Here is a 110,640-nt window from a genome sequence, read left to right as displayed (position 1 = left end):
GTGTTTTACTTAAAGATGTGTCTAAACTTGCAGTTCAAAATGAACTTACAGGCTTCGAATTTGCTTGCGGAATCCCAATACTTCCACTTAGTTCAAATGTTAACTTGTTTACTCTAATAATAGAACTTAATACTTCTAATATGGTTTGTGCTAAATCTTCTGATTCTAAAATATCATTTTCGCCTCTTTTAACTACAACAAATTCGTCTCCACCTAGTCTTCCAACTCTTACAAAATCACTGCATATGATATTTAAAGACTTTGACACAGCACAAAGCACTTCATCTCCCTTATTATGACCTAATGTATCATTTAATCCTTTAAAGTTGTCTAAATCTATAAAGTAAATTGTATAAGGCTCTTCTTTTAAAGTTAGATCTTCTATATATTTCATGATGTTATGTCTATTTAAAACCCCTGTTAATGTATCATAATTTGCTAGATACTTCATCTCATCAGAATATTTTTTTAAATCTGTAATATCATTTAAAACTAGTACTATAGAATCATCCTCTTTATATTGAAAACTAACTTTAGCAAAGTTTCCTTCTCCTAAATAAACTTCTTCATATGTTTCTTTTTTTGATAAGTCTATATTTTTTTCAATAACTCCTAGAAGTTTCTCTATTTCACTACTTCCTTTAAAGTATTCTAATTTACCATCACTTAAATTAATCATTTTCTTTGCAGAATTATTAATTTGAATTACTTTATAGATTTTATAATCTTCTCTTTTTAAATAAATAAAGCCATTTGTCATAGTCTTTAAAAGAGCTTTATATTGCATTTTACTTGAATCTAAATTTAAAGTAACTTCTCGTATGTTATCTATCATTTTATTTATATCTACAGTAAGCCCTGTTATTTCGTCATCTTCTTTATCAATTTTTAGATGGCTGCTTTTATCTTTTGAACTTATAATATCATTAACATCTTTATTCATAGTAATAATTCTTTTAATTAAATTATTTCTAACTATTAAAAATGTTATAGCATTTATAAATAAAATTAATATTAAAAGTATTCCTATAAGCTTGCTTACTATAAGATTGCTCTTATCTACTACAGTTCTTCCCTCTGTTATAGTTAAATATATATTTCTTCCTTCTTCTAGTGTGTTTATTCCAATATAACTAATAATTCTATCTCTTAAAACTTCATTATATACAGGAACTTTTTCTCTTCCTATGTATGCTGTAGGCTTTTCTAAAGGCTCATAATTTAATTCAATCTCTGCATCTTTTCCTGAGAAATATTTTAATAAATTTAAAAATCTACTATCAACTTCTTTTATTACGATTACCTTACCTGCCTTTTGTTTATAATCTTTATCAATTTTATCAATTGATACTATGTATAACTTGTCATTAAATTTTATACTTCCGCTTAAATGTTCTTTCCCCTTGCTTAGTTCATATAAACTTTGTAAAAGCTTATCACTTACGCCACTATCTCGTACATTGTAAAATTTCTCATTATCATTTAAGAAAAATCCAGCATAAAGAATATCATTTTTATTAAACATTTCATTTAAGTTTTTAGAAATATTTTTATATACCTCTTGTTTGCTTTCTTCTTTTACGAAATATTCTATAACTACAGCTTCACTTAATTCATTTGCGACATCAGTAATATCTGCAATTCTCTTGTTGTAAAGGCTATAAATTGAAGAACTCTTAGAAACTGCTCTCTCTACTTCCCCATTTTTTAGCCCATTTAAAATCCATACTCCGCATAATAAACATATCGATAGTATTAATAAGGTTGAACCTATAAATACAAGCGAAAGCTTTTTGGCAATTTTCATTCAGTTTTTGTCCCCCTAATTTTGTATATCTATTAATCTCTAACAAAATTATTATACATTATGTAACCCTAAATTTGATAGAGTTTTCTATATTTAAACATTATGTGTACTAATTATTTATATTTACTGTCGAAGTCTGTAACAGGATATATAAATTTTCATAATATATATTGAAGACTTTATGTGCATGGAGTAATATATGGAAACATTAATAATAATACTATCACTTGTCGTAGATTCTTTTGTTACTTGCATAGGATATAGTGCTATGAATATAAAAATACCATTAAAATATATTTTTATAATAAATATAATCTCTATCCTTATATTATCTACTTCAATTTTTTCAGGTAATTATATAGAGTCCTTTTTACCTAGCTATATAACTAAAAGTTTAAGCTTTTTAATATTTTTTGTAATTGGAATTTATAAGTTGTTTGAAGGAATATTTAAAAAATTCTTTTCTAAATTTTTAAATAGGGAAAAACCTTTAACAATTAAAATATTCGATTTTAAATTTGCATTTCAAGTTTATATAGATGAAATCAAAGCTGACTTTGATAAATCAAAACAGATATCATTAAAAGAATCTATATACTTAGCTTTAGCGCTCTCTCTTGACAGCTTTGCTGTAGGCTTAGGAATTAGTTTTTTAAAGATTAACAGCTATTTCTTTATTATGCTTTGCTTTGTATTTGGAGTTATCTCTTTTGTTTTAGGAAGTTTTATTGGGAAAAAGTTTATAAATAAGTCTAATATCGACCTTTCATGGCTTGCTGGTATTTGCTTATTACTTGTAGCTTTTATGAAATTATAAAAAAAACGTATAAGAGAAATCTCTTATACGTTTTTTTATACTTCAAGTTGTTCTATTTGAACTAGATATTTAGAACAATTTGCGCAAACTATAATAGTAACTATATAACTATTATCAACTTCGCCCATTATTTCCATTCTGTTATATGTTTTGTTTTCATATTCTTTTGAGATTGTGCTTATTACGTAATTTGAATCTTTAGAGTAAACATAAAAATAATATTCTAAATATTCGCTTTCTTTTTTGCTATCTTTAAAGTTAGAGTTACACTCTTCACAAGGAGTACTATAATAAGCTTTATCAAAATCAACATCAGAAGATTCGTTTAAAAGATTTATAATCTCTTCTATCTCTAATCCTTTTAAGGGATTTTCTTCATCATTTATTACATCAAGGAGATTTTCTTCATCTAATATAAATTCTTTTCCATTATAATTAAACTTATAGTTCATCATTATTCCTCTTTTCTATAGATTTATATTCATTATATCATAGTACCTAGAATTTTCTATGCTTACCAATTAAACTATTATAGTATATCTTATAAATATCTTCATACTCTACAATTTCAGGGTGATTTTTTAATCGTCTCTTATCTTCTAATACTTTTTTAGAGTATTCTGTAAGTTCGTCTTCTGAAACTATAATATTATTAAGTGTTAGTCTTATTATTACCTTTTGAAGATCTTTTAAACTTGTAAACCCTAAAATATTTATTATGTTTCTAACCTTTTTAGCCTCTTTAAAGCTTTCCAAATACCCTGGGTAAAGACAAGCTGTTGCAACTCCATGCGGAAGTCCTTTATAGTAAGTTAAAGGGTACCCCATGCAGTGTGGCATAGTTGTTCCATTAATTGAAATCAAAACTCCACCTATAGTAGAAACTTCTGATAACTTTTCAAGTTCAAAGTCATTAAGTTTACCTTTACTTACACCCTCTAAACATTCACTAAACATTTTAAGGCCTTTTATAGCTAGTGCATCTGTTTCCTTTGTTGCATTCGAATTTAAATACCCTTCTACTAAATGAGTAAATGCGTCAAGTGCTGTATTTTTACGTAAGTTTTCATCTAAACTCTTAGTATATCTCCAATCTATAAAAGAAAAGTCAGGAAAGATTTCTCTTTTTATTTTTCTTTTATTTTCCCTTTTATGGTCCGTTAATATAGAATACCCTGTAACTTCGCTTCCAGTCCCAGAAGTTGTAGGAATTGCAACTAGCGGAAGGTTACTTAGATTTCCGTCTTTAAAAAGAATTCTAGAATCTTCTGTTTTTTGAGTTAACATTACAGATATAGCTTTAGAGGCATCAATAGCTGACCCTCCGCCTATACCTATAACAAAGTCAACATTGTATTTTTTCCCAAACTTAGCACCAGCTTCTACTATATCTAAACTTGGATTTTCTATAACTTTATCAAAAATATAATATTCTATTTCACATAAATCTAAAGCAGTTAATAAATCTCCTAATGACCCATTTAACTTAGTTGATTTATTTCCTGTAACAATTAAAGAAACCTTACCGAATTCCTTAAATATATTATAATTGCTATCTATAACATTTTCCCCTCTATAAATTTCTGTCGGCACATTTAATGTATACTTCATATAATTCCCCCAATCTTTACATAACTTTTGTATAAAATATTTAGCCTTTATATAATAGTATTTGATAAAAATTCACATTATGATAAAATTACAATATATTTATCCACTTTATTTAATGGGGAGTGAAAACTTTGAATCAACTTAATTCTCAATATCTAATTGACATAATTGAATCTTTAGATGATGGTGTAATAACAATTTCTAAAAATCTAAACATAAATTTCTACAATAACAAAGCCCTTTATTTTTTAGGTGCAAAAAGCTGCATCCTTTATAAAAGCATTTTTGATTTCTTTCCAAACCTTAAAAATACTTTAAGTAGTTTTAAAGGTACAAGTATTCAAAGTGTTCTTCTTTCTTCTAAAACTATAAACTTTAATTGTGATATACGTAAAATATATAGTTCATCAAATGAGGACTTAGGCTTTATTTTAGTTTTTAGAGAGCTAAAAACAGTAAATAGGTTTATATCAAACGATGCTGTATATAAATTTCATAATATAATCGGAGAAAGTGAAGCTTTAAAATCTGTAATAAATCTTGCCAAAGAAGTAAGTATAAGCCCATCTACTATACTTATTTCTGGTGAAAGTGGTTCTGGAAAAGAACTCTTAGCACAATCTATACATAACGAAAGCCTTAGAAAAAATGAACCATTTATAGCTCTAAACTGTGGTGCTATTCCAAAATCTTTAATAGAATCAGAACTTTTTGGCTACGAAGATGGAACATTTACAGGGGCTAAGCGAGGCGGGAAACCTGGAAAGTTTGAACTAGCAAATGGTGGAACAATTTTTTTAGATGAAATAGGCGAAATGCCTCTAGAGATGCAAGTTCATTTACTTAGAGTTCTTCAAGAAGGAACTATAACTAGAATAGGCGGAAAATCCCCTATTAATGTAAATGTAAGAGTAATAGCTGCAACTAACAAAAATCTAAAAGAAGAAATTAAAAACGGTCGATTTAGAGAAGATCTATTCTATAGGTTAAATGTTATACCTTTAAAAGTTCCTCCTCTTAAAGATAGATTAGGTGATGTTCCGATTTTAATAGATTACTTTTTAGAAGATAAATGTAAAAAGTTAAATAAACCTATACCCCCTATTTCTCAGAGGTTATTTAAAAAGATGATCTCTTATTGCTGGCCTGGTAATATAAGAGAACTTGAAAACTGCGTTGAAAATATAGTTAATTTAAATGGTGAAACTAGTTATGAGATGAATTTTGATGAGTGTACTTGCTTAGATTTTGATAATTTAGGAAATCCAATTGAACATAATTGCGATGATATTTCTTGTTCCATTTGTAATCCTAAAGACGTAAAAGAATGCAAAGAGCCTTTAAAATCTTTATTAGAACTTGAAAAATTAGAAATCAAAAAAACTTTACAGTTTTTTGATGGTAATATGACAAAAGCTTCTGAAAGCTTAGGTATCAGTAGAAATGCACTTTATAACAAAATTAAACGTTATAATATTAAAAAGTGATATGGAAAAATCCATATCATTTTTTAATTATTTTATAAGCTAGATTTCCGAAGATCTTATAAATAAAATTAACTTTACTCTCATCGTAATAGACTCTATTATTTTCTAAATAAAATTTTTCATCAGCTTCCATACCTTCTGATTTATCCATTCCCCTCCAAAAGTTATACAGCATAACCTGCTTAAAAGATGCGTTTTTAATATTCTTATTTTCTATGATAGATTTAAATTTTTCACTTTGTTTATCTATGAGTTTTAGATTTTTATCATTTAAAGTAGATGCTCTATATGCTATAGGTAAAGTTATAACTTCTGTTATTCCGTGGTATTTTAAAACATCTCTTAAGTAATTTGCAGAATTTTTATGCCCAGCGCCTGCTGTAGTTGTAATAACTAAAGCTTTTTTTCCTATAAATTTAGGCCTATGAAAATTAAAAGATAAATGGTCTATAAAATTTTTCATAAGACCTGATATTTGCATAGAATAAACAGGAGATGTAAAAATCAAAACTTCTGCTTCGTTAATTTTTTTTATAAGGCTTTCCATATTATTTCTATGAGGACATCTATCTTCCCCTTTTAAAATACAATTAAAACACCCTATACAAAGCGGTATATTTTCTTTTCTAAGTTCAATTATTTCAATATCTAAATTTTCTATATCCTTTAATTTTAAAATTACTTTTTCTAAAACATCATAAGTATTTCCTCTTCTTGGACTTCCATGTATAACTAGACACCTCATAATTTAGCCCCCCAAAATTTTAATACTTTAATTATATATTATTATTTATTATTTTAAAAACAAAAATAACCTATCTTTTTATAGATAGGTTATTAATATTAATTATTTATTGTGCTTTTCAAATTTAGCTTTTGTAGCTAATCTGTTTTTCCACATTTCTTCTTCGTTTTTGTAGCCTCTTTTTTTCTTGTCTTTTTTCATATGAGTAGGTCCATACATTAGGTCTAAAATATGCATAGCATCCATACCTGAAGCTTCCATAGTTCCTCTACACGAACCACAATAAGTTACAACAGAATCTGAATTAAAATCATTTTTTCTTCTGTTGTATAATTTTTCATATAATGGTGGGTTTGCGCTACAAGCCATTCCTCCAACACCACAACATCTAGTATTTTTACCGTTATGTTCTATCTCCGACCACTTATATCCCATTTCATCTAACATCCACCTTACACTCTCATGATGAGATATAACATCTCTAGTTACGCAAGAATCATGAATATTTAATACTATATCAGAATTAACTCCTTTATCCTTAGCTTCTTTTGGCATTCCTATTTCATTTTTTATTAAATCCCAGTAAGATATAACCTTTTGATTTTTAGCTGTATCACTATAAACCTGATAACATGAAGGGCAAACTGTTACTATAACTTCTGCGCCCATCTCATCAAATACATCTATAACTTTTTTATTTATATCTAAGTATCTTCTCTTTTCTCCAACTAAAAGTGAAACTTTACCACAGCACTGAAGCACTGCCCCTACGTTTTCTTCACCTAAAGTTTCTTTTAAGTGATTTAATACTGCATCACTTCCTTCCGGAGTATATGCTGGAACTGTACATCCTGGAACGTAAACGTACTTAGTCTTTTTAGCCTCTCCATGATTAGCTTTAACTGCAATTGAATATTCTTTACTAGATTCTTTTTCTTGCTGATTTGCACAGAACTCTAATTCCTTTATAATTGCTTGTCCTTTATTTTTTTCTGCAAAATCTTCTTTCATAGCTATGAAATTATCTTTTATATTAAAACTGTTTGGACAAACTATAGTGCACTGACTACATTGATTACAAGAATATGCAATCATTTTATCCATATTTTCATAGCCTTTTTCTAGATATTCACTAAATAATTTCTTTGGACAATCTGTATATTCTCTAAGCATTAAACATTCTTTCATGCAAAGCTTACATTCACATTGTCTACATCTATTTGATTCTCTTAAAGCTTCTTCTTTAGTATATCCTAAAGAAACTTCATCAAATGAAGTTACTCTTATCTTTGGGTCAAGTTCTGCCATATCTTCTCTTAAGCCTGCAATTTTGCTCCAATCAGTTGGCATATCTAATTTAGTTTGGAAACTCCAAGTATCTTCTATTTTTCTTCCTTCTGTTAATGACTCTTTATTTAAAAACCTCCTAACTGATTCCGCTGCTCTTCTTCCTGTTGCCATAGCTTGAATAACTATAACTGATTGTCCTGAAGCATCTCCTGCAAAGAATACTTTATTATTTTTTTCTGATTGTAATGTTTGAGAATCACAAATAAAAGCTGTATTTCTAGCTTGTTCTAATTTCCCTTTTGCAAAGCTTGAATCAACTCCTTGACCTATAGCAAAGACTATTGTATCTACTTCTAACTCTGTAGTTTTATTCTCATCGAATGTTGGTGAAAACATTCCTTCTTCGTTAAACATACTTAAACATTTCTTTAAAATAACTTTAGAAACTCTATTATTTTCATCTACTATAATTTCTTTTATAGCTTTAGCATGGTTAAATATAACACCTTCCGCTATAGCACCTTTAATTTCGTGATTAGAAGAGGCCATTTTATCAAAACTCTCTTCTAAGCATATTGAGTAAACTTCTTCTACATTTTCTAATCTTTTTGAAACTCTACAGCAGTCCATAGCAACGTCTCCGCCACCTACAACTAAAACTTTTTTACCTGCATTTTCTACATTTCTAGTTAATGCGGCTTCTTTTAAGTAATCTGCTGCACTAAATACTCCCTTAGAATCAAAGTTAGCTAAACCTTTATCTACTCTTCCTTCATGTTTACCAACTGCAACAATTATACTATGGAATTCTTTTTCTAATTCTTCGAATTTAATATCTTTTCCTATTTCACAGTTAAGTTTAAATTCTACACCTAATTTATCTAAATAACTTATTTCTTTTTCTAATATATTTCTTGGAAGTCTATATTCTGGAATACCAACTGCCATCATCCCGCCTCTTACAGGAAGCTTTTCAAATACAGTTACACTAAAGCCTTCTCTTATAAGGTCTAGTGATGCTTGTAGTCCTGAAGGACCAGCCCCTATTATAGCAACTCTTTTTCCATTTGAAGGTTTTATATTTAAATCCCAATTTTCTTCTTTATCAAAATTATCAGCTGCATATCTTTTTAATGAAGCTATAGCCATAGGACTCTTTCCTTCGTTCCATTTACACTCTTTTTCACAAGGGTGAGCACAAATTCTACCTAGGCTTCCTGGAATAAAAAGCTTTTCCCTTATTACCTTTATAGCTTCTAATCCCTTATCTTCTTTTATTAATCTTATATATTTTTTAACGTCAGTATGCATAGGACAAGTTGCAACGCAGGCTGCATCTGAATCTCCCATACAGTTATCAACTATATTTTTCATATTATCTATTATTTCTTTTTTTAACATAAATCAAACTCCTAAAATTAACTAAATAGCTCTATATAAATAAGAATCATAAACTCCTATAGAATTTTTTTTTATAAATTACATAATATTTTCACTATCTAAAGTTTCTGTATTCTTTTTACCAAAGTTTTTTGGATCTATTGCAAAAATAAATACTCCAAGTACAATTACAACTCCCCATAAAACTAAACTTCCAGTTATTTTATTTCCAAATAAAACTGCACTAAATATTATTACCCATAAAGCGGCTGTACTATTTAAAGCAGTTCCCATAGCAGCACCGATTAAATCAACTGCTTTATACCATGAAAGATAAGTTATAGCACCAAGTATAGCTATTCCTGCATAATTAAATACCATTCCTGACTTTACTATATATCCTGCTAATGGATATCCTCCGATTACAGGTAACACTATAATTGCATAAGCTAATGTAGAAACTAAGTATCTTAAACATAAAAATTGCTGAGGAGAAGCTTCTACGTCATCTTCACCCTTTATATGTTTCATAGCAAATCCTATAATAACGCCTTCAAGAGCCCAGCCAAAAACAGCAACAATTGCAAACATTATTCCCATGAAAAATGTTTCAGGAACATCACCTGATGGATTAAATCCAAGCATAAATGACCCTAATAAACTTACACAAATACCAAGCATAGCTCTAATAGATAATTTTTCTTTTAATATAAAATAAGAAAGTATAGCACCTACTCCAGGATAAATTACTGAAATACTTGAAGCGTATGGCGCCGTTGCGTATTTAATACTTAAAAGATAAGCACTCATACCAATTGGTGAACCTACTAAAGCCGCAATAGCTGCAGCTCTTCCCTTTTTAGTCTTAAATAAAAGATAAAATACATGCTTTAACTGTTTACTAAACAATAAAACTAAAGCAACCCAAACAAAGCAAAATCCTTCGTGGAAAAATGCTGTAACTAATGGTGAAAATTCAAAAGCAGTGCTTTGAACTCCTTGTGAGGCCGCAAAACTAAAATCATTAAAAATCTTATCTAAACCAACTCTTCCCATTAAAACACCGTCAAGCCCCCAAGCTAGACCTACTAAAATACCAAACATCAAACCTTTTTTAAACTTTTTGTTATCCATAATAATTTCCCTTCTTTTGTATTATTCATTTTAAATATGTTTATAAATTTTCTTACTCATATTTTATAGCAAGTTCCATGCCAACCTTATTTTTGACCACTTTGTTAATTTTCTATCTATTTCTTTTAGATATATGTAATTATTAATTACAGTTAATCTTATACAAATTGTAATTATTGATTACAGTGTAATTATTAATTACACTATTTTATTTTTATCTGATTATATTAATTTAATTAATATCTCCTAATTTTTTCTTTATCATTTCAAATAGTTATATATTTAACATTATTTTCAAAAAAAGATAGCCAAAAATTTGGCTATCTCTTTGCTTTTTCTACCTTTAAAGTTTTTCCTTTAATCTTTTTATTTTTTAATTCATTTAAAACTATTTGACCTTTACCATTTAAAATATCAACATAAGAACCAGAATCATTTATTTCGATAACTCCAACATCATCTGATGTAATCCCTCCAATACTTAAAACAGTACCAACTATATCTATCTTTCTTATCTTTTTCTTTTTTCCACCATTTAGATAAATCTTCATAACTTTAGATTTAGCTTTTTCTCTTTTAATAGTTTTTAATGGTTTTGATTTTAAAACTTCTATATTAGCTTTATTTATAGGTAAATTATCTAAATCATCTGAGTAATTATCTATATTAAACCCTATATATTCTTCAATTCTGTCTAAATACTTATCTTCAAAAGGAGTTACAAAAGTAATAGATTTTCCTTTATTGCCGTTTCTCCCTGTTCTACCGATTCTATGAACATAAGCTTCTTTTTCTACTGGGATATCAACATTTATAACGTGTGATATATCCTCAACATCAATCCCTCTAGAAACTATATCAGTAGCTACTAAAATTCTATAATCTCCATCTTTAAAACTATTCATTTTTCTATTTCTATCTTTTTGTAAATTATCTCCGTGAATAAAATCTACAGAGTATCCTAATGCTTTTAAATAATCATAAACTTTAGCTACATTATCTTTAGTCCTACAAAAAACTACAGCTCTTTTAGGTCCTTCATTAAGTAATATATTATTTAAAGTTTGAAGTTTTAAATTCCCTTCTACTTTAACTAAGCTATGGCTTATATCTTCGTTTGATACTGATGCACCTTTAATATCTATAAGTATAGGTCTATCCATATATTCTTCGCTAAGTTTTTTGATTTCATCTTTAAATGTTGCTGAAAAAATCATAGTTACTTTTCTTTTAGAAATCCTTCTAAAAACACCTGAGATTTGACTTATAAAGCCCATATTAAACATTTCATCCGCTTCATCTATAACTAAATATTTTATGTTACTCCCCTTTAAAGTCCCTCTATCTAAGTGGTCTAAAACCCTTCCTGGAGTTCCGACTACTATTTGGCATTTATCTTTTAAACTCTTTTCTTGATCTTTAAAAGATTCTTTTCCAATTAAACTTACAACTTTAATTTTTTTATGTCTACCTATATTAGATAATTCTTCTTTTATTTGAATTGCAAGTTCACGAGTAGGGGCAAGGATTAAAGTTTTAGGAGTTTCTTCTAAAAACTCTGATCTTTCTATTAAAGGAATTCCAAAAGCTAAAGTTTTTCCGCTTCCTGTTTTTGCTTTAACTATTAAATCTTTATTTAATAGAGCTTCACCTATAACCTTATCTTGAACTTCTGTAGGCTTTAAAAACCCTAATTCATCTAATGATTTTATTATTTTTTCATTTATTTTAAATTTTATAAATTCGTTTTTCATATATATCTCCATCTTTACGTTATACTTTCTTTTGCTAGTATAACATAAAGATTTAGATAATATTATTTATTTGCAATTCTTTTTATCTTATTTATTGGTAATAAAAATAAAACTATAAGAGTTATTACACTTTCAACTCCCATACTTGAACCATTATAAATAATAGAATATAAAAGTACATTCATTCCCTTTGGTGCAAAATTTCCGAAAAATACTACACCTGAAATAATGCAAGTAACTAAACTTAAAAACATAGCTAGTCCACTTCCTAAAATGTACTTATACTTCTTATCACTTCCAAAGATACCTGAAAGTCCTAAAACCATATTTGATAAAATATAATCTAATAAAATTTGAACAGGGTGAACTACAAACCCACCAATTAAAAGTTCTAATATTCCAACTATAAGCCCTGATGTCATCCCTACCCTAGCTCCATAAATTATAGATAATAATAAAATGGGAAGCATTGAAAGAAGGGTGATTCCTCCTCCTTGAGGATACTTTATAAATTGTATAGTATGCAGTATAAATGATGCAGCGCTCATAACTCCAATTATTACAAGTTCTCTAGTTTTTAACCGCTTATTTTTAAGTTCTCTTATATAAAAGATAAATACTATTATTGTAAAAATTACTATTAAGCTATTTATAATCATTTATATCCCCTACTTAATTTTATATGCCATATCCCAAAAATTCATTTCGTGCATACATGACATTATAAATATTTTCTTTAGTTTTTCTTTTTTATCATCACTTAAATCTTTGCATTTTTCATCTACATAATCTAACCACTCTCTTGTAAATTCATCATAAGATTCATCACAGTAGATATCTATCCAAGGTTTATAAAAGTTATTTTCTAATGTATCTTTATATTTATCTCTTAAAGCTACTCCTATATAGTTATAGCTCCAAGTACAAGGAAGCACAGCTAAAGCTATATCTAAAATATCACCTGTAAGTGCAGTTCCTAACATAAAATTTGTATAGCTTGAATTGATTATATTTATCTCCATATTTTCTACTTCTTTTGGAGTAAACCCAAAGTCTTTTAAATATTTTATATGAGTTGCTGTTTCGTCTTCCATAGTACCTTCAACTGATTTATAATAAAATCTCATCTCATCCATAGTATCTGCTTTAGTTACTCCAATACAAAAAACCTTTGCATAATCTTTAAGATATAAATAATCTTGAATTAGATAATCTCTAAACTTTTCTTTATCTAAAGTTCCCTTTCCCATTTCGTCTACAAAGGGATGCTCTACATATTTATCAAATATCCCTTTTGCTTCTTTAAATAATTCATCAGTAAATTTTTTCATAAATTTTCTCCTCCTAAAAAAAGCTAGCCCTAAAACCTAATAGGACTAGCTAAATTTATGATATATGAAAAAAACAAAGGCTTTCTTTAAATAAAGAAAGCCTAAAAAAATCATAATTAAATTAATTAAAAGCTTCCCTCCGTTGGCATTATCCATATCAGGTAAAAGGGTCAGTAATTTTAAATTACCTCTCAGCCAATATTATTAGCTCCCCTAGCGTATTTATTTTATTTATTTCTAAAAACAGTATACACTAAACAAATATGATTGTCTATTTAATGTGGTCAGTTGACCTTTCTAAAATTCCAGTTAAAAATGCTAAAACTACTCCGTAATTAGTTATAGGAACATTTTTTTCTTTGCAATAGTTTATTCTGTTTATTACAGTTTTTCTATTAATCATACAAGCACCACAGTGAATTACTAAATCATACTTTTCTATATCTTCTGGAAAATCATTTCCCATTCTGTGAACTATCTCTAAATTTCCTCCCACATATTTTCTTAAAAGGTTTGGAATTTTAACCATACCTATATCTTCGTGAGATACGTTATGAGTGCAGCTCTCAGAAATTAAAACCTTAGAATTTTCTTTTAAGTTTCTTATAGCATTCACTCCATCTATAAACACATTCAAATCACCTTTTTGTCTAGCAAAAAGAATTGAAAAAGAAGTTAGTCTTATATCTTCTTTAACTATTTTACTTACCTCTTTAAAAGCTTGTGAGTCAGTTACTACTAAGTCTACATCTTTAATATCTTCAAGTGCAGATTCAAGTTCAGTATCTCGAACTACATAGCTCTTTATACCGTTATCTAAGCAATCTCTTATAAGTTGAACTTGTGGAAGAATAAGCCTTCCTTTAGGTGCTTCTGAATCTATTGGAACTACTAAAATCACTTTTCCACCATAAGGGACTAAATCTCCAATTAAGCTTTTATCTTCCTCTTCTTCTTCTATTAAATCACCTATAAGTTTTCTAAGGTCTTCTATACCTTCACCTGTTACTGTAGATGTACAGATTGAGTTTTTATTTTTACCTTTTAAGCTTCTAACAATTTCAGTATTTGCTATTTCTGATTTATTTAAAGCTACTATAAATGGAATGTTAAACTTTTTAGCTTCGCTTCTCCATCTATAAAAACTATCTAAATCCGGGCTACTTCCGTCTAAAACAAAAACTGCAACGTCTGTATTTCTTAAAACTTCCATAGTTTTTTTCTTTCGTAAATCCCCAAGCTTTGATGTATCTTCAAGTCCAGCTGTATCAATTAAAAGTATAGGACCGACTCCTATAAGTTCCATAGCTTTTTTAACTGGGTCTGTTGTAGTTCCCATAACGTCTGAAACTAATGATACGTCTTGGTTTAATATACAATTCATAAGTGAAGATTTTCCGCTATTTGTGTTACCGAAAATAGCAACGTGTTTTCTATTTGCATTTGGTGTACTGTTCATACTATCATCTCCTATTTATAAGAAAAGATCTCTTTCACCCTTTTGTAATCTTTCTATATTGTTTTCTACTATTTTTTTAGTCTTTGGGTCTTTAAGTTCTGAAGCTACTTTTTTTGCAGAGTTTATAGCTTTTTCTTTAAACGCTTCATCACCATAATCTAAGGCATATTCTACTAAAGTTGTTATAGCGTTAGGTTCACAAACCTTTTGAATTTCACCTGATTTTGCTAAAGTCATGAATCTATCTCCAGTTCTTCCAGTTCTATAGCAAGCTGTGCAGTAACTTGGGATATATCCATCGTCTAAAAGCCAATTAATAACTTCAAGAGGACTTCTTTCATCAGATGTTTCGAATTGTTTGTCGTCTTTTCCGTTTTCTTCTCTATCTTTATAACCACCTACACCTGTGCTTGAACCTGCTGATACTTGTGAAACTCCGTATCTTAATACTTCCTTTCTCATCTCTTTAGTTTCTCTAGTTGAAAGTATTAAGCCAGTAAATGGAACTGCTATTCTAAGTACTGCAACTACCCTTTTAAATTGTTCGTCTGTTAAAAGATTTGGGAAGTTTTCCATTGTAACTCCGTTTGCTTTTCTAAGCCTTGGAACTGATATAGTGTGAAAACCTACTCCAAACTTTTCTTCTAAATGAGCGTTATGCATCATTAAGCCTAAAACTTCGAATTTGTAATTAGCTAGACCAAATAAAGCTCCTCCACCAACATCGTCAATTCCAGCTTCCATAGCTCTATCAAATGCAGTTAAATGATATTCGTAGTTACTTTTAAGTGATTTAGGATGCATATACTCGTAAACATCTTTATTGTAAGTTTCTTGGAAAAGTATATAAGTTCCTATTCCTTTTTCTTTTAGCATTTTATATTCTTCTACAGTTGTTGCTGCAATATTCACATTAACTCTTCTTATTTCACCATTTTCATTTTGAGTTTTATAAATTGTATCTAAGCAATCTAAAACATACTCTATAGGTGCATTAACTGGGTCTTCTCCAAGTTCTAAAGCTAATCTTTTATGTCCCATTTTTTCTAAAATCTTAACTTCTTCTTTTACTTCCTCCATAGTTAGTTTTCTTCTTTTAAATTCATTACATCTTTGATAACCGCAGTAAACACAATTATTTACGCAATAATCACTTACATAAAGAGGAGCAAACATAACTATTCTTTTTCCGTATATGCTTTCTTTTATTTCACCTGCTAAAGTGTAGATCTCTTTAACTACACCCTCGTCTTCTGTTGATAGAAGGATTGCTATATCTTTATAGCTTAATTTTTCTTTTCTTTTTGCTTTTTCTATTACTTTTCTTGCTTCATCTACCTTTGGATTTTTTGTTTCATCTATAATACTATTAATTAATTTATGGTCTATAAACATATTATAACTCCTCCTATTTTTTAAAAACTAAATTTGTCTTAATATTCTTCTTGTGTTCATTTAAATTTTCATATTGTTTACCATCTTCTGTAGTTAACCACTTAACGTTGTCCCCTCTGTTTTCTTCTATTTCAAAACCTATGCTATTCATTCTTCTTTCTATACATCCTCTACACTCAGCAGCTTCGTCTCCTGTACAGATTTTACCGTCATAAAGAGCATATTTATCTCTAACGTCTGTTGGAGATAGATTTGGCATAACTACGTTTGCACCTGCTTTAATTCCCTTTTCTCTACCTAAAGGGTCAATACTTCCAAGGGCAGTAGTAGCTGGTAGTAAAACATCTGGTAAAAGCAATCTAACTAGTGCAAGTATTATTACAGTCTTTTCTAAGCTTCCGCCCTCTTCATCTTTTAAAGGAGTTTGATTTTGTGGAATAAAAGGACCTATTCCACACATATGAGGTTTGAATTCTTTTACAAATCTTAAATCATTAACTAAATCCTTATTAGTTTGATTTGGAAGCCCTATCATAAATCCAGCCCCAACTTGATAACCTATATCTTTTAAATCATTTAAGCATCTTCTTCTGTTTTCCATAATTTCTCCAGGATGCAAACTATCATATAACTCTTTAGTTGCAGTTTCGTGTCTTAAAAGATATCTATCTGCACCGGCTTCATACATCTTTTTATAAGATTCATAGCTTCTTTCTCCTAAAGATAATGTTATTGCATTAGATGGAAATCTTTTCTTTATTTCTTTAATTATCTCTATCATTCTTTCGTCTGTAAAATAATCATCTTCTCCACCTTGAAGGACATAAGTCTTATATCCTAGTCTATCTCCAAGTTCTACGCATTCCATTATTTGATCAAATGTAAGTCTATACCTATCAGCCTCTTTATTACTTCTTCTTATTCCGCAATACATACAATCTTTTTTGCAAAAGTTTGTAAATTCTATTAAGCCTCTCATATATACTTTATTATCGTAATTTTTAAGCCTTACATCATTTGCTTTACTAAATAAATATTCTTCGTCTTCTTTAGATAAATTATCTAAAATAAATAAAAGCTCCTCATCTGTAGCATTTTCAGTTTTATATAATTTATCTATTATTTCTCTTACTATCATAATATAATCCTTTCTAGAACTCTTTTTTTGCAATAGCAGTTTTTACAGTTACCCCTCTTATGTTCCCAAGCTTCCCAGTTAAACTGTTTATATCATTTAATTCACCTATTACAGTTAAAGAAACTACTGATATTCCTTCTTCAAAAGGTATACCCATCCTTCCCCTTATACTTCCTCTAAAGTCAGAAACTATCTTATTAAAATCTTCTTGGCATTCTTTAGGGTTTTCTAAAATTGCACTTATTACAGCTATTTTTTTCATATAAAAAAATCCTCCTAAACAAAATAAAAAAAGCCAAAATTCCTTCTAAGCTTTAAAGGAATTTTGACTAAAAAATTCTATACTAAATAAAGGGTTAAAACTTTAATTTTTCCCTTAAGTATTATTTCTTCCCTTCTAGATTAGATTTCTCTTTTCTGTTAGAATTTTATAAATTTTCACTTTTATTAAGAATTCTCTATATAAAAATGAATTATTAATTATTATATACCTAGTTTTACAAAAATACTATCTATAAGTTGTTTTTTCTTTTCACTTAGATATTCTCCATAGTAGTTTGTGTTTTCGTTTAAATCTTCAACATTTACTAATAGGAATCTATCAAATTCCCACTTATACTTTTCTTATACTTCTTTACTAATCTCTCTAAAATCTTCTAAAGAATTAGTCTTTTTAAAGTTTCTTATTTTGCTTTCAAGTTCAGTATTATACTTTTTAATTTTTTCTACTATTCTAGATATTATCTTGAATTTATTTTTTAAGAAATATTTTTCAAAATCTATTTTTATTTTATATAATTCTTCTATAGTATATTCTTTATTTAAAACTAAAATGTTTGCACCCTTTCCTTCAAGGACACTTTTTACTATCTCTTCTACTATTTTGCTTGAAGTATTATCTAAACTTAAGATTTCATTTCCTCCAACTATTTCTATTGCTTTATTTAAATGCTTAATACGCTCTTCAATTCTTTTATCTTTTAATTCTATAATCATTAGTATCTCCTTTTTCTATCTTTTACCTTGTTATTATACTATCATACTTATGATTTGTTAATTACAAATTCTAATCTTCAATAAATGAACCTAATTTTAAAGTAAAATAAAATGTACTTCCAATGCCTATATTACTATCTACCCATATCTCTCCTCTGTGTGCTTTTACTATCTCACTGCAAATAGCAAGGCCAAGTCCTGAACTTCCAGTTATTTCACCTTCATTATTTTTAATTTGAACAAACTTTTCAAATATTACCTTTTGACTCTCTTCTGATATTCCTTCACCGTTATCAGCAATTGAAACAAGCATTTCGTTATTTACTTCATTTACCTTTATTTTTATTTCACCTGTTCCATCACTTTTTACATACCTTATAGCATTTCCAACTAAGTTAACCATAACCCAAGATATCTTATTAAAATCTGCCTTTACATATCTGTAAATTCCAACTGTATCAAATATAAAATTTATATTTTTTTCATCAAATTGTATTTTAAAAGTGTTTTTAACAGATAAAATAACATCTCTTATATCTATATCTCTTATATCCATCTCAATTTTTCCAGACTCCATCTTAGTTAAATCTAATAACTCCTGAACTAATATATTAAGTCTTTCGCCATCATCTTTAATGATGTGTAACATCTCATCCATTTCTTCTTTAGATGAAAAACTGTTTTGTAATAAAAGATCAACTGCCATAGATATAGAAGTAAGGGGTGTTCTAAATTCATGTGAAACAGTAGATACAAACTCTGTTTTTAATCTCTCTACATCTTTAAACTTTGTTATATTTTGAAGTAATAAAACTTTACCGATTCTATTATTTTCTTTAGATATAATCTCATTTGAAATAACTCTATAATAAATTTTATTTTTACCATTTACTATTTCTAATTCATTATTATAATTTTCTTTTAATTCGTTTAATTCACTTATATCACTAAGTTCTAATCTATTTATAGTGCTCTTTTCTTTTACATCAAATATTCTCTCTGCTGCTTTATTTATCATTATTATTATATTTTTTTCATCAGTTACTATTATAGGTGATTCAATGCTCTCTATTATAGCTTCTGCCTTTTGTTTTTCGTTTAATAGTTCATTTATATTTAAAACTTCATACTCTTTTAATCTATCACCCATATGGTTAAAACTCTTTAAAATTGAATTTATCTCTTTATCTCGCCTTAATGGTATTTTATAATCGTAATTTCCAAGTGATACTTCTTTAATCCCAACTGTTAAATCTTCTATAGGCCTTATTATTTTTTTTAATAAAGCACCTATTATTATTATTCCTGAAATAAGCCCAGCACCTAAAATAAAAAGTGTATAATAAGTTGCATTGTTTGCAAGGGTAGTCGATTCTTCTTTCTTTGTAACCATAGATTTTTGATTAATATCTAAAATTTCGTATGTGTCATCTTTTATATCTTCAAAGATAGGCAGTATTTCGTTATAATAAAAAACTTTAGCTACATCACTATTTTTTTCATTTTTTAATTTTTCAAGTTCACGAACCTTTGTTGTATAGACTGTATAATTTTTTTCTATACCGTCTATCATTTCTTTTTCATTATTTTCACTTATATGTTGCCTTGCTTCATATATAAGTTCTAAAAACTTAACATTACTTTTATCATAATCAGGAGATAGAGATTTTTTATCATCTTCAAATAAAAAAGTAAGTTCTAAACTATCTTGTCTTTCTATAACCTCTCTCATTTGTTGTGCTATTACTATACTATCGAAGTTGTTATTCATTATTAAATCTATTGATTTATCTAAATTTCTGAAATTTTTAATAGAAACAAAACTACTTCCAACCATCAATAGTAAAAATACTACTAAAACCATATAGATTTTAAACTTTATACTTTTTAACATCAAATTCCACCTCCTACAATAAAAATTATATTATATAGTAAATATTTAATCTAATAAATTTTCTATAGAATAAAAATTTTAATCAATACTTTTAGAGTTTGTTTGTAGCGTTTATCCTTATTTCTCTTTAACTTATATAAGATTATTCTTTTTTACGATAGGTATTAATCATTTACTTATATATCCATTTAAAGTATTCTATTAATAATAAAATCACGGAGGATTATTTTATGAAAACAGCACTAGTTGTCGATGATACTAAAAATATACGTTTACTACTTTCAAAATCTTTAGAAAGTGATGGATTTATTGTCCACTCTGCAAATAATGCAAATGAAGCTCTAAACCTTGTAAAAGAATTTGATTTTGATATAGCCTTTATAGATATAAAGATGCCAAACGTAAGTGGCACTGCCCTTCTTCAAATGCTTAGAGATGAAGGCTATGAATTTCCTGTAGTTATTATGACTGCTTTTGGAACTATAAAAAATGCAGTTACTACTACTCAACTTGGTGCAAAAGCTTACTTACAAAAGCCTTTTACATCTAATACTATAAGAAAAACTTTATCTGAAGTTTTTGAAGTTGACATAGAAGAAATAAATAAAAAAGATGATTATTTTAACCTATTTAAAGATAAAGATTTAGAAGAGTTTTTATCTCCTCTATTCTATATAGAAATTTCAAAAAAACTTAAAAGAGACGGCGATCTAAAAAAAGCTAAACTATTTGAAGATTTCGCTTTAAATTTAAAAAATATTAATTAGAGGTATAGTTTATGGGTGAAGATAGATTGACTCCTTTAGAAGCTTTAAATTTATGCAAAGAGCAAAGGTGTGGTAAGCTTAAAATCTTTTTAGGGTACGCACCTGGTGTAGGAAAAACATTTACTATGCTAAATGAAGCTAACAGGCGTTTAAGTAGAGGTGAAGATGTTGTTATAGGTTATTTAGAAACTCACGGAAGAAAAGCTACCTTAGAACAAGTTAAAAACCTCCCTATAATCCCTAGAAAAAAAATAAATTATAAATCACTAATCCTAGAAGAGATGGATGTAGATGAAATTATTTTAAGAAAACCTCATTTAGTTCTTATAGATGAACTTGCACACACTAACGTTAAAGGTTCAAAAAACAATAAAAGATATGAAGATGTCTTTGAAATTTTAAATTCTGGAATCAATGTTCATACTACAGTTAATTTGCAGCATATAGAAAGCCTAAACGATGTAATTTCTGGAATTACAGGAATACAAGTTAAAGAGACTATCCCAGATAAAGTTTTTTATAAGGCTGAAGTAGTAGTTATAGATATAACTCCAAAAACTTTAATAAATAGATTATCTCGGGGGAATATATATAATAAGAACTTAATTCAAAATGCACTTAAAAATTTCTTTAGGGAAGGAAATTTAAATGCACTTAGAGAACTTACCTTAAGGCAACTAGCCGATGACGTTGATGAAAGCCTTGTAGCCTACAAAGAAAATCACAAAATAGATGAAAACTGGCGAACTGCTGAAAGAATAATGGTTAATATATCTTCAAACCCTACTGCTAAAAGGCTTATTCGAACTGGAGCTAGAATGGCAAAACGTTACAAATGCGAATTTTACGTAGTATACGTAAATAGTACTAGATTCTTCTCTAACAAAAAGTCAGAAGCAGAATTACTATCTCTTAAGGAAAATATAGACCTTGCAAAAAAGTTTGATGCCTCAATAATAGAGTTAAATGGTAAATCTATTTCAAACGAAATAATAAAATTTGCAAAAAAGAAAAATATAACAAAAATAATACTAGGTCACTCAAGGAGAACTACCCTTGAAAAAGTTTTATATGGTTCTCCAGTTAATAGACTTTTAAGCAAGGCTAAAAATATAGAATTAATAATTTTACCTTATCCTTAAATTTATAATTTTTTAATATTATTTTCCTTATTATTTGTTGATAATTATTATTAAATAACATATAATATAATTATAGAGTATAAAAGATATGGAGATGATTTTATGAAAAACGAAAAAAATATAAAAAAAGAAGAACTATCAAACAAAGATTTTTATGATCAAATATTAGAAGAGGATAAAAAAGTTAATCCTGAAAATCCTTGCGATCCATCAAGCCCTAACTATCCTTGGGAACCTTGTGGATTAAATAATAAAGATAAATAAAAAAATAAGAGTTTCCAAAACCCTTTTGGAAACTCTTATTTTATTTATTAAAAAGGTCTAAAGACTCTTTTGATACTGTATCTAAAATATTATAAAAATAATCTTTTTGGTTTAAATCTTTTCTTAAAATCTCCTTTTCTATAATTCCATCTTTTAAATATAAAACTCGTCTTCCATAACTTGCAATCATAGGATCATGGGTTACCATAATTACAGTCTTTTTCTCTGTTTCGTTTAACATCTTCAAAAATTCTAAGAGATTATGAGAATTCCTAGAATCTAAATTGCCTGTAGGCTCATCTGCTACTATTATTTTAGGGTTATTTATAAGCGCTCTTGCAACTGCAATTTTTTGAATTTGTCCCCCAGAGCACTCATTTGGATACTTTTCTAATAAATTCTTAATTTCAAGTCTCTCTGAAATAGAATTTAGTTTTTCTAAAATATTTTCTATTGAATCATTTTTTAAAGCTAAAGGTAATATTATATTTTCTTTAACTGTTAAATTATTTAATACATTAAATTTTTGAAATATAAAGCCTAATTTTTCATATCTAAATTTACTTATATCTATTTCATTTAGCCTTGATATATCTTCATCTAAAATTTTAACAGCTCCTTTAGTATCTTTATCTATAGTTGATATCATATTTAATAAAGTTGACTTTCCAGCTCCTGAAGGACCCATTATAACTAAGAATTCCCCTTCTAACACGTCCATATTTATTCCTTTTAAAGCAACTGTTTTGCCTTCTTCTTTATCCTTTTTAAATTTCTCTATTTGTAAACTATATTTTTCTCTAGAATATGTTTTATTTAATTCCCTAACTTTTATTATAGCTTTCATATCCTGCACTCCTTTAAATTTTTATTAATAATTTTCAAAGAAATTCCTCTAGCTAAGAAATAGCAAATCGTTAAAACGCTTATATATATAAATAGGGATTCTATTAAAATATAAAAGCCAAGTCCATCTTTAATTAAAAGTGGTGTTAAAAAGCATATTATACTTATAAGATTTATACCTGAACCTATAATCATTAAAGCTTTAATATCACTTTTAACTATAAATATTATTTCAGACTTTAAGTATCCTAAAAAATATAATTTACTTAAATGCTTAGCTTGCGCTAATGTATCACTTAAAATTCTATATACTAATGTAAATGATATTAAAATCAAGCTTATTGAAAGAACTATTAAATTATAAGTTAATATTTTACTATTATCAAAAGCTTTAAAACTATAGATAAAATTCATAACTATAAATGTTAACCCATAAAATATAAATTTACTATTATAGAGTCTAAACTTTATATTTTTTAAAACTATAAGTTTTATTTTTTTATTTAAACTTTTATTTATTTCTTTATCTATATAAAGAGGTATAACCTTTTCTATAATCATAAATAAGCTAATAGATGATATAAATGTAAATACTAAAATCAATCCATCCCTAATTTCTTTTAAATCATTTCCTATAAAAAATATTAAAAGTGGACTTATTAATAACACAAAATATATATACATATAATTTTTAAATTCCTTTAAGCTTTTATTTTGTTTTAAATAGCTTAAACTTTCCTCCCTATCTATAAGTTCATTAATATCTTTTGTGTATCCAAAACCATAATTAACCATTAAAACCATAGTAGTTTGAATAAATAATATAGCTAAAGTATATAAAACCCCTTCAATTGATATTTCAAAAATTCTATTTGCATTTGCAAAAAAATTAAACAAAGGAACAAGCACTACACCAAGCAAACTTCCTAAAAAAGAACCTTTTAAATTTAATATAATAGTTTGGTATGTAAGCCCCTTTGCTAAACTAGATGGTTCTAGCCCTCCAAGCATTTCTATACCTATTTCTTTTGACTTAACTTGTAATAAATAATTATTAGAATAAAAAGTTAGTCCTAAAACAAATATTATAGTAAGTAATATTAAATACCCTGAACTTATCTTTTCAAAGGTATTTGTATAACCACTTCCATCTATATGAAAAATATTCATAAGATTAAATATAAAAGTAACTGCAAGTGTAATAGTTATAATATATAAATTCCCCTCTTCTTTTGTTTGGTCTAATAACTTTATAAGCATACTTTTCCTATTCATACCCCAACCCCCTTCTTTGTATAATTTTAACATATTTGTATCTTAATTTCATTTTGTAACTTCAATTTACAAGTATGATAGCTTTAATTTTATAATTTATATAAAATAAAAAGCACCAAGAATTCTTGGTGCTTTTTATTATCCTATTAATTTATCTATTTCTATATTTAATCCTAAAACGTTAACCCTTTCTTCACCATACATTCCTAAAAACTTACCTTTTTTATTATTTAAAACTAACTCCTTTAGCTTTTCTTCACTTATCCCAGTACTTTTAGATATTCTAGGTATTTGAATAAGCGCTCCATTTATAGTTATATCAGGGTCTAGTCCTGAACCTGACTGAGAAATAAGTTCTTCTGATATATCTTCTTTTTTAACTTCTTTATTTTTTCTTAAAAATTCATTTATATTATTTTTAGTATTTTCCTTTAACTCACTACTAGTTGGTCCTAAATTTTGTGAACCTGACGTTGCATTAACAGGTTCATTATTATAACTTTCATTATAATTTACAAAAGATGGTCTGCTTATAAAATACTTATCTTTAGTAAATTTTTGCGAAATTAAACTTGAACCAACTTCTTTTCCGTTAAGGACTACTATGCTACCATTTGCTTTATCTTTAAATAATACTTGACCTATACCTGTAACTATTAATGGATATAGTATTCCGCATAAGACAATCATTATTACAGTTAACTTAATACCTTTAATCAAATTTCTTATCATAATTATCCTCTCCTCTATAATCCAATAATTCTTAATAGTGGCGTTATTATAATATCTATAATTTTAATCCCTAAAAATGGTGCAATAACCCCTCCAAGCCCGTATATAAATAAGTTTTTTCTAAGTATTTTTTCAGGGCTCATAGGAACATATTTAACTCCTTTTAAAGCTATTGGAATTAAAAGTGGAATTATTATAGCATTAAATATTAAAGCGCTTATTATAGCAGAAGTTGGACTACTTAATTTCATAATATTAAAGATTTCCATACTAGGAATAGCTATAGTAAACATAGCTGGAATAATAGCAAAATATTTAGCTAAATCATTTGCTATTGAAAAAGTTGTAAGGGCTCCTCTAGTTATTAAAAGCTGTTTTCCAATTCCAACTACATCTATTATTTTAGTTGGGTCTGAATCTAAATCTACCATATTCGCAGCTTCTTTAGCAGCTATCGTTCCAGAGTTCATAGCTAAGCCTACATCAGCTTGCGCGAGAGCTGGTGCATCGTTTGTTCCGTCTCCAGTCATAGCTACTATCTTTCCTAAACTCTGCTCTTTTTTTATAGCTTCTATTTTATCTTCTGGTTTACATTCCGCAATAAAATCATCAACACCAGCTTCATCTGCTATAGTTTTTGCTGTAAGAGGGTTATCCCCTGTACACATCACAGTTTTTATTCCCATCTCACGAAGTTTTTGAAATCTTTCTTTAAGACCCGGTTTTACAGTATCTTTTAAATAGATAACTCCAAATATCTTGCCATTTTCAGAAACTACTAAAGGAGTTCCTCCAAGATTTGAAATATCATCTACAATTTTATCTAAATCCTTTGGAATAGTGCACCCATTTTCTTTTGCATATTTTTTCATTTCTGATGCTGCACCTTTTTTTATTTCCCTTCCATCATTTAATTTTATACCGCTACTTTTTGTACTTGCAGAAAATTCAATAAACTCTGCATCTATAATAGAACTTTCATCTATTACTATTTTAAGTTTTCTTCCTAAATCTACTGTAGATTTTCCTTCAGGCGTATTATCTTTTATTGATGTTAACACAGCCTTTTTTATTAATGTATCTTTGTCTACTCCTGAAACTTCTATAAAGTCTGCAGCTAGTCTGTTACCAAAAGTTATAGTCCCAGTCTTATCAAGCATCATTACATCTACATCACCACAAGCTTCAACTGCCTTTCCGCTCATAGCTATAACATTAAACCTTGTTACCCTATCCATCCCAGCTATACCAATTGATGATAAAAGCCCTCCGATTGTAGTTGGTATTAAGCAAACTAAAAGTGCAATTAAAGTTGTTACACTTATATCTATTCCTACGTAGTCTGCCATAGGCTTTAATGTAATTATTACAACTATAAATATCAAAGTTAATGCCATAAGTAATGTATTTAATGCAATTTCGTTTGGAGTTTTCTTTCTTGATGCTCCTTCAACTAAAGATATCATTTTATCTAAAAATGACTCTCCAGGGTCTTTTGAAATTCTAACCTTAATCCAATCTGATACTACTGTAGTACCTCCTGTAACTGATGAAAAGTCTCCTCCAGGTTCCTTTATAACAGGTGCAGATTCCCCAGTTATAGCAGATTCATTAACAGATGCTAATCCTTCTATAACATCTCCATCGTTTGGGATTATATCATTTGCACAAACTAATACTAAATCACCTTTTTTTAGAAGTTTTGCATCTATTATTTCATAGTCAAAGCCATTTTTTAGAAGCTTTGCTTTTGCATCTTTTTTTGTGTTTCTTAAAGAATCAGCTTGCGCTTTTCCTCTTCCTTCTGCAATACTTTCAGCAAAGTTTGCAAAAAGTATTGTTAAAAATATTATAAAAGTTACAACAAAATTATATATTCTAAGATTATTTGTAAATATTGTCATAAGCCCTGTAATAATCATTCCAATATAGGCTACAAACATTACAGGATTATTTATCATATCTTTAGGATTTAATTTTTTAAAGGAATTTTTTATTGATGTATTTATTATTTCCTTTGTTACAAAACCATTGCTCTTCATTATAATCCCCTCTCTACATAGTTAAAAATTCTGAAAGTGGTCCTAATACTAAAACTGGCATAAATGTCAGTGCCCCTATTATTAAAATAGTTCCAAGTAAAATACCAGAAAATAAAACACTATCAATCTTAAAAGATACAGCTGATTCTGATATTGGCTTTTTAAATCCAAGTGAGCTTGCTAAAGCTAGCATAAGAATCATAGATACATATCTTCCAATTATCATAACAGCGCTAGTTGATATATTCCAAAAAGCCGTAGTGTCTTTAAGACCTTCAAATCCTGAACCATTATTTGCAGCAGATGTTGTAAATTGATATAACATTTGCGTAAATCCGTGAAATCCATCTAAGCTTCCTTGATTAAATAATGCAGAAATAGCTGTCGGCACAAGTATTGAGATTGGATGTATTAAAATAATACATCCAATAAGCTTCATTTCTTTAGGTTCTATTTTCTTTCTTAAAAACTCTGGTGTTCTACCTATCATAAGTCCACATATAAATACACCTACGATAACATAAAGGATTAAGTTAATAAATCCTACACCCTTCCCTCCAAATACACAGTTTAGCATCATATTCCATAAAGTAACTGCGCCTCCTATAGGAGTTAGTGAATCATGCATATTATTTACTGACCCTGTTGTAAAGGCTGTTGTTACAGTACTAAATAAAGAAGAGCCAAATATCCCATTTCTAACTTCTTTTCCTTCCATATTTCCAATAGAATTAGTTATTCCTAAACTATTAAAAATAGGATTTCCTTTAAGTTCTGCAAAATATATTACTGGAATTACTATAACAAATAAAAATAATGCTACTAAAAATATCATCCTTGCTGCCTTTTTATTTTTTATAGCTTTCCCAAACACATAAATATAAGCACCAGGAGTTAGCATCATTAAAAACATTTCTAAAACATTTGTAAGCGGTGTTGGATTTTCAAAAGGATGAGCTGAGTTTGCACCAAAGAATCCTCCACCGTTTGTACCTAAGTGTTTAATGCTCTCTAAAGACGCTACAGGTCCGTAGGCTATAGTTTGAGTATTTCCCTCAAGAGTTTGTACTATTTTAGTACTACTAAGAGTTTGTGGTACTCCTTGTGATATAAGAATAATAGAAGCTATAATTGAAACTGGTATTAATAATCTTGTTATTATTCTAATTAAGTCTCTATAGTAATTTCCTATGCCTCTTCCTGTTATTCCTCTTATAAATGCACCAGAAATAGCAAACCCAGTTGCAGCTGACGTAAACATAAATACTGTGATAACTATCATTTGTGATATGTTAGTTAAATTTAATTCTCCTGTATAATCTTGAAGGTTTGTATTTGTCATAAAACTTACAGCTGTGTTAAGGGCTGTATGAAAATTCATATCAAGCCTTCCTTCATTAGTTCCTGCTATTAATTGTTGACCTACAAGTAATAAAAACCCTATAGCAATCATTACTCCATTAGTAATTAGTAACGCTTTTATATAGCCTTTCCAATTCATCTCATCATTTTTTATTCCTGCTAATTTATAAATAAAGCTGTCCACCTTATCCATAACAGGATCTATAAATGATTTTTTATTAAAGATGATATTATAAAGATATTTTCCTATTATAATAGTTGCAATAATAAAAGCTAAAATTAAGACTACAAGTCCTATCCATTCCATAATTCTTCACCTCAGTTAACTATCTTATGAAGAGAATTATACTAAGTTTACAAATTTAAACAATGTCATTTTCAGCCTTATATATCTATTTTCCAAAGTATTTAATGTTTTTATGCTACTTTCACCATATAAATCTTTAAATTACTTTAAGTAACTTTAAATATCTATAGATATTATTTTTTCATATCCTTTTCTATATATTTAAAGCTTTCTATCTACAGTTTAGTAAGGTTTAAATAAAACTTCTCCTATATACTCTTTATATCTTTAAGAATCTCTTATTTAATATGTATTTTATTTTTTTATTTTAAAAACTATTTTAAATATTTTTATATGAACCTTTTTCATTTAATTTTTTCTTTTTAATTCTCTTAATAGAAAAAAGATACCGCTTTTGCGATATCTTTTAAATTACTTTTTATTATCTTTATTAAATTTTTCTATTCCTATATGTGTTAAAGGATGACTTATCATTTGAATTAAAGTTTTATAAGGAACTGTTGCTATGTTACTACCAACTCTAGCTGCATCTAATACATTTTTAGGGCTCCTAATACTTGCTGAAATTATTTCTGTAGAAATATTATGTTTTTTAAAAATTTCAACTATATCTGATATAACATTTATAGAATCATTTCCTATATCGTCTATTCTTCCTATAAAAGGACTTACAAAGGTAGCTCCAGCCCTTGCTGCAAGTAATGCTTGCATAGCTGAAAAAACTAAAGTTACGTTTGTTTTTACAGATTCACTATTTAAAATTTTTACAGCCTTTAAGCCTTCTTCTGACATAGGAATTTTTATTACTACGTTTTTATTTATTTTAGAAAGCTCTTTTCCTTCTTTAACCATACCTTCTGCAGTATCACTAGTTACTTCTGCGCTAACAGGTCCCTCTATTAATTTTGATATTTCTCTTATAGAATCAATTAAAATAGCTTTTTCTTTTGATATTAGACTAGGGTTAGTTGTTACACCTGAAATAATTCCAAGCTCATTAATTTTTTTAATTTCTTCTATGTTTGCAGTATCAATAAAGAGTTTCATAAACTTCACCTCAATCTAATTTATTATTCTATTATAAAATATGCAAAATGCTAATTTCTTCTATAATTATCATCCTCAAACTTTCGACTTTTTATTCATTTTTTAATTAAGTTAACGATAATAAAGTAAGACTTAAAATACTTATAAATTATTTGAACTTTACTAAATTATTTCCATATAGATAACAAACTGTAAATAAAATGTAAATCTATGTAATTAAAGTATGTAAGTTGCTATAATGTTTATGGAATTAATGAAAATATAATCAAATTTTAAATTTAATTATATTTTATACAAAATTAAAGGAGAGTTGTCATGAAGAAAATTAAATTTTCAAGCATTAAATCTAAACTCTTAGCTATTTTTATTCCTGTAATAATAATTTTCAATATTATTTTTGGTGTAATAGCTTACCAAATAGGTGAAAAAGCCTTAGAGGGAAATAGTGAAGAGTTGATGATAGAAATTTCAAAGAATATTTCTAATTCAATCCAATCAAATATAAACAATAATTTTGACACATTAAATATGGTTGCAGGTGATCGTGAAGTCACTAATTTAGATAAAGATACACTTACTGAATTAGCACGTGTTGCTAAAGAGCGTGGTGATGTTACTATAGGGTATGCAACTTTAAATGGTGATGCTGTTTATACTGATGGTACTAAAGAGAATTTAAAAGGTAAACCATTCTTTGAAAAAGCAATTTCAGGAGAAAACTACCTTCAACCACCTTTTATAAGCCCTCATTCAGGTAATGTCGTAATGATGTATTCAGTTCCAATTAAAAAAGATGGAAAAATAAATGGTGCACTTATATGCGTAAGAAGTGGTGATGATTTAAATTCAACTATTAAAAACATTAAGTTCTTAGATAATGGTGCCGCTTACATTTTAACTCCGTCTGGAGATGTTGTAGCTGCAACTGATTCAAACATAATGAAAATAGGAAATATAATAAAAGAAGCTGAAAAAGATCCTAGATTTAAAGATTTAGCAGATATTCAAAGCAAGATGCTAAAATCTGATAGCGGATTTGGTGAATATACTTTCGAAAATGAAACTGATTATACTTCATATTCTAAAATACCTGGTACTGATTTAGTTTCTGCAGTTTATGTAAACCGTGATAACGTACTTAAAGATTTAAGCTGGCTTAGAAATATTTTAGCTTTAGTATGCGTAATTTCTGTTGCCGTACTTTCAGTTATAATAATATTTGTAGGTAAATACCTAACTAAAGGCTTAATAGTTGCAAAAGATGAAGTTGATAAGATAGCACAAGGAGATTTCACAGGTACTATAGATGAAAAAATACTTACTTTAAATGATGAAGTTGGTGATATGTGTACTTCTCTTCAAGCTTCAAAATCATCGATGTCACATATGATATCTTCTGTAAAAAATGCAACTAATACAATTGAAGGTAATGCTACTAACTTAGCTGCAATTTCAGAAGAACTTTCAGCACTTACTCAAAGCATATCAACTGCTATAGCAGATGTTGCTGACGGTACTACATCACAAGCTTCAAACCTTACTGATATAGTTGGTACTTTAAATGGTTTTGGTAATAAGTTAAACGAAATGCTAAATGCCATAAAATCAATAAATGAAATGACAGAAGAAATTTCATCAAAAACAGGTTCAAGCTATAATGATTTAGGAGATTTAATTTCTTCAATTGAAAGTTTTACTAATAACTTTAAATCATTCTCATCAAACATAAATGATATGGGATCAAATATAGAAAAGGTTAATGCAATTACAGATTTAATTAACAGCTTAGCTGAACAAACTAACTTACTTGCATTAAATGCTGCAATTGAAGCTGCAAGAGCCGGCGAAGCTGGTAAGGGATTTGCTGTAGTCGCTGAAGAAATTAGAAGCCTTGCTGAAAGAAGTAAAGAGTATTCAAACGGAATTTACGATATAGTAAATGAACTACTTCATACAACAAAAACTATAATAAAAGATACTGATACTATGAATAGTGATTTAGATGGTCAAAAAGTAACTATAAATGCTACGCTAAAATCATTTGAAGATATTACAGAATCAGTAAATACTATGACTCCAAAAATCAAAAATATAACTGATGGATTTAACGTTATAAATTCTGATAAAGATGGAATCATTAAAAATATAGAAGAAATATCTGCAGTTTCAGAAGAGATAGCAGCCTCATCAGAGGAGATATCAGCTTCTTCTGAAGAACTAAACAACTCAAGTAATGAAGTTGCAATAAGTGCACAAGAACTATCTGAAAACTCAGTAGATATTAAAACACTAGTTGATGAATTCAAAATAGACTAAAATTTAAGACCTAATAGGAAAATTCCTATTAGGTCTTAATTATTTTAATTCTTCTTTTTTTCTAAAGCTATCTTTAATCTTTCAAGTCCTATTATTAAAGCACCACCAATAATAAAGTATAATGGACTAAATGTGCTTAAATCCATTGCAGGCTTTGGAGTGCTTAAAGTTAAAGGCCCCATAACTACAGCATATAAAGAACCTATCATAAGTCCTAAAACGCAGTATATAGTTTGCGATCTATAATTTGCTAAAGAGAATTTAACTCCTCTTATAGTTAAAGCTATTCCAGCTAAAACTCCAAGCCCAAAAATTATAACAACAGGTAAAAATCTTAAATCAAATTTAATAACACCTTTTACGGCTCCCATTATAGGTGCGTATAATCCAAATATTAAAAGTATAGTTGACCCTGATATACCAGGTAAAACCATAGCTGATATAGCTACCATAGCTGATATAAAAATATAAATTATTAACCCTATATTTAAACTTTCTATAGAAACAGATATTCCGCTTCCTCCTGTCATAGGATTAAAATATGTTATTGAAAAAACTAAAATTATTCCAATTATAAGGAATATTATGTTTTTATAATGTCCTACTATGCTTTCTTTTTCTTCTTTAAAAATCATTGGTATAGCTACTATTATAAATCCTATAAATAAAGAACTTATTTCGTAGATATGTGATTCAAAAATTGATGTTATAAATAATGCTGATAAAACGAATCCACAAACCCAACCTATTCCAAGTTTAAATAAAAATTTTATTGCATTAATTCTTTCTTCTTTAGTTCCTGATATTAAGCTATTTAAAGAATTTATAAACTTATCATAAAAACCTAAAATAAAAGCTATAGTCCCACCTGAAACTCCAGGTACACTATCTGCTAATGCCATACAGAAACCTCTAATGAAGTTAATAATGTACATCTTACCTCTCCTTTTTCATCTTAATCTTTTTATATATGCAAATCTAATTTTATCCTTTTTAAAGAAAAAAATCTACTTTAATGGAAAATTTATATCTTAATTATTTATAAATTGTAATATTTACACTAAAAAAATCTCATGAGAAATTTCTCATGAGATTTTTTTATATAAATAGTTTAATTACAAAAACAACTCCACCTGATATAACAGCACTCAATGGTATTGTTAATACCCAAGCCCAAATTATATCTTTAGCAACTCCCCACTTAACTGATTTTAAGTTTTCTGAAGCACCTACCCCCATGATAGTTGTAGTTATTACTTGAGTTGTACTTACTGGTGCGTGGAAAAGTGTAGCACCTAAAATTGATGTTGCTGCCCCCATTTGAGCTGCAAACCCTTTAACTGGTGTTAACTTTGTCATTCCACTTCCCATAGTTCTAATAATTTTCTTTCCTCCAATTGAAGTTCCAAGTGCCATAGCTAAAGCACAAGAAAAGATTACCCAATCTGGAACTTCAAAGGTACTTATAAACCCTCCACTTATTAAGGCCATAGTAATAATACCCATTGATTTTTGAGCATCATTTGAACCGTGGTTTAAAGCCATAAAAGCAGACGCTACTATTTGTAGCTTTAAAAAAAGCTTATTTACAACAGCTAATTTAAAAGGCTTTAATATCCAATTTAAAATAACTATTATAAAATATCCTAAAATAAAACCTATCATAGGTCCAAGGATTAACCATACTACTACTTCGTCAAATACATTATTCCATTGAATAACACTTATTGTACCGTTATAAACAACACCACCGCCTATTAAAGAACCTATAAGGGCATGTGATGAACTACTTGGAATACCAAAATACCAAGTTATAAGATTCCAAACAACGCAAGATATAAGCACTCCTATTATTACCCATTGTGGCATAAATTCGTGATTAATAATATTATCACCAACTGTTTTAGCAACAGCAGTTCCTAAAAATGCTCCTACAAAGTTAAATACAGCACAAAGTGCTATTGCAACCCCTGGTGATAAAGCTCTTGTTGTTATTGTTGTAGCTACAGCCGTTGCAGTATCATGAAAACCATTAATAAAATCAAATGCTACGGCTAGTACAACTATTATGACTGTTATTACAACTGTACTATGCATGCTTCATTACAACTCCTTCTACGATAGCTGCAACCTTTTCACACATATCTAATGTATTTTCAAGTGAATTATATATGTCTTTCCACTTAATTATATTTAAAACATCTTTTTCATCTTTAAATAATATTGCAATTGTTTTTCTGTAAAGTAGATCTCCATTATGTTCAATTTCATTTATCTTTTTGATTTTTTCAAGCATTTTGTTATGCTTTTTACCTATTTTTTTAAGTTCTTCCATAAGACCTAAAGTCTCTTCAGTAGCTCTTATTACCATGCTACACATTTCTATAGCTTCTGGTCTGCTTTCTTTAATATCATACATTAAGAACTTACTGCTTGTTGAATCTATGTAATCTAATATATCATCCATCCACTTTACAAGTCTATGTATATCCTCTCTGTCTATAGGTGTTATGAAAGCATTATTAAGTTCAATTACACTATGTCTTTCTAAATCATCACCCTTATGTTCAAGTTTTCCTATTTTCTTAGCTATTGCTTCTTTTTCATCTAAATTTTCTAGTGATTTTTTTAATAGGACAGCAGCTTCATTTATTATTTTAGCTTGTTCTATAAACATTTCAAAAAATTTGTCATCTTTAGGATTTAAATTAAACATTCTGTCAACTCCTCAATTTACAATTAAATTACTCTTTTTAATTACTTCTTTAGTATATTATTTTAGAAATTTCTTTTAAATAATTTATAACGTTAATTTACGTATTGTTTTTGTATTTAACGTAGAATTAATATAATTGCAATTTTGTTCATATTTTTGTAGTAAATTATTAACAATATTAAATAAAATGCAAGAGATTACTTTTAAAGTACCCTCTTGCATTTCTTAGTATTTTATAATGTTTTTTCCATCTCATCTAACATATTTTCAGTAGCTATAATACCTGCACCTCCTAAATACCAAGTTTTAGTATCTAGGTATATTATCTTTCCATTTTTATAGGCATCTGTTCTTTTTATTAGTTCGTTTTCCATTATATCTTTTGCCTTTTCTCCCTTAGAGTTACTTACTACCCCTTTATCAATAACAAATAGATATTCTGGGTTCTTATCTAATATATATTCATTTGACACATTTTGCCCGTGCCCTTCTACTTTTATATCTTTATCTACTGGATTATATAAGAATTTATCATATATCATCCCAAATCTTGATGAAGGTCCATAAACACTTATGTTTCCATCATAGACCATAGCAACTAATGCATTACGATTTTCTTTTTTAACCTTTTCACCTATCTTTAAAATTCTAGAGTTGATTTCTTCAATCTTTTTCTTCCCAAAATCTTCTTTTCCATAAATTTTAGATAAAATATCTACATTATCATTAAGAGATTTAAAATGGTCATTATTTATAGTTCCAAGACCTATTGTTGGCGCTATTTTTGATAATTCATCATAATAATCACCCTGTCTTCCTTCTATAATTATTAAATCCGGCTTTAATTCGTTTATCTTTTCCATATTAAATTCTTTTAAAGAACCTACATCTTCATATTTCTCGTCTTTAAAATTTTCAAGGTAAGTTGGAAGAGATGATTTTGGAAGTGCTATTACATCTTCACCCATAGATTTAATTATATCTAACGCACCGTAATCTAAAACTACAACCCTCTCTGGATTTTTCTTAACTTCTGTAACTCCATACCTATGAGTTATACTTAAGGTATCTTTAGCATTTGCCATACCTGTACTTTTATCACTAAATTTTATAAATGCAAAAACTAGTCCTATTATTATTATTCCGCTTATTAATATAATTTTCTTTTTCAAAACTTTTCCTCCTAATCTTTACTTAAAAATAAACACATATACTATTTCCGTTTATTTTATGAATATCAAATTCTATTTCATAGACCTCTTCTAAGAAATCTTTATTTATTATTTTTGTGCTTTGGTTTGATTCTTTAACCCTTCCATCTTTTAAAACTACAATATTATTAGAATAACAAGATGCAAAGTTAATATCATGCATAACTATTATTACAGTTTTATTTAAATCTTTAGCTAAATTTTCTAATACTTTCATCATCTTAACAGAATGCTTCATATCAAGGTTATTTAAAGGTTCATCTAAAAGTATATATTCTGTGTTTTGTGCTATTACCATAGCGATAAAAGCCCTTTGTCTTTGCCCTCCGCTTAATTCATCTAAATACTTATCTTTGATTTCATAAAGCTGCATATAATTTATAGACTTATTAACTAGTTCGTAATCTTCTTTTTTAAGCCTTCCAGAACAATAAGGAAACCTTCCAAAGCTTACTAATTCTTCTACTGTTATTCTTACGTTTATATTATTAGATTGCCTTAATATCCCTAGCTTCTTTGAAAGCTCATTTTCATCATAATTTTTAATATTTTTATCATCAATTATTACTTCCCCTAAAAATTCTTTATCGATTCTTGCAATTATAGAAAGAAGAGTACTTTTACCTGCACCATTTGGCCCTATAAAAGATGTTATCTTTCCTTTTTCAATCTTTAAAGAAACATCATCTAATACTTTTTTATCACCATACTTTTTTGTTATATTTCTAACTTCAATCATTATTTTTTATTCTCCTTAATTATTATGTAAATAAAATAGAGTCCCCCTACAAAATTGATTATAGTACTTACTGTATTTGTATAATTTAATATTCTCTCTACGATAAGTTGTCCAAACAATAATGCTATTATCCCTAAAAGCACCGCACAAACCATAGTGTATTTATGCCTAAAACTTTTCATTAAGTTATAAGATAAATTAGATACTAATATTCCAAGAAAAGTTATAGGACCTACAAGTGCAGTAGAAACAGAAACTAATATAGATACATAGATCAAAGTTGTCTTTGCTGTCTTTTCGTAATTTATTCCAAGGTTTATAGAATTATCTCTTCCAAGTAGTACTACATCATACAAATTAGTTTTTTCAAATATATTTAAAGCTAATATAAATATAATTACAGATGAAATAAAAAGTATATTTACATTTATATTATTAAAGCTTGCAAAAAGCTTTCCTTGTAAACTTTGAAAGTCGTTTGGGTCTATTAACACACTTAAAAATGTACTTAGACTTTTAAAAAACGTACCAAGTACAGTTCCAACTAAAAGCATTAAATATATATTTATTCTCTTTTTAAACATGAATCTATGTAGAATTAAAGAGTTTAAAATCATAAGAGATAAAACTATAAAAAAGTTTATATTCTTATTTGTCATAACTATACTGCTTGTTCCAAAAACAAAAACTGAAAATGTTTGAAATAATCCATACAAAGAATCTAATCCTAAAATACTAGGTGTAAGAATCCTATTTTCTGTAACTGTTTGAAATATAACAGACGATATACCAATAGCAGTAGCTGAAATTATTATAGCTAATACCTTTGGAATTCTTTTTGAGATATTATAACTAAAATTTATTTCATTTAACCCCTCAAAAATAAACACGATTGCTAAGATAAATGCAATAATACTTAAAATAAGTAAAACCTTTTTGTCTTTACTTGAATTTGTTTTAACTTCCATACCTCTGCCTCCTAAATAATAAGTACAAGAATGTAAAACTTCCTATGATACCAACAGTTAGGCTTATTGGAATTTCATATGGATAAATTATTATTCTAGATAAAATATCGCAAGCTAAAACAAATATTCCTCCTATTAAAGCAGTAACCCCTAAGTTCTTAGATAAATTATCTCCAAGCTTTATAGACACTATATTAGGTATAATAAGTCCAACATACGGAATGCTACCTACTGTAATAACAACAAGTGATGACATAACTGCAACTATTAAAACGCCAACATTTATAACAGTATTAAATTTAATTCCAAGGTTAGTTGCTATATCCTCCCCCATTCCGACTATAGTAAATTTATTTGCATAAAGAAACCCAAAAGATAAGATAGGTATTGTAAATAGTATAAGTTCATAATTTCCCTTTAAAACTGATGAGAAATCTCCTTGCAAAAATGAATTCATATTTTGTATTAGGTCATACTTATAAGCAAAGAAATCTGTAGTTGAACTAATAACATTACCAAGCATTATTCCAATTAATGGTATGAAAATACTATTTTTTAATTTAATTGCTTTTAATATTTTCATAAATATAACCGTCCCTAAAATTGAAAAAATAAAAGATACAACCATTTTTTGAAATAAGGTTGCCCCAGTAAAAATTAACATAGAAGCAAGTACTCCAAACTTTGCAGAATCTATAGTTGCCGCTGTTGTTGGAGAAATAAATTTATTATTACTTATCTGCTGCATTATAATTCCAGAAACGCTCATAGCCATACCAGCTGTTATTATACTTATAAGCCTAGGTATTCTACTTATTAGTAATATATTTACCTTTTCATTATCTAATAAAAACAAATCAGAAATTTTTATATCAGAAACTCCGATAAATATTGATATAAAAGATAAAAATATTAATATAAGAATTAAATATCTTTTTTTCAAATCGCCCTCCCCTTTTTGATAATTATTTTCTTTTGATTATTGTTTTCATTTATATTCTATTGATAATTGTTATCAAAGTCAATACTTTTTTAAATTTTTATAAATAATAGGTAAATTAAATATTTTATATATTTAAAACAAAAAATTATTTTCCTTAAAATAAAAAAAAGGCAGAGTTTAAAACTCTACCTTTTTAGTATTAGTAATATAAATTTTGAGTTGGATATTCAGGGTCGCAAGTTACATCTACCCCTATTTTTCTAAATGTTTGCTCGTCATTATTACTAATTATATTAGTTGAATGAGCTTGAGCTCCCTTTAAAAGATTTAACTTATCTAAAGCTACTTGAGCTACAGGGTTAGTTGCTTTTGAAATACTTAAAGCCATTAATACTTCTTCTGCGTTTAGTGCTGGTCTTTTAGAAGCTAAAGTATCTTTTTTAAGACTTATAATAGGCTCTAATATTGCAGGTGAAATTAAATGTATTTCGTCTGAAATATTTGCTAAGTATTTAATTGCATTTACTATAACAGCTGCGCTTCCTTCCATTAAATCTGAAGTTTTACCAGTTACTATAGTTCCGTTTTCAAGTTCCATAGAAACTACAGGACAAATTTCACTTTTTGTAGTAGCTTTTAATTCTTCTGATTTTTCTCTAGCTACAGTTACAACTTTTCTATCTTCTGCTTTTAAGTTAAGTTCTTCCATAATTAAAGCAACTCTCTCAAAAGTTTCTTTATCTACGTAACCTTTTTTGTACTCACACGCAGTTTTAAAATATCTTCTTATTATTTCTTGTTTAGATGCTTCTTTAACTACTTCGTCATCTGTTATTCCAAATCCTACTCTGTTAACTCCCATATCTGTAGGTGATTTATAGACTGATTCTTTTCCTGTTATCTTTTCTATAATCCTTTTTAAAACTGGGAAACTTTCAATATCTCTGTTGTAGTTAACAGCTACTTTGTTATAAGCATCAAAATGGAATGAATCTATCATATTTACATCTTTTAAATCTGCTGTAGCAGCTTCGTATGCTATATTTAAAGGATGTTTTAAAGGTACGTTCCAAACTGGGAAAGTTTCAAATTTAGAGTAACCAGCTTCTTTTCCAAGTCTTGATTCGTGATATAGCTGACTTAAGCAAGTTGCAAGTTTTCCGCTTCCAGGCCCTGGTGCTGTTACTACTACTATAGGCTTTTCAGTTTCTATATATGGATTTTTTCCATATCCTTCTTCACTTACTATAGTATCTACATCTGTAGGGTATCCTTTAGTAGCTCTATGTTTATAAACCTTTATTCCTCTTCTCTCAAGTCTGTTTATAAACACATTAGTTGCAGGTTGCTCGTTATATCTTGTTATAACTACGCTATTTACATCTAAGTCATAAGATCTTAAATCATCAATAAGTCTTAAAACATCGACATCGTAAGTTATACCAAAATCACCTCTAATTTTATTTCTTTCAATATCTCCTGCATATAAACAGATTATTATTTCAACATTTTCTCTAAGTTTATGTAATAATTTTATCTTAGCATTCTCATCAAATCCTGGTAATACTCTTTTAGCGTGTAAATCAAATAATAATTTACCTCCAAACTCTAAGTATAACTTATCATAATTATTAACTCTCTCTAGAATATACTTTGATTGTTCCTCTAAGTATTTTTTGTGATCAAAACCTATCTTCATATTTACTCCCTCACTAAGATTTATTTATTACTCATACAATTAACACAATTTTTCTAAACTATTTATTATTATCACATATTTTTTTCTATAAGTAAATTATCTAATTTTTAGAAAAAATCAATTTATATTCAGGTCTTCCTATATTTCCGTAATCAATATCTACTTTAACTTCTCCTATAGATTCTAAGTAATCAATATATTTTTTTATTGTAACATTACTTATTCCAAGTTCTTCTGAAAGATTTTTAATAGTCCAAATCTCTCTACTATCTTCTTTTATTAAATCGTATATTCTAAGTAAAGTTTTTTTGTTTATACCTTTAGGAAGATCTCTATCTAATTTCTTTTTAGTATTATAAAGACTATCTACTTTAGCTTGATTTAATTTTTTAGAACTTTTTAACAATTCATTTTTAGTGTTATATTTTTCTAGTGCTATTTTAAACCTATCAAACTCGAAGGGCTTAATTAAATAATCAATAGCGCCATAGGCAAATGCTCTTTTTATCTCTTCATTGTTATCTGCTGCAGTCATCATTATTACATCTGTTAAAAAGCCTTTTTCTCTAATATCTTTTAAAATTTCAAAGCCATTTTCTTTAGGAAGATATACATCTAAAAGGATTAAACTTATATCTTCTTTTTCTAATTTTTCTATAAGTTCATCTTTAGTTGTAACTACACTGCAAACAGTAAAGCCTTCTACCATCTCAACATATTTTCTATTAATTAAAGCTACCATAGGGTCGTCTTCAACTATAACTACTTTTCTCATATTTCACCTTCATCTATTTTTTTAATGTTACTTTAAAGATTTTATAATCTTTTTCTTCTATTATATCTATATCACCATCATAAAGTTCTACTCTTCCTTTTAAGGTAGATAATCCTATACCTCTACCTTCTCCTTTAGAACTTACTCCAGATTCAAAAATATATTCTCTGATTAAAGGGTCTATTTTTTTTCCGTTATCTTTTAGTTGTATTTCTATTTTTTCACTATTTTCATTTATATATACTAATACGTATTTATCCTTCTTAATTTCTAAATCAAAAGAATCATATGCGTTTTCTATAAGATTTCCTAATATTATTACTATATCTGTAGATGTTATTCTTCCGTGTTCTTTTAATACTGAAGTTTTTTTATTTATTTCAAATTTGATATCTTTTTCTTTTGCTATAAGTTTTTTACTTAAAAGCATAGCACTAAGTAAATTATCTTTTACATTTGAAACGTTAAGCTTTTTAGCATCTACTTCTGTTTGACATTGATTTATATACTTTTTAGCTTCATCATATTCTTCTACATTTATAAGACCTAGTATTACATGAAGTTTATTTTTAAACTCATGAATATTTGCTCTTATGTTTTTAAGCATCTCATCTACACCTGTTATTTCTCTTGCAACTTTGCTTATATTATCCCTATTCATAATGCTAATAACTGCGCCAAAATACTTTCCTGAGTCTTCAATAAAACTTAAGTTTACAAATACCTTTTCATCTTTTATTATAAATTCTTTCATTTTAAAAGACTTCTTTTCTTTTATGCTTTCTTTAAGTTTTAATACTAAATCATTTACTTCTAAATCACTATATTTTTTTATACATTCAATATTTTTTTCTATCACTTTATTATTTTTATCAATTGCTATAACAGGGTTACTTATAGTATCTAAAATTATTCTTTTTTCTCTATATAGCCTTGATATCTCTTCAGGTTCTAAGCCTAAAATTGATTCTTTTACTTTTCTTGCAAAATACTCTGCGAGTATTATAGTTATAAGTATTACAATTAAAAGTATTCCTCCATAAGAAAATATAGTTTTAGTATTCATTTTCTCCATATCTGATAGATACTTCCCAACCATAACAAATCCGACTTGCTTTCCATCTAAATATATTGGTTTAAAATATCTATATGTAATTCCAACAGAACCTTCCATAGTTGAAAAATAACTTTCTCCTGTATTAATTACTTTTTGATTATCAGGATTTTTATACCTTTCTCCAACTTGAGCCTGATCTAAATGGGAATATTTAATCCCTTTCATATCTCCAACTACTATAATATCTACATTTCTAAAGTTTTCAATATATTCTTTTACATAATCTTGAATAGATCTATCGTTATCTTCATCTTTTAATTTTTCTTGAACTAATGGAGTATTACTTACTACAAATGCAGTTTCTTTTAAATCACTTTCAATATTGTCTTCTATAGATTTAAGCATTAGATTAGTAAAAAACACATAAGACAAAATAAGAGGTATAGTTGCAATTGCAATACAAATTATTCTTACTTTATTTTTAAACTTCATAATTCCTCCTTTTCTATTAGAGTAATATACTTTTTACTTTTTTTCTACTAATTTTAATCTAATAAAAAATAAAAAAGCGCAGATATAAACATCTGCGCTTTTTAACCTAATATAGAACTCCTGCAAAAGCCATTGCAACAAATCCTAGCACTAAAATTATGCAAGCTACTATAGCTATCTTTTGTACTACTTTTTGCTCTTTATCTTCATGCATCTTACCCATAGAACACACTCCAAACATTATAAGTTTTTTATAATGTTATCATAAATTTATCCTCCTTTGGATAAACTTTTTGTAAATATAAGTAAGTTTTTGTATCTAAATTAAGCTATTGCATTTTTACAAGTATTTTCAGTTAAGTACTCATTCATATTGTCATAAGAAATACTTATCATATTAGTTAAAGCTTCATCTGTATATGATCCTATATGAGGAGTAATTAAAACTTTTGGATACATATTAACTAACTTTTCAACAGTAGAATCTTCTAATTCTTGTCCGTTTAAGTCTTTAAAGAAGAATCTCTTTTCTCCTTCTAAAACGTCAGTTCCAAATCCTCCGATTTTTCCGCTTTCTATTCCTTCTAAAATAGCATCTAAATCTTGAAGTTCTCCCCTAGCTGTATTTAATAATATAGCTCCATCTTTCATATTAGAAACGAATTCTTTATTTATAAAGTGGTAGTTTACATCTTTAATATATGGCATATGAACTGAAATTACATCTGATGTTTTAATTAATTCTTCTTGGCTTACAAATTCAACAACTTCTTTAGCTGCATCACTTTGGAATACATCAAATGCTATAACTCTAGCCCCTAAACCTTTGAAAAGCTTAGCTGTAGTTAATCCTATTTTACCAGCACCAATTATACCTACTGTACAATTTCTGATTTCTTTACTAAACATTTCAGCATCAACTATAAAGTTTTTATTTTTAGTTCTCTCTACTGCATATGCTGTGTGTCTTAAAAGCATCATTGCGTGAGATACTGCAAGTTCTCCTATAGCATTAGGTGAATATCCAGGTACTCTAGCTGATTTTAATCCTAATTCTTTAACAGCTTCTAAATCAACGTGATCAAATCCTACTGTTCTAGTTAAAACATATTTTAATCCACTTTTAGCTAAAAGCTCTAAGTTTTGTCTATCAGCCATACAGTTACCTCTAACCATTATAGCTTCAGCACCTATAGCTTCTTTTACATTTTCATGATTTAAACCAGTGTTAACTAATTTTAATTCATATCCATACTTATTTAATTTGTGGAAAAATTCCACCTCTGTATCTCTTACTCCATAACATACTAATTTGATTCCCATATTTATTTCCTCCTATGACTAAAAGAATTTAAATGAAATGCTTAAAAGCACTTCATCTAAATTCAAAATTTTATTTAAACAAATAATCCTAAATTTTTAATTACTTCTAAAATTACTATCCAAAATGGCATAGCAACTACTGCTACTATTGTTGATAATAATGAACAATTTGATGATAAAAGTGATTCTTTATCAAAGCTTATTGCATATGCTGCTGCAACTGTTGCAGTTGGAGCTGCCATCATTATTACTACTGTAGCTAATCCTACATATGACATAGGTAAAATACCTGTAACATTTAAAACATAAAGAATAACTATGTTTATAGCTGGTACTATGATTACCTTTTGTATGCTGTAGAACCATGAATCTTTTGATCCCATTGCTTCTTTAAATGGTATTGCTGCTAATTGAGCTCCTATTGCAAGCCAAGCAAGTGGTGAACATAAAGCACTTAAGTAAGTAAGTGGTTTATAAAGCCATGGTAAAGTTTGATCTATTCTTAAAAATGCAACTTCTTTTACTCCCTCTTTAGTTGTTACTGCAACTTGTGGAAGCATATCTTGGAATAACCATATAAATAATCCTAAGAATGTTGCTATTATTATTGGGTTTAAGAACATTTCTTTTAAGTTCTTTTTCATGTTTGACTTGTCCATTTTTACACCAGACATTTTGATATATCCATATGAGTATAAGAAAACTCTGTATGCAATGTTAAATATTGATGAATACATAACTCCTACTGCTCCATATACAGCTTGTACTATTGGAGTTCCGAAGAATGTAGTTGATCCAAATACTGTTAATACTCTAAGTACTTCTTGTTTTTCGCCTTTATACTTTGAATAAAGTATTTTAGTTACGAAAATTAAAAGAATGTAAATTACAAATCCCCAGATTAATAAACTCATACCTTCTTGTAAACTTTTCTTATTTATATCTACTAAGAAAGATTTTAAAGCTAATGCAGGAATTGCAACTGAAAGAACTACTTTTGTTAGAACTTTTGAAGCTCCATCATTTATTATGTTTTTTCTTCTTAAATAAAATCCTAAAAATATAATTGCTACTGATGAAAATATTGCACCCATAATTTCGTTATCAGTAAGTGTTTTTTGCAAAATCGATAATATATCCATTTTCGATTTCCTCCTCTTTTTTGTTTGTTATTTCTTTCACACTTATGTTATTACATTAACAAGTGCTAAACAATTATATTTAAGTTTCTAAAGAGTTTTTTAACTTATTTAAGTGAATAATAATGTTTTATTAGCGTTTTTTACTCATTTCTTATATATAATTAACCATTCTTTGTTAATTTTTAGATTATTAGAAATAAAAAAATGCTAGAAATTAATTAATTTCTAGCATTAAAAAATATAACTCTTCTTTATTTTCTAAGTTTATGTTATTTATTTCAATGAGACTTTTAGAATCTAAGTACTCCTGTATAGGATCTATAATATGAGTTAAATCATTTAAATCAAATTCTTTTCCTGAAAATATATCGATTCTTAAATCCATAGCATACTGTAAATTTTTATTTTCTTCTAAAACTTTGTATACAGTCTTTCCAAATCTATTAACATTTCCTATAGGCGTTAGATAAATGTTTCCTTCTTTTTTTATATTTCCAATTAAAATCTTCCTTATAAAAAAATTAAAAATCTCTTTTGTAAGTTTCTCTTTTTCTATATTTAAAGATCTATCTATAAAATTTTTATCTAATTTTATGTCTATATAATTTTTAAGTTTATCTTTAATAGATTTTATGTACAAATCGATTTTGCTTTTTCTTTCATCATCACCTAAAATCAAAACATTATCATTTTCATTTATCTCTTTTTCTATTATCTCTTCAAAGCACTTATAATTAGTTCTTGCAATACTTATAATACTTATACTTATCTCATTTACGAAAGCAGTATAAACCTTATAAAAACTTACCGCATTACCATGCCTTAAACATTTAACTTCACTTTTTACGGCTTTATCTTTATTTAAACTTCTAGAGATTCCCATTCCTTTAATTCCTAGATATAAAACCTTAACGCCCCTTCTACTATACATACTATCCCCCAAAATTATTACTTTATAAATTAAATATTTCTATTATCTTATCTTCGTTATAATTTAAAATAAGTTCTTCATTAAATCCAACTTCTTTTACAACTTCTTTGCAGTAATCGAATCTACCTATATCATAACATATATGAGAATCGCTACCAAAAATAATCATAGCACCTTGTTTTTCACATTCTTTTAATAACACTTTTGCATTATCTCTTGCACCTACTCTGAATCCGTTAGGCTTTAAAGATGAATTATTAAGTTCAAGTAAAACTCCTAATTTCTTTGCTTCTTTTACAACTTTTTCGTAATCAACAGGATATCTTGAATCGTCTAAATGCCCTATAACTTTTACGTTTGGATGTTTTATTGCGCTAATTACAGCATTAGTATTTTCTTCTTTTGTCCCAAAAGGAATGCAAGGTGGATGAAGGCTAACTATTGCATAATCTAAAGATTTTAATTCTTCTTCAGTCATATCTACAGTTCCTTCGTAATCTAGTATATTTACTTCTGCCCCTAAAAGGTTTCTTACATTACCTACTACTTTTGGAATTACTTTAAGATTATTAAAATGATAAATATGTGCTGTTCCTGGCATCATTGGCGCGTGATCTGATACACCTAGATATTTAAGCCCTTTTTCATTTGCTGAATCTATATTTTCTTTTACAGTACTATAAGCATGACCACTTGATATAGTATGACAATGTAAATCTATAAGTTCCTTCATTTTATTCATCCTTTCTTTTGTATTTTATAACTTTAAAATAGAAATAATTCCTTAAATATTCCTATATTTAAAAATTTAAACTTTTTAACCTTTTTATTATATCACTCTTATTTTTAATTTATAATATTAAACTATTATAAACTCATAAATTTATTTTAAAAATAAAAAACGGAAAGTAAACACTTTCCGTTTCTTATACTAATCTGAATTAAAAATATTACAAACCGGCACGTTTGTAATATAAATTTAAAATAGAATTTGAAATTTATGGACTAAATAATAAATCGGCACATCTACTACTTAGCTATTTCTATATATAATAATACTCCTTTTTTATTTTTAATCAATATTTGACAAAGCATTTTATATTTTCTTTTAAAATCATAGTGAAATTTTAAAAATAAAATAAAAGCCAAGGTTTAAACCTTAGCTTTTATTAAAAATTAAATACTAATTTCTTTTTCATTTAAATTTTTATCAACAGATAAAACCTTTTTATAAAAGAAAATAAATGTTATTACTGTAATAATAGTTGCTAAAACATCAGCTACTGGTTCAGAAACTAACACACCAAAGACTTTATTATTAAAAAAGTTTGGTAAAATTATAGCAAGTGGAATAAGTAAAATAACCTTTCTAAGAAGCGCTAATAATAATGATTTCTTTGCTTGGCCTAGCGCTAAGAATGTTTGCTGACAAGCTATTTGCGCTCCAAAAACTCCAATTCCTGCAAAGTATATCTTTATACTCCAAGACGTTTGTGCATAAAGTTCTGGATTTTTATTAAATATACTTACAAAAAATCCAGGGAAAGCCATAAGTAGTATCCACATAACTACTGTATAAGATAAACTTATTTTTAATAATAACTTAAAGGTTTCACGAACTCTTGAAAGCTTTTCTGCACCGTAGTTATAACTCATTATAGGCTGAGCGCCTTGAGTAAGACCCATAAGTGGAAGGATTACTATTTGCATAATACTTGCCATTATTGTCATAGCACCAACTGCCATATCTCCTCCAAACCTTGATAATTGATTATTCATTACAATAATCAATAAACTTTCTGTAGCTTGCATTATAAAAGGTGATATACCTAAAGCTAAAACTGAAAGCATAACCTTAACTTCTGGAACTAAAAAGCTCTTTCTTATTTTTAGTATTGTTTCTTTTCCAAATAAAAATTTTAAAACCCAAATTGCAGATACAAGTTGTCCACAAACTGTAGCTAGTGCAGCACCTTTAACACCCATATCAAATCCAAAAATTAAAATTGGGTCTAATATAATATTTATAATTGCACCTATCATAACAGTTGCCATTCCGATTTTTGCAAATCCTTGAGTGTTAATAAACGGATTCATTCCAAGTGCAATTTGAACAAAAACAGTTCCAATTAAGTAAATAGCTAAATAATCCATAGCATACCCTAAAGTATTACTACTTGCACCAAATGCTATTAAAATAGGTTCTTTAAAAATTAAGAATACTATAGTTAATAAAATCCCTACTCCTATAAGACTTGTAAAACTGTTTGTCATAATTTTTTCAGCACCATCATTATCTTTTTTACCCATTTTTATTGCAGCAAGTGGTGCACCACCCATACCAATAAGGGCACTAAAAGCTGATACTATCATAATTATAGGAAATGCAACCCCAACTCCAGCCATAGCAAGTTCTCCGCTAGCCATTCTTCCTATAAATATCCTATCTACAATGTTATATAAAACATTTACTAACTGTGCTATTATAGCTGGAAGGGCTAGACTAAAGAGTAATCTTTTAATTTTGCCATTACCTAAGTCAGTACTTTTTTCTTTTTCCATATTCACTTCTCCTTACGAAAACTTTAGTTTTTATATAATTTTTTAAAGTAAGTTTATACTAATACTTTATCTTTTTGATTTCAAGATTATTTTTGATGTTTTAAAACAAACCTTTTAATCCTTTTTAAAGCCTCAACTAAATCTTCCATAGAAGCTGCATAACAAGTTCTTATAAATCCTTCACCACAATCTCCAAAAGCGCTTCCAGGTACTGCTAATACCTTTTCTTCTAAAAGAAGCTTTTCACAAAACTCATCTGAAGTTAGGCCTGTTGATTTAATAGATGGGAATAAATAAAGTGCACCTAATGCCTCAAAACAATCAAGCCCCATCTCCCTAAAACCATTTAGCATAACTCTTCTTCTTCTATTATATTCATTTGCCATCTTTCTTACGCTTTCATCGCCATTTTTAAGTCCCTCTATAGCTGCGTATTGTGCTATAGTTGGAGAACACATTATTCCATATTGATGAATTTTTTTCATAGCATCTATTAAAACTTCGTTTCCACAAGCATATCCAAGTCTCCAACCTGTCATTGCAAAAGCTTTTGAAAAACCATTAACTACTAAAGTTTTATCTTTAACTTCTTCAAAAGATGCAAAAGATACATGCTTTTTATCATATGAAAGTTCTGAATATATTTCATCTGATAAAATAACTATATCTCTATCTTTAACAACATCTACTATTTCCTTTAGCTCTTCGTATGTCATTATTGCACCTGTTGGATTATTTGGAAATGGAAGGATTAAAACCTTAGTTCTTTCATTTATAGCCTCTAATAAAAGCTCTTTAGTTAATTTAAATTCATCTTCTTCTCTTAAATTTATTATCCTAGCTGTAGCGCCAGTAAAAGCTGTGCATCCTCTATATGCTACAAAGCTAGGTTCTGGAATTATAACTTCATCACCCGGTCCAACTAAAGCCCTTAGAGCTAGATCTATAGCTTCGCTTCCACCAACTGTTACTAAAATTTCAGTATTTTTATCGTAATCTAAATTATATTTTCTATATAAATAATTTGAAATTTCTTCTCTAAGTTCTACAAATCCAGCATTTGAAGAATAATGAGTATGTCCTTTTTCAAGAGAGTATATACCAGCTTCTGTTATATTCCAAGGAGTTACAAAATCGGGTTCTCCAACCCCTAAAGATATAACATCATCCATTTCATTTATCATATCAAAATATTTTCTAATCCCAGATGGCGGCATATTTTTAACGTTATCTAAAATCATTTTTTCCATCATCATACAAATATAGCCTCTCTTTCTTTAACCGTTTTATCTTTAAATATCCTTCCGTGGTCTTTGTATTTTTTAAGTACAAAGTGTGTAGCTGTTCCTTGAACGTATTCTTGAACTGATAATTTCTCAGATACAAACATCGCTACTTCCTTCATTGTTTTCCCTTCAACTATTACAGTTAAATCAAATCCCCCTGAACTCATTAAATAACAAGCTTTAACTTCTCTAAACTTATAAATTCTTTCTGCAACTTTATCAAAGCCTTGTCCTCTTTGCGGTGTTATTTTAACTTGGATTAAAGCTGTTACAGTTTCTGTTCCTGTATTTTCCCAGTTTATTAAAGTTGTATATCCTGCAATTATATTTTTTTCTTCATAATCTCTTATAGCTTCTCTAACTTCCTCGACAGATTTTCCAACCATAACGGCTATTTCATTATCTGTGTATCTACTGTTTTGTTCTAATACTTCTAAAATCTCTTCCATAATATAAAACCTCCTAAAAATAATAAAAACCTTACATCACTACAAAATGCAGGGACGAAGGTTAATTCCGCGGTACCACCCTAATAAGCAAAAGAATTTTGCTCTCTTAGTAATAGAAAAATTTTTCTAATTTCTCTATAACGTGAGAAAGACGTCTAATTTTATTAAGCTTTAAGCTTAGTTCTCAAAAAGAAATTCAAGAGCTGCTTTCTATATAAAAATCTTATCACACTCTCAGCAAACGTTGACTCTCTTTAAAGATTTATTATATTTACTCTTCTCTATCAATATTTTTAATAATATTCATTTTTATATATTATAAATATATCTTACAAATATTTCAATACTTTTTTTATTACAAATTAGATTTTTTCCTTTTTATGGTTTATAATATTAGTAAAGGTTTACTGAAAAAGGGAGGGGTTTTATGCTTAATAAAGTAAATTTTCACACTCATACTTCAAGATGCCTTCACGCTAAAGGTACTGATGAAGAATATGTAATTTCTGCAATAGAAAAAGGGTTAGATGTTTTAGGATTCAGTGATCATGCACCTTATCCAGATAACAGGTATGGACTTAGAATGCAATACAACGAATTAGATGATTATATGAATTCTATTTTAAATTTAAAAAAGAAATATAAAAATAAAATTTCTATAAAACTTGGTTTAGAAATTGAATATAGCAAAAAAAACTTAAATTATTACAAGCACCTTTTAAATGATTTTGATTATTTAATTTTAGGACAACACATAACTGTTACAAAGGATAATCCTTTTATAAATAATTTTGAACTTACTTCTACTAAAGATTATATAGCTTACGCTAAATCTATAAGTGATGGCTTAGATACAGGACTTTTTAAAATACTAGCTCATCCTGATTTGATTTTTTTAAACAAATTAGATTTTGACGATAACTCTTTAAAGGCTATAGATATAATAATAAATGCTTGCAAGAAAAATAAAACCATTTTAGAACTTAATGCAAATGGTATAAGAGCTGGAAAATTCGATTTTCCTGACGGATATAGGTATAGATATCCTTATAAAAGATTTTGGGATAGAGCTAAGGAGGCAGGTTTAAAGGTTATAGTTTCATCTGATGCACATACCCCAGAACAAATTTTTGATGAAGCTACAATTAAAGCTTATGACTTAGCTAAAGAGTGGGATTTAAATTTAGTATATAGCTTAGAATAAATTTAGGGTGCTTTTAAAAGCACCCTATTATTTTAATAATATTTTTAAATCTTCCTCTGCTGTACTTATAGGCTTTAAATTAAATGTTTTTATTAAAAAGTCTAAAACGTTTGGACTTAAAAATGCAGGAAGAGAAGGACCTAGTAATATATCTTTTACTCCTAAATATAAAAGTGCAAGTAAATCGCATACTGCCTTTTGCTCATACCAAGATAAAACTATAGATAAAGGTAAGTCGTTAATATCAACTTCAAAGGCATCTGCTAAAGTCATAGCTATCCTAACTGCTGAATATGCGTCGTTACACTGCCCTACGTCTAAAAGCCTTGGAATTCCTTTTATTTCTCCAAAATTTAATTTGTTAAATCTATATTTCCCGCAAGCTAAAGTTAAAATAACGCAGTCTTTTGGAATTTTTTCTGCAAGTTCTGTGTAATAGTTTCTTCCCGGCCTTGCACCATCGCAACCGCCTATTAAAAAGAAATGTCTTATATCACCTGAATTAATTAATTCTATTATCTTTTCTGCATTTTCTAGTGTTGCATTTCTTGCAAAGCCTACAGTTATTTCTTTTACCTCTTCGTCTTCTAAAAATCCTGAAAGTTCTAATGCTTTTTCAATAATGGAACTAAAATCTTTTGTTAAATCTTCTTTTGTCTCTATATGTTTTACCCCTTCATAACCCACAACACTAGTTGAGAAAATCCTATCATTATAACTATCTCTAGGTTTCATTAAGCAGTTTGTAGTCATTAAAATACATCCTTCTAAGCCGTCAAACTCCTCCTGTTGATTCTGCCAAGCACTACCAAAGTTTCCTACTAGATGTTTATATTTTTTAAGTTCTGGATAGCCGTGTGCAGGGAGCATTTCTCCGTGTGTGTATATATTTATTCCTTTTCCTTCTGTTTGCTTTAAAATCATTTCTAAATCTTTTAAATCATGTCCTGAGACTATTATAAAATGTCCTTTTTTTATCTTTACATTTACTTTTGTAGGTTTTGGATTTTCAAAGCTTTCTGTATTTGCTTTATCTAATAGTTTCATAACTTTAACGCTGATTTCTCCAGTCTTTAAAGTTAGTTCTATTAAATCATCTACACTTTTTTTAGGGTCAGTTATACCTTCTAAAGCTTCAAAATAAAATTTATCTACCTCTACATCCCTATAGTTTAAAAACCTAGCTTGATGGCTATAAGCTGCAATTCCTTTTAACCCGTATAATATAGTTTGCCTTAAAGATCTTATATCTTGATCTAAAGAATCATCAAACATTATAGAAGCCCTTTTACTATATTTTAAAATACCATCTACAGACTTATCTAATTCGTAAGTCACTTCTTCCCTATCGTCTTCTAAATCTAGAGTATCATCTAATAATTTAAGTTTTAATTCATTTAAACCTTTAAGGCATTTTATATGTTCTTTAAAATCAAAATTTACATTAGTTAAAGTCATAAATAATGCATCCTCTATAGCTTTTATATAAATATCTTCTATAAAACCCCCTCTATCTAATACGCTTTTACCGATTATGCCAATCCCCTTAACTTCATAAATTATCATATCTTGAAAAGCTGCAATTTCTGGAGTTTTTCCACAAACACCAACCCTTGTACAACCTTTTCCTCCAACTGTTTGCTCACATTGGTAACAAAACATCTTATTTTCCATTATATGCCCTCCTAAAATTTATATCATTTTAGTTTCTCTAACATAATCTAATTTTATTCTATCTCTAAAAATAAAAAGAAGAATGCGCAAAATGCACACCCTTCTTTATATATCGAACTATCTCCAGCAACCGTCACAATCGAAGTCACATTCGTCTTTTTCTTCTTCTCTACATTCTTCTTTAAAGCATTCAACAGCTTTAATAAAGCAACAGTCAGTTCTCTTCATTAATTCAGCTAAGTTTTCACTTAAAATTCTTGCTCTCTTAATATATTCTTCAGCTTCACAGTCTAATTTAGCAGCTTCCTTATCAAATCTTAAAGCTTGCTCTCTTAAACAATTAGCCTTATTTTCTAAACAATCAGCTTTTCTTTGTAAACATTCAGCTTTTTCTAAAAGTTCTATAATGCATGCTTGTAATTTTTGAGCTTTGCAAGCAAGTTCTTTTGCTGCATGTTCTATTCTTTCACATTTGTTATCTTTACAATTATTTCTTCCACAACTCATTGTTTTGTATCTCCTATTATTATATTAAAGTTTGTACTTACAATAATAATTTATGAGAGATACCTTTTTTGTGTTACATAAATAATTATTTTTCTATAATTATTTTAATTTTTTCTTTTTCTATCCCTAAAACATCTCTTTTATTATCTACATATTCTTTTATTATTTTGATTGCTTCTTTTGTAATTATTTCTCCAGGACAAATTAAAGGTATTCCAGGAGGGTATGGAATTAAGGCTTCTTTTGAGATTTTACCTATACTCTCTTCAAAAGTAACTTCTTTAGTTTCGCTATTAAAAACTTCAAAAGGTTCTAACATCTTCTTTGGAGAGATACTATAAAACTCAGCTTCATCTATAGATTTTATAGTATTTAAATCTAATTCTTTTAAGCTTTTTAAAATAAGTTCAAAATCTTCTCTTTTATTTATAGGAGATATTATTAAAACTACTCCGCGACTAAAACTCATTTCACATTGAACTTTTTTACCTCGTAAATATTCTAAAAGCTTATGACCGCAATAGCCTTTATCTAAAATAACTATATACCTGCTTTTATCAACGTCATAATCTTCTTTTAGCATTTCACTAGATAAAATATTTATCCCATTTATTTTATTTATCTTTTCTTTATATTCTTCTCCTAAAGATATTAATCTATCATAATCTTCTTCACCATACTTTTCTAAATAATATCTTCCATAATCTAAAGATGCCATTATTAAATATGATGGAGATGTTGTCATTAATGCATTCATATAAAATCTTAAGTTTTCTGATTTATCATTAACTAAAAGATACCCGCCTTGAGTTAGTGATGGTATAGTTTTGTGTGCACTTAATATAACGTAATCTCCTAAATGCCAAATATTTTTAGGTAGCCTTTTAGAAAAGCCAAAGTGTGCACCGTGTGCACCATCTATTATTATTTTAAGGCCTTTAGTTTTTAGATCTTTTAATATTTCTTCTAAGTCATAAGTTATCCCAAAATAATTAGGGTTTGTTAAAATTATTCCTTTTGGATTTTTAGATTTTTCTAAGGCATTATAAATTTTTTCTTTGCTTGGAGGTAAAAATATATCTTTTTCTTCATCTATTACAGGCTCTATATAAGTAACTTTAAGTTTTTTCATTATAAGAGCATTATAAACTGATTTGTGGCAGTTTCTTTCAACTAAAACCTCATCACCTTCATTAAAGGCGCTAAAAATAGAAATAAGATTTCCACCTGAACTTCCATTAACCATAAAATATGCTGATTTTACTTTGTAAGCTTTAGCTAGTAATTCTTGTGATTTTTTTATGATTCCTTCAGGGCATTGAAGATTATCTAATGGATCTACTTCCGTTATATCTAAAAAACCCATATTTTCTGCAAACTCTTTTCCTATTTCATCTCTTAAAAATGCCTTTCCACACTTATTGCCTGGCATAGATAAAATTAAGTTGTTTTCTTTGTGGTATTTTATTAATTCACTTAATAAAGGTAATTCTCTTTCCATTGTAATCTCCTTTTATCTAAAAAATTCTTCTTTTATATATTACCCTAAAATAAAAAAAAGGAGTAGAAAAACTCCTTTTAAAAACAATTATTTATTTATTACTATCTCAGTAGAACAATTTTCAAACACTTTTTTATAAGCACTTAAAAGGTCTTCTAAATCTATACATTTAAGAATATCTATTTCTCTTTCGTATAAGGTACAGTCATTAAACATAGTATTATATGTTGATAATTCTTTAGCTAAAACTATACTTTGTTCTTCTTTAAATAATCTTTTTAGCTTTATAGATTTAATTAAAGAATTTATTTTTTCTTTAGTTATATTTTCAAGCTTAGAATGTAATTCTTCCTTAGATAAATCTAACACATAAAGTGCCTCATCTATATTTTCTTTTGAAATATTTAAACCTATTTTATAGAGCTTTATATATTTTTCAAAAGCTATTTTAGGAAGAACGTCATAAACTAACCCTCTCTCTGTTCTTAATTTAGTATAAAGGATTGAGTCTACCCCTTCAGCGTATAGTTCATTTATTATTCTTAAAGCGCTAAGTTCTTTAAGATTTAAATTATCTATAGGATATACTCTTAAAATCCTTGAAGTGTTTGATGATTCTCTAGTATTTTTGTATTCATTAAATTCTATATCATAAGAAGCTTCTTTTATAAAAGATTCATTTTTTGTTTGTTTGTTAAAATATTTATGCACTGCATCTAAAACTTCGTTAAATTCTAAATCTGTAACTACAGCTATACTTATATTATCTAAGGTATATCTATTTTTATAAAATCTTTTTATATCTTCTAAAGTTAATCTATCTAAATCTTCTATTCTACCTATAATAGGGTATTTAATCCTTCTATTATTAAAAGTGTTAAAAAACAATTTATCTTCTGAATACTGCTCTAAATCGTCATCCCACTCTTTTAATTCTTCTTTAATTACAGAAAGTTCTTCTTTAAATCCTTCTTCTTTAAATGATGGATTTAATATAATATCACTAAAAAGTTCTAAACCTCTTTTTAAATCTTCGCTTAATAATGTTCCATAATATATAACATAAGGGTAATTAGTCATAGCATTTTGAAAACCAAATATCTCACTTAATTCCTTATTTATATCACTTTCGCTTCTTTTAAAAGTTCCTTTATACACCATATGTTCAGTTGCATGGGCTACTCCAAATAAATCTTCTTCAGTAGCTGCCCCTGCATCTACTGAAATACTAATAGATGTAAGGCTTGAAACTCCTTTTTTATAAATAAGTTTAGCTCCGTTATCTAGTATATACTCTTTCATAACTAACTACCCCCTAAATTTTATTCTACTGCTTTTAAAGCTATAGCACATTCAATTCTTTTCTTTTGCATTTTACATCCAAGTTCATATGGAATTTTCATATCCCCATTAAATGAGAAGTTGTTTGCTTGACATCCACCACTACAGTAGAATCTAGCCCAACACTCTTTACATTTTGGCTTGTTGTAGATATGTGCTTTTTTGAATTCTTTTGAAAGTTCTTTATCAAATGAATCATCATAGATTGTTCCTAATTTAAACTCTTCTTTTCCTACGAATTGGTGACATGGATAAACGTCTCCTTGAGGAGTTATAGCAACATATTCAAATCCTGAACCACATCCTGAAATTCTCTTATAAACGCAAGGTCCACCTTGTAAGTCTATATTGAAGTGATAGAAGTTAAACTCGTCCCCTTCTCTCTTTCTTCTTGACATTTCATCAAATAATTCATCGTAGTTTTTAAAGATTTCATCTAAATGCTCTTCTTTAAGTTCTAAAGCGTGACCTTTTTCAAGAACAACAGGCTCTATTGAAATCTCTCTAAATCCTTCGTTTACCATAGCCATTACATCATTATAAAAATCAGTATTTGCTCCAGTAAATGTTCCTCTTACGTAGAATTGTTTGCTCTTATCTCTTCTTTCAACCATCTTTTTGATGTTTGGAAGGATATCATCGTATGAACCAGTTCCATCAACTTTAATTCTAACATTATCGTTAACTTCTTTTCTTCCGTCTAAAGAAAGGATTATATTTCCCATTTCTTTATCCATAAAGTCCATCATATCATCATTTAAAAGAGTAGCATTTGTAGTCATAGTGAATCTTATATTTTTCTTCCACTTTTCTTCGTTTTCTCTAGCGTATGCTATTATATCTTTTATAGTATCCATTATCATAGTTGGTTCTCCACCGAAAAGATCTATTTCGATGTTTCTTCTAGGACCACTTCTTTTAACTACGTAATCTATTGCTTTTTTTGCAGTATCTAAAGTCATAACACCTTTGTGTCCGTGGTATTCCCCTTCATCTGCAAAGCAATATTTACATCTTAAGTTACAGCCGTGGATTATATTTAAACATACTGCTTTTATGTAATCTCTATCATCCATAGAGCTATGTGCGATATCTTCATACATATCTTTAGTGTATAGTAAACCTTCGTCTACTAATTGTTTTATTTCATCGTAAGCTTCACTTAGTTCTTCTTCTTTGTATTTACCTTTAAGTTCACTTAGTAAAACTTCTTTTTCTCTAAGCTTTTCATCGTCTACTAAATCGTATACTAATTCGTCTACAACGTGAACTGCTCCTGTATTTACATCAAGGATAAAACAATCGTTTCCTTGTTTAAATTTATGAATTAATGCCATTTAAAACTCCTCCATTTGTATATGGTATAAAAGCTAAATGATATGCTTTTTTGTTTAGCATATCATTTAGCCTTTTCATTGTATTTAACAACTAACTTTTAAAACTTTATACTAGTTTTCGCACTCTAAGTTTGCAACTGTACATGAAGTTTTACATGCTGATTGACATGAGTTAGCACACTCTTTACATCCAGGTTTTTTTAAGCTGTTTTTGATGTTAGTTTTGTTTATTGTTTTGATGTGTTTCATAATAAACTCCTCCATTATAAAAAAATACTCCATAATTGTAGCATATTTAAGCCTTTTATACCAGTTAGTTTTCTTTTAGAGATAAGAAATATAATATTACTTTTCTGTAAATCATACTACTTTTTAATATCTTTTATATAAAATCCATTATTATATATTTCTTTATCATATTTAATCTCAATATCTTTTACTGCTTTATAAGTATATTTATCAAAAACAAATGGAATGCTTAAAAACTCTTCTTCAGTATCATCTTCCCTTTTAAAATCTGTGTATAATTCGTAATAACTTGAACCACAGGCAAGCATTGCTTTAATTCTTATATATTCGTCTTTGCTTTCACCTAAAAGCTCAAGTAAGGCTTTTTTTGCATTTTCTTCTATTTTTATATTCATATAATACACTCCTATCTTTAATTTAATAATATTATTTTAAATCTAGAATATATATTTTATACGCTTAAAAGCTGCACCTAAATTAAAAGGTGCAGCTAAATATTAGAAAAATTTTAAGGTTTATTTTAAAACTTCTAGTGCCACTGCATTTAATAAACTCCAAGGTTTATTAAAGTGTGGTTGGAAGAAGAAATCAGTCATTGCAAGTTCTTCTACTGTCATTTTATTTTGAATTACAACTGAAAGTGTATTCATAAATTGAGTTAAGTCTTCTTTAGAGATTATTTGACCTCCTAAAACTCTTCTTGTATCTTTATCAAAAACTATTTTAACCATAGCTTTTTCTGTAGTAGGCATAAAGTCAGCTCTATAATCATCTTTTAAAACTGAAACTCCGATATTTAATCCTGGAACTAATGCTGCTCCTTCTTCTGTTAAACCAGTTGAAGCTATACACTGATCGTATATCTTAATACCTGATGTTCCTTGAGTTCCCATATATTTTAGTTTAGGCTCTTTAATATTTTTAGCAACTAAAGTTCCCATTCTTACTGCATTTGTTGCTAAAGGAATATATCTATCTTCTCCTGTTGGGTTGTATTTAACTACGCAACAATCTCCAGCTGCAAAAACATCTTCTTTGCTAGTTCTCATATATTCATCTATTATTATAGCGCCATTACTTAATGTATCTAATTTACCTTTAACTAAAGCTGTTGCAGGTGCAAATCCAATACATAATATAACTAAATCTCCATTATGAGTTCCTTTATCAGTAACTACTTTAGTTACCTTTCCATCTTTTCCTTCAAAACGGCTAACTCTTTCACCTAACGCTAAATTAATTCCGTGATTTTTAAATTCAGCTTCTGCTATATCTGTAAATTCTTTGTCTAAGTACTTTGGCATAATTCTTTCTTCTGCATCTATTAAAGTAACTTCTTTTCCTAAAACTTCAAAAGCTTCAGCAAGTTCTACTCCAATATAACCTGCACCTATAATAACTACGCTTTTTGCATCTTTTCCTCTTCTTACTACTTCTTTTGCATGATTGTAATTTTTACAAAGAAGTATATTATCTAAATCTCCGCCTTCAAACTTTGGAACTATTGGCCAAGAGCCTATAGTTAAAACTAATTTATCGTAGTTATCATAAAACTCTTCATTAGTTTCTAAGTTTTTAACTTTAACTTTTTTATTATCAAAATCTATATCTAAAACATCATGTTTCATATTTGTTTTAACACCTAAAGTGCCTAAGGCATCTGGTGAACTATAAAACATATCTTCAAGTGCCTTAACTACTCCACCTACATGAAGTGCAATCCCACATGATAAAAATGAAATATTATCGTTTCTTTCGTAAATAGTTATTTCAGCATCCTTATATTCCTTTTTTAAATTTACAACTGTTGCTGTTCCAGCATGTGTACATCCAACTACTATTACCTTCATCTTAATCCCTCCAAGATATTTATTATTATTGAATATTAATTATCTTCTACTTATAGTTAAATAATACTCTTTCTCTTAGTATTTGTAAATAATTATTTTGTTAATTTTTCTACATTATTTTTTAAATAATTTTCACTTATTTATTTTGTATCCTTTTTATATATTTAATGCATGAAATAATGTTTAAAAAAAAGCATAGAAAGATTTAATTTTTCTTTCTATGCTTACAATATTATAACTATCTTATAAGTTCCCATTCTTTATTTTTATCTTCGTCGCCTTTTGCTATTTCTTCTTTTTTCATCTCTATTCTCTCTTCTTGAGTAACTGTTTCATATTTTTTATCAGAATGATGTTTTACCATCTTTTCTTCTTCAGCTTTTATTATTTTTTTTATTTCATTCATTATATTCTCCTCCTTAGATTTATTTAATTTCATTATATCATTTGCAAATATTATAAAACTTATTAATAATATACAATTAACATTTTTTTCACAGTATTTATATGATAGAATGTTTTTAATGATTTTTTTGAGGTGATAAAATGAAATTTTTTAAAAATAGATATGGATTTGATTTATTATCTTTATTTTTACTTGTATTAAACCTTTTATGTGGAATACTTTCTATGTTCATTCCATTTATAAGTATTTTAGGACTAGCTCTTATATTTATTGTAATCCTTAGAGCACTTTCTAAAAATATAGTAAAACGTGAAGGTGAAAACTATAAATTTATATCTAAAGCAAATTCTTTTTTAAGTAAGCGTGGCAAAGCTATACCTTATATGCCTAGAATAACTTTTGAACATTTAGGATTTGGTTTTTCACAGATGTTTTCTAGAATGAAATACAGTATAGACCAAAAAAAGAAGTTTAAAATAGTTAAATGTCCAAACTGCAAACAAAAACTCAGATTACCAAGAGGTAAAAAGAATATAATCGTAACTTGCAAAAAATGCTCTAAAGAATTTAAGATGAGAACATAAAAAACGGTAGTATTTTTACTACCGTTTTTTACGTTATTTATTTATATTAATTTAAGTTACAAACTACATCTAATCCAAAATGATCTGATACTACAGTTTCATTTTCCCCATTAAATATCACTTTAGATTCTATTACTTTAATCTTTTTATTAGATAGAATTAAATCTATCCTCTTATCTACTGTAGATTCCCAGCCGTCAATCTTACCGATTACTGTAATCCCAGAATCTTTATTTTCTGCTAAATCAAATGTATCAAAAAGTGAATATTCTTTTGTTAAATAATCATACCCTTCATTTTCTACATAAGCTTCACTATTAAAGTCTCCCATAAGAATCGATATTCTATTTTTATCTATTTTTTTCATTATTTCATCTATTTGATATTTTGAACTTTCTTCTTCATCTTTAAACCACCCTAGATGACAAGAATAAATATCTATTACCTCGTTTTCTTCTTTTATAGTTACCTTTAATATTTTTCTTGTTTTCCAGTAGCTTTTATCTTTTATTTTTGATACAAAGAAGCTTTCTTTAGAAATCATTTCTTTTTTAGTTAAAATTGCAAGCCCTTCTTCAAATCTATCATATCCTATGTGAGAGTAATCCCAAAACAAGTTATAATCTTTATTTAACTTTTTAAGTTCCTTTTGTATTCTTAAAGCATAATTATCATTTCTAAGATTATCATATTCTATTAAATAATCTATGCTTTGACTTGCCTCTTGAAAAGCTATAACATCATAATCATTTTTAGCTATAACTTTTACTGTCTCTAAAATCTTTTCTTCATAATTTTCTTCCATAAAGCTATGGCAATTTAAAGTTAATAATCTCATTTTTATAATCCTAATACATCCTGTATATCAGACTTTAAGACATCTGCCTTAGGTCCGTATATAGCCTGTACTCCCTTATCTTTTAAAATTAATCCTAAAGCTCCTTCTTTTTTCCAAGAAGCTTCATCTCCTACTTCATCTATATCTTTTACAGTTACACGAAGCCTTGTCATGCAAGCATCGACATCTTCAATGTTTTCTTTGCCACCTAATAACTCTATTATAGCATTTACTCTCTTGTCATTAGATTCTTTTCCTTTAGACTCTTCTTCCTCTTCATCATCTATATAGTTACCCATTCTTCCTGGAGTAGCTATTTTAAACTTTTTAATTAAGAAGTTAAATAAAAAGTAGTTTGCAAAGAAGAAAATTATACAAGCTATAGCAAAGTTAATTAAATCTCCAATTAATCCTGCATTTATCATAAGAGGCGTTCTTGTTAAGAACTCTATTCCTCCAAAGGCATGTATCCTTAAATTCACAATATCTGCAAGGGCAAAAGCTATACCTGTTAATACTGCATAAGCAACATAAAGAATTGGTGATATAAACATAAACATAAATTCAATAGGTTCTGTTACACCTGTTAATATAACTGCAAGGGCAGCTGATAAAAATACTGGTTTGTATTTTGATTTCTTTTCTTTATCAACGTTTTTATACATAGCAAGCGCTATACCCATTAATGATGCAAATGATCCTATAACTTGTCCTACCTTAAATCTTGCAGGAGTTACTGAGTGAAGTAAATTATTATAAGCTGACATATCTCCAGCATCTTTTAAGTTATTTAAATCTGTTATCCAAGCAAGCCATAGAGGGTCTTGTCCTGCAACAGTTGTTCCAGCAGCTGGCCCTGTTAATATGTGATAAACTCCTCCAAGTTCTGTATAGTTCATAGGAACTGTAAGCATGTGGTGAAGTCCAAATGGTAATAATAAACGTTCTAATGTACCGTATACAAATGGAGCTAAAATAGGCGCTGAATCTTTTGAAGCTGCAAGCCATGCACCAAAAGCGTTTAATCCTGATTGTAAGATTGGCCAAACTATTGAAAGTATAATTGCAACTATTGTAGAACCTACAATAACCATAAACGGTACAAATCTTTTACCGTTAAAGAAAGCTAGTGAGTTTGGTAATTTGTTAAAGTTATAATATTTATTATAAAGGTATGCCCCTAAAAATCCTGCTATAATTCCAACGAAAACTCCCATATTTAAAGCTGGTGCTCCTAAAACCGATGTAAAGTAATCCTTTACTATAAGCTCGCTTCCAAATAAAGAGTGAACTGTTGACCCTTTTTCTAATAGCATATCATTAGTTACACCAAATATAACTCCTGTTATTCTATTAGTTAAAACGAAAGCCAAAAGCCCTGCAAAAGCACCGCCTGCACGTTCTTTTGCCCAAGAACCACCTATAGCTACTGCAAATAATATATTTAAGTTTCCAATAATTCCCCAACCGATATCTTCCATAACTCTTGCAATAGTCTTAACTATAGAAACATCGATATACATTCCTAAAACTTTACCTAATGAAATCATTATTCCGGCAGCTGGCATTACAGCAACTACTACTAGTAAAGCCTTACCAAACTTTTGCCAGAAATCAAATGAACCTAATTTGAACTTCTTCATTATTAACACTCCTCTTTTTTCTCAATATCCTTTTATATTAAAATTTATAAAGTCTACATTCGTAAGGTCTTAATATAACCTTTTTAGTATCCTCAGTATCTGATACTTCATAATTTGAAATTATAAGATTTTCCCCTTTTAATTCTACCTCTTCATACTCGTATAATGCTTTATCTTCTGTTAAGTTACATATTATAATAAATTGCTCATCTTCTAATTTTCTAGTGTATGCATATATTTTTTCATCATCTTTTAAGATTAAATCGTATTTACCATATATAAGTGCATCATTTTCTTTTCTTATTTTTATAATCCTTTTATAGAAGTTTAAAATTGAATTTTCATCCTCTTCTTCTCTTTTAACATTTATTTCTTTATATGAAGGATTAATTTTTATCCAAGGCTTTCCTTCTGTAAAGCCTGCATTTAAAGAATCGTCCCATTGCATCGGCGTTCTAGTATTATCTCTAGATACTGCCCAAACGTATTTTAAAGCCTCTTCTTTAGACTCTCCAAGCGCTAAACTTTCGTTATAAATATTTATTGATTTAACGTCATCGTATTCTTTTATAGATTCAAACTTAACGTTAGTCATTCCTATTTCTTGTCCTTGATATATAAATGGAGTTCCACATTGCATAAAATACATAAGGGCTAATGATTTTGCACTTTCTTTTCTGTATTTAGTATCATTTCCCCATTTTGAAACTACTCTTGGAATATCATGATTTTCTATAAATAAAGCGTTCCAACCGACCCCTTCTAAATTGTATTGCCAAGAACTTAATATTTCTTTTAGCTCTTTAACATTTAATTTAAAATCATCTTCAGCTCCCCAAAGGTCTAAATGCTGAAATTGAAATACCATATTGAATTTCCCAGACTCTTCTGAAACCCAAAGGTTTGCATCTTCTGAACTCACTCCGTTAGCTTCTCCAACTGTCATAATGTCATACTTTTTAAATGTTTCTTCTTTTAATTCTTCTAAGAAGTCGTGAATACCCTCTTGATTCATATGCTTATCAAATGATGAAACGTATCTATCACCATTTGGGTTATCCATATCTTTAAGTCCTTCTTCTTTTTTAATATGACTTATAGCATCAACTCTAAATCCATCTATCCCTTTATCAAGCCACCAGTTTATCATTTTATAAACTTCGTTTCTCATATCTTTGTTTTCCCAATTTAAATCTGGTTGCTTTTTAGTAAATAGATGCATATAGTACTCGCCTGTTTTTTCATCGTATTCCCAAGCGCTTCCTGAAAAAATACTTTCCCAGTTGTTTGGTTCTTTATTTTCACTTCCTGATTTCCAAATATACCAATCTCTCTTCTCGTTATCTTTAGAAGATCTAGATTCTAAAAACCAAGGATGCTCATCGCTTGTATGATTTACTACTAAATCAATAATTAACTTCATATCTCTTTTATGAACTTCCTTTAAGAAATTATCAAAGTCTTCCATAGTACCGAAGTCTTCCATTATATCCTTATAATCGCTTATATCATATCCATTATCATCATTTGGAGATTTGTACATAGGACAAATCCAAATAACATCTATCCCTAAATCTTTTATATAATCTAATTTAGAAGTAATTCCATTTATATCTCCGATTCCATCTCCATTTGAGTCTTTAAAACTCCTTGGATAAATCTGATATCCGCAGGCTTCCTTCCACCATATTCTTTTCATAATCTTCCTCCACTAGCTAAGCTACGTGCAACCGTTTGCACTATCATAATTGTATTATACTTAAAAATTTAAAATTCTCAAAATCTATAAACATTCAAATTTTGAAATTATCTTTACAATACTCCTAAATACTAATTATTTCACCTTTTGTGCAACCGTTTGCACAAAAAATTATAAAAAAAGAATCTACCTTAAAGATTCCCTTTCTATAAGTTCTGTTTTTACAATTTTGAAATTTTCTTTTATTTCTTTATCTTCTAGTTTATTAATTAAAAGTTCAATTGCAGAGTATCCAAGTTCACTTCCATTAATATCTACTGATGAAAGGGCTGGCTTTTGAAATTTTGCAATTGAAATGTTATTAAATCCTACAACAGAAATTTCTCTGCCGCTTTCGTTTACAGCTTCAAGTATTCCAAGTGCTAACAAATCATCAGTTCCAACTATAGCTGTTACACCTTCTTTTAAAACTTCTTTAGATAATTTATATCCTTCTTCTATAGTAAAGCTTTCCCCTTCTTTTATGATATTTCTATCTATATTTATCCCTTTTACCAAAATCCCTTGAAGATACCCTCCAAGCCTATCTCTTGATACATTCATATCTTTTTTAGCTCCAACAAAGCCTATCTTCTTGTGACCTTTTTCTATTAATTTTAAAACCACATCTTCCATAGCTTTAAAGTTATCGTTATCTACCCACAAACCTTCTTTAGGATTTTCAGGTCTTCCTATAGTTACGTAGGGGAAGTTTTTATCATTTAAATTTTTAATGCATTTATCGTTAACTGTCGTACTTAAAAGGCAAATTCCATCTATCATATTATTTGATGAAAAGTCGTTTATGCTTTTAATAAGTCCTTCTTCTTCCTCACTAAAAGAATACATTATATGATATCCCTTTTCTCCAGCACAAATGCTCATTCCCTTCATAGCTTGAATAAAGAAAGGATTTGAAAAAGAATCTTCTGCTTCTCTTGGAATTATTACGCCTAAAATCTTAGTTTTATTGATAGCTAAACTTCTAGCTATTACGTTTGGCTTATAATTAAGTCGTTCTATAGCAGCATTTACCTTTTCTTTTGTTGTTTCACTTATTCTAGAGTCGTTAGATAAAACTCTTGAAACTGTAGATTTAGAAACGCCAGAAAGGCTTGCTACATCTTTTATTGTAACCTTCATTTTTAGGCTCCCCTTTCAAAAATTAAAAATGTAAGTATATTCTACCATATAGATAAAAACTATTAAACTTCTCTAAGTTCTTTTAAAGTTTCTCCAATTATTTTAATTCCTTTTAAAATCTCTTCTTCTGAAACTCTAGATATCCCAAGCCTAAAAGTATTATTATTTTTAGTTTCTACTTTAAACACATCGCCTCTCATAAATAATACACCTTTTTTATAGCATCTTTTTAATAATTCATCTGTATCTATATCATTAAACCCTACATAAATATGAAGACCACCTTCTCCCCATATAAAATCAGGTTTTATATATTTTTCTATGCATTTTAAGGCATATTCATATTTACTTTTATAAAATTTCCTTACCCTTTTAATATGCTTATTAAATTCTCCACTTCTAAGGTATTCATATAAGATACCTTGGTCTAAAAATGAAGTATGAATATTTTTGCACCTCTTTACGCTCTCTAAGGTGTTTATAGCATCTTTACTTCCTATAATCCAACCTATCCTAAGTCCTGGAAATAATATTTTTGAAAAAGAAGAAACATATAAAACCCCATTACTATAATTATCTAAAGCTGCAATTGGTGCTAAGTGAGAGTTGTTGTGTAAAAGTTCTTCGCTAAATCCATCTTCTATAATAGGAACGTTATATTCTTTAAAAATATTATAAACTTCCCTTCTCTTTTCTCCACTTAAAATTATTCCAGTTGGATTGTGATAAGAGGGGATTAGATATCCAAACTTTATTTTTTTAGTTTTTAATTTTTCTTTTAATATATCTAAATCAATTCCATCTTCTTTCATAGGGACACCTATTAAATCTAAGCCGTTTACTTTCATAAGTTTAATAGCTGTATTGTGGCTTGGATCTTCAAGGATTATTTTATCTCCCTTTTCTGTAAAAGCTGAAATGATTAAATCTAAACCTTCTGTAAAACCATTAGTTATAATTATATCTTTTCCTTCAGTTTTTACTCCTTTTTTCTCCATATACTTTAAGATATATTCCATAAGAGGTTTATACCCTTTTGCATATCCATAATTAAGAAGCTTATCGCCTTCAATAGATATTCTATTTAAAAAGGATCTTTTAAAGCTATCTATATCAAATAAATCTCCTTCTGGTGAAATGCTTTTAAAAGAAATAACGCCTTTTTTATAAGAGAGCTCCCCTTTTACTATATCTAATTCTTCTGATAAATTGCCATAATTCGATCTTTCTTTTTCCCAGGAAATACTCCATTTTTCACTTACTTTTTTACTACTTTCTAAAACAAATGTACCTCTTCCTTTTATAGTATATAAGACGCCTTTAAGTTCTAGGTTTTCATAAGCTGAAATAACTGAGTTACGGCTTACTTTAAGCATTTTACTTAAGTCTCTACTTGAGGGCATTTTACTATCTTTTACAATTATCCCCTCATCTATCATATCTTTTATATAATTTTGTATTTGAATATAAATAGCCTCGTCTTCTTTAAGCTTAAAACTAAAAAAATCCATAACTTACTCCTATTTTAAGAATATTTAATCATAAGGTCTAAAAGTTCACTAAATCCTATCCCTAATACTTTTGCACTTTTAGGAATTATACTTTTTTTAGTTAACCCAGGAAGAGTATTAACTTCTAAAAAATAAACCTTATTATCACTAATTATCATATCAATTCTACAATACCCTTTCAAGCTAAGGGCATCCCATAGTATTTTAGAATAATCATTGATTTTTTCTTGAAGTAATTCTTCTATTTCTTCATATACTTCTTCTGCTCCGTTTTCTAAGTATTTAGATTCGTAATTAAAAAACTCAGAAGTTTTAGTTTTTATAGTAATAGTTGGAAAAACCTCTCCATTTAATACAAAAGAACTAACTTCCTTTCCTTTTATATACTTTTCAATCATAACTTCAGTATCTATTTTTAAAACCTCTAAAACTGCATTTAAAACTTCTTCTTTTTTATTAACCTTAAAAGTCTTTATACTAGAGCCTCCGCTATTTGGTTTTATAAATACAGGGTATCCTATCTTTTTTATCTTTTTATAATCTATATTTAAAGGATCTTTAACTATATAAAAAGGAGCTGTTAATACATTTTTATTTAAAGCTATAATTTTACTAATATTTTTATTCATACATAAACTGCTACTAAAAGCTTTAGGTCCGCTATATGGAATGTTTAAACTATCTAAAATAGCTTGAATAGTTCCATCTTCCCCAAACTTTCCGTGAAGTGCTAAAAATATAAAATCAGCACCCTTTACCTTTTCAAACACTTCTTCTTTGCTATTTATAATAACTTTCTTTACATCATACTTTTCTTTATCTAAATATTTAACTACTTCTTCTCCAGAAGAAAGCGAAACTTCCCTTTCTTCTGACACCCCGCCCATCAAAACATAAACCTTCATAAAATTCTCCTCCAAAATAATTTATTTTACTTTATTTTATGAATAATCTACTGTAAAAAAAAGAACCACTCCAATATAACTTTAAGCCATATGTGGAGTGGATTATTCAACTTATCTTTTCAACTTTAGCTTTAGATTCTATTTCTTTAAAGTTATCATAAACTCTTATACCTTTATTTTCTCGTCCTATATATTCTTTTGCATAAACTTTAACAGTATCACCTCCATTTAATGTAAGATTACAACTTTTTTCAGTATTTGATAGAGTGTAACTCCTATATAAATTTGAATTTTCACCTTTTATTTTGATATATAAATACTCTTTATTTGATTTAGGTTTAAATTCAAATTTATACACTCCTTCTTCTGCATTTCTTAAGACTTTCGCTTTACTATCGTTTCCTAAAACATTTTCTCTTAAAGTAAAAATAAAAACACCTGTAATAATTAACATAACACTTAGGCATTTAAACTTTTTCAAGATTATCTCCCCCTTATCTAATTACTATATTTTAACATTTATTTAATTATTAAACAATTATTAGAAGAAATATTATTTTCACATTTTATTTTTGATAATATTTTTTCTGTTTATTTATATATTAATTCATAATATATTTACATTTATTCTTTAATCTTTTAGAATAAAATAGCAAAATACTGCAAATATCATAATATTTCTTGTTTATATTTCTTTATTATAGTGTTAAAATTTAAATTGAAATATTATTTTAATATTTAAGTAGTATAATTGTATTAAAATAGGTAAGTAATCAATAATTAGATTCGAGGGGATACAAATGAAAATTTCAGATAAGAAATTAAAAAAAGCCCATGCTCTTTATGAAGCTGGGAAATATGAAGATGCTTTAAAGGCATGTGAAAAAGTTTTAAAAAAGGAATACCACAATGAAGATGCACTAACTATCGAGGGTAACTCTTTATACAAACTAGGTAGACTTGAAGAAGCTATAATTAACTGGAAAACTAACGCAGAATTTAACAACAATTCTGAGGCTAAAGAATTCCTTAGTAATATAGATAACGAAGTAAAACATAAGGCTCTTAATTTTGATACTATAGTAGGTACAAAATGTGATGTAGCTGAAATCCGTGCTGAAATTCAAAGAGAATTAGCAGCATCTACAATGAATGATGAAGACGATCTTTTAAAAGAACTTGAAGAAAAAGCTAAGCTTAGAAAAGAAAAAGAAGAATCTCCATCTCTTGAAGAAATCTCTGTAACTTCTACTGATGAAGAAGAAGAACCTGAAGTTATAGAAGAAGTTAAAGAAACTATAATAGAAGATTTAAGTCCGAATTTAAATGAACCTGTTATTGAGACTGCAAAAGAAAATGACTACGATGAAATAATAGAAAAGATAGAAGAAGAACCTTCTAATTTAGATAACGAAAATAAAACTTTAGGTGAGATTAGAGCTGAGGAAATGATTCGTGATATTCCAGAAGCTAAGCCAAAGAAAAATTTAAAGGTTCCAATAATTGCAGCTTGTGGAGTTTGTGTTTTAATTGCTGGTGCTGTTGCTTTTTCTAATTTTAAAGGAAATTCTAGCCCTGCACCAGACTCTAATAAAACTAATCAAGAAACTACAGTTCCAGTTCACAACCAAAAACTTGTAGATGATTTAAATTTAGCATCTTCAAATAAAAACTTTGGTGATTTATCAGCTATACTTTCATCTACACCAAAAGACAAGGTAGCAAGTGAAGATATGGATGCTTATAACAAAGCATATGAAATTATGGCAACTGAAGGTGTAGATAAGTTATACCATGCTGGTTTAGATAAGTTTAAGGCTAAAGATTATAATGGAGCGTTAACAGATTTTAATGCTGCACTTCCTTATTCAAAGGATAATTATTTAAGACCTCACTTATTATACTTTACAGGAACTACTAATGCTAATTTAAATGATCTTCCAAAAGGATTAGAATATTATAAAATGCTATTACAAGAGTTCCCACATTCAGATATGTATACTCCAGAAGTATTATATAAATTAGCTGAATACTATAACTCAACTGGTGATAAAGACCAAGCTAAAGATTATGCAAAACAAATTGAAAACAAATATCCGTCTTCAATTTATTATAATGACGTAACAAAAGATATTTTATATAAATAATATATCTTAAAAAAAAGAGAATTAGATGCTTTATCTAATTCTCTTTCTTTTTATATAAGATTTTCTATATTTCTTTCGTAAGCCTCAGAAACGTAATCGAAAGCTTCTGTATCTTTTACTTCCCCGTAAGTCTCTTTTCCGTTTATTTCTTTACTATAAGTTAAAATTAAATAATCTCCATTTGCTTCTATAACTCTATATAAAGTATTTTTACTTAATATATTAACTTGAGTTAATACATTTACAGTATCATAAACCATAGTTTCGCTATTATAAAGTTCTGCTTTTGTGTTATTAAACATAACTATTTCATGTTCCTTTTTATCACACTCTGTAACCTTCCCTCTCTTAAAGCAAGTATTACAAGAAGAGAATTTACAATCATTTATGCAACTTAAGCATTTACATTCTCTACAAAAACTCATCTTTTCAAAAACATCTTTATATTGATTTTTATATCTATTACAATCATCTATTAACTTATTAACTTTCTCTTTGTCTAAATCATCTACTGTAAAAAATAATACCTTTTTCTTTTTTCCAAGCATTCCTTCAAGTTCTGATATCTTTTCTGAATACTTATCTAAAACCTTTATGTTTTTAATGAAATATCTATTTGAAATATCTGTCCCATCTTTAAAGTCTATAATATTATCTATTCCAAAAGTAATATCAGTAAAATCTCTTAAAACCGTACTCTTTTCTTTTTCTATCCATCTATCAATCTCTTCTCTATTCATTTTAATACCTCCTCTTATGTTATCTATATTTTACTTTAGAGTTTACCTTAATTCCATAAGTTTTTATTAAGTTTACTTATTTTTATAAATTTATTATTTGATAATATATATATACTAGATATAATAAAGATAAGCTAAGGATTGAAAGGGGAAAATCAATGCAAAACAAAAAGAATTCCATATTTAAGTTTTTGATAATATTTTTAATATTTATATTTTCATCAACTATACTTCAAATACCAGCATACGCTATAGGCTTTAAAAGTTCTAGTAGCTATTCTAGTTCTTCTAGCTCTAAATCAAGTAAGCCTAGTTCAAACTCTAGGTTTAATACATCAAATAAATACAATAATAATAATTCAAATTCAAGTTCTTCTAATAAGTCTAATTCAAAATTTAATACATCTGATAAATATAACAATAATGGAGAAAATAAAGATAAGCAAAATAATAATAATAATAATAATAGCAGTAATAACAATTCAAATAATAAAACAACTACTGAAACGCCTAAAAACAACGGGGGAAGCTCTTATAACAACAGAGGCTTTAGTTTCTTTGGAATACCATTTTTCGGTAGAAGCTATTCAAACGGATCTGGCTTTCATATGTCATGGATTTTAAAAATAGTTATTGCTATCGCTGTTATAGCTATAATCGGTGCTTTAATTTATTACTTTTTCTTCTAAAAAATAATTATTACTAATTTATGAATTTAGAATTATACTATAGACAATATTATTTAAAAAGTGTATTATAATCACATAAAGAGTTATTAAATACTATTTAACTTTCAAGGAGGTATATACAATGGGTATATTCAATAGAATTTCAAACATATTTAAATCAAAAACAAATTCGGCTTTAGATTCAATAGAAAATCCAGTACAATTACTAGACCAAAAAATTAGAGATATGGAAGAATCTTATAACAAAGCTAAGATCTCATCAGCTCAAATTTTTGGTAACGTAAAAGAAACTGAAAAAAATATGAATGCTGCTTTAGAAGCATCAAAAGACTACGAAGAAAAAGTTAGACTTGCTATGTCTAAAAATAACGAAGAGTTAGCTAAAAAAGCTTTAAAATTAAAGTTAGAATCAGATAAAAAGTACGAAACTTTAAAACAAACTTATGAAAGTCAAAAACTTAAAGCTTCAGAACTTAAAGAAAACTTAATCAAATTACAAGAAGAAATCGATAAAACTAGAAGTTATAGAGATGAAGCTAGTGCAAGATTAAATAACGCTAATGCAACAAAGCAAATTAACGAAATCATGGCAAACGTTCAAAGCAAAGATAACTCTATTAATTTAGATGATATCGAAAGAAGCATAGCTAAAAAAGAAAGTTATGCTGAAGGCTTAAACGATTTAAAAACTCCTACATTAGATGACGAGTTTAAATCTCTTGAAGATGTTTCACTTGATGATGAATTAAATAAATATAGATAATAAAAAGCTAAGTTAAACTTAAATTGTTTAACTTAGCTTATATTTTTACTTAAATATAGTTACATCTTTATTATCACTTATCCAAGAAGTTAAATCTTTATCTACCTTAACTTCCCCATTACATATAACTTTAACATTTTCTAGTTTTACTGCATCTTTTACTGCTGTAAACTTTTCCTTTGTTATATACATGCTGTCTATATCACTAAATTTAATATTTTTATTATCAAGTTTTAGTCTGTAGGTATCATTACTTCCTCTTTCAAAATCATTTCCTGGATTATCTAAAGACCATTTTTGAACTTTTCCGTCTTTAGTTTTAACATTAAAATACATATAGTCATCTGTTCCTGCATCTTTTACATCACTTGTGTGGATGTATAAAACTAATTCACTTACATTTTTATCTATAGGTTTATTAAATGTTACGTCATTTAAAAATCTATATAAGTAAAGTGCTGTACCTTTTTGAGCGCTCGCTAATGCAGTCTTTGCAGCGTGGTCCCAATCATCCCAAGATGCACTCATATTTGCATAATCTTTATATAATTGTTTTGATTCTTTTGCATATTTTTTTGCATTATCTTTTGACCAAACTTCAAAATCATCTGTATTTTTTATGCTATTGTAAAAATCATCACTTGTATTTTTTCCTGTTGTAGTTATTTCATACTTGTCCTTATTTTTCTCAGCAAAAGTTTCAAACTTCACATGCCCTGGACTATCGACAGCAGTTACATTTGCTGCATGATATGGAGTACATATATCTCCAAAGTAGTGCATTGATTCCCCTAAATAAAATGATGCCTTTTTGTAATTACCCTTTTTCCATTCATTTTTTGCAAGGGCTGTAAATTTTCTAAGCTGAGTTTCTGCATTATCTGGAATTGAATAAGCTAAGTACCACTTATTATCTTCTGAGAAGTTGTTATTAGTATCTGGATCCCAAAAGTGATCTTGATATAAATCGTAAGCAGTTTTATCGTAGTCTGGGAAAGTTGAACCAAGTTTAAAATCATGTAAGTTGTCTTTTAAGATATTAAGATTATTTATTAGATCATTTGATTCAGAATTAGATAAATCATTTTTTAATATATCCATTCCTTGATTAACTATCATAGCATGAGTTCCTGTTCCATCCTCTTTTCCATCCCAAGCATAAGCCGTGCTACCACTTAAAGAAATAACGCTAATAACAGCTGCACCTATTAGTACTTTTAAAAATTTTTTCTTCATTTGATTTCCCCCTAAATTTGTAATTATTCTGGATAATTATAGCATATTTTATAAATACATAACTGGAATTGTTTACATTTTAATACACTAATTACATTATTCATATATTTTTAAAATAAATTCATTTAGGCAAAATAAAAAAACAAGGCGAAGTTCGCCTTGTTTTTTATTCAGCAGTAGTTACTTTTTGTTCTGTATTTGAAGCATTTGAATTGCTTTCGTTATTTGAAGCTGTAGTATTTTTATCTTCTGGTTTAGCGTTTGAAATTACTTTAAATTCATAGCCTTGCCCTTTTAAGTATTTTATAATTGCTGGTAATGCTTTTACTGTTTGTTTCTTAGCTGCCGCATCATGCATTAATAATACCATGTGTTTTTCGCTTTTTGCATAAGCACTTACGTTGTTAACCATTTGCTGTACTGTATAGTTTCTTCCTGTTGCATCCCCTGTTTCAGCATCCCAATCAATAGAAACTATATTGTTTTCTTTAAAATCTTTATCAAGTTCTTTAAGATGCGGATCTTTGTAATACTTTCTTGATATGTATCCTCCAGGCATTCTAACTACCTTACTATCAAAGTCTGTTCCTAAAACATCTTGCATTAACTTGTTTGTTTTATTAAATTCCTCCATAAACTTTGAAGGATTTACGCTATTTCCTGGATATAAAATCTTATAATTATGACTATAAGAATGGTTTGCTATTGCATTTCCTTCATCTATTTCCCTTTTAAGTCTTTCTCTGTTTTTATCACTGTTTTCAAGCTGTGACCCTAATACAAAGAAAGTGGCATGTACACCTTCATTTTTTAATATATTTAAAAGTTCGTCAGTATTTTCACTAGGTCCGTCATCAAAAGTTAAAAAAACTGATTTTGGCTGTTTAACTACTTCTTTTGAAAAGATCATTTTGTAAACTATATTTGCTGGAACAGCATAGCTCTCTGCAGATTTTATAATGTTATCTCCAGGTATTATATCGTTTGGTCCAATAACTTTTGGTTTTTGCTCTGCATTATTTTCTTTTTGAGTATCATCACTTTTTGCATTTGCTACTATTTTGTCATCCGATGAGGAAAAGGCCTTACTTATTGCAAATACACCTATTCCAAGAACTAAAATTGCACAAACTATTAAAGTAATTTTTTTTCTTCTCTTTTGTTTTTTAATGTAAAATTCTTTACGTTTCATTTATACTTACCCTCTTTTGCTTATATTCTAATTTTCCTTCGTATATATTCTACCTCCTTTTTCTGTATAGAAAATTAATGTTTGAAGTACAAATAATTAAAGTTTGGAAACAAAACGGTTAAAAAAATTTGTTTATTTTAATTTTTTTTGAATATTTAAAATGTAAATGTTTTAATTTGTATTTTAAAGTTGACTTTACTCTAAATTTTTATTAATTTTTATATTTTATAATATTATTATGCCTATAGATATTATTATTAATTCAATAGATTTCAATATTTTTATATGTTTTTTATTCCAAAAATTTTTTTATCATATTCTTCTAAATTAATCCATAATTTAATAAAAAATAAGATACTTTTTTATTTATAAATCCATATTACTTCTTGCTCTTCCTTTATTTTACTTATATGAATACGTTTAAATCAGCTATTTTCTGTTTTTTACTCTTTTGTTCAACTAATAGATAGTATTTTGTCCTTTTTCTATTTTCATAATTTATTTTTTGGGGTATACTAAAGAATAGAGAGGACAATAGTAAGAATAGTGTTTTTTACTCTCTTCAAATTTAATTTAAGTATGGAGGTTTTGCACATGTTAGTTTCAGCAAAAGATATGCTAAACAAAGCTAGAGAAGGCAAATACGCAGTTGGACAATTCAACATCAATAACTTAGAGTGGACTAAAGCTATATTATTAACTGCTCAAGAAAACAATTCACCTGTAATCTTAGGGGTTTCAGAAGGTGCAGGAAAATATATGGCAGGTTACAAAACTATCGTAGGAATGGTTAATGGAATGTTAGAAGAACTTAAAATAACAGTTCCTGTAGCATTACACTTAGACCACGGTAGCTATGAAGGAGCTAAAGAAGCTATGGCAGCTGGATTCTCATCAATCATGTTTGATGGATCACACTACCCAATAGCTGAAAACATAGAAAAAACTAAAGAATTAGTTGGATTAACTTCAGCTAAAGGAATTTCTTTAGAAGCAGAAGTTGGATCAATCGGTGGAGAAGAAGACGGAGTTGTTGGAGCTGGAGAAATCGCAGACCCACAAGAATGTAAACAAATCGCTGATTTAGGAGTTACTATGTTAGCTGCTGGTATCGGAAACATCCATGGACAATACCCAGCAAACTGGAAAGGCTTAGATTTCGTAGCTTTAGCTAAAATCAACGAAGCTGTTGCTCCAATGCCATTAGTATTACACGGTGGTACAGGAATTCCTGATGCTATGATCAAAGAAGCTATCTCAAACGGTGTTGCTAAAATCAACGTTAACACTGAATGTCAATTAGTTTTCAGAGATGCTACTAGAAAATACATCGAAGACAAAAAAGATTTAGAAGGAAAAGGTTTCGACCCAAGAAAACTTTTAAATCCTGGATTCGAAGCTATAAAAGCTATCGTTAAAGAAAAAATGGAATTATTCGGATCAGTTAACAGAGCATAATTCTATTTAATATAAAAAACACCTAAATTTTTAGGTGTTTTTTTTAATCTATAAATACAGCTTCTTCTGAAACAACCTTAAGTATCTCGTTAAAAAATTCACTTTGAGCCATAAAATTTTTCTCTAAAGTCTTTTCAATTTTTCCATCTTTAATATTTATAACCTTTTTAGAAAAACTTGCAACTACAGCATCATGAGTTACCATAAGTATAGTTATCCCCTCGTCGTTAAGTTCCTTAAATAGCTTCATAACCCCACTTGAGTTTTTGCTATCTAAATTCCCTGTAGGTTCGTCTGCTATAATTATCTTAGGCTTTGCAATAAGCGCCCTTGCAATAGCTACTCTTTGAATTTGACCTCCAGAACATTCTAAAGGATATTTATCTAATAAACTTTCTATATCAAGCCTTTTTGAAACCTCTAATATTCTTTTTTCTATATAATCTTTATTTTCTTTTGCTAAAGTAAGTGGTATACCTATATTTTCTCTTATAGTAAGTCCATCTATAAGGTTAAATTCTTGATACACAAAACCTATAGTTTTATATCTTAAATTTGAAACCTTTCTATCACTTAACTTATTTATATTTTGACCATGTATATAAACTCGCCCCTTAGTTTGAGTATCTACAGTAGATAAAAGATTTAAAAAAGTCGATTTCCCTGAACCTGAGGGACCCATTATAGCTATAAACTCTCCTTCTTTAATTTTAAAGTTTACTGAATCTAAAGCTTTAATAGTCGTACCTTCTACTATTTGTCCTGTAATATTAAATTTAATACTAGTTATATATTCTTTAGTTAAATTCTCTGCAATTATAATATACTTATCCTCTATCATTTTATCTATCCCCTTTTATATGGTTAATTATAATTTTTTTATATACTTTAAGACTTAAAAACCCCATTATTAATAAAATTAATAAGTATCCAAATAATATTATCAAACTAGAATTATCAAAAAGTCCTGCTCTTTTATAAAGGAAAAATGAAAATAGCATCTGTGTAAAAGGTAATATTAAAGTTAAAAAAATATAAATTGACATTTCAATATTAATCGATTTTCTTATTTCTTTTTTTGTGTATCCTATAAGTAATAATTGATTAAAATTCTTTTTTCTATTATTAGCTTCTACTACTATTTTATAAATCCAAGTAACTAATACCATTACACTTAATGAGCCTAGCCCAAAGGTTGTTATAAATGCAAATCCTTTAAGCTTTAAAAACTTGTCTAATGAATAAGTTATAAGTGTAGTTATAAGGGTAAAACTTAATACTATACTTCCGCTATTTTGGATAGACCTTTTTAAATTCCTTAAAGAAATAGTATTATATATACCTTTAAATCTATATTTTTCTTCGTATAAATCTATTAGTTTTGGAACTACAGACAATACAAATATCCCTATAGAAATACCTCCTAAAACTGCCATAACGCTAGCCCCTCCAAAAGGATTTTCTACGCTTAATTCTCCAAACAAAGAGTAAAATAAAGGAACAAAATATAAAACTATAGAAAAAATCAAAAGAAATACTGTTAAATATTTATTGTTATCTAATTTTTTAGGTTTGTATTTACTTCCAGACATTTTTATTAAGTCGCAAATTTCTGTTCTATGACTTAAACCTGCATTTATAAGGGAAATAAATAATATTTGAATAAATAAAAGACATGTTGTACTAAAAATCCCGTCTGCTGTTATTAAAAAACCAGTTCCAAGTTCTCCTGTTTTTTTATATAACTCATCTAAAATAAATGGCATAGTTAAAAAAGATAAGCCTCCACCTATAATTAATGCTAATCCATTAAAAATAATATTTTGCAGAGTAAATCCAATGCTTATATCCATAACGCTTGCACCACTCATCATCTCAACTGCTATTTCTCTTCCTCTTCTCTTTACATAATACTCATTTACACTATATCCAAGCAGTAATATAACAAATGCCACAACTAAAAAAATACTTCCTAAAATAATCTTATCATCCATATTACTAGGTATTATTCCAGGTACAAAATATAAATTGAAGATACTACAAACTATAAAAAACTCAACAGTTAAAGACCCTAAATATATTAAGCTATTTTTCATATCTAATTTAATAAATTTTAAAGTTAATCCTATAATCCCCATACAACCCCTCCTCATATGGTAAATTATAACATATAATGCATTATCTATAAATACTATTTCCTTATAATAAAAGTTTTTTAGAAAGTCTAAATTTAAAAGCAAGTTCCATTTTTTTATCTTTAAAATTTGAAGTAGAAGTTAGTTTTGTATTCAACGGATTTTAAAAATCAATTTAGAAGTTTTATACATTAAAATAAGGTGCAAAAATGCACCTTATTTTAATTATTTTGAAATTTTGTTGTAAATTCAAAGACTAAGCCAGAGCTTATTAATGCTATTGCAATAGTCATACCATACTCTCCAAATTCCATATCGTTTAAATACATAACTATAGAAACTATACTAACTAACATACCTAAAAACATAATCCAATCTGTCATTGTACTAGGTTTAAGGCTTTTTATTACCCTTTTAATCATAAACCTCTCCACCTCATCTCAAAGTCTAAAATCACACTTTGATTATATCATAGAGACAGGCTAAACAATAGTAATTATCTATTAACAATTTTATCTTCTATGTGAACTTTGTACGCAACAAATAAGAAAAATGCAATTGAGAATAATAAAACTATAACTATATTTAATGAAAAATCTAAAATATTTCCTCCACTTTGAAGCCCATATATCATCTCCATTATCCACCTTGTAGGTAAAAACCATGATATCTTTTCAACAATTTCTGGGAAAAGACTTATAGGAACAAAACATCCTCCAAGCATTAGTAGTACCATCATCATAATGTTAGAGAGCATACTACTTTCTTGAGAAGTCCTTGTTATAGAAACGTTAAATGACCCTATAGATACAGCGAGTATCGCAGTAATGAATAATGCTATAAATAATTGAATACTACTTAACCCTGTACTTATTGAAGAAATATTAGAAACTAAAATAACTATTATAATTATCTGAACTAAAATAGCAGTTAAACTTCCTAAAATATTTCCAGCATAGTACTCGTAAGGCTTAAGCCCTGATACAAACATCCTTTCATAGACCTTATCCTCTTTATCATTATTAATTCTATCTGCACCCATATTTCCTCTAAAAAATATAGACATTATTATAAACCCTATAAGTGCAATAGAGCCAAAATTATCTGTAGAATTATCCTTAAGACCTTTACTTTTTATATCTAGCTTTTCTTTAGAATATTCTTTTAAATATGAATTAAATTTATCTTTATTTCCCTTTGAGATTTTAGCTAAATCTAAAAGATTTTTACCATTTTCTTTAACTAAAGAATTAAGTAAAGACTTATCTTCACCTTTTAAATTAACTACTTCTAAATCTAATTTACCTTTTAAAAGTTCCTCTTCAAAATCTTTATTTATAATTAATCCACCATTTATATTACCAAGTTTCACTTCATCTTTTAATTTTTCTTCTGTGTACTCTTTAATCTTTACAGTTTCTCCATCACGCATAGAATCTAAAATAGCTTTTGAAGCTTTTGAATTACTGCTATCTAAAACTCCATAAGTTATATACCCTGAACTACTTTGAATCAGTCCACTTAATAGTATTACTGATGCGACAGGAAGAAGAATAGACCCTATAAAGAATATCGGCTTTTTAAATATCATAATCTTTAAATTATGTTTAAGCATTAAAATAATATTTCTCATATTCTATCCTCCCTTCTTAAACAAAATACTGCGATAATAGATAAACACACTAAGAATATAGCAATATTACTTATTATTGATACTAATAAAATATCTGTTTTTTCTAGGTAAATAAAATTAAAAATACCCCTATTTAACCATCTTAAAGGTGATATATTTGTAAGTATTTGAAAAAAACCACCTAAGTTATCAGGAAGTGCTATATAAGCTCCTCCAAGGAAAGAAAACACAGGAAAAACTGCACCCTCTACAATAGTCATAATCTTTTCTCTTTCCTTTAATAAAGAAGAAATTACAACACCTATAGATATTACTGCTAAAGCAAAGATTTCTATTCCTAAATATATTAAAAATGGATTATTACCTAAATTAATTTTTAGTATAAATAAATTAAATAAAAACGCAGGCATTGTAACTAAAAAGGATATAATAAAATTCCCTATAATATTTCCAGCGTAGTAATTTAAATTACTCATTCCACTAAGCCTTCCCCTATTATAAATCCCTCTTTTTCTATCTTCATCTAACTTATTAACTGGGAAAAGCATTATATATAAACACATCATAGTAATTTCTACAATTCCATAATAGTCAAAAGAAGTTTGCTTTACTCCACCTTCTATCTCTAAAACATTTAATTTTATATTTTCTTTATTACTTGCTATCTCCCCCCCTAAATTTATATCACTTTTATAAGCTAAATTTATTACAGTAGATCTATTTTTTATATTTTCTAAAACAGTCTTTAGCTCCTTATAAGAAAAATTATTAGATGATTTAGTGTAAATATCTACTTTTTTATCATTAACGTCTAAAAGCACTCCATCTTTTTCTCTAGCTAAATCCTTTCCTTCTTCAATATTTTTTACGTATTTTATTTTATAATCTAAATTTTCATTTTTTATAACTTCACTTAAAATATCTATAGTTTGGTTTTCCTTCTCTGACTCTAAAATATATAAAGATTTTTCTTCATCTTTCTCTATATTAGAACTAAAACCGTTTTTAAGAACATTTCCTAAGAGTATAGTTAAAAATATAGGAAATATTGCAGTAAATATAAGATATTTAGGTTCTCTTATAGCTTTTAAAACTACACTTTTTATTATTCCAATCATACTATTACTCCCTTAAAGTTCTTCCAGTTAAAGTTAAGAATACTTGTTCTAAATTTACCTCTTCATATTTAATATTAATTATCTCTGAATTTAAACTATTTAAAGTCTTTATTATATCTTCTAAATTATTTGCTTCTTTATTTGAACTTATAATAATTTCATTTTCACAAAAATCTACATCTACTACACCATTTATATTTAATATAGTATTTATATCTAATGATTTAATATCTTGAAGTGATACTATTAATTTCTTCTTATCACAAACTAGATTTTTAAGTTCCTCTTTAGTTCCGTTTACTATAAGTTTTCCGTGGTCTATAATTCCAATTTCAGTACATATAGCTTCAACTTCTTCCATATAGTGAGTTGTATAAATTATAGTTACGCCCTTTTTATTAAGCTCACGAACAGAATTTAAGATATGATTCCTAGACTGTGGATCAATTCCAACTGTAGGTTCATCCATAATTAAAATTTCCGGTCTATGAACTAGTGCACAAGCAATATTTAACCTTCTTAACATTCCCCCTGAAAACTCTTTAGAAATCTTTTTTCTAACATCAGTAAGTCCTGTAAACTCTAATGCGCTCTCCACTCTCTCTTTAAGTTTTTTTCCTCTTAATCCATATAGCTCTCCAAAAAACTTTAAATTTTCTTCTGCTGTAAAACTTTTATATAAAGCTATATCTTGAGGAACTAGTCCTAAAACCTTATTTTGTCCTTTCATAGATTTACTTACATCTACTCCATTTATTTTAATTTCTCCAGATGTTTGTTTTAAAAGACCTGATAAGATATTTATAGTTGTACTTTTACCTGCACCATTAGGTCCAAGTAACCCATATATTTCTCCACGTTTTATCTTAAGTGATATATTATCTACCGCTAAAAACCCATTATAATTTTTAACTAAATCTTTAATTTCTATAGCATACATAAAAAATCCCTCCTCTTTATTTAATTATATAAAAAAGACCTTCTCTAAAAACCTAGAGAAGGTCATAATCTATATATGACTTTTGTCACTATTTAATTATATTTAAATATTTTATAGCAATTTGAGTTCTGTGAGTAAGGTTTGTCTTTTGTAAAATTGAAGTTATATAATTTTTTATAGTTCCTTCTGAAATAAATAGTTCTTTACTTATTTCTTTATTACTAAGCCCCTTACAAATCTCTTTAATTATATCTTTTTCCCTATCTGTAAATATACTTAAATCTTCTAAATCACTATTATTTTCCGTAATCCCTAAAGATATCTTTTTTAATACATCTTCTTGAATAACAGAATTTCCTTCGTGAACCATCTTTATAGCATCTATTATCTTATCTGGTTTAGTGTTTTTTAAAAGGTATCCTTTTGCACCGAATTTTATAGCATCTCTTATATATTCATCTTCATCAAATGTAGTTAGTATAATTACTTTTCCTTTATTTAATCTATTAATTTCTTTAGTTGTTAAAACTCCATTTAAAACTGGCATTCTAACGTCTAATAAAATTATATCAGAATCATTACACTCTAAAAAGTTTAATACTTCTCTTCCGTTTTGAAAAGCCCCTAAGACTTCTATATCTTTATCAACTGATAAAATAATCTTAAGGCTTTCCCTAATTAAACTATCATCTTCACCTATAACTAACCTTATACTCATCTTACACTTCCTTAATATTAAAAATTATTATTGCGCTAAACCCAAAACTACCATCTAAAATTAATTTACCACCTTCATTTAAAACTCTTTCTTCAATCTTACTTAATCCATACCCTTTTTTTATTATAGAAGTTCCAAACCCATCATCTTTAAACATAAATTTAACTATTTTATTTAATACCTCAATCTTTACATTTACTTTATTGCACTTAGAATACTTTATAGCATTTGTACTTAATTCTTTTATAGAATCATAAATTATTTCCCACTTAGCTAGCGATATTTTTTCAAGTTTACTATTATAAATAAAGCTTACATCTATATTAGTATCGTTAAATTTTTCATTTAATAAATCTTTAACTCTATTTACTCCTATCTCTTCTTTATTTGGAGAAATCATATGAATTGTATTTCTAATATCATCCATACCTAGCCTTAAGCTTTCAGTAACTTCATCTAAAAGTTCCCTTCCTTTTAAAGAATCTTCATCTAAAATAACTTTTGCAGCTTCAAGCCTCATTAAAGACCCTGCAATAACATGCCCCACTTCATCGTGTACTTTTCTTGAAAGGTTATTTCTTTCTTTTAGTTTAGCATTATATAATTTTTGCCTATGTAATTCTTCTTCATCTCTTAATTTTTTATTTATTCTGTGATTTGCTTTTATAGAATGGTCTAGATCTTCTTCAAGCTTTTTAAACTTTAAATAATGTTTATTTATATAATAATTAAAAATTATTAAAATCATCCCAAAATAAGATACCAAGTATGTATCTTCTTTATAAAAGTTTCCAAATACAGTTACTATTATTAAAACAAAGGTAATTAAATATTTATAAAAACCTTTTAGATTTTCAAGTGCTATCTCTAATATAAATAAAACTGAAAGTCTAAATCCTAAATAACAAGCTAGAAAACTAATAATAATTAAAGTTACTATTATTAATCTATCCTTTTTAAATATATTTTGAAGAAGTGATAATGAAATAGAAATTAAAATATATCCTAATAAAAATCCTATCTCTCCTTTTTTAATATTTTCAAAACTAAAGATTCCAATCCCAATCAAAACTAAAAATCTAACTATTAAATTTATATTTGATTTATTCATATAATCTCCTAACAAATAAGTATTATTTATATTTTATCATTAAATAATACTTATTTGTAAAGGATGGAATGAAAAAAAGAAATGGATTGAGGGAATCCATTTCTTTTTTAGTAAATTGTCGAATATTTACTCTATTCTTTTTATCTTATTCTTATTATTTTTAAATTATTACTTAATCTCTAGTAAGTTTTAAAATAATTTCTTTATGTTCTGGATATGCACTTAATAATTCTTCTCTTTTAAATAATTTAAAATCTTCAAAAGTAAATTGTGGTGCTACCATACAACCTACTAGTGAAAAACCATCATTATTCATAGAAGAACCAAAGATGTAGCCTTTAGGAACTAAAACTTGAGGCTCTTCTCCGTTTTCTATATCTAAACCTAATTTCTTTTCAATAAGTGCCCCATCTTCATCTATCATATAAATAGTAAGGGCGCTTCCTCCGTGGAAGTACCACATTTCATCTGCCGTTAGTACGTGAAAGTTTGATACCTCTCCTTTTTTAAGTAAAAAGTATATTGAACTATATAATTTTCTGTTTCCCTCTACTTCTTCACTTGATACGAAAGTCTGTTTAAAGTAACCACCTTCAACGTGTTTTTGAAGTCCTAATTTTTCTATAAAGTATTTAGCATTCATTTTATTTCCTCCTTAGTTAAATTATAATAATTATTATATATCTTTTTAACTATGTCAAACTAAAATATAATGCTTATTTTAGTACCTACCCCTACTTCACTTGAAATTTTAAGTTCTCCTTTGTATAGCTTAATTAATTCTTTTGAAACTGAAAGCCCTATCCCAAAGCTATTATTATATTTTCTAGATTTATCTGCTCTATAAAATCTATCAGTAATCTTATCTAAATCTTCTTTTAAAATTCCTATTCCGTTATCTTCTATAGTAATATTTATCCTATCATTTTTATATCCATTTATTTTAATAATCTTTAAATCCTTATCAGAGTATTTTATAGCATTATCTATAAATATAATCATAAGCTGCTTTAAATGCTCTTTTAAGATTTTAATATTTAAATCTTTTGAAATAGTAACTTCAAAAGAAACATCTTTATTTATTAACTTAAAATCATATAAAACATTATTTACTACTTCTAAAAGATTTGTTTCTTCTATATTATTTAAATCTATCTTTCCGTTTTGAACCCTTCCTAAAACTAATAAATCGTTAACTAACTTTTCTAGTCTCTCTACTTCTTCAAGGCTTATATTTAAAGATTTATCTAAAACCTCTTTATCTTCTTTTCCCCACCTGTTTAACATTTTTAGGTGACCTTTTAAAATAGTAAGAGGTGTCTTTAACTCGTGAGATGCATCTTGTACGAATCTTTTTTGACTATTTATAGATTCTTCTACTTCATCCATCATACTATTAAATAAAATATTTACTTTATCAAACTCATCTTTTGGATTAGTAATTAAAACCCTTTCCCCTACGCCTTTTTCTTTAATATTTTTAATTGTTTCTCTCAAATTTTTAAGCTTATCTAAAAATACTTTAGATACGTAAGTTCCAAGTAGTATACTAAATATTAAAACTAAAATAACTGTAACTATTAATGAGGGAGTTGTATTTTCTATAAAATTCTTAAATATATCGCTTTCTGTAAAAATATATATGTAATTATTAGAGCCTTCTATGTTTATAGGCGCATTTAAATAAATATCTTCATCTTCATTTATTTCATAGTCATAACCTATCTTCTTTTTTTCTATATTCTCTAAAGATATATCTTTATCTAAATCTTTATTTTTATATAAGATTTTACCGTCTTTATATATTATAACTTCTAAATCCATAGATTTAAAAATATCATCATACCTATCTTTAGAAATATTACTATTTAATATTTCTTTTACTGAATTATATTCTTTTAAAATATTATCTTTTTCATATTTAGTTGCCCAAACTCTAAAAAGGACAAATTGAGATATATATGAAAATAAAAAGACTAAAATTATAGCAAAAAAACTTATAATAGATAATTTTTTAAATGTTGATATATTTTTGAATTTTTTTATCATACTACCTTAAAACATATCCAACCCCTCTTACAGTTTGGATATATTTATCTCTCCCTTCTAATAATTTACTTCTTAGATGCCTAATATAAACATCCACAACATTATTTTCTCCGTCGTAATCATATCCCCAAATATTTTCTAAAAGCGCATCCCTTGTTAGTACTTTATTTTTATTTTTCATAAGCATTAAAAGTAATTCATATTCTTTAGTAGTAAGTGATATAGGAACATCTAAAACTTTTACTACCCTTCCTTCTATATCTATTTCAATATCTTTAAAAGTTAATTTGTTACTTTCTTTAGATTCCATTTTTACTCTTCTTAAAAGTGCATCTATTCTAGCTAAAAGCTCTTCTATAGCAAAAGGCTTTGGCATATAATCGTCAGCGCCAGTTTGAAGACCAGAAACCCTATCCATAACGTTATCCCTTGCAGTTAACATTATAATAGGAGTATTTTTAACCTTCCTAAGCCTTCTACAAACTTCAAGTCCATTTAATAAAGGAAGCATTAAATCTAAAATTATAATGTCAAAATCCTCATTTAATGCCCTCTCTAAGCCTGACTTCCCATCGAGTTCTACAAAAGCTTCATAGCCTTCGTATTTTAATTCCATCTCTATAAATGATGCGATATTTTTTTCATCTTCTATAATTAAAACCTTTTTCAACTAAAGCACCTCTTATTCTTTTATGCTATAGAAGTTAATTAATCTCTATCACCTTTATCTGATACTGGAGAATCAAAATCTACTATTGCGCCAGTTTTTGAATCAACTTCAACTTCATATAACATATTATCATTTCCCTTTATTTCAAACTCATAAACTAAAGACATATTATCATCATCAAAGTCTTCTTTAGTCTTTATAACTTCGCCTTTAACTTTATCTAAAGCTATCTTTTTAGAATCCTCTAGATTATATTTTATTTCACTTTTAACCTTATCTAAAGCTATGTCCTTAGCCTTTTCTTCAGTATAATTTACATTCCCTTTAACTGTTTTATATATTGCACCAAAAGTAATTCCTCCAAACACAATAATTAAAACTCCTCCTATAATAATACCTCTTTTTATAGTTTTTTTGTACTTTTTGAAAAAGTTATCTTTTTTCACCTTCTTATTATCTTTTTCACCATTTTCCTCTAAAACCTTAACCTCTATTATTTCTTTATTATCTTTCATAATAATTTCCTCCTTAAACTTTATGACTAGATTATATCTTCTCTAAATTAAACTATTTTTAAAGTTAGATGAAAGTAAGATTAAAAAAGATTAAAATATTTTAATCTTTTAAATTAAAGTAGTATAATAAGCATTGCATAAATTATATAAGGAAGGCTTGAAAATTATGATAACAGAAGAATTTTGCGAAAATATTTTAAATATTAAAACATCTGGAATACAGCAAATAGATGATAAATTTTACCACTACAATAGATATGAGCCTACAGATTATAGGGCTTTAGATCTTTTATTTAGTAATTACGATCTTTTAGAAACTGATTCTATAGTAGACTTTGGTTCCGGAAAAGGAAGACTTATGTTTTATATAAACTACGAGTTTAATTCTAAGGTAACTGGAATAGAGATGAATTTTAATTACATAAGAGAATCTTTAGAAAATAAAGAAAGCTATCTTAAAAAATATAAAAAGAAAGAAGATAAGATAACTTTTTTAAATATCTTAGCTGAAGATTACGAAGTTTCAAAAGAAGATACTAAATTTTATTTTTTTAATCCTTTTTCAATTCAGATTTTTATGAAAGTTATAGATAATATTTTAGATTCAGTAGATGATTATTATAGAAAAATTGATATTGTTTTATACTATCCATCTGACGATTATATATACTATTTAGAAAATAACACAGCATTTACTTTAAAAAAGGAAATCGACGTTTCTAAATTGTATAAACACTACGACTCTCGGGAAAAATTTCTTATATATACGTTATCATATTAAAATTCTGTTACAATTTAAACTTACAGATACTTATTATTTGTTAATATTGAAATTATAAGTTATTATATGTTTTATAAGAAAATTTAATATATACTACAGAAAAGAGGTTATACTATGGAACAAACTTTAAATTACGATTCTCTTTTAATTTTGTCTGTAGTTGCGTTTTTTACGCCATTTTTAGTATCAAAATTAAAAAAGATAAAAGTCCCCTACCAAGTAGGAGAAATATTTATTGGGATATTGCTTGGAAAAAGCTTTTTAAATATTATAAAGCCTGATGTTTGGATATTATTTTTATCAAACCTTGGTTTAGCGTATCTTATGTTTTTAAGCGGACTTGCTATAAACTTTGATGATTTAAAAGTAGTTGAAGGAGAAAGTTTTACATCTTCTAAACTTTTTACAAGCATAAAAATGTTTGTAATTTCACTAATAACAGCAATTATTTTATCACTTACTTTAAGGTTTATAGGAATTCCACACGGTGCAATCTTCTTTGCACTATTATTTACAGCAGCAGCCCCTGGACTTTTAGTTCCTATTTTAAAAAGTAAAAATATTATAAGTAGTGACTTTGGGCAAACAGTATTAGTATTTTGCATTATTACTCAATTAGTAAGTTTAATTGGAGTTAGTTTTGTATCTTCAGTTGCTATGTACGGTTTATCTTTAAAAAGTTTTACATTCTTATTGCTTTTTGCTGCAGCTATTTTACTATATATATTTAGTAAGCACGTATTTAAAACTAACGATTTTTCAGCTATGGCTTTTAAAAACCTTCATTTAAGCGTTAGAGGTGCTTTCGTCTTAGTTTTAGTACTTGTAGCAATTGCTGAAAAAGTAGGTTCTGAGATAATTCTAGGCTCCTTTTTAGCTGGTATGGTCTTTTCACTTATAGTTGGGAAAGCTAAAGACGAAATCACTCACCAGTTAGACGTTGTAGGATACGGATTTTTAATTCCTATATTTTTTATTATGGTAGGAGTAAAAATTGACCTTAGAACAGTAGTTGATAACCCTAGTTCGATTTTAAAAATTCCAGTATTTTTACTAATATTTTTCTTAGTAAAATTCATCCCTTCTTTAGTTTTAAAGAAGAAATATGGGATGAGAAATGCTTTTGCCGCATCAACTTTACTAACAGCACAACTGAGCTTAGTTATAGTTGGCGCTCAAATGTCATTAAACTTAAAATATATAAACGAAGCTGATTATTCAGCCTTTGTTGTAACTACTGTTATATCATGTATTCTTTTCCCAATCCTTTTTGAGAAATTTATAAAACCTGATGAACATACAGTTTTAATAGATTCAGAAGATGAAAAGATTATAATCCGTGAATTTGTTATAGGAAGCGAATGGTTTATAGGAAAATCACTTAAAGAATGTGCACTTCCTAGAGGTTGTAGAGTCTTTTCGATTATAAGAGATGAAGAAGAATTTATGCCAACGGCTGATACAGTCTTAAAGGCACAAGATATTATAATATTAGCTGGAGTTAAACTAGATGTTTTAAAAACTATAGATATGCTTGCAGTTTGCAACTTAGAAATTCCAGAAGATAATTAAAAAAATATCCTAGCAAAATTTTTGCTAGGATGTTTTTTATAAATAAAAAATCCGTAGCCTAAGCTACGGATATAATATACAAAACTATCTTCTGTTGTTTTGTTGTTTTCTTGCTCTTCTGCAATCTGGGCATCTAACTGGATCGTTATCGAATCCTTTTTCTTTGTAGAATTCTTGCTCTCCTACTGTGAATACGAATTCGTTTCCGCAATCTTTACATACTAATGTCTTATCTGTCATAATAATTCCTCCTAAATTTAAAGATCTAATATAATATTTAGTAATCTCATTTAAAAGAAACTAATATTAACTAAAAACTTTTTTTATTATTTATTTTGTAATTTTCACTACTTTTTTATTGTAACTTAATTCTAATTAAATTGCAATACTTTTTTTGAATTTTTTTTATTTTTATTTATATATAAAATAAAAAGCTATAGAAAAGTTCTATAGCTCGCACATTCGAATTATCTTCTGTTGTTTTGTTGCTTTCTTGCTCTTCTGCAATCTGGGCATCTAACTGGATCGTTATCGAATCCTTTTTCTTTGTAGAATTCTTGCTCTCCTACTGTGAAGATGAAATCTTTTCCGCAATCTTTGCATACGATAGTCTTATCTGTCATAACTATTCCTCCTAAATTTAAAAGATTTAATTTGATAATAACTTTCAACTTAAGAGAATAATTATAAATCAATATTAAAACTTTTTTTAATAGCATTTTACTGCTTTAGTCAATAATACCACATTTCTCTTAATATATAAAGCTTTTTATCTAAAATAAATACTATTATTATTATTCCAGATTATTTGTTTTATATTCATCTATAAGTAAATTTATTTTATCTATATACATCTTATTAAAGTCATCTATTTCTGTTAATCCTTTTTGGATTATTTCTGCCTCAATCCCCGCCCCCTCAAGCTTGCTTTTCCAAGAGGCCTTATCTTCTGATGCTAAATCTTTTTTAACGTGCATCCCACAAGTTAGCATTAGGGGATAAATTATAACTCTTTTTATACCTTTATCTTTAAACTTTAAAATCAATTTTTCTATAGATAAATCTCCTTCTAAAGTTCCAACAAATAAATTATTTTTATTATTAATATCAAAAAATTCTTGTATCTTTTTATAGGCTATATCTGATTCACTGCTACTTCCGTGACCAAACAGCAAAATGTTTTCATCCCCTTTTAATACTTTATCTAAAAAACTATTAAATCTACTTAAATCACGTGTAGAAACTTCCCCTTCTTTTACTAAAAATAAAGGATCCCCTAAAATTAAAGTCTTAAAACTATCTCTATATTTTAAATATTCCTCTTTAATTTTATTATATTCTTTACCTGATATAATATTTAAAGGCTGAATAATAACTTTATCATAATTAGATTCTTTTAAAAACTCTAATTTCTCATCTAAATTTCTAATACTTATATTTGTATTTTCTCGTAACTTTTTAATAATTATATTAGAAGTAAAAGCTCTAAAAACATCGAAGTCTTTAAACTGTTTTCTTATATTTTCTTCTGCTTTAAATATAGATTTTTTTAACCCTTCAACATCACTACTGCCAAAGCTTACAATTATTATTGCTTTTTTCATTTCTTATACCTCTTAAAATTAAACTCTAATATTTATTATAACTATTAGTTGTAAGTAACTCTATTTTTTCCGTTTGTTTTAGATTTATAAAGGTTTTGATCTGCCTTTTTTAAAATATCTACTCCGTAAGTTCTACTTTCATTTGAAAAAGCTACTCCAATGCTTATAGTTACACTTATATTTTCTTTTAAAACCATAGCTTCTATATTTCTTCTTATTCTTTCAGCTACTAATAAAACTGACTCTTTTCCCTCTTCATTAAACATTATAATAAACTCTTCTCCGCCATATCTATATAATTCTCTTTTTTGACCTATAACATTTTTTATAACATTACAAACATTTATTAAAACAGCATCTCCAATGTTATGCCCAAAATTATCGTTTATAGATTTAAAATCATCAATATCAAGCATAACTAATGCAAAATCACTGTGACTTTTTTTGATAAGCTTATTATAATCTCTATTAAATCTACCTCTATTATAAACATTAGTTAACGAATCGTATCTATTACTTTTCACTAACTTATTCATATATTTATATCCTATAATAGATGCAATTAAAAAGAAAATAACATATAATGCGTCTCTATATTTTCTTTTATTCTCTTCTTTTACCATTTGCGATTTTTCTCTTAAAGTAGATGAGTAATAGACATAGTCCTCTCCTATACTAGCTTTTTCACTATCCATAAGGTTTATTATTTTTTCTTGAGTGCTTATAACTTCATCCTTGTAGTCTAACTTTTTATAAAGATTAGATAGATTATTTAAAGCGAGCCTCTGATACTCTATATTTTTTCTTTGCTTTGCCATACCGTAAGCTTCTTTATAAAGCACTATAGCTTCTTTATCTTTATAATTAGCTTCGTAATATTCACCAATTACATCTTTTAAATAAATATCTTTATCCGCTATATATACCTTTTTTAGATTTTTTAATAAGTTTTCAGCTTTTTCTATATTATTTCTTGCTTTTTCTAAATCTTTATTATGTATATTTATATCAGCTTCTAAAGTATATTTCATTATATTGAAATCATTTTTCTCTTCTTCATCATTTAAAAGATTTATATAAGGATTAATCTTATCTAAATTACTTTTAGCTCCTTTATAATCACCTTTTATATTATCAATATCCGCTAAATTTGTAAGTGCATAAAGTTTTATTATAGCCTCTTCATTTTTATCTTTAAGGTCAATAGATAACGCACTTTCTATTGTACTTCTAGCTATATCATATCTTCCTAAAAGCCTAAATGTAAGTCCTAAATCTATTAAAGATTTCGCCTCATATAATTTATTTTTTCTTTCCCTTGATAGCATTATAGTTTGAAGAGTTGATTCTATCCCCTCAGCGTACTTCCCCTCTATAATATAAAGAGGGGCTATTCTATATTCTAAATAAAACTTAGCATCACTATTTAGATTTTTTTTATCATCTAACATACTCTTTAAGTATTTTGTTGCTATTTTTCTACTTTCCTCGTTGTAATCAACTCCTGTTAATAACGTATCTGCAAGTATTTTATAATGTTTGTTATAATCTTTTTTAGGAACTATTTTAAATGCACTCTTTACATATGAGGATGCTAAATTTAAGTTTCCATTTTTATACTCTTCATCAGCTAAATACATTCTACTATATATTTTAGCAAAGACAGAAGTTTCATCTGTTTCTTTAGCTATAGTTAAATTGAAATATTCTGATGCTTTTTTTAAATCTCCATCTACCATATCTAAATATGCCATTATAAAGTAATCATTTGAGTTTCTATCATTATTATCACTTAAATACTCTTTGCATCTATTTATAGAATTTTCACTTAATTTAACTCCGCTATAATAGCTTTTTTCGATAATATCTATCTGCTTATAATAACTGAAGTTAATCTTATATAAAATAAAAACTAATCCTATAATAAAAAGAGTAGTTAAAACTACATATTTCTTTTTTATAAAATCACCTCATAACCAAAGCTTTAGCTTTTGTGTTTAAAATTTAATTAGAGTTTCTATATCTAAGGGTTCGCTGTGGTAATATCCTTGGATATAAACATTTTTAAGATCTAATTTTTTTATAAATTCGTTTTCCTCTTTAGTTTCAACACCTTCAACTATAAGCTTAATATTTTTCATATAGATTATCCTTTGCATTAATTCTTTCATATCACAGTTATATTTTGAATCAAAAATAGACTCTAAAATACTAACACTTATCTTTGTTACATCATGTTCTATGTTTTTAATTAAGACACCATTTACTTCATCAACGCAAAAGTTATCTAAAGCAACCTTAAAGCCCACTTCTCTTAATTTTTTAATGTTTGCCTTTACTTTGTCGATATTATTTATTTCACTGCATTTAGTTATCTCTAAACAAATAGCCCCTCTTTTAAGGTTTGCTTCACTAAGGATATCTATCATTTTTTGGAAAACAAAATCATTTTTAAGCTCATTTATTCTTATATTTATTGAAAGGTAAAAGTCTTCTTCTAATTTTTCGAACCTACTTATAACCCTATAATTATCTATAGCCAACTTTAAAATATATAAAGTTATATCACCCATAAAATTGCAATCACTTATATCTTTTAATAATTCTTTAGGTAATAACACATTATTTTTTTCTTTAAACCTTAATAAACCTTCTGCACTTACAACTAAGTTGTTTTTAGGATTAATTATAGGCTGATAGTATAGGGTATATTTTTTATTTTTTATATTATTTTTAATTTTCATTTTTTTGATTTTTTTGATAACAAATGGCTTAATACTCAATTTTACTAAGCTAATTATTAAAATTATAATTAGCACACATAACGTAAAAGTTATTATTTTATCTTTTAATTTATGTTCAATACTCTTTAAATTTTTCTCTCTATAAATTATGTATTTATAATAATCTTCTGATAAAACTTTACCCTTGTCCTTTTGCATATTGACAAGTTTTTTATAAGTTTCCTTTTCGCCTTTATAATCACCTATTATATTATATACTTTAAGAACCTTAGAATACGATGTATTTAACATCTCTATATTTCCAGTTCTATCTGATTTTTTAATAGCTTTTGAGTATTCTTTTATAGCACCGTTATAGTCTTTTTTATAAAACAATATATTTCCAAGGCTTATATCATAATATATATCTTTATCAACATACCTATTTATCTTATCATTATCGATTAAATACTTAGCTCTATCTATGCTTTTAGTTGCACTTTCTATATCAGAATTATCTAAATAGTACGCAGTATAAAAGATATTTTGCATACATTCTACATCGTCTTTTAAGTTTTCATCTATAAATTCTTTATAATTATCTATTTCTTTAAGATATTTAACCATCTCATCGTATTCATTACTTAAAAGTTTTCCTTCTGCTTGATTAATTAACCTATAAATATTTACTTCAGAATCTAAAGTTTTATCATCTAAACTAAAGTTATCAGCATATTCCATAATATTTTCTGATACGTAGTTTCCTCCAACCTTTCTAGTTGTGGTTGCTATATCTACTATGGTTTTTATTAAATAATATTTGTCTTCATCTGTTTTTGCATTTTCAGTTTGAGAAAGTATCTCCATATTATTTTCAATACATTCTATATAATTTGAAGTAGAACTCGCTAAAATAGATATTCTTCTATTAATTAATATTTTTTGAAATTTAGATAGATTCTTCGAGTGATTTAATATCTCTCTATAATACTCTAAAGCTTCTATCCTTCTACTGCTCTTATCTGCGAGTTTTAGTAGCCTATGATCTATCTTATTTAAGTATATATAATATAGGTCATTATTATTTAAAACACAAAATAATTTATCTAAATAAAAACAAGCATCCTCAACCTTTTCTTTTTCTAAAAGCATATCTATAAGGTATAGGTATGATACTATTTTTATCTTATCATTTGTTTTTTCTGTAAAATTTTCTTCTGCTAAAAGAAAATATTTTAGACAAATATCTTTATCTTTACTTTTCCTATATTTAATATATGCGTTTAAAAAGTATTCTTCATCTAAATTTAAATCTTTACTTTTAGCCTCTTTATCTATCCTTAAATAATCCTCTTCATTTAAATTCTTTTCTATATAATCGCTTGTAATCTCATTTAATAATCTACTTTTACTTATATCTATTGCTTCTTTAAAAAAGATGAAAAAAATAATAGATATAAATAAAGAAATTATAAGTAAGACCTTTATTCTTTTGTTTTTTATAATGTTCGCCCCCATTTCTCACCTTTACTTATCGATACTTTACCTTTGTTCTTTAAAGTCTTTGGGGCAAATTATTAATTTCTGATTATTTTAAAAAACTCTTCTTCACTTAAAATTTTAATATCTCCTCCTAAATCAATAAGGTCAACTGCCCTTCTTAATTTATTACTCATCTCGCTTCTTTTTAAACTCTTTATATCTTTAATCCCTGTAACTAACATCGTAGTCTTTTTAGTTACAGAACTTCCAGTAGAGCCAAAAGCCTTTCTTACAAGTCTCATAGCCTCATCTCTTGATGCTCTTTTAAGGCCACCTGTAAAAACTACAACTTCCCCTTTTAAGGATTCTTTTTTAATGTCAAAAGAATCATCTCTTTTTGTTTCAAAAATCCTATTTGAAGTTTTAAGAATGCTTCCTTTACTTGAAGAAGGTTTATACCCGCCTTTATATACCTTACCTAAGGTAACTCCTACATTTTTTGAAACTTCTTTTATATTATTTGTTTCTAATTCTTTTGAAATATTTAGTAAAATATTACTACAAGCTAAAGAGTCATCTAAAGCATCATGGTGCTTAAACTTAAAGCCTAAAAGCTCGTTTACAGTATTTAATTTTGCATTTTCTAAACCCTGATAAAAGTTTTTTGAAAGCTTCATAGTGCATATATAATCAAATTCTGGTTCTTCAATACCATATAAGCTTAAAGTATTTCTAAGAACTGATATATCAAAAGCTGCATTATGGGCAATTATTAAATTCCCGTCAAAATAATGCTTTATATCTTTAAAAACCTCATCAAACTCCTGTTCTTCCTCTACCATACTAGGTCTAATCCCATGAATCCAAATATTCATAGGTTCAAATCTCATTTCTTTAGGCTTAATTAAACGGTGAATTTTTTCTTTAACTTTCCCGTTTTCTACAACTACGATGCCTATAGAACAAGGACTATTTCTTTTTTCATTTGCTGTTTCAAAATCTATTGCTATAAAATTCAATTTCTAATTCTCCTTAATTTAAAATCACTTTAAAATTATACATAATTTGAAGAATAAAAAAAAGGATAGTTTTACTATCCTTTAATTAAACTTTCAACGTATTCCATATCAATATTTTCTTTTAGAATTTTTAAAAGCTCATCGTATTGCGATATTTTATAATCATTATAATTTTTATTATTTTTAAGTTTTATTTCGTAATCTTTAACTATGCTCTTCATAAAGCTCTCTAAAAATTCATTTTCATCGAATAATCCGTGTATATAAGTTCCATAAACATTCCCATTTTTTAATCCTAATATATTTCCCTTAGAATCTTTTATCCACTCTTCTTTTAAATCTAATATTTCACTACTTCCGTTATGAATTTCATATCCCTTTACTTTTTCTTTGCTTAAAGTATAAGCTTCTGTTTGTCTAGTACATTTATTTTTGTTAAATACAGTTTTTAAGCTTAAAAGATTTAATCCTTCTTCTTTTAAAGAATCTCCTTCAACTTTAAAAGGGTCTTCAATTTCTTTTCCTAAAATCTGATACCCTCCACAAATTCCAAGTATAGGAGTTCCCTCTTCTTTTAGTTTATATAACTTTTCTTTAAATCCAGTTTGTTTTAAATATTTTAAATCTTCTATAGTATTTTTACTTCCAGGTATTATAATTAAATCTGAATTATCTAATTCGCTAGGATTTTTTACATATTTTAAATTTATATTTTCTATTCTTTCAAGTGAGTTAAAATCAGTAAAGTTTGACATATGAGGCGTTCTTATTACTTTAACTTCTATCCCAAGTCCTTTTCCTAAATCTTTAATCTCTGTGCTATCTTCATCTTCTATATTTAAGTTAAAATAAGGCATAGCCCCTAATACTTTAACACCTATTATATCTTCTAACTGTCTCATAGCATCAGTAAAGAATTCTTTTTTTCCTCTAAACTTATTTATTATAACTCCCTTAACCCGTCTTCTCTCATCTTCAGTTAAAAGACTTAACGTACCTACTATAGATGCAAAAACTCCGCCTCTATCTATGTCTGCAACTAAGATACAATCAGAATCTGTCATTTTAGCTGTTTGAAAGTTTGCTATATCTGTATCTCTTAAATTTATTTCAGCGCAGCTTCCTGAACCTTCTAAAACTATTAAATCGTGATCTTTTTTAATATCTATATATGCTTCTTTAGCTTTTTCTTTTAAAAAGCTATTAAGTTCTTTATATTTATATGCATCCATAGTGCAGTGAACTTTCCCTCTTACTATTACTTGAGTTCCAAATCCCTTGCTTGGTTTCATAAGGATAGGATTCATATATTCATTTGGCTCGATTTCACAAGCTTCAGCTTGTACTACTTGCGCTCTACCTATCTCATCACCCTCTTTTGTAACAAATGAGTTTAATGATATATTTAAAGCCTTATAAGGTGCTACATCATATCCTTTTTCTTTAAAATATCTACAAAATCCTAGAGCTAAAGTGCTTTTCCCTACTGAAGATGCAGTTCCAAGCAGCATAATTCCTTTATATTTCATTTAATTCACCTACTTAATATCTAAAAATCCATAGTCTTTTGTTAATAAGTTTCCATTTTCTTTAAATTCAATTTTACTATTAAATATAGGACCATCATAAACAAATGTATGGTACTCTCCATTTTCTCCGCAAGGGTCTGAACCTTTATCTTTAATCCTTTTAACTAAATCTCTTGTTAAAATTTCCCCTAAAAACTCTTCACCTAAAACATTTAATCTTACGTTTTTAACTATAGTTTTAAATCCTGAATCTATAAATTCATAAGTTAAATCTTCTCGTCCTTCTTGCCAAAGAGGGAAAATAGATTCTAAGTTTGTATTTTTACATCTATCTTCGCACCAAGTTCTATGAGGCTCTAAATCAATATCACCAAATACGCAAGAATCAGCGCCAAGTTTTTTTGCCTCTTTTAGTGCTATTTCAAAAGTTTCTTCGTAATTATCCCCTTCACTTTTTACTATAAGTAATGGTATATCTAATGATTTTGAAACTTCTTTTAATAAATCTTCTGGAATCCCGTGAAACCAGCTTCTATTTCTTTTACTATCTACTGTAACTAATAAAGCTAAAGGGGTATGCCCTGATTTTATCATTCTATATAAGGCTAAAGTGCTATCTTTTCCGCAGCTATAAGACATTATAAATTTCTTTTTCATAAGTTTTCACCTCTCCACTTTTCTAAAGCTTCTAACATAAACTTTCTTATATCTATATCATAAACTTCTTTTAATTTATCACTGTTTAAAACTGTATTTGAATCTCCAGTAGATACTATTTTTCCATTCTTTATTAAAATAACTTCCTCTGAGAATTTTAAAACTAGATTCAAATCATGTAAAACGCCTATTACAATTTTATCATTTTCTTTTACCCATTTATTTATGTACTCTAATATTTCAATTTGACATTTTAAATCTAAATGATTTGTAGGCTCATCTAAAAGTAATATATCAGGGTCTTGAGAAAATGCTCTAGCTAAATATACTCTTTGAAGCTGACCTCCTGATAATTCGCTTATAAGCTTATCTTTATATTCTAATAATCCTACCATTTCTAATGAATTTAAAACTATTTCTTCGTCACTTTTAGAAAGACTTGAAAAAGCCCCATCTATATGTGCATATCTTCCAAGAGAAACAGTTTGATATACTGTATATGAAAAGTAAATATCAGTATTTTGACTCATAAGTGCAACCTTTTTAGCAAGGTTTTTTCTTTTCATCTTTTTAATTGACTCTCCGTCTATAGTTATATCACCTTTAAATTCAATAAGGTTTGCCATAGCTTTTAAAATAGTACTTTTACCACAGCCGTTTGGCCCTATGATAGATATATTTTGACCCTTAGATGCCTTAAAGGAAACATTATGGATAACTTCTATTCCATCATATCCTGTATATAAGTTTTTTAATTCTATCATATTTATCCCCTCTTTTTCCCAAAGTATAGGTATGCAAAAAATGGTGCACCAACAATTGCAGTTATAGCACCTACTGGTAATTCTGATGGTGTTATTATAGTTCTTGCTACTAAGTCTGTTAATACCATAAGAGAACCTCCAAACACTATTGACATAGGTATAACTATTTTGTGATTTGAACCAAATATCTTTCTTACTATATGAGGCGTAATTAAATCTATAAATCCAATCACTCCACTTAAAGCTACAGCACTTCCAGTTAAAATCGCTACCGCTACAAGTAATGTCTTTTTAACCTTTTTAGTTTCTACTCCAACTGTCATAGCATGATTTTCACCAAAGCTTAATATATCCATCTCTCTAGTATATCTTATTACAAGGATTACTCCTATTATAAAAAATGGAAGTCCTGCAAAAACATAAGACCAACTCTTCATAGAGAATGATCCCATCTGCCACATAGTTATAGCTTTAATATCCTCACTACAAAGTGCTGTAACTGTAGTTAAGACTGCACTTGCAAAAAGAGATAAAACCATTCCTGAAAGTATTACTGTATTATTAGATAAGCCTCTATCTACTTTACTTGAAAATATTATTACTAAAAATACAGTTAAAACTCCAAACAAAAACCCTATAAAAGGAAGTGCTAAATTCCCTACAAAAGGTATAGTTATTCCTAAAACTATATATATTCCAACACCTAAAGATGCACCAGATGATACTCCTAAAGTATAAGGTGATGCTAAAGGATTTTTTAAGATAGATTGTATTACCGCACCAGATACTGCAAGTGATGCGCCTACCCCGAAAGCTAAAAGCACCCTAGGTAGCCTTAAAAGCCAAATTATCGCAATATCTTTAGATTCAATCCCCGCCCTAAGAGGTATATTAAATAGCTTATTCGCTATTATTGAAACTGTATCTAATAAATCAATATTGGAACTTCCAAGAGAAGTTCCAATACAGATAATCAGTAAGCTTAGGATTACTCCTAAGCTTATCTTAATTTTTATTTTTTTAGATGTTTGCATATTCTTTTGGATAAATATCCTTTGCAATTTGTTTTAATGCACTTATTACGTTTTGACTTGGACGTGAAGTTGCATTTTTATCTACTAAGAATACCTCTTTATTTTTAACTGCGTTTATAGTATTAAATCCTGGGCGTTTTTCTATTTGTTTTGTAGCATCTTTTATGTAATCTTCGTTTGTTAAGATTACATCTGGATTTTTCTTTATTACTGATTCTTCACTAGGTGAGATCCAACCTTTTTGGTCTTTAAATATATTTTCTGCTCCTATTGTAGTTAATAATTCATTTAAGAATGTATCACTACCGAAACTATAAAGTTTTTCACCTGAACCTATTTCAAAGTATACAGTTTTCTTATCTTTAATCTTTTCACCTATAGCTTTGATTTTATCAACCTCGCCTTTTAAGTTACTTACCATTTCAGTTCCTTTTTCTTCAGTTCCAGTAAGCTTCCCTAAGAAATTTATATCATCATAGATTCCGTTTATGCTTTCTGCTGTAGGTAGGTATACAACTGGGATACCTGCATCTTTTAAAGCCTTAAATGGATCTTCTTTTCCTTCTCTATTATGACCTGATGCAATAATAACATCTGGTTTAAGGGCAATTATAGCTTCAGCGTCTGGGTTTCTAAAGTCTATTTTAGTTACATCACTTTTTAACCCTTTTATATCAGCTGAATATTTATCTACTCCTACAATTTTATCACCTAATCCAAGACCTACTAAAATTTCAGTATTAGAAGGTGCTGTAGATACTATTCTCTCAATCTTTTTAGGTACTTTAAACTCTGTACCTTCCATATCTTTCATAGTAACAGTTTTACCTGCGCAGCCTGTAAAAATAGCTAACGAAAATATCGTTAAAACTACTACTGACAATAACTTTTTAAAATTTCTCATCACTTTTCCTCCATTATAATTTTGAGGCGTTAATTTTAGGGATTAAAAAAAACACACCGCGTGAAGGTATGCTTATATAAAAAAATCCTATTAGCACTATAACCCCACCCTCAGAAGGTTATAGTAAGTCGTATAAATAATTTGGCAGGTATCCCGACTTAGCTTCACCCTTAGCCTAGCCTTCCCATAATTTAATATAGTGACTATAATTTAGGCCTCGTCCACATCACGGTTACTGGGGTAGTTAGAGATTTACACTCTATTCCCTTTTAAGTAATATACACCAATTATTATTTTTATCAGAATGATTATATTATTTAATTATCCAATTGTCAATTATTTATCATTTGAGATTATTAATTTACAATTTCTTGAAGAGATTTTATTAATTTAATATTTTCTTCTCTAGTTCTAACTGCAACTCTATAATAACTCATATCTAGTCCTATATAGTTTTCGCAACTCCTTATTAAAATTCCATATTTTAAAAGTTCTTCTTTTAAATCTATATTTTTAAAGGTCTTAAAAAATATGAAATTCGCATAACCTTTAAATACCTTTAAATCTTTAAATAAGCTTAAATTATTAAATAAAAACTTATTTTCTTCTTCTACAAACGAAATAGTATTTTTAATATATAAACTTTCTTTTAAAGCTGCAATTCCAGCTTTATTTGCTATAGTGTTTACGCTCCAAGATATAGTGTTTTTATTTATTTTTTCTAAGTATTCTTTACTTTTAGTTAATCCGTATCCAAGCCTTATTCCAGGAAAGGCAAAAATCTTAGTTAAAGACTTAACTATAATTAAGTTATCATAATGTTTTAAACTATTAATTAAAGTAAATTCCTTAGAATTTCTAACAAACTCTAAAAAAGATTCATCAATTACAACTGTAACATCTTTTCTTTTTGAAGCCTTTAATATTTCTTCAATCATATCTCTTTTACATAAAGCCCCTGTTGGATTATTTGGATTACAAATAAAGATTATATCTGTTTCTTTATTAATCATATCTAAAATCCCTAAATCCAAATTACACTTATCTTTTAATATATAATAATCTATATTGCAATCTACTGAGTTTAAAGCTTCTCTATATTCTGAAAAACTTGGCCCGTAAAGCAGTGCCCTTTTAGGCTTTAAGCCTCTTACTATATTAAATATAACTTCCGCTGCACCATTTCCTAAAAATATATTATTCTTTTCTATATTTTCAAATTCACTTATGCTATTTATTAAATCTAAATAAGTGATATCTGGGTAATGAACCACGTCTTCTATAGCATTTATCATAGCTTCCTTAACAGTTTTTGAAAGCCCTAAAGGGTTTATATTTGCTGAAAAGTCTACTAAATCTTTAATTTTGTAATTTCTCTTTATTTCATCAATATTTCCACCATGACTATTTTTCATATGAATTTACCTCTATAAAAAAATATGTATTACAAAGAAAATAATTATAGCTAAAACTACCCCTAAAAAAGTAACTAAATCTAAAATTTTATTTGTCTTTATAACATCACTTTTTTCTATTTCTTTTAATTTATCCCCTATAGTATCTTTTTTAACTAATTTCCCAAAGTAATAGTTACTTCCCCCAAGCATTACAGAAAGCGCTCCACTAACTGCCGCTTCTGGGTGTGCACTATTTGGACTTGAGTGATTATATCTATCTCTTTTATATATTTTATAACTTTCTTTATATTTATATCTTAATAAAAAAGAAGCTATAATAATTAAATAACTTGTTATCCTAGCTGGAATATAATTAAATATGTCATCAACCTTAGCTGAAGAAAATCCAAAATCTATGTATTTTTCATTCTTGTAGCCAAACATAGAATCACAAGTATTAACAGCCTTATATAAAAAAGCTAAAGGAGCTCCCCCGATTCCTGCATAAAATAAAGGTGCTATTATTCCATCTGACATATTTTCTGAAGCGGTCTCAATTACTGCCCTATAAATTTCGCTTTCGTTTAATTTATCTGTGTCTCTTCCAACTATATATGATAATTTTTTTCTAGCTTCAATTATATTTCCATTTTCTAATTCCTTTATAACCTTTAATCCTTCAACCTTTAAACATTTAGCTGATATTGTAAAATATATTAATATTCCAGATACTATTATCCCTAGATAAGTATTAATATAACTTGTACCTTTAGTTATAAATAAAACTACAAAAAACGTTATAAATATTACAGACAGATTAGTTAAAATACCACTTAATTTAAGATTTTTAGAAATTCTCTTTCTAAAAAATCCTTCTAAAGATTTAGAGAGGTTTCCAATAAATCTTATAGGATGATAAGGGTTATTTGGATCTCCTATTATTAAATCTAAAATATATCCTATTATAATCTCTATCATTTTTAAAACCTTTCTAGTATATTTAATTTTAGTTTTCCTTTTTCTTTTAAAACTTCAAGGGTGTAGCCTTCTATGCAGTTTGGATGATAATCATAAAAACTTTTATTTTCTTCATTAAAACTTTCTAAAAGACTTGCTATAGTTCCCCCATGACAAAGTACTAAAGCCTCTTTTTCATCATTTTTTTCTAAAGAATCTATTAAAGAAATTAAAGCTTTTTCTATTCTAGTTTTAAATTCTTTTCTTGATTCTCCCTTTGGAACTTTAAATTCTAAACTCTCATCTAAAATCCAATTTAAATATTCTTTATTATCTTTTAATTCTTCATAGGATTTTAATTCGAAATCTCCAAAGTCATATTCCTTAAAGCCTTCTAAAACTTCAAAATCTTTATTTTTATAGATAAGTTTAAAAGTTTCATTAGTTCTTTTAAGTCCCGTTGTATAGTTGTTTTTACAATCTGGAAAGTTAAATTCTTTAATCTTTTCTTTTATTTCTTTTATTCCTTTATCGCTTAATTCTATATCAGATTTCCCGCAATAAAGTTTTTTTTCATTACAAAAAGTTTTTCCGTGCCTTATAAGATAAAGTATCATTTTAAGTCACCTTTTAATTTACTTTCTATTCCAAAAAACACCCTATAAACTTCTTTGCTTTCTTTTGAAAAAGTCTTTAAAATCTCTCCTAAATCTTCTCTTAATCTTCTCTCTAAAATTTCAATTGGAACTATTCCTGAATTTAAATCATCTGAAATAATTATCTTCCCTTTGAATTTATCAAGATTTTTTAAAACATATTCTTTAGGGTCTTTAGAATCTTTTATAATGTTAAAAACAAATTCGTGAAAGTTATTTATAACCTTTTTATCAAAATCTATTTTATTTGAATCACAGTTAAAAACTTCTGAATCTTTAATTTTGTATTTGTTTTTAACAAGTTCTAATTTCCCGTTGTATGCACCACCAAAATATAATTTCATATACTTTCCTCCTAAATAACTCCTAAAACTAAAAAGCATATAGCTTCTGATAATACAAGAGTAAATCCTGCAACATCTCCATTTACTCCGCCAAACTCTTTATTGCACTTTCTAATACTTAAAATTCCAACTAATCCAAGTACTATAAGTGAAATAAAATATTTAATATTTAAAAATACTAAAGAAATTAAAAGAACTAAAATATAAATAGATATTAAAATATATTTTTCATAAGGCTTCGTTCCCTTTTTAAATAAATCACCAAAGTAGCTTTTAGATATTTGATCTCTAGAAAGTATTGTATACCCGCCAAAAGATCTTGAAGCTATCGGAATAAGTATTAAAATTCTAGGGTCAAATCCATTTTCTAAAAGTGAAGATATAGAAGATGTTTCTACTAAAAAAAGAATTACTAAAGCTATAACTGAAAAAGCACCTACTTTAGAATCTTTAAGTATCCTTACCTTTTCTTCTTTATCCCTGCTTGATAAAAGTGCATCAGATACATCCATAAATCCATCTAAATGAATAAAACCTGTAATTAAAAGTGGACTTAGCATAGTTAATGAACTTAAAAGTATATTATTTATATTAAATAGTATAAGAATTCTAAAAGATACATACCAAAACATTCCAACTATAAGACCTATAAGAGGATACAGCCTCATAATATATCTTGCAGATTTCTCATCCCAAACATACTTTGGTAGAGGTATTTTTGTAAACATACTTAAAGTCATATTAAGTCCTTTGTATAAATCGTTAAACATCTAAAAGCCCCTCCCCTTTGTGAAATGTTATATTCCCAAAGTTAACTTCAATAACTACATCTGCTAAAGAAGCTAAAGTGCAATTAATACTACCTAGTTCTTTTCTAAATTTTTCTGTTAATTCATCGTATACTTTACTATCTGAAAATACAAAATCAGAAACTAAGATAAGATTCTTTAAACTTTTAGAAAGGCTCTTTATTTCGCTATTAATCTTATCTTTAACATCTAGATTAAAGCTCTTTTCTTTAAACATCTCGTTAGTTACTAAAGAAGTAACACTATCTAAAAGCATAGTATCAGAAGAGTTTATATCTTTAATGCTTTTAATATCACTTTTAATTTCTATAGTTTTAAAGTTATACTTTTCCCTATTTGAAATATGTTTTTCTATTCTTTTTAAGTCTTCTAAATCTTTAGGATTCATAGTTGCAAGATAATATAGCGTTCCCTCTTCTTTTAAGTTATAACTTATATTTTCAGCTAAACTAGACTTTCCACTCTTTGACCCTCCTATAACTAGGACAATCATATTTCTATTCCTTTTCTTGAAGGAATTCCTTTTTTAAAGGGATGTTTAATAGCTTTTATTTCAGATACATAATCAGCTATATTTACTAGTTCCTCTTTAGGGTCTCTTCCTGTCATTACAACTTCAAGTCCTTTTGGTTTGTTTTTTAGAAAATCTAAAACTAAATCTAAAGGAACAAAATCTAAATTAACAGTTCCGATTAGTTCATCTAAAATAAGTAAATCATAATTTTCTAAAACTGCCTTTTTAGTTATCTCTTTAAATCTTTTAGTATGTTCTACTTTAGCGTTTGCCTTTTCTTCCTCTGTCATATTCCAAGAAAACTTATTTACAGGAACACCTGGAACAAAATGATAATACTCTTTAAGTTTTTCGATTGACTTAAGCTCCCCAGTTTTATTACTCTTTAAAAATTGAGTTAATAAAACCTTTAGGTTGTTTCCTGAAGCTCTCATCCCAAGCCCCATAGCTGCTGTAGTTTTACCTTTACCGTCTCCACAGTAAATATGAATTAAACCAACTTCCATATAGTTTTACCTCCTTATACTTTATAACATTCTTCACTTCTAACTTCTTCTATGTAACTATCATCTATATCACCTTCACTAAATGTAGCCATATTCTTCATCATAGAATTTGCAAAATCAATTACTGAAAAAGCAATAGGACATCCGCTACCTTCACCAAGTCTCATATTTAAATTTAAAAATGGTTTTAAATTTAATTCTTCCATAGCTAAGTTATACCCTATCTCTTCTGATTTATGAGACGGAAATAAATACCCCTTTACAAGTGGATTTAATCTTGATGCGCAAAGTGCAGCTACTACTGATATAAATCCATCTATAACTACAGGTATTTTATAATACGAAGATCCTATAAAAACTCCTATCATCCCTGCAATATCGTATCCTCCGACTTTAGAGACTATATCTATAATATCTTCTCTATTAACATTATGTTTAAGTATAACTTCTTCTACTATAGCTTTTTTCTTAATAAAAGAATCACTAGTTATTCCGCCACCTTTTCCAACTATCTTTTCTGTTTCGATGTTTAAAAGAGCTTTTAAAACTGCAGATGATGTTGTAGTATTTCCTATTCCCATTTCACCTACACCTAAGATGTTATATCCTTCATCTTTAGCTTCTTTAACTGTTTCTATTCCTATAAGAATTGCGAGCTTACATTCTTCATACGTCATAGCAGGCTCTTTATAGATATTTTTTGTTCCTTTTCTGATCTTTCTATCTATAACTCCTTCTATTTTTTCATCACTATTAATCCCTATATCTACTACTTTAAGGCTTGTCTTATTTGCTTTTGCAATTGAACAAACCCCAGTCTTTCCTTTAATGAAGTTTTTAGTTTGAGCTAAAGTTACGTACTGTGGTGCAGATGCAACCCCCTCTTCAACTACTCCATTATCAGCTGACATAATGATAATGCACTTTTTATCAGTTTCATTTATTATTTTTGAAGTTATTCCAGAAATTCTTACAGAAATGCTTTCAAGTTCTCCAAGGCTACCTAAAGGTTTTGCTAAAGAATCAACTCTAAGTTTTGCTTTTTCCATAGCATCTTTATCTAAAGGAGTAATTCCTTCTATAAACTTTTTTATCATATCGTCTTCTCCCCTCCTTTCTTTTTTGATATAATAACTTAACAAAATTTAAAGGAGAAAATAATGTTAAACCTTTTTAAAAATCACAAATTAAAACAACTTGGCGGTTTAAATAATAAAAACTATTTAATAGATTATTATAATAATTTTTATGTATTAAGGCTTCCAAACAAAGATAATTCTAATGATTTTTTAAGTGAACATAGTATTCTTTCCTTAGTAAATTCTAAGAAGCTATCACCACATATTATATATCACAATAAAGAAAATGGTATACTTCTTACTAAATATTTAGATAACTCGGCAGTAAATATTAATACATTAACTACTAGAAAGTTTTTAAAATCTTTATCTATATCTCTAAAAAAACTACATAATCTTGAGGTTTCAAGCTATTTTGACCCTTTTAAAGATATAGAAGATAATTTTAAATTTTTAAAGAAAAATAATTTTAAGTTTAATCACGATATTGATACTTTTATAGAAAAGATGAATTTCTTAAAAGTAAATTTAACTAAAAATATTTCTTTAGGCTTATGTCATAACGACTTAAATATTTCTAATGTACTTTTTAAAAATTCAGAAGTTAAATTTATTGATTTTGAATTTTCAGGAATGAATGATATATTTTTTGACCTAGCTACTATTTCTTGGTTTTTAAGTGAACATTTAAGAAATTATTTGATATTTGAATATTTTGGATATACAGATAAGGAAAAGATGAAAAAATTAAATGATTATTTATTTATAGTAAAACTTTGGAACGCATCTTGGAGCCTTAAAAAATCTCTAACTTCAAATTCTGATTACGATTATGTCTTAGGTGCAAATATGATCTTAGACGATATCAAAAATTATAAAATTTCTAAATAAAAAACTTCCGCTTATTTAAGAAGCCTTAAATAAGCGGAAGTTTTATTTATATCCATTGATTACTATATCTAATTTTCCTGTTTTAGGATCCATAACTAACCCGTGAATATTTATATTATCTTTTGGCATAAGAGGATGATTTTTTATAGAGTTTACACTATCTTTTACTGACTCTTCTACAGAATCAAATCCGTGAAGCCATTTTTTTATATCTATTCCAGCGGACTCTAAAACTTCTAAGTTTTCTTTTTTAATTCCCCTATCTAGCATTTTATCTATCACTTTTGAAGTATCTAAATTACACATCCCACACCCGCTGTGACCTACTACTAATATTTCACTAGCATCAAATTCAAAAACTGCAATTAATATACTTCTCATTATACTTCCAAAGGGATGCATAACTGTAGCCCCTGCATTTTTAATTATTTTTGCATCACCATTTTTTATATTCATTGCCTTTGGAAGAAGCTGCGTTAATCTTGTATCCATACAAGATAAAATAACTAGCTTTTTCTTTGGAACTTTAGAAGTTTCATACTCTTTATAATCTTCGTTTTTTATAAATTTTTTATTAAATTCAATAATCTTATCTAATTTTCTCATTAACCCACATCCTTTAATTCTATTATAACTTTTATGATAAATAACTTCCTTTTCTTCGTCAAATTTTTATATAAGCTCCTTACCTGTTTATATTAATTTTTTTCTATATTATAATATATTTAATTAAACTTTTTGGAGGAATTTAAAATGATTAAAATTGCAATATGTGATGATGACTTACATCAATTGAGAGAGACTTACGATATCGTGCACAATATTGTAAATGATTTAAACGTCAAATCACTTATATCTAGTTATTCTTCTAGTTATGAACTGCTTGATATAATTACAAATAAAGAAGAGATTTTTGATATCATTTTTTTAGATATAATTATGAGTTCTTTAAACGGAATAGAACTTGCTAAAGCTATTAGAAAGTTTGATAAAGATGTAAAAATAATTTTTACAACTAACAGTAAAGATTATCTTTTAGATGGTTATGAAGTTAATCCTTCTAATTATCTTCTAAAGCCACTTTCTTTAATCAAAGTAAAAAAAGAATTACTAAAGTGTATAAATGATATAAATAAAAAAAAGGAGGATTACATAGTTATTAAATCAGGTTCTATTATATCTAAGTTTAATATTTATGATATTGTTTATTTTGAATCTAAATTAAGGCAAATTATTTTAACT

General features: G+C 27.6%; 105 protein-coding genes, 2 riboswitches and 1 other annotated feature (1 of these 108 cut by a window edge). Of the genes, 16 read left to right on the top strand and 89 right to left on the bottom strand.

Annotated features, from left to right (window positions below; translation table 11 throughout):
- Positions 1-34 precede the first annotated feature (34 nt).
- A complete protein-coding gene (locus tag M4I33_RS04710; protein WP_257915726.1) occupies positions 35-1,807 on the bottom strand; it encodes a diguanylate cyclase domain-containing protein in 1,773 nt (590 codons plus the stop codon).
- 199 nt (positions 1,808-2,006) lie between these two features.
- On the opposite strand from M4I33_RS04710, the gene M4I33_RS04705 reads away from it, so the two are divergent.
- Positions 2,007-2,624, top strand: coding sequence for a manganese efflux pump (locus tag M4I33_RS04705; RefSeq protein WP_257915725.1), 618 nt, complete (start codon positions 2,007-2,009; stop codon positions 2,622-2,624).
- Between the two features lie 35 nt (positions 2,625-2,659).
- Here M4I33_RS04705 and M4I33_RS04700 read toward each other — a convergent pair whose 3' ends face one another.
- Together M4I33_RS04700 and M4I33_RS04695 are read right to left on the bottom strand one after the other, a co-directional pair.
- A complete protein-coding gene (locus M4I33_RS04700; RefSeq protein ID WP_257915724.1) occupies positions 2,660-3,076 on the bottom strand; it encodes a DUF3785 domain-containing protein in 417 nt (138 codons plus the stop codon).
- 46 nt (positions 3,077-3,122) lie between these two features.
- On the bottom strand, positions 3,123-4,235 hold the full coding sequence (locus tag M4I33_RS04695) for an iron-containing alcohol dehydrogenase family protein (protein WP_257915723.1): 1,113 nt from the start codon (positions 4,233-4,235) through the stop codon (positions 3,123-3,125).
- A 131-nt stretch (positions 4,236-4,366) separates the two neighbouring features.
- Here M4I33_RS04695 and M4I33_RS04690 point away from each other — a divergent pair, with 131 nt between their 5' ends.
- Positions 4,367-5,722, top strand: a complete 1,356-nt coding sequence (locus tag M4I33_RS04690) for a sigma-54-dependent Fis family transcriptional regulator (protein ID WP_257915722.1) — start codon at positions 4,367-4,369, stop codon at positions 5,720-5,722.
- Positions 5,723-5,738: 16 nt separating this feature from the next.
- On the opposite strand, the gene M4I33_RS04685 is transcribed toward M4I33_RS04690, so the two are convergent.
- From M4I33_RS04685 to M4I33_RS04630, 12 genes are all read right to left on the bottom strand, one after another.
- On the bottom strand, positions 5,739-6,467 hold the full coding sequence (locus M4I33_RS04685) for a flavodoxin family protein (RefSeq protein ID WP_257915721.1): 729 nt from the start codon (positions 6,465-6,467) through the stop codon (positions 5,739-5,741).
- 102 nt (positions 6,468-6,569) lie between these two features.
- Complete coding sequence (locus M4I33_RS04680) at positions 6,570-9,158, bottom strand: FAD-dependent oxidoreductase (protein ID WP_257915720.1); 2,589 nt, start codon at positions 9,156-9,158, stop codon at positions 6,570-6,572.
- A 78-nt stretch (positions 9,159-9,236) separates the two neighbouring features.
- A complete protein-coding gene (locus tag M4I33_RS04675) occupies positions 9,237-10,271 on the bottom strand; it encodes a DMT family transporter (protein WP_257915719.1) in 1,035 nt (344 codons plus the stop codon).
- Between the two features lie 320 nt (positions 10,272-10,591).
- On the bottom strand, positions 10,592-12,025 hold the full coding sequence (locus tag M4I33_RS04670) for a DEAD/DEAH box helicase (protein ID WP_257915718.1): 1,434 nt from the start codon (positions 12,023-12,025) through the stop codon (positions 10,592-10,594).
- Positions 12,026-12,087: 62 nt separating this feature from the next.
- Positions 12,088-12,684, bottom strand: a complete 597-nt coding sequence (thiT, locus tag M4I33_RS04665; RefSeq protein WP_374707690.1) for an energy-coupled thiamine transporter ThiT — start codon at positions 12,682-12,684, stop codon at positions 12,088-12,090.
- Positions 12,685-12,693: 9 nt separating this feature from the next.
- Positions 12,694-13,356: a thiaminase II gene (gene tenA / locus M4I33_RS04660; protein ID WP_257915717.1), complete on the bottom strand. Its 663-nt coding sequence runs from the start codon at positions 13,354-13,356 to the stop codon at positions 12,694-12,696.
- Between the two features lie 117 nt (positions 13,357-13,473).
- Positions 13,474-13,581, bottom strand: a riboswitch (TPP riboswitch).
- Between the two features lie 46 nt (positions 13,582-13,627).
- Positions 13,628-14,815 (bottom strand): [FeFe] hydrogenase H-cluster maturation GTPase HydF, encoded by a 1,188-nt coding sequence (gene hydF, locus M4I33_RS04655; RefSeq protein ID WP_257915716.1) that lies wholly within the window; start codon positions 14,813-14,815, stop codon positions 13,628-13,630.
- 15 nt (positions 14,816-14,830) lie between these two features.
- Positions 14,831-16,210 (bottom strand): [FeFe] hydrogenase H-cluster radical SAM maturase HydG, encoded by a 1,380-nt coding sequence (hydG, locus tag M4I33_RS04650; RefSeq protein WP_257915715.1) that lies wholly within the window; start codon positions 16,208-16,210, stop codon positions 14,831-14,833.
- A 13-nt stretch (positions 16,211-16,223) separates the two neighbouring features.
- A complete protein-coding gene (hydE, locus tag M4I33_RS04645) occupies positions 16,224-17,348 on the bottom strand; it encodes a [FeFe] hydrogenase H-cluster radical SAM maturase HydE (protein WP_257915714.1) in 1,125 nt (374 codons plus the stop codon).
- Between the two features lie 13 nt (positions 17,349-17,361).
- Positions 17,362-17,610, bottom strand: a complete 249-nt coding sequence (locus M4I33_RS04640) for a TM1266 family iron-only hydrogenase system putative regulator (protein ID WP_194191370.1) — start codon at positions 17,608-17,610, stop codon at positions 17,362-17,364.
- A gap of 362 nt (positions 17,611-17,972) precedes the next feature.
- Positions 17,973-18,344, bottom strand: coding sequence for a hypothetical protein (locus M4I33_RS04635; protein ID WP_257915713.1), 372 nt, complete (start codon positions 18,342-18,344; stop codon positions 17,973-17,975).
- Positions 18,345-18,414: 70 nt separating this feature from the next.
- Entirely contained in the window at positions 18,415-20,238 is a 1,824-nt protein-coding gene (locus M4I33_RS04630; protein ID WP_257915712.1) for an ATP-binding protein, read from the bottom strand.
- A gap of 230 nt (positions 20,239-20,468) precedes the next feature.
- On the opposite strand from M4I33_RS04630, the gene M4I33_RS04625 reads away from it, so the two are divergent.
- From M4I33_RS04625 to M4I33_RS04615, 3 genes are all read left to right on the top strand, one after another.
- A complete protein-coding gene (locus M4I33_RS04625) occupies positions 20,469-21,005 on the top strand; it encodes a response regulator (RefSeq protein ID WP_257915711.1) in 537 nt (178 codons plus the stop codon).
- An 11-nt stretch (positions 21,006-21,016) separates the two neighbouring features.
- Positions 21,017-22,147 (top strand): sensor protein KdpD, encoded by a 1,131-nt coding sequence (locus M4I33_RS04620; RefSeq protein WP_257915710.1) that lies wholly within the window; start codon positions 21,017-21,019, stop codon positions 22,145-22,147.
- 102 nt (positions 22,148-22,249) lie between these two features.
- A complete protein-coding gene (locus M4I33_RS04615) occupies positions 22,250-22,411 on the top strand; it encodes a hypothetical protein (RefSeq protein ID WP_257915709.1) in 162 nt (53 codons plus the stop codon).
- Between the two features lie 40 nt (positions 22,412-22,451).
- On the opposite strand, the gene M4I33_RS04610 is transcribed toward M4I33_RS04615, so the two are convergent.
- From M4I33_RS04610 to fsa, 6 genes are all read right to left on the bottom strand, one after another.
- A complete protein-coding gene (locus M4I33_RS04610) occupies positions 22,452-23,258 on the bottom strand; it encodes an ABC transporter ATP-binding protein (protein ID WP_257915708.1) in 807 nt (268 codons plus the stop codon).
- The gene (locus tag M4I33_RS04605; protein WP_257915707.1) at positions 23,255-24,532 is read right to left on the bottom strand and encodes a hypothetical protein; all 1,278 of its coding nucleotides are present in this window, start codon (positions 24,530-24,532) and stop codon (positions 23,255-23,257) included. Before M4I33_RS04605 ends, M4I33_RS04610 begins: the two co-directional genes overlap by 4 nt.
- A gap of 138 nt (positions 24,533-24,670) precedes the next feature.
- Complete coding sequence (gene kdpC / locus M4I33_RS04600; RefSeq protein WP_257915706.1) at positions 24,671-25,264, bottom strand: potassium-transporting ATPase subunit KdpC; 594 nt, start codon at positions 25,262-25,264, stop codon at positions 24,671-24,673.
- Positions 25,265-25,278: 14 nt separating this feature from the next.
- Positions 25,279-27,306, bottom strand: a complete 2,028-nt coding sequence (gene kdpB / locus M4I33_RS04595) for a potassium-transporting ATPase subunit KdpB (RefSeq protein ID WP_374707689.1) — start codon at positions 27,304-27,306, stop codon at positions 25,279-25,281.
- A 13-nt stretch (positions 27,307-27,319) separates the two neighbouring features.
- A complete protein-coding gene (gene kdpA / locus M4I33_RS04590; RefSeq protein WP_257915705.1) occupies positions 27,320-28,975 on the bottom strand; it encodes a potassium-transporting ATPase subunit KdpA in 1,656 nt (551 codons plus the stop codon).
- 411 nt (positions 28,976-29,386) lie between these two features.
- Positions 29,387-30,022 (bottom strand): fructose-6-phosphate aldolase, encoded by a 636-nt coding sequence (gene fsa, locus M4I33_RS04585; RefSeq protein ID WP_257915704.1) that lies wholly within the window; start codon positions 30,020-30,022, stop codon positions 29,387-29,389.
- Between the two features lie 315 nt (positions 30,023-30,337).
- Between fsa and M4I33_RS04580 the strand changes: the two genes are divergently transcribed.
- Positions 30,338-32,338 carry a methyl-accepting chemotaxis protein gene (locus M4I33_RS04580; RefSeq protein ID WP_257915703.1) on the top strand — a complete coding sequence of 667 codons (2,001 nt, stop codon included), beginning with the start codon at positions 30,338-30,340 and terminating at the stop codon, positions 32,336-32,338.
- 44 nt (positions 32,339-32,382) lie between these two features.
- On the opposite strand, the gene M4I33_RS04575 is transcribed toward M4I33_RS04580, so the two are convergent.
- The 17 genes from M4I33_RS04575 to M4I33_RS04495 form a co-directional block, all read right to left on the bottom strand.
- A complete protein-coding gene (locus M4I33_RS04575) occupies positions 32,383-33,273 on the bottom strand; it encodes a DUF368 domain-containing protein (RefSeq protein WP_257915702.1) in 891 nt (296 codons plus the stop codon).
- Positions 33,274-33,436: 163 nt separating this feature from the next.
- Positions 33,437-34,435: an inorganic phosphate transporter gene (locus M4I33_RS04570; protein WP_257915701.1), complete on the bottom strand. Its 999-nt coding sequence runs from the start codon at positions 34,433-34,435 to the stop codon at positions 33,437-33,439.
- Complete coding sequence (locus tag M4I33_RS04565) at positions 34,428-35,054, bottom strand: DUF47 domain-containing protein (protein WP_257915700.1); 627 nt, start codon at positions 35,052-35,054, stop codon at positions 34,428-34,430. Before M4I33_RS04565 ends, M4I33_RS04570 begins: the two co-directional genes overlap by 8 nt.
- A gap of 233 nt (positions 35,055-35,287) precedes the next feature.
- Positions 35,288-36,226, bottom strand: a complete 939-nt coding sequence (locus tag M4I33_RS04560) for a siderophore ABC transporter substrate-binding protein (RefSeq protein ID WP_257915699.1) — start codon at positions 36,224-36,226, stop codon at positions 35,288-35,290.
- Between the two features lie 22 nt (positions 36,227-36,248).
- Positions 36,249-37,004, bottom strand: a complete 756-nt coding sequence (locus M4I33_RS04555) for an ABC transporter ATP-binding protein (RefSeq protein ID WP_257915698.1) — start codon at positions 37,002-37,004, stop codon at positions 36,249-36,251.
- Entirely contained in the window at positions 37,004-37,972 is a 969-nt protein-coding gene (locus M4I33_RS04550) for an iron chelate uptake ABC transporter family permease subunit (protein ID WP_257915697.1), read from the bottom strand. The genes M4I33_RS04555 and M4I33_RS04550 overlap by 1 nt, the downstream gene beginning before the upstream one ends.
- Positions 37,962-38,915 (bottom strand): ABC transporter permease, encoded by a 954-nt coding sequence (locus M4I33_RS04545; protein ID WP_257915696.1) that lies wholly within the window; start codon positions 38,913-38,915, stop codon positions 37,962-37,964. Before M4I33_RS04545 ends, M4I33_RS04550 begins: the two co-directional genes overlap by 11 nt.
- 199 nt (positions 38,916-39,114) lie before the next feature.
- Positions 39,115-40,614 (bottom strand): DUF1846 domain-containing protein, encoded by a 1,500-nt coding sequence (locus M4I33_RS04540; RefSeq protein WP_257915695.1) that lies wholly within the window; start codon positions 40,612-40,614, stop codon positions 39,115-39,117.
- Positions 40,615-40,714: 100 nt separating this feature from the next.
- Positions 40,715-41,389, bottom strand: coding sequence for a response regulator (locus tag M4I33_RS04535; protein ID WP_257915694.1), 675 nt, complete (start codon positions 41,387-41,389; stop codon positions 40,715-40,717).
- A gap of 13 nt (positions 41,390-41,402) precedes the next feature.
- Entirely contained in the window at positions 41,403-42,938 is a 1,536-nt protein-coding gene (locus M4I33_RS04530; protein ID WP_257915693.1) for an ATP-binding protein, read from the bottom strand.
- A 324-nt stretch (positions 42,939-43,262) separates the two neighbouring features.
- Entirely contained in the window at positions 43,263-44,261 is a 999-nt protein-coding gene (locus M4I33_RS04525; protein WP_257915692.1) for a 2-hydroxyacid dehydrogenase, read from the bottom strand.
- A 74-nt stretch (positions 44,262-44,335) separates the two neighbouring features.
- Positions 44,336-45,403, bottom strand: coding sequence for an AEC family transporter (locus M4I33_RS04520; protein ID WP_207729552.1), 1,068 nt, complete (start codon positions 45,401-45,403; stop codon positions 44,336-44,338).
- A 214-nt stretch (positions 45,404-45,617) separates the two neighbouring features.
- Positions 45,618-46,334, bottom strand: a complete 717-nt coding sequence (locus M4I33_RS04515) for a hypothetical protein (protein ID WP_257915691.1) — start codon at positions 46,332-46,334, stop codon at positions 45,618-45,620.
- A 22-nt stretch (positions 46,335-46,356) separates the two neighbouring features.
- Positions 46,357-47,067, bottom strand: a complete 711-nt coding sequence (locus tag M4I33_RS04510) for a phosphatase (protein WP_257915690.1) — start codon at positions 47,065-47,067, stop codon at positions 46,357-46,359.
- Positions 47,068-47,510: 443 nt separating this feature from the next.
- The gene (locus M4I33_RS04505; protein ID WP_257915689.1) at positions 47,511-48,896 is read right to left on the bottom strand and encodes an MATE family efflux transporter; all 1,386 of its coding nucleotides are present in this window, start codon (positions 48,894-48,896) and stop codon (positions 47,511-47,513) included.
- A gap of 86 nt (positions 48,897-48,982) precedes the next feature.
- A complete protein-coding gene (locus M4I33_RS04500; RefSeq protein ID WP_257915688.1) occupies positions 48,983-50,152 on the bottom strand; it encodes an aminotransferase class I/II-fold pyridoxal phosphate-dependent enzyme in 1,170 nt (389 codons plus the stop codon).
- A complete protein-coding gene (locus M4I33_RS04495) occupies positions 50,149-50,631 on the bottom strand; it encodes an Lrp/AsnC family transcriptional regulator (RefSeq protein ID WP_257915687.1) in 483 nt (160 codons plus the stop codon). The genes M4I33_RS04500 and M4I33_RS04495 overlap by 4 nt, the downstream gene beginning before the upstream one ends.
- 47 nt (positions 50,632-50,678) lie before the next feature.
- Positions 50,679-50,928, bottom strand: a binding site (T-box leader).
- Between the two features lie 130 nt (positions 50,929-51,058).
- On the opposite strand from M4I33_RS04495, the gene M4I33_RS04490 reads away from it, so the two are divergent.
- A complete protein-coding gene (locus M4I33_RS04490) occupies positions 51,059-51,835 on the top strand; it encodes a histidinol-phosphatase (RefSeq protein WP_257915686.1) in 777 nt (258 codons plus the stop codon).
- A 27-nt stretch (positions 51,836-51,862) separates the two neighbouring features.
- On the opposite strand, the gene hcp is transcribed toward M4I33_RS04490, so the two are convergent.
- The 9 genes from hcp to M4I33_RS04445 all read right to left on the bottom strand — a co-directional run bounded on the left by hcp (position 51,863) and on the right by M4I33_RS04445 (position 60,700).
- Complete coding sequence (gene hcp / locus M4I33_RS04485; RefSeq protein WP_257915685.1) at positions 51,863-53,509, bottom strand: hydroxylamine reductase; 1,647 nt, start codon at positions 53,507-53,509, stop codon at positions 51,863-51,865.
- 117 nt (positions 53,510-53,626) lie between these two features.
- Entirely contained in the window at positions 53,627-54,016 is a 390-nt protein-coding gene (locus tag M4I33_RS04480) for a hypothetical protein (RefSeq protein ID WP_257915684.1), read from the bottom strand.
- A gap of 85 nt (positions 54,017-54,101) precedes the next feature.
- Positions 54,102-55,517, bottom strand: a complete 1,416-nt coding sequence (locus M4I33_RS04475; RefSeq protein WP_257915683.1) for an aminotransferase class I/II-fold pyridoxal phosphate-dependent enzyme — start codon at positions 55,515-55,517, stop codon at positions 54,102-54,104.
- A gap of 87 nt (positions 55,518-55,604) precedes the next feature.
- Entirely contained in the window at positions 55,605-56,819 is a 1,215-nt protein-coding gene (locus M4I33_RS04470; RefSeq protein ID WP_257915682.1) for a pitrilysin family protein, read from the bottom strand.
- 20 nt (positions 56,820-56,839) lie between these two features.
- The gene (gene scfB / locus M4I33_RS04465; RefSeq protein WP_257915681.1) at positions 56,840-58,195 is read right to left on the bottom strand and encodes a thioether cross-link-forming SCIFF peptide maturase; all 1,356 of its coding nucleotides are present in this window, start codon (positions 58,193-58,195) and stop codon (positions 56,840-56,842) included.
- A gap of 111 nt (positions 58,196-58,306) precedes the next feature.
- Positions 58,307-58,444 (bottom strand): six-cysteine ranthipeptide SCIFF, encoded by a 138-nt coding sequence (gene scfA, locus M4I33_RS04460; protein WP_035279055.1) that lies wholly within the window; start codon positions 58,442-58,444, stop codon positions 58,307-58,309.
- A 116-nt stretch (positions 58,445-58,560) separates the two neighbouring features.
- On the bottom strand, positions 58,561-58,839 hold the full coding sequence (locus tag M4I33_RS04455) for a hypothetical protein (RefSeq protein WP_257915680.1): 279 nt from the start codon (positions 58,837-58,839) through the stop codon (positions 58,561-58,563).
- A 120-nt stretch (positions 58,840-58,959) separates the two neighbouring features.
- Positions 58,960-60,294, bottom strand: a complete 1,335-nt coding sequence (locus M4I33_RS04450; RefSeq protein ID WP_257915679.1) for an FAD-dependent oxidoreductase — start codon at positions 60,292-60,294, stop codon at positions 58,960-58,962.
- Positions 60,295-60,532: 238 nt separating this feature from the next.
- On the bottom strand, positions 60,533-60,700 hold the full coding sequence (locus M4I33_RS04445) for a hypothetical protein (protein ID WP_194191336.1): 168 nt from the start codon (positions 60,698-60,700) through the stop codon (positions 60,533-60,535).
- A gap of 140 nt (positions 60,701-60,840) precedes the next feature.
- Here M4I33_RS04445 and M4I33_RS04440 point away from each other — a divergent pair, with 140 nt between their 5' ends.
- Positions 60,841-61,284 (top strand): hypothetical protein, encoded by a 444-nt coding sequence (locus tag M4I33_RS04440; protein WP_194191335.1) that lies wholly within the window; start codon positions 60,841-60,843, stop codon positions 61,282-61,284.
- Positions 61,285-61,330: 46 nt separating this feature from the next.
- On the opposite strand, the gene M4I33_RS04435 is transcribed toward M4I33_RS04440, so the two are convergent.
- The 7 genes from M4I33_RS04435 to M4I33_RS04405 all read right to left on the bottom strand — a co-directional run bounded on the left by M4I33_RS04435 (position 61,331) and on the right by M4I33_RS04405 (position 69,543).
- Entirely contained in the window at positions 61,331-62,122 is a 792-nt protein-coding gene (locus M4I33_RS04435) for an endonuclease/exonuclease/phosphatase family protein (RefSeq protein WP_257915678.1), read from the bottom strand.
- Positions 62,123-62,124: 2 nt separating this feature from the next.
- A complete protein-coding gene (locus M4I33_RS04430) occupies positions 62,125-63,765 on the bottom strand; it encodes a PTS transporter subunit IIBC (protein ID WP_257915677.1) in 1,641 nt (546 codons plus the stop codon).
- 37 nt (positions 63,766-63,802) lie between these two features.
- Entirely contained in the window at positions 63,803-65,464 is a 1,662-nt protein-coding gene (locus M4I33_RS04425) for an alpha-glucosidase (RefSeq protein ID WP_257915676.1), read from the bottom strand.
- Between the two features lie 186 nt (positions 65,465-65,650).
- Entirely contained in the window at positions 65,651-66,646 is a 996-nt protein-coding gene (locus tag M4I33_RS04420; RefSeq protein ID WP_257915675.1) for a LacI family DNA-binding transcriptional regulator, read from the bottom strand.
- 62 nt (positions 66,647-66,708) lie between these two features.
- Positions 66,709-68,157: a PLP-dependent aminotransferase family protein gene (locus M4I33_RS04415; RefSeq protein ID WP_257915674.1), complete on the bottom strand. Its 1,449-nt coding sequence runs from the start codon at positions 68,155-68,157 to the stop codon at positions 66,709-66,711.
- Positions 68,158-68,171: 14 nt separating this feature from the next.
- A complete protein-coding gene (locus tag M4I33_RS04410; protein WP_257915673.1) occupies positions 68,172-69,062 on the bottom strand; it encodes a D-alanine--D-alanine ligase in 891 nt (296 codons plus the stop codon).
- Between the two features lie 106 nt (positions 69,063-69,168).
- Complete coding sequence (locus tag M4I33_RS04405; protein WP_257915672.1) at positions 69,169-69,543, bottom strand: hypothetical protein; 375 nt, start codon at positions 69,541-69,543, stop codon at positions 69,169-69,171.
- Between the two features lie 319 nt (positions 69,544-69,862).
- Between M4I33_RS04405 and M4I33_RS04400 the strand changes: the two genes are divergently transcribed.
- Positions 69,863-71,209, top strand: coding sequence for a tetratricopeptide repeat protein (locus M4I33_RS04400; RefSeq protein ID WP_257915670.1), 1,347 nt, complete (start codon positions 69,863-69,865; stop codon positions 71,207-71,209).
- Between the two features lie 50 nt (positions 71,210-71,259).
- Here the strand turns inward: M4I33_RS04400 and M4I33_RS04395 are convergent, their stop codons facing one another.
- The gene (locus M4I33_RS04395; protein ID WP_257915669.1) at positions 71,260-71,949 is read right to left on the bottom strand and encodes a hypothetical protein; all 690 of its coding nucleotides are present in this window, start codon (positions 71,947-71,949) and stop codon (positions 71,260-71,262) included.
- A 158-nt stretch (positions 71,950-72,107) separates the two neighbouring features.
- Between M4I33_RS04395 and M4I33_RS04390 the strand changes: the two genes are divergently transcribed.
- Together M4I33_RS04390 and M4I33_RS04385 are read left to right on the top strand one after the other, a co-directional pair.
- Positions 72,108-72,638, top strand: a complete 531-nt coding sequence (locus M4I33_RS04390) for a hypothetical protein (protein WP_257915668.1) — start codon at positions 72,108-72,110, stop codon at positions 72,636-72,638.
- A gap of 121 nt (positions 72,639-72,759) precedes the next feature.
- Positions 72,760-73,401: a PspA/IM30 family protein gene (locus M4I33_RS04385; protein ID WP_194191319.1), complete on the top strand. Its 642-nt coding sequence runs from the start codon at positions 72,760-72,762 to the stop codon at positions 73,399-73,401.
- A 45-nt stretch (positions 73,402-73,446) separates the two neighbouring features.
- Here the strand turns inward: M4I33_RS04385 and M4I33_RS04380 are convergent, their stop codons facing one another.
- A complete protein-coding gene (locus M4I33_RS04380) occupies positions 73,447-74,637 on the bottom strand; it encodes a zinc dependent phospholipase C family protein (RefSeq protein ID WP_257915667.1) in 1,191 nt (396 codons plus the stop codon).
- A 166-nt stretch (positions 74,638-74,803) separates the two neighbouring features.
- Positions 74,804-75,829 (bottom strand): polysaccharide deacetylase family protein, encoded by a 1,026-nt coding sequence (locus tag M4I33_RS04375; protein WP_257915666.1) that lies wholly within the window; start codon positions 75,827-75,829, stop codon positions 74,804-74,806.
- A gap of 594 nt (positions 75,830-76,423) precedes the next feature.
- Here M4I33_RS04375 and fba point away from each other — a divergent pair.
- Positions 76,424-77,287, top strand: a complete 864-nt coding sequence (fba, locus tag M4I33_RS04370) for a class II fructose-1,6-bisphosphate aldolase (RefSeq protein WP_257915665.1) — start codon at positions 76,424-76,426, stop codon at positions 77,285-77,287.
- A gap of 43 nt (positions 77,288-77,330) precedes the next feature.
- On the opposite strand, the gene M4I33_RS04365 is transcribed toward fba, so the two are convergent.
- The 12 genes from M4I33_RS04365 to M4I33_RS04310 all read right to left on the bottom strand — a co-directional run bounded on the left by M4I33_RS04365 (position 77,331) and on the right by M4I33_RS04310 (position 88,176).
- Entirely contained in the window at positions 77,331-78,128 is a 798-nt protein-coding gene (locus M4I33_RS04365) for an ABC transporter ATP-binding protein (protein ID WP_257915664.1), read from the bottom strand.
- A 1-nt stretch (position 78,129) separates the two neighbouring features.
- Positions 78,130-79,425 (bottom strand): hypothetical protein, encoded by a 1,296-nt coding sequence (locus tag M4I33_RS04360; RefSeq protein WP_257915663.1) that lies wholly within the window; start codon positions 79,423-79,425, stop codon positions 78,130-78,132.
- Positions 79,426-79,643: 218 nt separating this feature from the next.
- Entirely contained in the window at positions 79,644-79,844 is a 201-nt protein-coding gene (locus tag M4I33_RS04355; RefSeq protein ID WP_257915662.1) for a hypothetical protein, read from the bottom strand.
- Between the two features lie 74 nt (positions 79,845-79,918).
- Positions 79,919-81,055, bottom strand: a complete 1,137-nt coding sequence (locus tag M4I33_RS04350; RefSeq protein WP_257915661.1) for an ABC transporter permease — start codon at positions 81,053-81,055, stop codon at positions 79,919-79,921.
- The gene (locus M4I33_RS04345) at positions 81,052-82,173 is read right to left on the bottom strand and encodes an ABC transporter permease (RefSeq protein WP_257915660.1); all 1,122 of its coding nucleotides are present in this window, start codon (positions 82,171-82,173) and stop codon (positions 81,052-81,054) included. The genes M4I33_RS04350 and M4I33_RS04345 overlap by 4 nt, the downstream gene beginning before the upstream one ends.
- Positions 82,174-82,177: 4 nt before the next feature.
- Positions 82,178-83,113, bottom strand: a complete 936-nt coding sequence (locus tag M4I33_RS04340; protein ID WP_257915659.1) for an ABC transporter ATP-binding protein — start codon at positions 83,111-83,113, stop codon at positions 82,178-82,180.
- 88 nt (positions 83,114-83,201) lie between these two features.
- Positions 83,202-83,831, bottom strand: coding sequence for a response regulator transcription factor (locus M4I33_RS04335; RefSeq protein WP_257915658.1), 630 nt, complete (start codon positions 83,829-83,831; stop codon positions 83,202-83,204).
- Between the two features lies 1 nt (position 83,832).
- Positions 83,833-84,942: a sensor histidine kinase gene (locus M4I33_RS04330; protein WP_257915657.1), complete on the bottom strand. Its 1,110-nt coding sequence runs from the start codon at positions 84,940-84,942 to the stop codon at positions 83,833-83,835.
- 172 nt (positions 84,943-85,114) lie between these two features.
- Positions 85,115-85,585, bottom strand: coding sequence for a cupin domain-containing protein (locus M4I33_RS04325; protein WP_257915656.1), 471 nt, complete (start codon positions 85,583-85,585; stop codon positions 85,115-85,117).
- Between the two features lie 59 nt (positions 85,586-85,644).
- The gene (locus M4I33_RS04320) at positions 85,645-86,991 is read right to left on the bottom strand and encodes a cell wall metabolism sensor histidine kinase WalK (protein WP_257915655.1); all 1,347 of its coding nucleotides are present in this window, start codon (positions 86,989-86,991) and stop codon (positions 85,645-85,647) included.
- 1 nt (position 86,992) lies between these two features.
- A complete protein-coding gene (locus M4I33_RS04315) occupies positions 86,993-87,607 on the bottom strand; it encodes a response regulator transcription factor (RefSeq protein ID WP_374707691.1) in 615 nt (204 codons plus the stop codon).
- A 92-nt stretch (positions 87,608-87,699) separates the two neighbouring features.
- Positions 87,700-88,176, bottom strand: coding sequence for a PepSY domain-containing protein (locus M4I33_RS04310; protein WP_257915653.1), 477 nt, complete (start codon positions 88,174-88,176; stop codon positions 87,700-87,702).
- A 169-nt stretch (positions 88,177-88,345) separates the two neighbouring features.
- Between M4I33_RS04310 and M4I33_RS04305 the strand changes: the two genes are divergently transcribed.
- Together M4I33_RS04305 and M4I33_RS04300 are read left to right on the top strand one after the other, a co-directional pair.
- On the top strand, positions 88,346-88,957 hold the full coding sequence (locus M4I33_RS04305) for an SAM-dependent methyltransferase (RefSeq protein WP_257915728.1): 612 nt from the start codon (positions 88,346-88,348) through the stop codon (positions 88,955-88,957).
- 114 nt (positions 88,958-89,071) lie between these two features.
- Positions 89,072-90,529 (top strand): cation:proton antiporter, encoded by a 1,458-nt coding sequence (locus tag M4I33_RS04300; protein ID WP_257915652.1) that lies wholly within the window; start codon positions 89,072-89,074, stop codon positions 90,527-90,529.
- Between the two features lie 84 nt (positions 90,530-90,613).
- Here M4I33_RS04300 and M4I33_RS04295 read toward each other — a convergent pair whose 3' ends face one another.
- The 19 genes from M4I33_RS04295 to cobT form a co-directional block, all read right to left on the bottom strand.
- Complete coding sequence (locus tag M4I33_RS04295) at positions 90,614-90,769, bottom strand: zinc-ribbon domain-containing protein (protein WP_194191302.1); 156 nt, start codon at positions 90,767-90,769, stop codon at positions 90,614-90,616.
- A gap of 227 nt (positions 90,770-90,996) precedes the next feature.
- The gene (locus M4I33_RS04290) at positions 90,997-91,152 is read right to left on the bottom strand and encodes a zinc-ribbon domain-containing protein (RefSeq protein ID WP_257915651.1); all 156 of its coding nucleotides are present in this window, start codon (positions 91,150-91,152) and stop codon (positions 90,997-90,999) included.
- Between the two features lie 171 nt (positions 91,153-91,323).
- Positions 91,324-92,133, bottom strand: a complete 810-nt coding sequence (locus M4I33_RS04285; protein WP_257915650.1) for a sirohydrochlorin cobaltochelatase — start codon at positions 92,131-92,133, stop codon at positions 91,324-91,326.
- Positions 92,134-92,177: 44 nt separating this feature from the next.
- Entirely contained in the window at positions 92,178-93,887 is a 1,710-nt protein-coding gene (locus tag M4I33_RS04280) for a tetratricopeptide repeat-containing diguanylate cyclase (RefSeq protein ID WP_257915649.1), read from the bottom strand.
- Between the two features lie 243 nt (positions 93,888-94,130).
- On the bottom strand, positions 94,131-96,374 hold the full coding sequence (locus tag M4I33_RS04275) for an EAL domain-containing protein (protein ID WP_257915648.1): 2,244 nt from the start codon (positions 96,372-96,374) through the stop codon (positions 94,131-94,133).
- A gap of 59 nt (positions 96,375-96,433) precedes the next feature.
- Complete coding sequence (locus tag M4I33_RS04270) at positions 96,434-97,357, bottom strand: exonuclease domain-containing protein (RefSeq protein WP_257915647.1); 924 nt, start codon at positions 97,355-97,357, stop codon at positions 96,434-96,436.
- A 74-nt stretch (positions 97,358-97,431) separates the two neighbouring features.
- Positions 97,432-98,886, bottom strand: coding sequence for a cobyric acid synthase (locus M4I33_RS04265; RefSeq protein WP_257915646.1), 1,455 nt, complete (start codon positions 98,884-98,886; stop codon positions 97,432-97,434).
- Positions 98,887-98,895: 9 nt separating this feature from the next.
- Complete coding sequence (locus M4I33_RS04260) at positions 98,896-99,543, bottom strand: diphthine--ammonia ligase (protein WP_257915645.1); 648 nt, start codon at positions 99,541-99,543, stop codon at positions 98,896-98,898.
- Positions 99,540-100,307, bottom strand: coding sequence for an ABC transporter ATP-binding protein (locus M4I33_RS04255; RefSeq protein WP_257915644.1), 768 nt, complete (start codon positions 100,305-100,307; stop codon positions 99,540-99,542). Before M4I33_RS04255 ends, M4I33_RS04260 begins: the two co-directional genes overlap by 4 nt.
- A 2-nt stretch (positions 100,308-100,309) precedes the next feature.
- The gene (locus M4I33_RS04250; protein WP_257915643.1) at positions 100,310-101,341 is read right to left on the bottom strand and encodes an iron ABC transporter permease; all 1,032 of its coding nucleotides are present in this window, start codon (positions 101,339-101,341) and stop codon (positions 100,310-100,312) included.
- On the bottom strand, positions 101,328-102,245 hold the full coding sequence (locus M4I33_RS04245) for an ABC transporter substrate-binding protein (protein ID WP_257915642.1): 918 nt from the start codon (positions 102,243-102,245) through the stop codon (positions 101,328-101,330). The genes M4I33_RS04250 and M4I33_RS04245 overlap by 14 nt, the downstream gene beginning before the upstream one ends.
- Positions 102,246-102,370: 125 nt before the next feature.
- A riboswitch (cobalamin riboswitch) is annotated at positions 102,371-102,548 on the bottom strand.
- A gap of 53 nt (positions 102,549-102,601) precedes the next feature.
- Positions 102,602-103,660 (bottom strand): threonine-phosphate decarboxylase CobD, encoded by a 1,059-nt coding sequence (gene cobD / locus M4I33_RS04240; protein WP_257915641.1) that lies wholly within the window; start codon positions 103,658-103,660, stop codon positions 102,602-102,604.
- A gap of 12 nt (positions 103,661-103,672) precedes the next feature.
- Positions 103,673-104,620, bottom strand: coding sequence for an adenosylcobinamide-phosphate synthase CbiB (cbiB, locus tag M4I33_RS04235; RefSeq protein WP_257915640.1), 948 nt, complete (start codon positions 104,618-104,620; stop codon positions 103,673-103,675).
- Between the two features lie 2 nt (positions 104,621-104,622).
- Positions 104,623-105,216 carry a histidine phosphatase family protein gene (locus tag M4I33_RS04230; protein WP_257915639.1) on the bottom strand — a complete coding sequence of 198 codons (594 nt, stop codon included), beginning with the start codon at positions 105,214-105,216 and terminating at the stop codon, positions 104,623-104,625.
- Positions 105,213-105,599 carry a bifunctional adenosylcobinamide kinase/adenosylcobinamide-phosphate guanylyltransferase gene (locus M4I33_RS04225; RefSeq protein WP_257915638.1) on the bottom strand — a complete coding sequence of 129 codons (387 nt, stop codon included), beginning with the start codon at positions 105,597-105,599 and terminating at the stop codon, positions 105,213-105,215. The genes M4I33_RS04230 and M4I33_RS04225 overlap by 4 nt, the downstream gene beginning before the upstream one ends.
- A gap of 11 nt (positions 105,600-105,610) precedes the next feature.
- Entirely contained in the window at positions 105,611-106,369 is a 759-nt protein-coding gene (locus M4I33_RS04220; protein ID WP_257915637.1) for an adenosylcobinamide-GDP ribazoletransferase, read from the bottom strand.
- The gene (locus M4I33_RS04215) at positions 106,362-106,901 is read right to left on the bottom strand and encodes a bifunctional adenosylcobinamide kinase/adenosylcobinamide-phosphate guanylyltransferase (protein ID WP_257915636.1); all 540 of its coding nucleotides are present in this window, start codon (positions 106,899-106,901) and stop codon (positions 106,362-106,364) included. Before M4I33_RS04215 ends, M4I33_RS04220 begins: the two co-directional genes overlap by 8 nt.
- Positions 106,898-107,428: a cob(I)yrinic acid a,c-diamide adenosyltransferase gene (locus tag M4I33_RS04210; RefSeq protein WP_257915635.1), complete on the bottom strand. Its 531-nt coding sequence runs from the start codon at positions 107,426-107,428 to the stop codon at positions 106,898-106,900. The genes M4I33_RS04215 and M4I33_RS04210 overlap by 4 nt, the downstream gene beginning before the upstream one ends.
- 14 nt (positions 107,429-107,442) lie before the next feature.
- On the bottom strand, positions 107,443-108,525 hold the full coding sequence (gene cobT, locus M4I33_RS04205; protein ID WP_257915634.1) for a nicotinate-nucleotide--dimethylbenzimidazole phosphoribosyltransferase: 1,083 nt from the start codon (positions 108,523-108,525) through the stop codon (positions 107,443-107,445).
- A gap of 63 nt (positions 108,526-108,588) precedes the next feature.
- Here cobT and M4I33_RS04200 point away from each other — a divergent pair, with 63 nt between their 5' ends.
- Positions 108,589-109,398, top strand: a complete 810-nt coding sequence (locus M4I33_RS04200; RefSeq protein ID WP_257915633.1) for a choline/ethanolamine kinase family protein — start codon at positions 108,589-108,591, stop codon at positions 109,396-109,398.
- A 42-nt stretch (positions 109,399-109,440) separates the two neighbouring features.
- Here the strand turns inward: M4I33_RS04200 and M4I33_RS04195 are convergent, their stop codons facing one another.
- A complete protein-coding gene (locus tag M4I33_RS04195) occupies positions 109,441-110,004 on the bottom strand; it encodes a carbonic anhydrase (protein WP_257915632.1) in 564 nt (187 codons plus the stop codon).
- Between the two features lie 147 nt (positions 110,005-110,151).
- Here M4I33_RS04195 and M4I33_RS04190 point away from each other — a divergent pair, with 147 nt between their 5' ends.
- Positions 110,152-110,640, top strand: the 5' portion of a protein-coding gene (locus tag M4I33_RS04190; protein WP_257915631.1) for a LytTR family DNA-binding domain-containing protein. 237 nt of this gene lie beyond the right edge of the window; only the first 489 of its 726 coding nucleotides appear in the window; the start codon lies at positions 110,152-110,154; its stop codon lies beyond the right edge, outside the window.

Origin of the sequence: Clostridium sp. LY3-2 (assembly GCF_024705715.1) — a bacterium.
Taxonomy (GTDB): Bacteria; Bacillota; Clostridia; order Clostridiales; family Clostridiaceae; genus Clostridium.
This window is presented reverse-complemented; position numbering and strand designations above follow the sequence as displayed.

Coding starts and splice junctions, on each gene's coding strand:
- M4I33_RS04710 (WP_257915726.1), bottom strand. CDS start 1,807: ATGAAAATTGCCAAAAAGCTTTCGCTTGTATTTATAGGTTCAACCTTA.
- M4I33_RS04705 (WP_257915725.1), top strand. CDS start 2,007: ATGGAAACATTAATAATAATACTATCACTTGTCGTAGATTCTTTTGTT.
- M4I33_RS04700 (WP_257915724.1), bottom strand. CDS start 3,076: ATGAACTATAAGTTTAATTATAATGGAAAAGAATTTATATTAGATGAA.
- M4I33_RS04695 (WP_257915723.1), bottom strand. CDS start 4,235: ATGAAGTATACATTAAATGTGCCGACAGAAATTTATAGAGGGGAAAAT.
- M4I33_RS04685 (WP_257915721.1), bottom strand. CDS start 6,467: ATGAGGTGTCTAGTTATACATGGAAGTCCAAGAAGAGGAAATACTTAT.
- M4I33_RS04680 (WP_257915720.1), bottom strand. CDS start 9,158: ATGTTAAAAAAAGAAATAATAGATAATATGAAAAATATAGTTGATAAC.
- M4I33_RS04675 (WP_257915719.1), bottom strand. CDS start 10,271: ATGGATAACAAAAAGTTTAAAAAAGGTTTGATGTTTGGTATTTTAGTA.
- M4I33_RS04670 (WP_257915718.1), bottom strand. CDS start 12,025: ATGAAAAACGAATTTATAAAATTTAAAATAAATGAAAAAATAATAAAA.
- thiT (WP_374707690.1), bottom strand. CDS start 12,684: ATGATTATAAATAGCTTAATAGTAATTTTTACAATAATAGTATTTATC.
- tenA (WP_257915717.1), bottom strand. CDS start 13,356: ATGAAAAAATTTACTGATGAATTATTTAAAGAAGCAAAAGGGATATTT.
- hydF (WP_257915716.1), bottom strand. CDS start 14,815: ATGAACAGTACACCAAATGCAAATAGAAAACACGTTGCTATTTTCGGT.
- hydG (WP_257915715.1), bottom strand. CDS start 16,210: ATGTTTATAGACCATAAATTAATTAATAGTATTATAGATGAAACAAAA.
- hydE (WP_257915714.1), bottom strand. CDS start 17,348: ATGATAGTAAGAGAAATAATAGATAAATTATATAAAACTGAAAATGCT.
- M4I33_RS04640 (WP_194191370.1), bottom strand. CDS start 17,610: ATGAAAAAAATAGCTGTAATAAGTGCAATTTTAGAAAACCCTAAAGAA.
- M4I33_RS04635 (WP_257915713.1), bottom strand. CDS start 18,344: ATGATTATAGAATTAAAAGATAAAAGAATTGAAGAGCGTATTAAGCAT.
- M4I33_RS04630 (WP_257915712.1), bottom strand. CDS start 20,238: ATGTTAAAAAGTATAAAGTTTAAAATCTATATGGTTTTAGTAGTATTT.
- M4I33_RS04625 (WP_257915711.1), top strand. CDS start 20,469: ATGAAAACAGCACTAGTTGTCGATGATACTAAAAATATACGTTTACTA.
- M4I33_RS04620 (WP_257915710.1), top strand. CDS start 21,017: ATGGGTGAAGATAGATTGACTCCTTTAGAAGCTTTAAATTTATGCAAA.
- M4I33_RS04615 (WP_257915709.1), top strand. CDS start 22,250: ATGAAAAACGAAAAAAATATAAAAAAAGAAGAACTATCAAACAAAGAT.
- M4I33_RS04610 (WP_257915708.1), bottom strand. CDS start 23,258: ATGAAAGCTATAATAAAAGTTAGGGAATTAAATAAAACATATTCTAGA.
- M4I33_RS04605 (WP_257915707.1), bottom strand. CDS start 24,532: ATGAATAGGAAAAGTATGCTTATAAAGTTATTAGACCAAACAAAAGAA.
- kdpC (WP_257915706.1), bottom strand. CDS start 25,264: ATGATAAGAAATTTGATTAAAGGTATTAAGTTAACTGTAATAATGATT.
- kdpB (WP_374707689.1), bottom strand. CDS start 27,306: ATGAAGAGCAATGGTTTTGTAACAAAGGAAATAATAAATACATCAATA.
- kdpA (WP_257915705.1), bottom strand. CDS start 28,975: ATGGAATGGATAGGACTTGTAGTCTTAATTTTAGCTTTTATTATTGCA.
- fsa (WP_257915704.1), bottom strand. CDS start 30,022: ATGAAACTCTTTATTGATACTGCAAACATAGAAGAAATTAAAAAAATT.
- M4I33_RS04580 (WP_257915703.1), top strand. CDS start 30,338: ATGAAGAAAATTAAATTTTCAAGCATTAAATCTAAACTCTTAGCTATT.
- M4I33_RS04575 (WP_257915702.1), bottom strand. CDS start 33,273: ATGTACATTATTAACTTCATTAGAGGTTTCTGTATGGCATTAGCAGAT.
- M4I33_RS04570 (WP_257915701.1), bottom strand. CDS start 34,435: ATGCATAGTACAGTTGTAATAACAGTCATAATAGTTGTACTAGCCGTA.
- M4I33_RS04565 (WP_257915700.1), bottom strand. CDS start 35,054: ATGTTTAATTTAAATCCTAAAGATGACAAATTTTTTGAAATGTTTATA.
- M4I33_RS04555 (WP_257915698.1), bottom strand. CDS start 37,004: ATGATTGAAGTTAGAAATATAACAAAAAAGTATGGTGATAAAAAAGTA.
- M4I33_RS04550 (WP_257915697.1), bottom strand. CDS start 37,972: ATGGAAGTTAAAACAAATTCAAGTAAAGACAAAAAGGTTTTACTTATT.
- M4I33_RS04540 (WP_257915695.1), bottom strand. CDS start 40,614: ATGAAGATAGGTTTTGATCACAAAAAATACTTAGAGGAACAATCAAAG.
- M4I33_RS04535 (WP_257915694.1), bottom strand. CDS start 41,389: ATGAGAAAAGTAGTTATAGTTGAAGACGACCCTATGGTAGCTTTAATT.
- M4I33_RS04530 (WP_257915693.1), bottom strand. CDS start 42,938: ATGAAGTTTAAAAATAAAGTAAGAATAATTTGTATTGCAATTGCAACT.
- M4I33_RS04525 (WP_257915692.1), bottom strand. CDS start 44,261: ATGGGAATCAAATTAGTATGTTATGGAGTAAGAGATACAGAGGTGGAA.
- M4I33_RS04520 (WP_207729552.1), bottom strand. CDS start 45,403: ATGGATATATTATCGATTTTGCAAAAAACACTTACTGATAACGAAATT.
- M4I33_RS04515 (WP_257915691.1), bottom strand. CDS start 46,334: ATGTATAGTAGAAGGGGCGTTAAGGTTTTATATCTAGGAATTAAAGGA.
- M4I33_RS04510 (WP_257915690.1), bottom strand. CDS start 47,067: ATGAAGGAACTTATAGATTTACATTGTCATACTATATCAAGTGGTCAT.
- M4I33_RS04505 (WP_257915689.1), bottom strand. CDS start 48,896: ATGGAAAAAGAAAAAAGTACTGACTTAGGTAATGGCAAAATTAAAAGA.
- M4I33_RS04500 (WP_257915688.1), bottom strand. CDS start 50,152: ATGATGATGGAAAAAATGATTTTAGATAACGTTAAAAATATGCCGCCA.
- M4I33_RS04495 (WP_257915687.1), bottom strand. CDS start 50,631: ATGGAAGAGATTTTAGAAGTATTAGAACAAAACAGTAGATACACAGAT.
- M4I33_RS04490 (WP_257915686.1), top strand. CDS start 51,059: ATGCTTAATAAAGTAAATTTTCACACTCATACTTCAAGATGCCTTCAC.
- hcp (WP_257915685.1), bottom strand. CDS start 53,509: ATGGAAAATAAGATGTTTTGTTACCAATGTGAGCAAACAGTTGGAGGA.
- M4I33_RS04480 (WP_257915684.1), bottom strand. CDS start 54,016: ATGAGTTGTGGAAGAAATAATTGTAAAGATAACAAATGTGAAAGAATA.
- M4I33_RS04475 (WP_257915683.1), bottom strand. CDS start 55,517: ATGGAAAGAGAATTACCTTTATTAAGTGAATTAATAAAATACCACAAA.
- M4I33_RS04470 (WP_257915682.1), bottom strand. CDS start 56,819: ATGAAAGAGTATATACTAGATAACGGAGCTAAACTTATTTATAAAAAA.
- scfB (WP_257915681.1), bottom strand. CDS start 58,195: ATGGCATTAATTCATAAATTTAAACAAGGAAACGATTGTTTTATCCTT.
- scfA (WP_035279055.1), bottom strand. CDS start 58,444: ATGAAACACATCAAAACAATAAACAAAACTAACATCAAAAACAGCTTA.
- M4I33_RS04455 (WP_257915680.1), bottom strand. CDS start 58,839: ATGAATATAAAAATAGAAGAAAATGCAAAAAAAGCCTTACTTGAGCTT.
- M4I33_RS04450 (WP_257915679.1), bottom strand. CDS start 60,294: ATGAAGGTAATAGTAGTTGGATGTACACATGCTGGAACAGCAACAGTT.
- M4I33_RS04445 (WP_194191336.1), bottom strand. CDS start 60,700: ATGAATGAAATAAAAAAAATAATAAAAGCTGAAGAAGAAAAGATGGTA.
- M4I33_RS04440 (WP_194191335.1), top strand. CDS start 60,841: ATGAAATTTTTTAAAAATAGATATGGATTTGATTTATTATCTTTATTT.
- M4I33_RS04435 (WP_257915678.1), bottom strand. CDS start 62,122: ATGAGATTATTAACTTTAAATTGCCATAGCTTTATGGAAGAAAATTAT.
- M4I33_RS04430 (WP_257915677.1), bottom strand. CDS start 63,765: ATGAAGAAGTTCAAATTAGGTTCATTTGATTTCTGGCAAAAGTTTGGT.
- M4I33_RS04425 (WP_257915676.1), bottom strand. CDS start 65,464: ATGAAAAGAATATGGTGGAAGGAAGCCTGCGGATATCAGATTTATCCA.
- M4I33_RS04420 (WP_257915675.1), bottom strand. CDS start 66,646: ATGAAGGTTACAATAAAAGATGTAGCAAGCCTTTCTGGCGTTTCTAAA.
- M4I33_RS04415 (WP_257915674.1), bottom strand. CDS start 68,157: ATGGATTTTTTTAGTTTTAAGCTTAAAGAAGACGAGGCTATTTATATT.
- M4I33_RS04410 (WP_257915673.1), bottom strand. CDS start 69,062: ATGAAGGTTTATGTTTTGATGGGCGGGGTGTCAGAAGAAAGGGAAGTT.
- M4I33_RS04400 (WP_257915670.1), top strand. CDS start 69,863: ATGAAAATTTCAGATAAGAAATTAAAAAAAGCCCATGCTCTTTATGAA.
- M4I33_RS04395 (WP_257915669.1), bottom strand. CDS start 71,949: ATGAATAGAGAAGAGATTGATAGATGGATAGAAAAAGAAAAGAGTACG.
- M4I33_RS04390 (WP_257915668.1), top strand. CDS start 72,108: ATGCAAAACAAAAAGAATTCCATATTTAAGTTTTTGATAATATTTTTA.
- M4I33_RS04385 (WP_194191319.1), top strand. CDS start 72,760: ATGGGTATATTCAATAGAATTTCAAACATATTTAAATCAAAAACAAAT.
- M4I33_RS04380 (WP_257915667.1), bottom strand. CDS start 74,637: ATGAAGAAAAAATTTTTAAAAGTACTAATAGGTGCAGCTGTTATTAGC.
- M4I33_RS04375 (WP_257915666.1), bottom strand. CDS start 75,829: ATGAAACGTAAAGAATTTTACATTAAAAAACAAAAGAGAAGAAAAAAA.
- fba (WP_257915665.1), top strand. CDS start 76,424: ATGTTAGTTTCAGCAAAAGATATGCTAAACAAAGCTAGAGAAGGCAAA.
- M4I33_RS04365 (WP_257915664.1), bottom strand. CDS start 78,128: ATGATAGAGGATAAGTATATTATAATTGCAGAGAATTTAACTAAAGAA.
- M4I33_RS04360 (WP_257915663.1), bottom strand. CDS start 79,425: ATGGGGATTATAGGATTAACTTTAAAATTTATTAAATTAGATATGAAA.
- M4I33_RS04355 (WP_257915662.1), bottom strand. CDS start 79,844: ATGATTAAAAGGGTAATAAAAAGCCTTAAACCTAGTACAATGACAGAT.
- M4I33_RS04350 (WP_257915661.1), bottom strand. CDS start 81,055: ATGAGAAATATTATTTTAATGCTTAAACATAATTTAAAGATTATGATA.
- M4I33_RS04345 (WP_257915660.1), bottom strand. CDS start 82,173: ATGATTGGAATAATAAAAAGTGTAGTTTTAAAAGCTATAAGAGAACCT.
- M4I33_RS04340 (WP_257915659.1), bottom strand. CDS start 83,113: ATGTATGCTATAGAAATTAAAGATTTAGTTAAAAATTATAATGGGTTT.
- M4I33_RS04335 (WP_257915658.1), bottom strand. CDS start 83,831: ATGAGTATAAGGTTAGTTATAGGTGAAGATGATAGTTTAATTAGGGAA.
- M4I33_RS04330 (WP_257915657.1), bottom strand. CDS start 84,942: ATGAATAAATCAAATATAAATTTAATAGTTAGATTTTTAGTTTTGATT.
- M4I33_RS04325 (WP_257915656.1), bottom strand. CDS start 85,585: ATGAATGCTAAATACTTTATAGAAAAATTAGGACTTCAAAAACACGTT.
- M4I33_RS04320 (WP_257915655.1), bottom strand. CDS start 86,991: ATGATAAAAAAATTCAAAAATATATCAACATTTAAAAAATTATCTATT.
- M4I33_RS04315 (WP_374707691.1), bottom strand. CDS start 87,607: ATGGAATTAAAATACGAAGGCTATGAAGCTTTTGTAGAACTCGATGGG.
- M4I33_RS04310 (WP_257915653.1), bottom strand. CDS start 88,176: ATGAAAGATAATAAAGAAATAATAGAGGTTAAGGTTTTAGAGGAAAAT.
- M4I33_RS04300 (WP_257915652.1), top strand. CDS start 89,072: ATGGAACAAACTTTAAATTACGATTCTCTTTTAATTTTGTCTGTAGTT.
- M4I33_RS04295 (WP_194191302.1), bottom strand. CDS start 90,769: ATGACAGATAAGACATTAGTATGTAAAGATTGCGGAAACGAATTCGTA.
- M4I33_RS04290 (WP_257915651.1), bottom strand. CDS start 91,152: ATGACAGATAAGACTATCGTATGCAAAGATTGCGGAAAAGATTTCATC.
- M4I33_RS04285 (WP_257915650.1), bottom strand. CDS start 92,133: ATGAAAAAAGCAATAATAATTGTAAGCTTTGGCAGTAGTGATGTTGAA.
- M4I33_RS04280 (WP_257915649.1), bottom strand. CDS start 93,887: ATGGCATATTTAGATATGGTAGATGGAGATTTAAAAAAAGCATCAGAA.
- M4I33_RS04275 (WP_257915648.1), bottom strand. CDS start 96,374: ATGGGGGCGAACATTATAAAAAACAAAAGAATAAAGGTCTTACTTATA.
- M4I33_RS04265 (WP_257915646.1), bottom strand. CDS start 98,886: ATGAAATATAAAGGAATTATGCTGCTTGGAACTGCATCTTCAGTAGGG.
- M4I33_RS04260 (WP_257915645.1), bottom strand. CDS start 99,543: ATGAAAAAGAAATTTATAATGTCTTATAGCTGCGGAAAAGATAGCACT.
- M4I33_RS04255 (WP_257915644.1), bottom strand. CDS start 100,307: ATGATAGAATTAAAAAACTTATATACAGGATATGATGGAATAGAAGTT.
- M4I33_RS04250 (WP_257915643.1), bottom strand. CDS start 101,341: ATGCAAACATCTAAAAAAATAAAAATTAAGATAAGCTTAGGAGTAATC.
- M4I33_RS04245 (WP_257915642.1), bottom strand. CDS start 102,245: ATGAGAAATTTTAAAAAGTTATTGTCAGTAGTAGTTTTAACGATATTT.
- cobD (WP_257915641.1), bottom strand. CDS start 103,660: ATGAAAAATAGTCATGGTGGAAATATTGATGAAATAAAGAGAAATTAC.
- cbiB (WP_257915640.1), bottom strand. CDS start 104,620: ATGATAGAGATTATAATAGGATATATTTTAGATTTAATAATAGGAGAT.
- M4I33_RS04230 (WP_257915639.1), bottom strand. CDS start 105,216: ATGATACTTTATCTTATAAGGCACGGAAAAACTTTTTGTAATGAAAAA.
- M4I33_RS04225 (WP_257915638.1), bottom strand. CDS start 105,599: ATGAAATTATATTTTGGTGGTGCATACAACGGGAAATTAGAACTTGTT.
- M4I33_RS04220 (WP_257915637.1), bottom strand. CDS start 106,369: ATGTTTAACGATTTATACAAAGGACTTAATATGACTTTAAGTATGTTT.
- M4I33_RS04215 (WP_257915636.1), bottom strand. CDS start 106,901: ATGATTGTCCTAGTTATAGGAGGGTCAAAGAGTGGAAAGTCTAGTTTA.
- M4I33_RS04210 (WP_257915635.1), bottom strand. CDS start 107,428: ATGGAAGTTGGTTTAATTCATATTTACTGTGGAGACGGTAAAGGTAAA.
- cobT (WP_257915634.1), bottom strand. CDS start 108,525: ATGATAAAAAAGTTTATAGAAGGAATTACTCCTTTAGATAAAGATGCT.
- M4I33_RS04200 (WP_257915633.1), top strand. CDS start 108,589: ATGTTAAACCTTTTTAAAAATCACAAATTAAAACAACTTGGCGGTTTA.
- M4I33_RS04195 (WP_257915632.1), bottom strand. CDS start 110,004: ATGAGAAAATTAGATAAGATTATTGAATTTAATAAAAAATTTATAAAA.